A 115,343-nucleotide genomic window follows, 5' to 3' on the forward strand; every position below is an offset into this window, starting at 1 on the left:
TTCCTCGGCCGGCACCCGCATCAGCATCGAAGGGTACCAGCCAGACCCGCGGGAGTCGCGCGGCGGTGAACTCGACATCAACTTCGGAACGGTTGCGCCAGACTACTTCACTGTCTTCGGCGTTCCACTGGTGGAGGGACGTGCCTTCCTCGCGTCTGACAACCCGACGGCGCCGGGGGTTGTCGTTGTCAATGAAGCGTTCGCGAAGCAATACGGGCACGGTACCAGCATCATCGGCCGGACGATCGAGTACGAGAAGCACAGCCTCAGCGTGATCGGTGTCGTGCGCAATGCCAAGTATTCCTCGCTGAACGAACCGCTCCGCCCGTTTCTCTATTTCGCCGCCGCGCAGCAGTGGCGGGCGGGCACCAACCTCTATGTGCGGACCACGGGCGACCCGGCGGCGCTTGCACCGGTGATTCGCTCGACCGTCCTTGCCATCGACCCGTTGCTGCCGGCGCCCGACGTCATCACGATGGATGTCGCCACCAGCATCGTGCTCTTGCCGCAACGCGTCGCCGCGACTGTGACAGCCGTGCTCGGCATCCTCGGCCTGGTGCTCTCCGTAGTGGGGCTCTACGGCGTCGTCGCTTACACAGTGAGCCAGCGAACTCGCGAGATCGGGCTCCGCATGGCGCTGGGGGCCGATCGCGCCAACGTCCTGCGCCTGATCCTCGGCGACGGCATGCGCCTCGTCGCCATCGGCGTGGCAATCGGAATGTTGCTGGCCGTCGCCGCCACCCGAGTGATGACGAAATTCCTCTTTGGGGTCAGCCCACTCGATCCGCTCGTTTTTGCCCTGATTCCGATCGGCCTCGGCCTCGTGGCACTCTTCGCGAGTTACCTGCCCGCGCGCCGGGCAGCGGCAACCGATCCGCTGGAGGCGCTGCGGGCGCTGTAGCAACACTGATGGATCATGGATGATGGATGATGGATGACAGATGACCGCTGCGGGGTCTGTCACACTGAGCGGTGCCCAACGGTGAGCATAGTTCCTTCGACTGCGCTCGCCGATGGCTCGCTTCGCTCAGGATGACATCATCCATTATCCATCATCCATCATCCATCATCCATCATCCGTCATCCGTCATCTGTCATCCGTCTTTCCTATCCAGCACCCGATACTGAATCGCCTCAGCGACCTGCGCCGGTCCGATCTCGTCGACCTGCTGCAAATCCGCCAACGTGCGCGCGAGCTTGAGCACCCGATGGTAGGCACGCGCTGAGAGCCCCAGACGCTCAATCGCGCCCTTGAGGACCGCCTCGGTGGCCGCATCGATACGCACCAGCTTCGCCAGTTCGCGCGGCCCCATATGGGCGTTGGCATACAGCCCTGGCAATCCGCGGAAGCGCTCGAGCTGCCGGACGCGCGCGGCCTCCACGCGCGCGCGCACCGTAGCGCTGCTCTCCGCCGGTTTGCGCGTGGTGAGGTCGCCATAGGCCACCGGTGGCACGTTGAGATGGATGTCGACGCGATCGAGCAGCGGCCCGGAGATGCGTGACAGATACTTTTGCACCGTGAGTGGCGGACAGAGGCAGGCACGGGTGGGATCACCAGCGTGTCCGCACGGGCACGGATTCATCGCCGCGACAAAGAGGAATCGGGCCGGATAGCCGAGCGTCATGGCGGCTCGAGAGATGGTGACGTGGCCATCCTCTAGAGGTTGTCGCAGGACTTCCAGGACATTTGGCGGCAGCTCCGCCACTTCATCGAGAAAGAGCACCCCGTGATGCGCCAGGGAAACCTCACCGGGCCGTGGGATCGCCCCGCCGCCGATGAGCCCGGCGTAACTCACCGTGTGATGTGGGGCACGAAACGGCCGCCGCGTGACCAGCGCCTGCCCCGGCGGCAGCAGCCCGGCCACCGAATGAATCCGCGTGACATCCAGTGCTTCGGACAGCGTGAGCGATGGCAGGATGCTCGGCAGCCGGCGCGCGAGCATCGTCTTCCCCGCTCCAGGTGGGCCGATCATCAGGATGTTGTGGGCACCGGCAGCCGCAACTTCGAGCGCGCGTTTCGCCGCAGCCTGCGCTTTCACATCGGCGAAGTCGGCTTCAATCGGCGGGGCATTGCGCATCAGTTCGGCGGTGTCGGTTCGGACTGCCGGCAGTTGCTCCTCGCCGCTCAGGTGACGGCAGACATCGAGCAGCGTGCTTGCCCCGCGCACCGCCACCCTGTCCACGACCGCCGCTTCGGCAACGTTGCCCGCAGGCAACAGAATCTCGGTGTAGCCGAGCGCACGAGCCGCGAGCGCCATCGGCAAGGCGCCGCGCACCGGCCGAAGATCGCCCTCGAGGCCGAGTTCGCCGAGGAGGAGAGTTTGCTCGAGCGATTCGGTTTCGAGCTGACCACTCGCGACCAGGATGCCGATGGCGATCGGCAAGTCGAACGCGCTGCCGCGTTTCTGCATGTCGGCCGGCGCGAGGTTCACGGTGATCCGGCGCAGCGGCAGCTGATAGCCGCTATTCGCGATGGAAGCGGCGACGCGTTCGCGCCCCTCCTTCACGGCACCAAGCGGTAATCCCACCGTGGTAAATGACGGCAGTCCGTTGGCGATATCGATCTCGACGTCAACGGCAAGCGCCTCGACGCCGAGGACGGTGGCAGAGCGGATGCGTGCGAGCAATGCGGGGCTCCCGGCGAGGAAGCCCTGATGGTCTCATGGAATCGTCGCGGGAAGGATCACAATCGAACGCACGGGGTGGCGCCCCGACGCCACTCAGTCGCCGGCAAGCTCCACGGCGCGGAGCGCGCGGCGCACCCGCACTTCGAGCGCCGGGAGATCAGTGGGCTCCCGACGCACCATGGCGATGTGATCGAGAAGGGCCTGCTCGAACGCCGCGTGCGAGGCACATCCCAGGCAGTCGCGCAGGTGGGCTGCGATTTCCATCATCCGTTCTTCGGGAAGTTCGCCGTCGAGGTACTCCCAGAGATTGCGCGCGACGGTTTCGCAATCGATTGGCCGCGGTGAAGAATCAGGCATCGGCCGTCTCCGGTGAAGCGCCGCGGGCGAGCCCGAGGTCGTGGGCGTGCGCGAGCAGGCTCGCCTGAATCATTCGCCTGGCCCGGAAGAGCCGCGACCGGACGGTGCCCCTCGGAATGCCGAGCACCTCGCTCGCCTCTTCGTACGAGAGTTCCTCGAGGTCGACCAGCACCAGGATGCTGTGATGTGGCTCGGGGAGCTCGTCGATGGCACGATGGATCGCTGGTAGCACGTCGAGACGTTCGTAGACGTCGGCGAGTCCCTGCGCCTTGGCGACATTGTGTTCCTTGACCGCATCGAGTGCGTCGAGATCGCCGTCATCGCTGTGGACCACGCGGCGCCCGCGACGCAGCCCGGAGAGAAAGCTGTTCCGGCAGATCGCGAAGAGCCATTTGCGGGCATCCCCAACCCGATCGAAAGTGTGCCAGCTCTGGCGGGCGCGCAGATAGGCATCCTGCACCAGGTCATCCGCATCGGCCTGATCCCGGGTCAATGACAGCGCAAAACGAGCGACCGCCCCGAGGTGAGGCAGTGCCAGCGTTTCGAACTCCTCGGTGACCTGGTTCAGGAATGACCCCGGAAATGGTGCGATGCTGGTGCCTGTGGATCAACTGCCGGCCTGGGCGGAAAGTTCCTTCGGCCCTATGGCAGCTCTACCCCGAAGAGGGCAAGCCATTTGTGGGCCTGATCCAGCACCTCGCTCTCGCGCTGCATCCGCAGCTCCGGCGTCACATCGGCGAGTGGGATGAGGGCCTCGTCAGTCCAGACCAGAATTCGGTCGGCATCGAAGGCGTAGCCATCGTTGGGCTGCATCACCACGCGGACCTCGCCCTGGACGAAATAGAACAGCGACTCGCGCATCATCCGGCCGGACTCGTCGGGTTCCGTGACCAGAAGCTTTCGCGGCACGTTGTCCTCCAGCCAGAGCGTCAGCCGGCGCGGTTCCTGACCAGGCTCGGGGGCAAGAGTTGTGTCGCGCTTGGTGAAGTCGGCCGCGGCACCATCGATATCGGCCATGGTGCGGCGCATGATCAGCACCACCGACGCGGTATCGCCGGGGGCGAGTTCACTGAACGATGTGGGGATCTGTGCTGCGGGGATGCTGCGGGAGGAGTCCTGCTCCAGTCCGGGTGCCGGAGCCGACTGGCTCCGACACCCGGACAGGATCACACAAAGAGCAACGGCCTTTCGAATCACATGCCGCCGGGACGCTGGCGGGCAGCACGCGCGGCCTGCACCGAATCGAACTTGGTGACCTGCGCGCCAGTCAGGATCTTCTTGAACTCGGCGTTGAACGAATCGCGCGCGTCGGTGTTCTTCTTCATCGAATCAGCGAAACCCGGTGCGTCGCGCATCGCCTGCATGTCACCACCCTCGCGCAGCTTGGTCATCCACGCCGTGACGCCGGCGGTCTTGGTGTCGTAGGCCTTCTTCAGGTCGGTGGCCTTGGCGACCTGCTCGGGGGTGAGCGAATACATCGTCGTCATCTGCTCGACGTTGATGCCACCCATGCCGCGACCCTGACCACCACCCTGCGCCGCGAGCGGAGCAACAGCAACGCACAGCATGGCCAGCAGTGCAAAACGGGACTTCATAGCGAAAACTCCGATGTGAACGTGTGGACCCGCTGAAGGCCGGGAATCGGCCCCTGAATCTCGTCCTTGCTACGCTTGGCGGGGTGGCGGGGTTGAACCGAACCGGATGGAGAATATCGCCCCCGCCCCGGACCCGCTGGCCACCGAGATCTGCCCCCCCCACCCTTCGACCAGCCGTCGGACGATGGCCAGCCCCAACCCCGTCCCGCTCGTCGTTGTGGAAAAGGTGGGCTCGAAGATCCGGGGCAGCTGGTCTGCCGGGATCCCCCGCCCGTTATCCCGGACCTCGAGCACCCCCGGTGCAAGCCGGAACACCAGCTCGGTCGCCCCCGCCTCGCGGGCATTGTCGGCGAGGTTGAGCAGCACCTGCACCAGTTCTTCCTCGCGGGCGACGACCGTGAGCTCCTCGTCGCCCTCGATCCGCAGCCGGATCTCCCCGCCTCCGAGTTCGAAGAGCGATGCGAGTTCGGTGATCGCGCCGCGGACTGCGATCAGCCCCGGTGGCGCGTCGGATCGCTCCGGTGGGGCGCCGTACCTCGCAAAGGAGCGGGCGATCTTGTCGAGTCGCTCGATTTCGCCGAGCAACCGCTCCGCGGTTTCGTCGACGATTCGAGGAAAGTCGGGGTGCGCATCGCTGCGAATCCGGCGAAGGTGTTGCAAGCCAAGCCGCATCGGGGTGAGCGGGTTCTTGATCTCGTGCGCGACCTGACGCGCCATCTCACCCCAGGCAACGATACGTGCCGCACGGGATGCTTCGGTGATATCAGTCAGGGCGAGCACCAGTCCGCCATCAGCAAGCGGGGCCAGCGTCGCGGCGAGTCGACGTTCACCGATCTCGAGTTCCCGGCTCTCGGCGTCGCGGGTGGCCGGGCCGAGCAACCGCTCGACCCCATCGCGCAACAGTTGACTGCCGGGTGGGAGTTGTCCGGTCAGTGACACGCCCACCACGATGTTGCGACCGAGCAATTCTGCCGCCCGCGGATTGGCCTGGATGACATTCCCTTCTGCATCGACACCGATCACACCCGTCGCCACCGTAGCGAGGATCGCGGCAGTGCGGGTCCGCCCCGCCTCCAGTTCTGCTTCACTGGTCTGGAGGTCGAGTTCCATCTGGCGGATCGCGCCGAAGACCGGTGCAAACTCTGCCGGCACATCTCCCACCCGGGGCGGCGCCTCGCGACGCCCGATCGCCAGTGCCGTGCGTTCGAGGACGCCGATCGGCTCACCGAGCGCGCGCGCGACGAATCCTGCCATGGCAATGGCAGCAAGGGTGCCGGCAAGCGACGTGAGCAACAACAGCAGGGCCAGATCGAGCTGCTCCGTTGCGAGGTTGCTGTCGCGCCCGGGGAGTGCCGCCGCAAGCAACGTCCCAGGTACCCCCGGCGTCACCGTAGCGGCACGCACCCGCAGTCGCCCCGAGGGCAGCCCTGTCGCCAGCGCTGCGGCATCTCCCCCTGAGGTGGTGCGCAGCGTCGGATCCACCACCGGCGGAAGGAGCCCAAGCTCCGGCAGCAGCGAAGCACTCGAGACCAGCAACCGGCCATCGCGGTAGATCGCGAGTTCCGCATCAACGGAGTCGGCGACCGCGGCCAGGGCAATGCGTGAAGGCGCCCGTTCTGCGGCGAGCTCGAAGCCGCCAGCCACCTCGACATCCTTGAGTGTGGTTGCGACCTCGGTTGTCCGGGCGCGCGTCGCCTCGCTGCGGATTCGCAGCACCGAGTAGAGGGTGAAGAGGGCTGCGGGAACGACGAAGAACCCGGTCAGCGTCACCGCCAGCGTGCGGCGATACGATTGCCGCCAGAGCTTCGGCGAAATGGCGGGGTCGTCGCCGAGCGCCCGCTGGAGCGTCACCCATAACAGAAAGAAGAGCATCACATTGAGGAGTACCGCGAGTGCCGAGCGCACCGCGAACGGTCGTTGCGACGACATCTCGATCGAGACCCCGATGAGCTGGGGCGCACTCCCCGCCGTATCGCGACGTTCGGCACGAAGAAACCGGCCGAGCCGGCGAAAGCCGACTGGGTGCGGCCTGCCATCGTCGGCGAGCACGCGCAACGCGTAGCTCGGCTCATCCGGATTCCGCCACCCCACGACTCGACCAAAACGCGACGGTGCTACCACGCGTGAGCGCGGTCCGATCGTGACCGTGGCAATCGTATCGCGGGCCAGGGGAATGACGAGGACTTCGTGATGTCCGACATCGCGCGCGATCCCGCTGTGATGCGGCATCGTATCGTTCGATTGCACCAGCGGCCGCAGGTCGCTCCAGGAAAGGTTCAGCGAATCGAGCGCAACATTCTCGAGGATGTCGCCGGTGCTGTTCCAGAGCGCGAGATGTACCGGCACGCCATCCTGCGCCAGTTGTGACCCGCGCCACGCGGCATAGAGACGATTCAGGCGAGTCGCGTGAGCCGCTTTCGCATCGGCGCCGAAGCGCACGAGCGATGCGACGGCGGCGCTGTCGTGACCAGTGGTCAGTCGGTTCAGATCATCGGTGGCCAACGAGATACGTCGGTCGAGTGAGGTGGACCAGGTGGCGAGTGCAGCCAACGTGCCCGCTGTGGTGGCGATCGCGATCAGCCGCGCGCGTGGCGTGGTGCGCGGGAGGAAGGCGGCGAGCGGCAGCAGCCAGAGCGGCCGGTACCACGCTGCCCACACTCCCCGTGGCAGCGGCAGGCTCCAGCTCACCCAGCTGGTCGATGGCGTCCAGGCAATGATGCCGATGGCCCCGACCACCACGGCGGCGCAGGTCGCGATCGCGCCCCACCGTATCGACGCGCGATGATCGTCCGGGGTTCGCAGCGGCGCCGTCGCGACGACCAGCAACGCGGCCGTCGCCAGGGCGAGTACCGCTTCCCAGCCGAACCAGGTGAAGAAGGAGCCGGCGTCCGCCTGCGGCACGATCGCGTCGGCCGCACGCAGCACGAGCAAGGGTGCCGTCGACAGCAACAGCAGCGAGGCGATGAGACCGACCGGGCTCCGTCGCAGCGGCCGCCGCCACAACACAATTCCGAGGAAGAGCAGCGCACAGGCAGCCAGTAGCGCCCAGAGCGCTGCCGCGCCGAGCGAGGCCGGCGCGAGGCCGAGCCGGATCGCGCCCCAGAGGGTGATCAGTAGCGCGCCAGCGCGAGTGACCGGACGCTGGGCAATGAAGAGCAGGACGATGCCGAGGAGGAGGACTCCCCCACCCACCACCCACCGAATCCGGGCCGCCTCAGACGCAATCGCTGCGCTCACCGAAGGCGGGTCGGGTCGCATCACCGACTGGATTCTGGCGAGCGCCTCACCCGGGGTGTGCAGCGCCACCGTGGTGTCGCGCAGGGTCCAGTGCCAGCGGACTCCCCACCAGCCTGCGGCGTTCGAGGCGAGGGTCGAGCCAGCAAGCGGCACGCCCTCGGAGGCGTCGAGCAGAATGGCGACCTGGGCCACTCTTCCGCCGCTCACCTCACGGACCAGCAACTCCTTCACAAAGGGCGTGAGCACAAGGGCCAATGGTTCGTCACCCCGGGCAGGCAGGACGCGATGTGGTCCGGCCACCGCCAGCACGGTATCGCCACCAAGCAGCAGGAGCGCCTGCTCGACCGCCTGACCGCTGATGAGGTCGCCGAGGGGCGGAATTGCGGCGGCCGCTGTCTTCCCGGCCCGGGTCAGGGCGACCCGGCCGGTCCGCCGCGCCGCCGCAATCGCAGTGGAGAGTTGTTTGTCACGCTGATCGTTCGCCGCGGTTGCGGCACTGGTCACGGTATGGCCGGGGTCAATCACCAGCAGTCGAAGGCGGGAGGCGGCCACGGCGAGAACCAGTCCGAAGGCTCCCAAGGCGACCGCCGGCAGGCGATCGCGCCCCGGAGTACCTCGGGCCACGACGCCGGCAGCAACGAGGGTCAGCAACGCGGCGACGGCCAGCCCGGCCCACTCCCCCTGAACCGCCATCTCGGTCGCAAGAACGGCCGCGCCCGCTAGTATGATGGCTACGGGATATCCCGGGGTCGATGTCGCACGTTGAAACTTCACCTCGGGGTCCCCGTAAGAGTCACCTGTACTACTCCATTCACACTGAGGACGGAAGAAAATGACGAGTCGTCGCGCTGGACGCTCTCTGCTGTTGCTGCTGATCGGCGCCCCGGCGCTGCTGCCGGCACAGGGCGCTCCCACGACCCCCCGCCAGCTGTCTCTGCCGCAGGCACTTGACCTGGCACGGAAGAACTCGCCGACCTACCGCCAGTCGTTGAACGATTCCGATCCAGCGGCAGCGGCAGTCCGGTCGGCGAACTGGGCACTCTATCCGACCCTGGGCGCCGGTACCGGCATCAGTTATACCGGGAGCGGCAAGTCGACCTTCAATGGCACCGTCTTCTCCCAGGCATCGCCCACGGTCTCGTCAAACTACCGCCTCTCGGCGAGCTGGGATGTCAGCGCGGGCAAGTTCATCGGGGCGTCGCAGAGCAAAGCGCAGCAGCGTGCCACCGAAGAGAACATCACCGGCGCCGGCATCAATCTCACGCAGACGGTGACGTCGCAATATCTCACTGTACTCCGCGCCACCGCGACCGTCGGGGTCGCGCGGCAGCAGGTCGCCCGGAATCAGGACTTCCTCGATCTGGCCCGGGCCCGCAACCAGGTCGGCCAGGCGACCATCCTCGATGTCCGGCAGGCGGAAGTCACCAAGACCCGCGCCGATGTCCAGCTCTTGCGCGCGCAGCAGAGTGAGACCGACGCGAAGATCGAGCTCTTCCGCCTGATGGGGGTGCCCTCGGGTGATGACCTCGAAGCGGTGACCTTGTCGGAAGCGTTCCCGCTCGTCGAGACGAAGTTCGACCTCAACGAGCTGCGCGCGATGGCCAAGGAGCACAACCCGGGCCTCCGCACCCTCGACGCACAGGCAGACGCAGCACGGCTTGGGGTCAAGTCGGCCAAGTCGGAGTTTCTGCCGTCACTGTCGCTCTCGACCGGACTGAACGGCTACACCCAGCAGTACACGGATGTAAACGCGCTGTTGGCGAACCGGCTGTCCGGAGCGCAGGGGAGCGCAGCCAACTGCCAGTTCCAGAACGGCATCCTGTCGCGGCTGACCTCGCCGCACCCGGCGCCGAATGGCGGCATCATCGCCGACTGCAACGCGTACGCGGGGCTCGATGCCACCGGGGCGTCGCTGGACCCGACGGTGACGCAGGCGATCCGTAGCGGTAATAGCGTCTTCCCGTTCTCGTTCACGCGGCAGCCGATCTCGGTGTCGGCCTCCATCAGCGTCCCGATCTGGGATGGCTTCTCTCGCTCGACCCGCGTCTCCCAGGCCCGTGCCCAGGAAGACGATGCCCGGGAATCGCTGCGGGCCCAGGCGCTCTCGGTCGACGGGCAGCTGCAGTCACGCGTGCTGGCAGTGCGGACCTCCTGGGAAGCAGCCAGGATTCAGGATCTCAACCGGACGGCAGCGCGCGAGCAACTCCGTCTGGCGCAGGAGAAGTACCGGATCGGCAACGGTTCGGCGCTGGAAGTCTCGGACGCCCAGAACGCGGTGACCCAAGCCGAAGCAGACTATGTCTCCGCAGTGTATGACTATCATCTCGCCGTCGTCGGCCTCGAAGCCGTCGTCGGTCGCCCACTTCGCTGAAGAATAGAGGACAGCCAGATGTCTCGTGGATCCAAGATCGGACTCGGAATCGGACTGGTCGTGATCGTGCTCGGTGCGGTCACCATCCTCGGTGGCGCCCGCGGCAAGAACAAGCCCGTCGAGGTCAAGCTCGAACAGGTCGGTAATCGTGACTTGGTCGCCGCGGTTACGGCCAGCGGCAAGATCGAGGCGAAAAGCCAGGTCGATATCTCGTCGGAAGTCACGGCGCGTATCACCGCGATCACGGTCAAGGAAGGCGACCTGGTGAAGAAGGGTCAGTTGCTCGTCGAGCTCGACCAGGTGCAGTTCAAGGGCGCCGTCGATCGTGCCACCGCCTCGCTGACCTCGGTCGAGGCGCAGCTGATGCAGTCGCGTGCCAACCGCGATCAGGCCAAGCGCGCACTCGATCGTTCGAAGGAACTGAAGAAGACGGCGCCGACGCTGATCACCGATGAGTCGATGGAGCAGGCCCAGCAGGCGTTCGACGTCGCCGATGCGAATCTCAAGTCGAGCGAAGCCAACGTGATGCAGACTCGCGCCTCACTCAAGGAAGCCCAGGACAACCTCGCACGCACGCGGCTCTTCTCGCCGATCTCGGGTCGGGTCGTCCGGCTGGCGGTCGAGGAAGGCGAAGTCGCCGTGCCAGGCACCTTCTCGCGTGAAACCGGCTTGCTGATGCGGATCGCCGATCTCTCCGTGATCCAGGCCAAGGTCAAGGTCGACGAAACCGACGTCGTGCGGCTCGCGTTGGGCGATTCGGTCTCGGTTTCGATCGACGCCTTCCCCGACACGGCGTTCGTGGGCAAGGTCACCAAGGTCGGCAACAGCGCGGCGACCACGGCGGCCGGCAGCAGCGGCACCGCAGATCGCGCGGTCGACTTCGAAGTGGAAGTCACCCTGACCAATCCACCGGCCGACGTGCGGCCGGACCTGAGCATGACGGCGCGGATCATCACCGATACGCGGAAGAGCGTCCTCAGCATTCCGATCATCGCACTGACCGCTCGCGCGCATGAGGTCGTCGGCAGCGAGACGAAGCCCGCGGCACCGAAGAGCCCGGCCGACACGGCCAATGGCAAGAAGCCGAAGGAGCGTGAGGGTGTCTTCGTCGTGAACAATGGGGTCGCGATGTTCCGCGCCGTGAAGGTCGGCATCGCCGGCGACGAATATTTCGAGGTGCTGGACGGGCTGAAGGCCGGCGAAACGCTGGTGGCCGGCTCCTATCAGGCGATCCGCGACATGAAGGACTCGACGAAGGTGAAGGCAGCGCCCGCAGGGATGGAGGTCAAGAAGCCGTGAGCGATGACATCATTCGCCTCGAGGGCATCACCCGCGAATACGTGATGGGGAGCGAGCGTGTGCTCGCCCTTCGCGGGGTGGACCTCACCATCAAGCGGAACGAATACGTCGCGATCATGGGGCCTTCCGGTTCCGGCAAGTCGACGATGATGAACATGCTCGGCGCGCTCGATACACCGACCGCAGGCAAGTACTGGCTCAACGGGCACGAAGTGTCCCAGATGGCGGATGACGATCTGGCGCGGGTTCGCAACCGCGAGATCGGCTTCGTCTTCCAGACCTTCAACCTGTTGCCGCGCGCCTCGGCGCTCGCGAATGTCGAGCTCCCGCTGGTCTACGCCGGCATCGGCGGCAAGGAACGGAAGCAGCGGGCAGAGTCGGCCCTGGAGCGGGTCGGGCTGGGGCAGCGGATGCACCACAAGCCCAACGAACTTTCCGGTGGTCAGCGGCAGCGGGTCGCGATTGCCCGCGCACTCGTGAACGAGCCGTCAATCCTGCTCGCGGACGAGCCGACCGGCAACCTCGACTCGGCGACGAGCGAGGAAATCATGCGCGTGTTCGGACAGCTGCACGCGCAGGGTCAGACGGTACTGATCGTGACCCACGAACCGGACATCGCCGCACACGCCCGCCGCGTTGTGATCCTCCGCGACGGCAAGGTCGACTCCGACAAGCTGAATCCGGTGCCTTCCAGCAGCGCGGCGGCCTGAGATGCCACTCTTCGAGGCGGTGCGGCTGGCGCTGACCTCGATCCGGGCGCAGAAGCTCAAGAGCTTCTTCTCCCTGGTCGGTGTGCTCATCGGCGTCACCTTCCTGATCGCGGTTGTGTCGATCGTGCAGGGAATGAATGTCTACATGACCGACAAGTTCGCCGGGGCCCTGATCGGTGTGAACACCTTCCAGCTCCGCTCCCGCCCGAACATCCAGACGGGAGATGCGAGCGACGAGGATTGGCGCCGCTGGCAGCGCAATCCGCGCATCACCACCGAGGATGCGGCCTACGTCGAGGCCAACCTCAAGGTGCCGGCGCGGTTTGCCCGCTCCGGGTTCGACCGCGCGACACTCACCTGGCAGGGGCGCCAGGCCAAGGATATCGACGTCAATACCGTCGATGCCGAGTTCTTCACGATCAAGCACTACGACATCGTCGAAGGACGCGCCTTCTCGCCGCAAGAGGTCACCATCGGTGCGGCCGTGGTCGTCCTCGGCTACGAGCTGGGCGATCGGCTCTTCAATGGCCGCGACCCCATTGGCCAGACCATCAGTATTGCCGGCCTGCCGCATCGCGTCATCGGCGTGGTCGCGAAGCAGGGCAATCTCTTCGGCATTTCGCTGGACAAGTTCGTGATCACACCAGTCACTTCCCCGGCGCGGCGGATCGCGAACCGTCCGCACGTCATCGACGATCTGCATATCCAGGCGATCAATCCCGACCAGATGAATGCGGCGATGGAAGAGGTCCGGGTGATGATGCGGGTGCGGCGCGGCCTCAAGCCAGGTCAGCCCGACAACTTCCATCTGGAGTCGGTCGAGGCGGCCCTCGAGGGGTGGAAGAAGATCTCTCGCGTGCTCTTCATGGCGCTCCCCGGGCTGGTCGCGATCTCGCTCGTGGTCGGCGGGATCGTCATCATGAACATCATGCTGATGGCCGTATCGGAACGCACGCGTGAAATCGGGGTCCGCAAGGCCCTCGGTGCCAAGCGACGGGACATCATGGCGCAGTTCGTCGTCGAGTCGGCCACACTCTCGGTGACGGGTGCCATTCTCGGGATCGGAGCCGGCATCGTCCTGGCCTTCGCCATCCGGGCGTTCTCGCCACTGCCGGCTGCGGTGGCTCCCTGGTCGATCGGAGTGGGCGTGGCCCTCGGCATCTTCGTCGGGATGGTCGCCGGGGTGTACCCGGCGCGTCAGGCGTCCCGGCTCGATCCTATCACCGCATTGAGGCAGGAATGAGCAAGACCCTGGGTCGTGGCAACCTCCTTGCCCGCGCCGCAGAGGGTGTCACTCTCGCCCTCGATTCGGTGCGTGCGAGCAAGCTCCGTGCTGCGCTGACCATTCTCGGGATTGCGATCGGAGTGATGGTCGTCATCGCGATGGCCTCGATGATCACCGGCATCCAGGGCTCGGTCAGCGAGATCGTCCAGCGCGCGGGGCCGAAGTCGTTCTACGTCATGCGCTATTTCCGCGCCGGGCTGCAGATCTCCGACGGCACCGATGAGATGTCGCCGTGGCGCCGCCGCCCGCAGGTCACCCGCGAAGAGGCGGAGATGATCAGCAGGCTCCCGTCGGTAGCGGCCGTCAACCTGCGCGAGAGTTCGAGTTCGCGGGTCTCGTACCGTGACAAGTCCTTCGAGGACACCCAGATCGAGGGGATGAGCCCCGCGTGGCTCGAGGTCGAAGGCGGCGAGCTCAAGGATGGCCGCAACTTCACCCCGGTCGAAGACCTCAGCGGCTCCTTCGTTGTGGTCATCAACAAGGCGGCAGCCGACAAGCTGACGCCCGGTCTGGACCCGGTCGGCAAGGTCATCAAGATCTTCGGGCTGCCGTTCACGGTCGTGGGGCTGTACGAGGACCCATCGGGGCTCTTCTCCGACCAGAAGCAGCCGAAGTTTGTCGTGCCGCACACGACGTTCGTGAAGGCGGCCACCTTCAACTGGGGCTGGCTGCAGGTGTCGGTATTCCCGACGAGCCTCAGCACCCAGACGGCCACGATGGATGAAGTCACCGTGGCGCTGCGAGTCTACCGTGGCCTCAAGCCGGGCGAAGCGAACAACTTCGATCTGGTCTCGGGTGATCAGTTCATGGAGTCGTTCAACAGCATGACCGCCGGCTTCTTCCTGGTGATGCTGGTGCTCTCGAGCGTCGGCCTGATGGTCGGCGGCGTTGGGGTCGTCGCAATCATGATGATCTCGGTCACCGAGCGCACCCGTGAGATCGGCGTCCGCAAGGCGCTGGGGGCCACCCGCGGCGAAATCCTCTTCCAGTTCCTGGTCGAGGCCGCCACGCTCACCCTGCTCGGCGGACTCTGCGGGATGGCAATGGGGGCCCTGATTGCGTGGGGGATTCACTCACTCACGCCGATCCCGGCAGAAATCCCGCTCTGGTCGGTTGCCGCCGCGATCGGCGCGTCGATCGTCACCGGCGTCCTCTTCGGCCTCTACCCCGCCAACAAGGCGGCGAGACTGGATCCGATCGAGGCGTTGCGGTACGAATAGGACGAGAAGGGAGAAGGGAGAAGGGAGAAGCGCGAACGGCACAGGGGCCGGTATCTCATTGAGGTGCTGGCCTCGCGGCTTTCCTCCCTTCTCGCTTCTCCCTTCTCCCTTCTCGCTTCTCGCTTGTAGGTCTTACTTTTCATGGATGCCCTACTCCGAGGCCCTCCGCCTCGCCCTCGCCACGATCTGGGGCGCCAAGCTCCGATCCTTCTTCACCCTCCTCGGCATCATCGTCTCCGTCGGCTTCCTCGTCACCGTGGTCGCCGTGATCCAGGGAATGAATTTCTATGTTCGGGAAAACCTCACCGGCGCGATGATCGGCACCAACGCCTTTCAGGTGCGCCGCACGCCGATCTCGGTCGGGCTGCTCGACGATGAGGAAGTGCGCCGGCTCAGCATGCGCCCATTGATTTCGCGCGACGACGCCGCCATGGTGGCGCGAGCACTCCCGGACGCGGAAGCCGTGGCGCTGCAGTCGGGCTGGCCGACGCCGGCGTCGGATGTCGTCTATCGCAATCAGAGTGTCGGGGGAGTCCTGATCTTCGGTATCACCCCGCCCTACCAGCTGGTGCAGGACTACATCTTCGCCGCGGGGCAGGAACTCACGGAACCCGATCTCGAGCGTCGTCGCGCCGTTGTCGTGCTCGGCTGGGACGTGGCCTACAAGCTCTTCCCCACGCCGGAGATGGCCATCGGCAAGAGGGTCCGCGTGGCGGGACGGGAGTTCGAAGTGCGCGGCGTCACCGCCAAGAAGGGCACCACGCTGGGGCAGTCGTTCGATGGCTTCGTGCTGATGCCCCTGTCATCGTTCGAGTCGATCTACGGGCGGCGCTCCACCACCGTGATTTCGGTGAAGATGCGCGACGCAGAGGAGATCCCGTCGGCAATGAATCGGGCCGAGGAGGCGATGCGGCTGGCGCACCGGCTGCGCCCGCGTCAGGAGAACGACTTCACCGTAGACAAGGCCGACGCGCTTATCGCCTTCTGGCAATCGCTCACGGCACTGCTCTTCGCCGTGGTACCGGCCGTGGTCTGTATCGGCATCGTGGTCGGCGGGATCGTGATCATGAACATCATGCTGATGTCGGTGAGTGAGCGCACCCGCGAGATCGGTGTACGCAAGGCACTCGGGGCCAATCGACGTGACATTCTCCGTCAGTTCCTCGTCGAGACCATCCTGTTGAGCAGCTTCGGAGGCATCATCGGGGTCAGTGCCGGGTGGATTCTGGCCCAGGCTGTGGCCGCCTTCACCCCGCTCCCGGCACGGGTAACGTGGTGGTCGGTCGCCATCGCCCTGGTCCTTGGCGTCACGACGGGCATCGTGTTCGGCGTCTATCCCTCGTCGCGCGCCGCGCGACTCGACCCCATCGCCGCGCTGCGACAGGAGTAACGATGGCCTTCCGCCTGGCAAACGTGTCGGAAGGGGTCGTTCTGGCCTTCGAAGCAATGCGCGGCAACAAGCTTCGCTCCGCGCTGACCATCCTCGGTGTGGTGATCGGTGTCACGACCGTGATGGTGATGGCCTCCCTGGTCGAGGGCATTCGCTCCCAGATCTTCGCATCGATTGCGAATGCATCGCCACAGTCGTTCTACGTCATCCGCTTCTACTCCTCGACGCCACTCAATCCTGACCGGTTGCCGGCCGAAGTGCGCATGCGCCCCATCCTCTCAGAGGCCGACGCCGAGGCACTCTCCAAGGTGCCGGGAATCCGGCACGCCGGGCTCTGGGTGCAGGTACCGCAACGGATGAGTTTCGCCGGCGAGGGCTCGCAGCCGTTGCTGGTCTACGGGGCCGACAATTCCTACGTGGAAATTCAGGGCGGCACCCTGTTGCGCGGGCGGTGGTTCTCGAAGGGCGAGCTCAGCGCGGGGACCCAGGTACTGGTCATCGAGGACAAGGCCGCGCAACGCCTCATGGGGAGCCTCGACCCGCTTGGGCGCGTGGTCAGGATCGGGGGACGGCCGTTCACCGTGATCGGAGTGTTTGCGGAACCTGATAACATCTTTGCTCCGCCAGGTGCCACGAACGGTGGCGTGATTCCTTTCCGGGCTGCGCAGCAGAACTTCCATTACGACGCGACCAACGGGCTCTTCCTCGCAACGCTCGCGGAGCGCGGCACCCGCGTGGTCGACGCACAGGATGCTGCCATCGCCAATCTTCGGCGCGCTCGCTCACTGCGGCCCGCCGACCCCAACAACTTCGATGTGCTCACCCAGGACAAGATCCTCGAGACCATCGACAAGCTCACCTCGGCGTTCTTCCTGGTGATGATCGCGCTCTCCTCGGTTGCGCTTCTCGTCGGTGGGATCGGCGTGATGGCGATCATGATGGTCTCGGTGACAGACCGCACTCGCGAGATCGGGATCCGGAAAGCGCTTGGCGCCACCCATAACGAGATCCTCTGGCAGTTTCTGGTGGAGGCCGCGACGCTCACTGCCTTCGGTGGCCTGCTCGGCATCGCAATGGGAATGCTCGGCGGTGAATTGCTCAAGCTCGTGTTGCATCTGAACAGCGGACCGCCACTCTGGAGCGCGGTGATCGCGAGCGGCGTGTCGGTGCTGATCGGGCTGGTGTTCGGCGTCGTCCCCGCGAATCGCGCAGCGAGGATGGATCCGGTGGAGGCGCTGCGGTATGAGTAAGAGAAGGGAGAAGGGAGAAGGGAGAAGGGATGCCGAAGTTGTCATCCTGAGCGAAGCGAGGGAGCCTGAGCTCCGCCCCCTCGCTTCGCTCAGGGTGACACGCTTCTCCCTTCTCCCTTCTCCCTTCTCCAGTACCTTTCTTCCATGACCGTCGACCTCCTCGTAGTAGCCCCGCATCCCGACGACGCCGAATTGCTCGCGGGAGGCACCCTCGCCAAGGCCGCTGACCAGGGCCACCGTACCGGCATCCTCGACCTCACGCGCGGCGAACTTGGCTCACGCGGCTCGCCCGAGCTTCGCGCCGAGGAGGCGGACGCAGCATCGTTGATCCTCGGCGTGTCGATGCGGCTCAACGCGGGCCTCCCCGACGGCCACCTCGACAACAACGACGCAATGCGCCGGGTCGTGGTCGAGCAACTGCGCGCGCTGCGGCCTCGCGTGGTGATTCTCCCCTACATCGTGGGTCGGCATCCGGACCACCGCATCGCATCGGAGCTGGTGCGCGACGCCTGTTTCCTCGCGGGGCTCCGCAACTATCCCGCGGCGGGTGAGCCATTCAAGCCGTTCAAGCTCTGTTTCGCCCTCGCGTATCGAGAGGATCCGGTCCCGCCGACCTTCATTGTCGACATCTCCAGTACCTTCGAACGAAAGCTTGCTGCAGTTGCCTGCTATGCATCGCAATTCGGTGGTGTGACCCAGGCGGGCGAGCTCTACCCCAACGGCCAAACCCTCCCGGATCTGCTTCGGACCCAGCACGCGCACTACGGCTCGCGAATCCGCGCGGCCTATGGCGAGCCGTTCTGGACCGCCGAAACGATGCTGGTCGACGACATCATGACCCTCGAAGTCGGCTCCCTCTAGCCGGGTACCAATCGCGTAACTCCTTCCCTCGCAACACTTACGGGAACCACGGGCAGGGCAGATGATTCCGGGATGCTGTTGCGCCCGGGAATTCCGCGAAGGACCGCCCCGACTAGATTTGGGGCCATGGAACCCGTCTACCTCGATCACGCCGCGACGACTCCGGTGCGCCCCGAAGTTCTGGAGGCGATGCTCCCTTTCCTGAATGCCTCCTGGGGCAACCCTTCGTCGTCGCACCGCTTCGGTCGCGCCGCCAAGGCCGGACTCGAGCAGGGCAAGCGCGAAGTTGCCGAAGCACTCGGCGTTGAGCCGAATCAGGTGATCTTCACGTCGGGCGGCACCGAGGCCGACAACCTCGCGGTCATCGGGGCTGCTCTTGCCGCTCGCGCGCAGGGCCGGCCGATGCACGTCGTCACCACCGCGATCGAGCACAAGGCGGTGCTCGCCGCTGCCCACGCCGTGGTGCATCTTGGCGGCAGCGAAACGATCTTGCCGGTTGATGATTGCGGGATGGTGGATCTCGACGCGCTCGATGATGCGCTCGCGACCCATCCGGCGCTGGTGTCGGTGATGTGGGTCAACAACGAAGTCGGTGTGGTGCAGCCGATGGCCGAAATCGGCGCGCGATGTCGTGCCGCGGGTGTGCCGCTGCACAGCGATGCCGTGCAGGCCTACGGCAAGCTGCCGATCGACCTCGACGCGGTCGGCTGTTCCCTCCTCTCCATCAGCGGACACAAGCTGGGCGCGCCCAAGGGAATCGGAGCGCTCATCGTCCGCGACCGCCACATCATCGAATCCATCATTCACGGCGGCGGCCAGCAGTTCGGTATCCGGCCAGGCACCGAGAATGTCGCGGGCGCAGTCGCCCTGGGGCGAGCGGCGCTGCTCGCGCGGCAGGAACTCGATGGCCACGTGAGCAAGATGATCCGGCTTCGCGACGAACTTGCCAACCGCCTGCGGGCCAGCGTCCCCGACCTCGTGGTGCAGTGCGAGTATTCGGTGCGCGCTCCCCACGTGCTCAGCATCTCGGTCCCTGGGGCCGAGGCAGAAGCGATGCTGATGCATCTGGATATGGCGGGAGTGGCGTGCAGCGGTGGCTCGGCCTGTTCGACCGGGTCGGTGGAACCATCGTATGTGCTCGTCGCGATGGGAATCGATCGCTCACTGGCCCTCGGCACGCTGCGTTTCTCGCTCGGTCACGAGACCACCGAGGCGGACATCGCCCGCGTCGCCGAAATCTTCCCGGGGATTGTCGACCGGGTTCGCAAGCTGGGAGTCTCGCTCGGTCGTGCCTAGCCCGGGGAAGGTCCTTGTCGCGATGAGCGGCGGGGTCGATTCGTCGCTCGCGGCAGCCCTGCTCGTCGAGCAGGGCTACGACGTTGTGGGTGCGACGATGAAGCTCTTCTGCTACGGCGACGACGTGCCCGATCGCCCCTGCTGCTCGCTCGACTCCATCTACGATGCGCAGGCCGTGGCTCACAAGCTTGGCATCCCGCACTACGTCCTCAATCTCGAGGATCGTTTCTCGGAACGCGTCATCGATAATTTCGTGGACGAGTACTCCCGTGGACGAACCCCGATTCCCTGCGTGCGCTGCAACTCGTTCACCAAATTTCGTGACCTGCTCGCCCACGCAGATGCGCTGGGCTGCGACGCGATCGCGACGGGCCACTATGCCATCGCCCGCGACGGCGCACTCTACCGCGGCGACGATCGCTCGAAGGACCAGAGCTACTTCCTCTGGGGGATCGACCAGGCAGTCGTGGCCCGGATGCTCACGCCCGTTGGCGAGCTGAGCAAGGTCGAAACCCGGCAGCGCGCCCGCGCGATGGAACTTCTCACCGCCGACAAGCCCGAGAGCGTCGAGATCTGCTTTGTACCCGATGACAACTATGTCGGCGTGCTCGAGAAGCGCCTACCCGCCGATGCCCCGGCACTGAGTCGCGGCCCGCTCGTCACCACCACCGGCGAAGTGATCGGCGAACACGACGGCTTCGCGCGCTACACCATCGGCCAGCGGAAGGGGCTCCCCGGCGGGCGCTCGTTGCCACTCTTCGTGGTCGGCATCAATCCGGTGAGTCGCGAAGTCGTGGTCGGTGGCGCCGATGACCTGCTCGGCCATGCGGTCACGCTCGAGGAGATCAACTGGCTCGCGACTCCGTTGCGCGTTGGTGACAATTGTCTCGCGCAACTGCGCTACCGCGCCGAGGCGGTCCCGGCTGTCGTTCGCGCCGTCGGTGACGATACCGTCTCGCTCGATCTGCTGACTCCCGTGCGCGCGATTGCACCGGGCCAGTCAGGTGTGCTCTATGACGGTGCTGCCCGGGTACTGGGCGGCGGCGTCATCCGCCAGGCCGCCTGAGACTCCGGATGCACGCCGACCCGAAGGCCCAGCCGCTCCACCTTGTTACCGATGACGACGACGCGCCCGCCGGGCCGGTCATCGACTTCCGCGATCCCGCCTGGTACCTCAACCGTGAGCTCTCCTGGCTCGAGTTCAACCGCCGCGTGCTCCACGAAGCGCTCGATCCCCGGACGCCGCTCTTCGAACGCGTGAAGTTCGCGGCGATCTTCGCGAGCAATCTCGACGAGTTCTTCCAGGTGCGGGTCGCCGGCGTGCGCGAGCAGGTCGCGGCGCGAGTACTGGAGCACGGCGCCGACCGGATGACGCCGACGCAGCAACTAGTCGGGATTCGAAGTACGGTTCGCCAGATGGTCGAACAGCACTCGCGCTGCGTGGTGGGCGAGTTGATCCCCGCCCTGGCAAGTCACGGCGTCCGGGTTCACGATCGCTTCGAGGACCTCCCCGAGGCCGACCGCGATCACCTCCGGGCCTTCTTCCATTCGCACGTCTTTCCGATCCTGACCCCCCTCGCGGTCGACCCCGCGCATCCGTTCCCGCACATCTCGAATCTGTCGCTCTCGCTGGCCGTGACCCTCGCCGATGAGACCGGGCGGCCGCGGTTCGCCCGGGTGAAGGTGCCGAAGCGACTGCCTCGCTGGGTGCCGCTCACGCGACCCAACGAATTCCTGCCGCTCGAATACCTGATCGGCGCGCACCTCGAGTCGCTCTTCCCCGGCGTCCGGATCATCGGCTGGCACATCTTCCGGATCACCCGGAATACCGATCTCAACCTCGAGCTCGGCCCGCTCGCGAGTGATGACGCCGAAGATCTGCTCTCACTGATCCAGGAAGAGGTGCAGAACCGGCGCTTTGGCGAGGTGGTCCGCCTCGAAGTGCACAAGTCGATGCCGGCGGCGCTGCGCACCAGGCTCATCGAGGAATTCAACGAGGCTGATGCCGGTGAAGGGCTGCCCCTCACCGAGGACGATGTCTTCGAGGTCTCGGGACCGCTCGATGGCAGCCAGTTCGCATCGATCGCCGCACTCGACTTCCCCACCCTCAAGGATCCGCCGTTCACGCCGACGACACCGCGCCGGCTCGCCGAAGGGCGCGATTTCTTCACGGCCATTCGGGAAAGCGACGTCTTCCTCCATCACCCGTACGATTCATTCCAGAACTCGGTCGAGCGGATGATCACGGCGGCATCAGCGGACCCGGATGTCCTCGCCATCAAGATCACGCTCTATCGGACCGGTGGCGAGATCGCCCGCTTGCTTGCAGAGGCCGCCGAGCGTGGCAAACAGGTCGCGGTGCTGATCGAATTGCAGGCGCGCTTCGATGAAGAGAACAACATCAGCTGGGCGAAGCGGTTCGAGGATATCGGCGTGCACGTGAGCTACGGCGTTGCCGGGCTCAAGACCCACGCGAAGGTATTGCTGGTGGTGCGGCGCGAGGGGGATGCCATCCGGCGCTATGTCCACATCGGCACCGGCAATTACAACCCCGTCACCGCCCGCTTCTACACCGACTTCGGCCTGATCTCGGCCGACCCTGATCTGGGCGCCGATCTCTCGGATCTCTTCAATGTGCTCACGGGCTTCGCCGCGCCGAGTGGCTATCGCAAGCTGCTGGTGGCGCCACGCTGGCTCAAGCCGCGACTGTTGCAGCTCATCGGGCGCGAGATCGATCACGCGAAGGCAGGGCGGCAGGGACGCATCATCGCGAAGATGAATGCGCTGGTCGATCAGGAGATCATCGAGGCACTCTACCGCGCCTCGGCCGCCGGCGTAGAGATCGACCTCATCATCCGCGGCATCTGCTGCCTGCGCCCGGGCGTGGCCGGCGTGAGCGAACGGATCCGCGTCATCTCGATCCTCGGCCGCTTCCTCGAACACTCCCGCGCCTTCCTGTTCCGGAACGGCGGCAAGGAAGAGGTCTTCATTTCGTCGGCCGACCTGATGCCGCGTAACCTCGAGCGCCGGATCGAAGCCGCGGTCCCGATCGACGACCCGCGGCACCGCGCCGATCTGCGTCGCCTGCTCGAGATGATGCTGGAAGACAACCGGCAGGCGTGGGTCCTCGGACCAAATGGCCATTACACCCAGCGAAATCCCGCGCCAGGGGAACCCGAGCGCGGGACGCAGAAGATCCTGATTGAGCGGCGATAGCGGATGATGGATGACAGATGATGGATGACGGATGACGGATGAAAGCAAAGGGTCGGTAGCTCGGTGAGCTGTCGACCCTTGATCACAATCCGTCATCTGTCATCTGTCACCTGTCATCCGTCATCCATCATCCAAGTTTTTCATTAAACTCGCGAAAGGCTTGTTCCTGCTCCGGCGTGAGCTTCTCCGGAATCTTCACGGTCACCGTGACGACCTGATCGCCCTTCTGGCCACTCTTCTCCACGCCCTGCCCCTTGATGCGAAACTTCCGCCCCGGCTGCGTACCAGCCGGAATGCGCAGCTTCACCTTGGTGCCGGCAACCGTCTTCACCTGAACGGTTGAACCGAGCAGCGCCTGCGTCAGAGTGATCGGAATCTCGCACTTGATGTCGAGGCCGTCGCGCGTGAAGAAGCGATCGGGCTCCACCGTGAAGCTCACCAGCACATCGCTCGCTGGCCCGCCCGCCTTCTGACGTGGCCCCTGCCCCTTCATCCGCACCCTCGTGCCGGTCTCGGTACCTGAAGGCACCGTGATCAGGATCTGCTTCTCGGTGCGCTGCTCGCCGCTGCCGTTACAGGTGTGGCAACGCTGCGAAGGAATCTTGCCCCGCCCGCGACACTGCGGGCAGGGGCGCTGCACCGCGAAACCACCCTGACCGAACGAGATGGTGCCGCGTCCGTTGCATTCAGGGCAGGTTGTGAAGGTGGCGCCCGGTTCGGCACCATTGCCGCCGCAAGTGACGCAAACGTCGGTCATCGATAGAGTAACCGGCACCTTGCCGCCGACAACCGCCGTGCGGAACGGCACCGTGACGGTGACCTCGACGTGCTCGGCGCCCTCGCGCTCTTCCGGGCCGCGGCGTCCCTTCCCGAAGATCGACGAGAAGATGTCTCCGAGGCCGAACGAACCGAAGTCGGCGGCGTCGAACGACTCGTCACTCGGCGGCGACCCGCCCGGGCGTGGCCCACTGGGCCGCGACTGGGGCCGACTCCCGAAGTTGCTGAAGGCGCCGAGGCGACGCATCTGGTCGTACTTCGCCTTCTTTTCCGGATCCGACAACACGCCGTTCGCCTCGGAGATCTGCTTGAACTTCTCCATGGCAGCCGGATTGTTGGGATTCGCATCCGGATGGTACTGCTTGGCGAGTTTCCGGTACGCCTTCTTGATCTCGTCAGGTGTGGCCGAGTCGGGAACGCCGAGCAGGGCGTAGAAGTCCTGGTTCGCCACTCAGGCTACGCCCTGCTCCGAATACACCTGCACGCGCGCGGGCCGGATCACGACGCCCTTGAAGCGATAGCCGGTCTGGAAGGTCTGCTTGACCGTGTGATCCTGTTCCGGCGTCTCCGGGGCCACCACCGCGACCGCATCGTGCATCGTCGGATCGAACGGCTCGCCGGTCGGTTCGATGCGCTCGAGTCCGGACGCCTCGAGATCCTTGCGCACCTTCTTCTGGATCAGATCGAAGGCGCTTCTGAAGGCCTCACCCGAGGTCGTCGCCGGGTCGGACGCAGCCAGCCGATCGACGTCGTCGAGAATATCCAGCAGCCGCTCGGCCAGAGAGGATGCTCCGCGGTCGAACGCCTCGGTCTTTTCCTTGGTCGTCCGCCGGCGGTAGTTGTCGTACTCGGCGGCGAGCCGGAGGTAGCGGTCCTCGGAATCGGCAAGCGCGCGGACCAATTCATTATCGGAAGCCTCTGCGTCCGCGTATCCCTGCCCTTCGGTCTCCAGACTCTCGGGCGCGGTCGGCAGATCGGCGTCATTCGTTTTGGGCGTCTCAGACATCAGTCCAGATACTCCGGTCAAACGGGTGTGCTGAAAGGAACGCAACCGGTGTGCCCTAAAGCAATGCCGGATTGGCAGATGGCGAACGCGTTGCAGGCACGAAACACACGCCTTCCCATGAATGTCGCCCTGAGCGAAGCGAGGGGGCGGAGCATGGCTTACAGGCTGTCACCCTGAGGAAAGCGAGGGGGCAAGGCATCGCTGCGGTTCCCTGCTTCGCCCCCTCACTTCGTTCAGGGTGACAACGAGTCTACCCTGCGACTCTCCGCCACAGGGCAAACAGCGCCGTCTGCACCGCCCGCGCCCTGATCTCGCTCCGGTCTCCGGAAAATTGCAGCCGCCGGGATTGGACCTTCTCACCAATCAGGGTGGCGATCCAGACGGTCCCCACCGGCTTCTCGTTGGAGCCCCCACCGGGGCCGGCAACGCCCGTGATGCTGATCGCTGTGCTGGCGCCGAGCCGGGACGCGATGCCGCTCACCAGCGCCTCGGCCGTTTCCTGCGAGACTGCGCCGTGCGCCGCGAGCACTGCGGCAGGGACGCCGGCGAGCTGCTCTTTCGACGCGTTGGAGTAGGTCAGGGCGCCGCCCAGGAAGACATCCGACGAGCCGGGGATTTCCGTCAGGCGCGCGCCGAGCATGCCGCCAGTGCACGACTCCGCTACAGCGAGCGTCTGCTGGCGCGCCCGCAGCCGGCCCAGGAGCAGCGCGGCGAGATCATCCTCGCCATCGCCCCAGGCGTGGGCCCCGACGTTCTCATGGAGGCGCGCGCTGGCATCGGCAAGCCGGGAGTCGGCCTCGGCAGGCGTGAGCCCCCACGCGTCGACCCGAACGTCGACCCCGGCCACTCCAGGGAGGTACGCCAGTGTGAGCGGGGCGAGCGCATCTTCGAGCGCGCCGATTCCTTCGGCCAGCATCGATTCGCCGATGCCGCTCGTGCGCACCGTGGTCGAACGAATCACCGTATCGTGGCCGCGCGAGGCGAGCCGGGGCAGCACCTCGTGCTCCATCAGCTTGATCATCTCGCTCGGTACGCCTGGCAACATCACCACTACGCCGCGTGGCGATTCCAGCCAGAGCCCGGGCGCACTGCCCCAGTGATTCGTGAGCACCGTCGCCCCGCGAGGCACCATCGCCTGGGTGCGATTGCTCTCGACCAGCATTCGCCCCAGTCGACTCCACCGCTCAGTAAGCATTGTCCAGATCGCGTCATCGAACTGCAGCGGCATGTCGAGGAGTTCCGCGACGACGTTCTTCGTCATGTCATCGCGCGTGGGGCCGAGGCCACCGGTGGTGATCACGAACCCGGTGCGCGAGAGCGCGGCATTGACGGCGTCCTCGATCGCAGCTGGGGCATCGGCGACTGACGTGCGGCGGACGACCTGCCCTCCAACGGCGGCGAGCGCCTTGCCGAGCCAGGCGGAGTTGGTGTCAATCGTGAAACCGAGCAGCAGCTCGGTCCCCACAGTTACCAGTTCGATATACACGGAATGATCAGCGGAAGAGGCGACGGTACTGCACCAGATACACCACGAACGAATAGATCGTCAGCGTGAGGGCAATGCCAAGGGTGGCGGCCACGAAGCCGCCGTGAAACTGGTGCCACCAGAGTGCGAATCGCGACGATTGCCAGCCGAGCGGCCGGACGGCATCACGGAATGCGAACCACGCCAGTGTGCCGCCGATGAAGACGTTCTGCAAGGCGGCTTTCATCTTCCCGGCGTTGCCGGCGGCAATCACCACACCCTTGCTCTGCGCCCAGGCGCGAAACGCCGTCATCGCGAACTCACGACCGATGAGCAGCAGGCAGACCCAGAGCGGGATACTTCCCCAGACCGGAATGTCGTAGAGCTCGTGACGCTGCTGCGAAATCCACCAGATGGGGCCGAGGGTCGCGAAGAGGAGCAGCTTGTCGGCGAGCGGATCGAGCGTGCGGCCGAGATCGGACTCCAGCCCCCGCTCGCGCGCGATGCGGCCGTCGATCACATCGGTGACCGCGGCCGTCACGAAGATCACGAAGCAGGCGAGCTTGGGCCAGTACCCTTGAATGAAGGGGAGGAAGGCCACCACCGGCGTGATCGCAATGCGTGCGACCGTCAGGATGTTGGGGAGGGTCCAGACCGTAGGGCGGGTCATCCCAGTGTCTTGAGTACCAGCTTGCTGACCGCCTTCAGGGTATCGAATACGCCGTCGCCGCGAACCGCGACGCCTTCGAAGGTCGGCACTCGCTCGACCCAGACGCCATTCTGTTCCGAGACGAGGTAGGCGCCCGGGCGGTATGGGTCGGGCGTCACCTTCTGGCGTTCGGGATCTTCGACCGGCCACCCCGGATTCAGTGCCGCGTCGAGATCGCCGATGGCGGCCGCATTGGGGAGGTCTCGCTTGTTGTACTGGATGACAAACGGCAGATGGGTGAGGTCGTAGCCGTGCTGCGCCATGTTGTCGTACAGGTTCTGCATCGCTTCGAGGTTGGCTTCCATCCGGTCGATCTGCGAGTCGGCCACGAACACCACACCGTCGACGCCCTTCAGGATCAGCTTGCGCGACGCGTTGTAGTAGACCTGACCCGGCACGGTGTAGAGATGGAAGCGGGTGCGAAAGCCGCGAATGGTGCCGAGATCAACAGGGAGAAAATCGAAGAAGAGGGTGCGCTCGGTTTCGGTCGCGAGCGAGATCAGCTTCCCCTTCGACGACGGCGCGACCTTCTCGTAGACATACTCGAGATTGGTCGTCTTGCCACCGAGCCCGGGCCCGTAGTAGACGATCTTGCAGTTGATTTCGCGTGATGCGTAGTTGATCAAGGACATCCTGGTCGACCTCTCAGGCGCCGAAGAGTTTATCGAGTTCGTCCTCGGCCGCATCCACGAACCCGGCGTCCACCTGGGTCGTGGTGCCCGCATCACGGGCGAACATCGCGGTGAAGATCGTGGTGAGCTCCGACACTGCGCTGCGCATCCGCAGCTTCACCAGGCCGAGGGTGGTACGATTGTCGAACAGGACGACAAGAATGACGCGCCGGGCGATGTCGGCGAGGTAGAGCGATTCCTTCTCACCCTGATGAAAGAGCGCGCCGAACTCCGGCTCACCGAGGAGGCGGGCCAACTGATCGTTCGCCGAAAAATCGGCAGCCGTCAACGAGGCGAATGCGGTCGGGTCGAAGGTTGGCGTTTCACCAACGGTGATGAGCATCTGCCCGGCGCGGTCAACCAGCAGGGCCGTGCGCCCCGAGGCATCTCGCAGGAAATCCACCAGCACCCCGCGGATCCGTTGCGAATCTTCCTCGTGAAAGGCCCACGATGCCGCACGTGGGGCGGTCACGCGATCGCCTCGAGCTGGGCAATCAGGCGGCGCGCGCGGCCCTGCAACACGGGGACCGTTTCCCACGCGACGTAGTCGAGGAGGAGCGGCAACGCCTCCGGCTCCTGTGATCGCTCGAGCCAGCCCAGTGCCGCAAAGCGCCGGTGCCGCCGATCGGAGAAGAGATTGCGACGATGACGATGGTCATACCCACCGGCCAGCAGCCATCCTCCGAGGACGCCAACTGCGGCGGCACCGAGAAAGGTGGTGGTCGGAAAGGGACGACGGGACATCACAACTCCTCGCGAGCGGTCAGGGCATGGGTCAGGGTGACCCCGTCAACGTATTCCAGCTCTCCACCAACCGGCAGGCCGCGTGCCAGACGGGAGACGCGCACTCCGGCGTGTCCGGCGAGGACCTGCTGCAGGTACGTGGCCGTGGCCTCCCCCTCGAGCGAGGAATTGGTGGCCAGAATCACCTCGCGCACCTCTCCCGCTACCAGCCGCCGCTCAAGCAGGTCGATCCGCAGTGCATCGGGGCCAATGCCATCGAGCGGCGATAACCGGCCGCCCAGCACGACGTAGCGACCACGAAAGGCGCCCGATCGCTCGAGCACCGCCACCCCGCTGGGTTCCTCCACGATGCAGAGTACGCCCGAATCGCGGCGCGGATCACTGCAGATCGTGCAGACTTCACCCTCGGTGGGCTGCCCGCACTGGGTGCACGGATGCACCCGCTCGGCCACAGCGACCAGCGCGCCGGCCAGCGAGGCCATCCGATCCCGAGGCTGTTGCAGGAGATGGTAGGCGAGCCGCTGCGCGGTCTTCCGCCCCACTCCCGGAAGCCGCGCGAGTTCGCCAATGAGCGTCTCGAGGGCGCTCACGGAATCAGGGTGCCGCGTCGTCCGCCGCCGCGATGACGCCGTCGGTCGCTTCGGTGGCGACGATCTCGACCCGACGCTGCGCCTCGGCGATCGCCGACATCACAAGATCCGCGAGCAAGGCAGCGTCACGCTGCTCGAACGCTTCGGGAGCGATCACGAGGTCGCGGACGCGATGCAGCCCATCAACGCTCACGCGGACGAGGCCACCGCCTGCAGTGGCTTCGGCACGCGCCCGGGTCAGGGCGGTGTCCAGATTGACCAGCTGCCGCTCGACGCGCGAACGGAGCTGAAGTGATTCCTTCGATTCTGCTGATGTATCCCGCATCATCCTGCCTTCGGAAGCCGGTACGGTGGGAGGGCTCACCCCTCGTCCACGAGCTCCAAATCTAACGAGTCTGCTGCCGCATCCAGCGCCGGATCACGGGTCCGGAGCTCCCGGAGCCGATCGGCCCGCAAGTCCTCGGCGGAAAGGCGCTTTCCCTTGGGTTGAGTCGGGGCCGAGCCACTGGCACCCTGCTCCAGCTTCACCGTCATGGTGACGCCCATCCGGGCCGAGAGGATAGTCTCGACCACGGCAAGCTGGCGCTCGACCCCCTCCTGAAACACGGCGCTGTCCGGTCCGAACGCCAGAACCACCTTCCCCGGCGCCTGGAGCCGTGCTGTGGCATGATCGAGCGCCTGAGCCAACAACCGGCTCTGCCGGGTCGCAGTGGCCAGCACGTCGGGCCAGATCGCCAGGAGCGCCTCGGCGCTCTGCGGCACCGCCATGCTCGGTGCTGCTCCCTCTGGCGCCGCAGGACTCGACGCCGGAACCGGGCTCGCCGGCGCTGCAGGGGTGACGGCCGCCCGCGCCGAGGGCGCACTTCGCTCCTGAGGTATCGGCTGCACCGGCGCGCCGGCTGAGGGAACCCAGGCAGCGGGAGTCTCACCACGGAGCAAGGCCTTGAGGTCGAGCATCCGATCCATCATCGCCCAGCGGAGCAGCAGGGTCTCGAGGACGAGGCGGGGGTTCGCGCTTCGGCGGATCGCCGGCTCGGTGTCGGTGAGCAGCTTGATCATCCGGACCACGTCTTCGGCGCTCAGGCGCTCGGCCGCGGCCGCCAGGACGGCCCTCGTCGATTCCGGCAGCCCTTCCGGTTCCGCCCCGTAGTGACGCATCACGAGGGCCCGCAGCAGGTCGGCGAGGCCACCGGCGAATTCCACCAGATCGGCGCCGGCGTCGGCGACGGTATCCATGACACTGAAGACATCGGCGGGACGACGATCGGCCACCAGCGTCAGGATGGCGGCGTAGGCCGCGTCGTTGACGAGGCCGAGGACATCGCGGACCCGTTCGGCGGTGAGCGGCCCATCACCAAACGAGATGCACTGATCGAGCACCGACAGGGCGTCACGCATGCCGCCATCGGCGTGACGCGCGATCAGCAGCAGCGCGTCATCTTCGGCGTCGAGTTTCTCGGCGTCGAGCACGGCGCGCAGGCGCGACTGAATCGCCAGCGGGCCGATACGCCGGAAATCGAAGCGCTGCAACCGCGACATCACTGGTGCGGCCGTGTTGGCAATCTTTTGCGGCTCGGTGGTCGCGAAGACGAACACCACCCCCGGCGGCGGCTCCTCGAGGATCTTCAGCAGCGCATTCCACGCTTCACGCGTGAGCATGTGCGCTTCGTCAATGATGTAGACCTTGTGATGACCGGGTTCGGACGCGGCGTACATCGCCCGTTCACGAAGGTCGCGCGCGTCATCGACGCCGCGATTGGAAGCTGCGTCGATCTCGACGACGTCGAGATTGGCCGAGCCGTTCCAGATGCGGAGACAGGCGCCGCACTCACCACACGGCTCACCGGTGGGGTGTTCGCGATCGCGTCGCTCACAATTGAGCGCCATCGCCAGGATGCGCGCGGCGGTCGTCTTGCCCACGCCACGAGGGCCGGTGAGCAGATAGCCGTGCCCGACACGATTCTTGGCGACGGCACCACGCAGGGCGGCGGCGACGTGGTCCTGGACGAGGAGGTCGGCAAACCGGCGAGGCCGGTAGCGGCGGGCGAGAGCGATCGACATCGGGTATTCCCGCGCGGTAGGAAAAACGAAGTGCCCCAGGCACCCCGAAGCGACACCGGACATCGCTTAGCGCTGCTGCCGCTAGGCTCTGACGCGGTTCACGCGCCGGCACCCTTCGGACCTGGGGCACCAGCAAAATAGCCCGGGGCCCCCCGGATCGGGAGCCCCGGGCCGGGCCGGGAAGTTCGTATCCTTTGCTGCAGTGCGCCGGGTCGGGCGCCCTACGGCCGCCCACTTCCAAACAGCACCGCGTTGGTAAACAGCATCGCCGTCCCGCGCCAGAAACCGCGGAACAACGGATTCTCGGCGAATGCAATGACACTCCCGCGCCCCGCCGATTCCACGCTCGCCCACACGGAACCGCTGAGATACTTCGCCGTGTTGCCGGGCCACGAGAATCCGGCGAGCACCGGATCCTTCTCGTCGAACACCACCACATTCTCGCCGGTCTTTGAAGGCTTCAGGAAATCACCCGGCACCGGCACCGCGAGCTTGTCGCGGGTGTAGCCCCAGGTGAGCCAGTGCGACAGATCAAGCGTTGCGCGCGCGATCGCCCCCGGGACTCCCTCGGGCCGGCTGTTGCCCTTGGCACTCGGGCTCACAAACGGCGCCCGCGCGCCGGTCGAGGTGATCGCGGTATCACCCGGCTCGAGTTTCTTCTTGTCGTCCTTGGGCTCGTCGGCCACGCTCCGCAATCCCATCTCCTTGTTCTCGAGCACGGACGTCGCCGAGCCGAGCGCAATCAGGGCCCCACCGCCGCGCACCCAGTCGCGCAACCGGTTCATTCCGCTGGCGCCCAGCGCCCCGGCATAACTCCCCTCGGGGAGAATGATCACGTTGAAGCGCTCGAGCGACGCGCCGCTCAGGCGTCGTGCATCGACCGCAGTGAAAGTCTGGTGCAACTCCTTCTCGAGATACCACCAGACATCGCCGAACGACGTCTGCGAGACACCATCGCCACCCACCACGATGATCTTCGGTGCCCGCACCGGTATCATCGTCGGACTTCCCACGCCGGCGCTCCCCGCGTCGGGGAACCCCGACTGGATCGCCTTCACTGCCACACCGTTCGCCGGGCCGAGTGCCGCAATGCGCCCGTGCACCGTTTCGGGGTTGCGACCGACACGTAGCAGGAAGGTTCCCGCGGGATAGGTCGTGCCATCCGCTCGGGTCGGCTCCGTTGCCACGTTCACCACGAACCCCTCAGCGAGCAACCGCATCGCCAGCACCTCGGCGGCCCGTGTGCCCCCGGCAAAGAGGTAGGCGCTCTGGGCACGCGGCGGCGCGTCGATCAACACCTGGGCGGTTCCGATATCGGCGAGAGGGCGGCTGGCGCTGGGGGCCGGTTCGTCGGTCCAGGCTGCATCGAGACCATGCACCAGTGGCAGGGCCCACGCGGTCACATCGTAGAACTCGTAGTCCTCGCGAGGTGCGTCGTCGCCGCGGCGACGGTTGCGCTCCCAACGATCGAGCGCCTGCCGCGCAAAGGCGGAGTCGATCGTCGACTTCGGTTCGAGCATCGCGGCGGCGAGTCGGCCCTGCGGCTGCGCGAAGTCCACCACGTAGGATCCTGCCGGAAAGGTCTTTCGCGCCGCGGGTCCGCCGAGATAGTCGTTGGCGCGGAGCGCCGTCCACGGCTCGGTGAGCACCGATGCTTCCACACCCTGGAAGGCAAGAAGGTCGATCACTTCGCGCGTCCGTGCCGGATCATTCCCCGGAAGAATCACGACGCGGCGCACCGCGCGCCCGACCGGTTCGGCGAGTGCGGTCGCGAAGAACTCGTAGTAGTCCTTGAGCCGCGCTTCACGGTTTGCCGCGAGGGTCGCGGCCGTCGCCATGGTCGCGACGAAGTGATGCGCGATGCCATCGCGGAAGGTGGTCACCGTGCCGTCATCCTTCGTGGTCGCGAGCCGCGGTCCGCCGTCGGTTTCGAAGGTCATCCCGGTCGCTCCGTTCAGCGAAGGCCAGGAATCCCAATAACCGGCGTAGAAGAGGTCGAACTCATCGCGTACGAAGAAGGGCCAGCTGTTGGCATCGAACGCCGCGGCATTTCCCTTCCCGAATGCCTCGAGCCACTTCACGCTCGCAGCGGGCAGATTCTGGTTGATCGGCATCGCGGCGGGCGGGAAGAAGTACTGTGCCGTGGTGCTGTGCAGGTCGACGAAGACCTGCGGATGCCAGCGACGCACGGCCCCGGCTGTCGCGCGCGACTCCGCCTGCGACAGCGCCACCAGATCGCGATTCATGTCGAAGCGATAGTGGTTGAGCCGCCCCTGAATCGACCACGGTTCGCCGCCCTCGAGCGCCATCGACTCACCGCTGCCGAGGGCGAGCGAGTTGCTCCACGCAGCGAAGCGCTCGTGCCCGTCGGGGTTCTGCGACGGATTGATGATCACGACCGTGTTGTCGAGGATCGCCTTGACCTGTGCCGACTCGGAGGCAAGCAGGGTGTACGCGGTCATCATCGCCGATTCGAAACCAGCGGGCTCGTTGCCGTGGATCGAGTGCGAGAAGAGGGCAATTGCCGGCGTCCTGGCGGCAATCGCTGCCGCGTCGGCGCGGGATGTCTTCCGCGGATCGGCCAGCGCGGCAACGTCAGCCCGGATCTGCTCCAGCCGCGCGATGTTGGCCGGGCTGGAAATGATCAATAGCCGCATCACCTTCCCTTCAGCGGTCGCCCCCGTGACCTCCGTGCGGACCCGGTCGGGCGCCGCGGCAATCATCGCATCGAGCGTGCGTTGCTGCTCGTGGTACATCGTCTGGCGGCTGCCGATGGGGTGCCCCAGCAGCGAATCAGGACGCGGTACTCCGGCGCGATAGGGGGCGTAGCCATAGAACGACCAGTTGTTACCTCCCTGGGCGCTGAGGACCGACGGCACGAGCAGGAGTGCGGCGAGCAGGAGTCGGCGAAATGGCAGCAGGACTGTCATAGGGATCTGCGGAAGGGAGGGAGGGAAACCAGCGGGAGTCGCCAGCTATGAGTTTACGAGGAGAAGGGAGAAGGGAGAAGGGAGAAGGGAGAAGGGTGATGGGAAGGGGGAGTCTCTAGTCTCTAGTCTCAAGTCTCTAGTCTCCCTTCTCCCTTCTCGCCTCTCGCTTCTCGTCTGTCGGTGTCGGCGGCGGTGGCGCCGCCTGCGCGGCAGCCAGCAGCTTCGCCGTGTGAGCGCGGTCCCAGACGTCCGCCGCGGCGGCACCAATCAGGAAGACCAGAGACATGTACCAGAGCCAGAGGATGATCAACAGCGCGGCGCCGACATTGGCGTCGACCGAGTATTGGCCGCCGCGGTTCAGGTACGTCAGGTAGAGCCCGAACAACCGCTTGGCGATTTCGAATCCCGCCGTCGCGACCGTGCTGGCGAGCAGTGCCCCCGACCACGCGAGTCGCTTCGGCGAGGCGTAGCGGTACAGGGCCATGAAGAGCGACATCGAGAAGAGGATTGCCACCATGGCGCCGAGGATCTGGCCCAGGCCGCTCACGAAAAAGGTCCACGGCGGGTCGAGCGCGACGCCCCGAGCCTTGAAGAGGGCCAGCCCTGCCGAGACCATCGTGTTCGCGAGCGCGAGCACCACGACAACGGCAACCATCGCCAGATCGCGCAACTTCGCAAAGAGGTAGCCGACGAGATAGCTCACCACGAAGCCACCAGGGGCAGGGCGGGCCCGGACCTGGAAGATCGACGAGAGACAGGTCCGGATGGCTCCAAAGAGGCGGGTGCTGAACCAGAGGAATGCCGGGATGGCGAAGAGCGTCAGCTGGCTCCGGTAGCCGCGGATCTTGTCGAAGATGCTCTCGACCAGCGCGAACGGGTCGTCGGTGGTGAAGTGGCTATGGTCGGGGAGGAAGGCCGAGAGCACCGCAGCAGGATCGGCCGAGCCGAAATTGGCCGTCTGGCTGAGGAGATAGCCCAGCCCCGCGATGATCAGGATTGCCAGCGGGATCAGCGCCAGCATTGCATCGAACGTGAGTGCCGAGGCCAGAAACGGCAGGTTGGCGCGGTCGAGCACCTCGAGGAGGTGGAGCAGCCAGCGCGGCAGTCCCGCCACGCCAGAGAGCCCGCTGGGTGGCGGGCTCTGTGGGGGAGGTACGGCGGCTGCCTTCACTCAGGCGTCGGTGTCATCGTCGTCGTCATCATCGGCCACGCCATCGGCCGCGATGGTGGCTCGTCGCCGCGCCCGGGCGTCGGCGAGCCGGCGCTCGAGTTCATCGCGCGCACCGGCCGCGGTCTCCTGTACCGCACGGCGACCATCGCGCACCTCGCCCTTCACGTCGTCGGCCCACTCCGCCACGGTGGACTTGAGCTTCCGACCGCGGGTCTCGATCTCGTCCGTCAATTCGTCGAAGCGATCCTCGGCCTCGGCCTTCAGGCGACGCGCCCGCTTGCTGATGTCCCGGCGGGTCCGCTCACCGGCCTGCGGAGCAAAGAGGAGCCCGAGGCCGGCGCCGAGCACCGCTCCGAAGAGAAACCACTTCACACCAGATGCGCCGTCGCTTTCGACGACGGTGAACTCGCGATCGTCACGCAAACCCATACCCACTCTCCTGCGGGCTACTCGCCCGCGTCGGGATCGTCTTCGGCCTGTGCCCCGCTGTGCGCCAGGGCGCCGGCAGCGAGTGAAGGCGCCGTAATATGGCTCCGAACCAGCGTCGATGTCCCCTTCACACCCAACTGGTCGAAGAGGAAGCCGAACGTCTTCTCGAGGTCGGCGCCAATCTTCTGACGAACGTCGGCTGGGAGCGACCACATCTCCTGCTTGAACGGCCCGATCGCCTTCTTGCGGGCCTTGTAGTAGAACTGCTCGTCGGAATCGCCGGCCTTCCGCTCCGACTGCGCATTCGCGTCGAGCCAGCGATAGGCGCGGTCGCGGAGTTCCGACGGGAGCGCCGGGTGGTCCCAGACGATGTTCTGAAAGTTGGTGGCAAGGTGGATCTCCACCGTCTCGATCCGCGGGAAGTTGCCGAAGGCGTTGCTGGGCAACGTGGACGCCCCGTGCTGGACGGCTCCCCCCATCTGGTAGTCCTCGCGCCCGGCCTTGCTCAAGGCCTCGAGGGCCACCAGATCGAGCTTGACGTCGGCGATGGTGCCATCCGGGAGGACCACGCCACCGTGCGAGGTCCCGGTCTGGACCGAGATCTTGCTGATGCCGGCGTAGTCACCCTTGGCCGCAAGGGTCCGATTGAACCCCTGCATGAAGGCGTGGAGCTCCTCCACCGTGGAGTTCTTGTGACCGACCTCACCGATTTCGGCTCCCACCGAGACGGTGACTCCGGCCGGCTCACGGTCACGGATGAACTGAGTGATCTCGGCCGCGCGCTCGTAGTTGGTCCGCTGCTGCTCGTCGAGGGTCGGGAAGGAGAGATCAACCAGGGTGGAGGTGTCGACGTCGATGTTGAAGAAGCCGGCGGCGATCTCCTCGGCGATAAGCTTCTTGACCTCGCCGACTTCGAGCTCGGGGTCGGCCTGGTACTTGGTGGCGTTGACCTGGCAATGATCCCCCTGGATGAAGAGGGGGAAGTGATACCCCTCCCGAAGGGCCGCGCCGATCAGGACCGCCACATACTCGGCCGGACGCTGATCCGTGTAGGCGATCTCGGACCGGGCGATCTCGATGATTATGGCCGCGCCATCGATCTTGAGGGCCGAACGGAATACGGCCCGGGCGGTATCGTAGGCCATCATCCGGATGTTGATGGCAGGGACGGTGAAGCCGGAACACTCCCCCCGCCCTCGGGCGAGGTAGAGGTCGTGGATTGACGCCGGCTTGACCCCGGCGGCCTGGCCGAGCTGCCAGAGTAAGGTGCGGGCACCCTCCTTATCGGCGCTCTCGCCGAAGACCGCCATTGCCACCAGCGCATCCATCGCGTCCGAACGGAGCAGCTCGGGTCGGGACATTTCCACACCACTCCCGGCCCTCGTGACTGCCCCGCCGAACAGCTCCAGCCCCTTCGTGCTCCCCACGGTCATCACATCTCCCCGAGTCGAATTGGAAACCATCCGTCACAATCTATGGCTCGCCCATGACGAGGGCAAACTCCGATTCGACAAGCGCTTGGGTGGCCTCCGGACCCCTCCGAAGAGCGAGATGCGACACTGTCACAACCCTGATTTTCCACATGAGTTGCGCATGTGAACCAATTGTTGAACATGGAGTTACGAAAATCGAGTAAGGTGGAAAACCCATGTTGACCAGAACTTGTTGCAACCAGACGACTTGGTTACCGTGAGCCGGAGTTCTCCCCAGATTCCGGCGTGGAAAAGTTTTCCAATCCACAAATGTGAGCAGTCATTTCAGCACTGTGATGTCGCAATTTCACGGTGTGGAAAGTTCGTGCGTCAATGAGCGGGCACTCATTCCGGCTCCTGAGCTGATGCCGAGTCCGGCTCGTCGGCGTGTGGATAACCACCTCTCCACAATCCACGACAACTGTGGTGAAGTGACGATTTTCCGACGTCAAGGGGGCTGGGCGTCGACCCTTCGGAGGGCGCCGGTGATTGCCCCGATGAGAAGGGGGACGATGGACGCTATACTTGTGGGCTTCCCTGCCCCGAGAGTGTGTCGGGCCCCTTTCTGGAGTGAGCTGAACTGATGCCGGGTGAATCGTTTCGTCGGACCAAGATCGTCGCGACCCTGGGGCCCGCGTGGGAGAGTGAGGAGCGGATGCACACCCTCCTCGACGCTGGCGTCAACCTGATCCGGGTCAATGCCTCCCACGGCACCCCGGCAATCCGGGAACGGTGGATTCGCCAGATCCACTCCATCCGGCAGGCACGAGGGGAGCCGACCGGCATCCTGGTCGACCTCCACGGACCCCGGATCCGGGTGGGCAAGCTCCCCGAGGCCATCACGATCACCCCGGGCCAGATCGTCTGGTTTGCCCCTGAAGCCACCGCTCAGGAAGGCGACATCCCAACCACCTACCCCGAGCTGGCCGGCGACGTGCGGCCGGGATCGCGGATCCTCCTCGACGACGGGCTGCTCGCGGTCGACGTCGTCGCAGTGCGGGGGGACCGGGTGGAGGGAAAGGTCGTCTATGGTGGCCTGCTCAAACCCAACAAGGGGATGAATCTTCCCGGCGCTGATGTCAGCGCCCCGGCGGTCACCGATCTGGACCGCGAGGAAGTCCTCCGTGTCGTTGCGTTGGGGATCGAGTACCTCGGTGTCTCGTTCGTGCGCCGCCCCGAGGACATGCAGGACCTCCGGCGGATCATTCCGAAGCACGTCAAGCTGATCGCCAAGATCGAGAAGGACACGGCCCTCAAGAATCTCGACAGCATCCTCGAGGCCTCCGACGCGATGATGGTGGCACGTGGCGACCTCGGCGTCGAGCTGCCATTCGAACAGGTCCCGCTGGTGCAGAAGCGGATCATTGCGCGCGCCAACCGGCACGGTAAGCCGGTAATTACCGCGACCCAGATGCTGGAATCGATGATTACCAATCCCCGGCCGACCCGCGCAGAGGCGTCCGACGTCGCCAACGCGCTGATCGACGGGACCGACGCGGTGATGCTGTCAGCGGAGACCGCCGTGGGCTCCTACGCCCTCGAGGCGGTCCTTGCGATGGACCGGATTGCCCGCGAGGTCGAGGCACATCGCCATCGCCCCTCAGAGGGGGAGCGCCGCCGCTGGCAGATCCCTGCCCCGCACTTCGCCCGCACCGAAGCCGGCCACACACCGGTCGAGGACGCGATCTCCGTGGCCGTCTCTGCCGCGGCAGACCTGCTTGGTGCCTCGGCAATCGTTTGCTTCACGTCGAGTGGCTTCACCGCCCGGACAGTGTCTTCCTACCGCCCCAAGGTCCCGATCATGGCGTTCACGCCCGAGGCGGAGACCTACAACCAGCTCGCCCTGGTCTGGGGCGTGGTTCCGGTGCTGATGCCGCATCTCAAGAACTACGATCCGATGTGGCAGATCGCGCGGACCGAACTGCTGGCCCGCGGCATCGCCCGTGAGGGGTCCCGGATCGTGGTGACCTGTGGCGTCCCCTTCGACGTGCCGGGTACCACCAACCTGCTGAAGGTGGAGACCATCTAGGGAATGCGGCTGACCCTGCTCGGGACGGGGACTTCGATGGGAGTCCCCCAGATCGGGTGCGGCTGCGCCGTCTGCCGGTCGGAGGATCCGCGCGACCAGCGGAGTCGCACGAGCGCCCTGATCGAAGCCGGTGGCGCGACAATCCTCATCGACACCCCGCCGGAATTGCGATTGCAGTTGCTGCGGAACGGCGTCAAGCGAATCGATGCCGTCCTCTATACCCACCAGCACGCTGACCATACCCACGGGATCGACGACCTCCGTTCCTTCTCGCTCAAGCAGGGCGCCCCGCTGCCGCTCTACGGCCCGGCCGACACGATGGCACACCTTGGTCGGGCGTTCAACTACATCTTCGATGGCAGCATCGTACCGATCGCGGGCACATCGAAGCCGTCGCTCACGCTCAACCCGCTGCAGCCCGATCGCGCAGTGTCGATCGCCGGAGTCGAGGTATTGCCACTCCAGTTCGAGCACGGTCACGCGACCGTCTTCGGCTACCGCATCGGCGACGTTGCCTATCTCACCGATGTGAAGCGCGTGAACGAGGCGCAGCGCCAGCAGCTTGCAGGAGTGAAGGTGCTGGTGCTCAACGCGCTCTGGTGGCGTGAACACCCGACGCACCTGTCGATCCCCGATGCGATCGAGGTGGCCCACGCGGTCGGCGCGGAACGGACCTACCTTACTCATCTCACCCACGAGACCGGTCATCGCGAGTTGCTCGCGAAGTTGCCCGCGGGCGTGGAACCAGGCCACGACGGCCTCGTGCTGGAGATCTTCCGATGACCCTCCGCTTCGATGATGCCCTGATGACCCGTGACGCGCTTGACGGCGTCCACGGGCTCGACCCTGCCCTGCGCACCGCACTGGCCGAGCGTTTCCCGGCCGTTCAGGCCGAGGTTCGTCGCCGTCGCGCAACTGGTGACTACGGCTTTCTCTCGCTGGGGCAGCAGCCGGACACGGTGGCGAAGATCCAGGAGTGGGCCGCACTGCAACGTGGCCGCTTCGACCACATCCTCTTGCTCGGTATTGGCGGCTCGGCCCTCGGCCCCAAGGCGATGCTCACCGCGCTCAAGCCGCCGGCGTGGAACGAAGAGAGCCGGGACCGTCGCGATGGCTGGCCGACGCTTACCATCCTCGAGAATGTCGACCCCGTCAGTGTGACGGCTGCGCTCGACCGACTCGATCCGCGCCGCACCATCGTGAACGTGATTTCGAAGTCGGGCGGGACGGCGGAAACGCTGGCGCAGTATCTGATTGTCCGGCAGTGGCTCGACCGGGCTGTCGGTGCCGAAGCAGCCAAGGGGCATCTGGTCATTACCACCGATCCGGTGAAGGGCGCGCTGCGAGTCATCTCCAAGGCCGAGGGCATCGTGGCCTTCGATGTCCCGCCGGAAGTCGGCGGGCGGTTCTCGGTGCTCACACCCGTGGGGCTGGTGCCGGCGGCGCTGCTGGGGATGGACCTCGCGGAGATGCTGGCGGGCGCTCAGGAAGCGGTTGACGAGGCCGAGGCCGACACTTTGGACCGAAACCCCGCTGCGCGATGGGCGGCGCTCCAGCATCAGGCCCAGGCGACGCGCGCGGCCAACGTCCACGTGGTGATGCCCTACTCCGACCGGCTCCGCGACCTGGCCGAGTGGTACCGGCAACTCTGGGCCGAGAGTCTGGGGAAGCGGGTCGACCGGAGCGGCCTCGAAGTCCACCGTGGCCCCACGCCAGTGGGAGCCGTCGGGGCCACCGATCAGCACTCTCAGGTGCAGCTCTTCATCGAGGGTCCCTACGACAAGACGATCACGTTCATCCGGGTGAAGGACACGGTCGGAATGCTCGAGATCCCGTCTCGAGAAGCGCGAAGCGAGAAGCGAGAAGATGACGCGCTTGAGACGCACCTCGGCTACCTCCGGGGCCAGACGCTCGGCAAGCTGCTCGATGAGGAGTTCCTCGCGACGCGCGAGGCGCTGCGCTCGCAGGGCCGGATGAGCTGCACCATCGAGCTCGACACGGTCGACGCCCGCCACTTCGGCCGGCTGCTGATGTTCTTCCAGATCGCGACCGGCTACGCCGGCATCTACTATGATGTCGATCCGTTTGATCAGCCGGGGGTGGAACTCGGCAAAGTGCTGACGTTCAAGGCGATGGGGAGAGAGGGGTACTGAGGATGACAGATGACAGATGACAGATGACAGACGACGGATGACGGATGACGGATGACGGATGTCGTTTGACTGCGTTTCTCGATTGATGTTTGCGTTCGAATGCCTCGTATCCGCTCCATTCGCACCACTATCCATTCGAGATGGCTTCCTACCGAGACCTCCGCACCTGGCTGATGGCGCGCAAGAGCGCCATCCAGATCCATCGCTACGCTGACTCCCATTGGACCCCTTCTCGCGCCGCCGCACTGGATCAGTTGCGGCGTGCGTCGCTGTCCGTCACACTCAACATCGCTGAAGGGCAGGCATTTGGCCCCGGGCCCCGCTGCAAGTTCCACCTGCGGGTCGCTCATGGGTCTGCGGTGGAGACAGCCGAGACGCTGGATTTTCTACGTGAACTCGGCGAACCAGTAGAGGATCTTCTCAGCTTGGCCCGACAGGTGCCGGCGTTGACCTACCGCCTCTGGAAGCGCAGCTGACCGGACCACCTGCCGTTCGTAATCTGTCATCTGTCATCTGTCATCTGTCATCTGTCATCTGTCATCCGTCATCCATCATCCATCATCCCTCGACGTCCCTCTTGGGGGCAAAACCAAACGACCCCGCTTTCGCGGGGCCGTCGGTTTACAACAGATCCTGCAGTCAGCTTGTCAGCTGATTACGGAACCATGGTGGTGTTGACGGTGGCGATAGCATCGCCAACGCTGTTCACACCAACCGCCATGATCTGGTTGGTTGCAGCAACTGCACCCTGCGCCGCGCCAGTCCAGTCAGCCACGAACGAAGCGTTCGGGAGTGCCCAGACCCACGAGCGGTAGGTACCCTGGTCAGACGCGACCGGGGTGGTCTGCGAGCCGATGTACGACCAGTGGTCGACGCCCGCCGCAGTCACGCGACGGTAGAAGTCCACCCGGACGAACGGCGGGTTCGGAGCGCCCGTCGGCGACACAGCCTGTGCGCGCAGCGGGGTGGTGGAACCGAACTGGTTCGTGGTCGCGACCGTCGAGATGATGCGCCAGTGGGTCAGCGCGATGGTCGGGTTGGCAATGTTCCAGGTGGCGAAGTCGACGCCGTCCTGGACGTTCAGAGCAGGGATCGCAATGAACGCGGAGCGCGCCGGAGCCGGACCACCGGACAGCGTGCCGCCGAAGTTGAACGACCACGCCACAACAGACGTCGGCTTGACGTTCGTCGGGACGCCGGCACCGGCAACGTTGCTCGCCGGGAAGACGCCAGCCGTGACAGCCTCGATACGCCGGGTGAACGGCGCGCCGGTCGTCGGGGAATGCGAACCCGTGTACGGCGAGGTGATCACGTCATCGAAGATGGTGCCGACAGCAGTCTGGCCGTAACGGACGGAGTCCGTCGAGCCGCCGCTGATCATGTTCGGGAACTCGAACTGGAGCGCGATACGCGCGACTTCAGCCGAGTCAGCCGCCGTGACCTGGATGCCGAAGTTCGCGGCAGTCAGGGTCGCCGGGAGGCCGAGGCCCGTGGCGAACGGCGAGCGGGTGTTGACCAGCGTCTTGCGGAACAGCGACGCGGTGGTGTTACCCGCGGCGTCCGTCACGTTCGACGTGTAGCCGTAGTACGACTCGAGCGCCGGAACCGTGATGCTCGGGCCAGCCTGCCAGCCGTCGAGGCGGAGCGGGCCAACCGCGGCGATCGCGGCCAGAGTGCAGGCAGGCGCGGTGACGAAGTTCGCACCGATCGCGCCAGTGCCAACCGAGCAGAGGCCGGCGTTGTTGAAGTGACCAGCAGTGCTGAGCGCGTGACGCTGCGCCGAGACACCAGCCAGCGGAGCGCCGGCGTTGTAGAAGCCTGCACGGTCGTCGAGGTACTCGACGCGGAACTCATCCGTACCAGCAACCGGCTTCGAAGCGCGGAAGACGGTATCTGCACCAACCGCGGCCGGAAGGAGCGGCGCGGCAGAAACGGTGCCCCAGCGGATGTTCGGCAGGGTCTTGTCGACGCCGAACGTCTGCGTCGGGGTCGAGGTGCCGAGGTTGTTCAGACGGTCAGACTCGGTACCAGCGGCGGTGTACGGAGCCGTGCCGCCGAGGCCGATCGCGCCACCGATGGCGTTGACCAGGATGCCGCACTCAGGAATGTCTGCACCAGTGCCGGTCGGCATCGCAACGTTCTGCGCGCCAGCGGCGGGGCAGTTCACGACCGAGTAGGTCACTGCGCGATCGCGGGTTCCGCGAAGACCAACACCAGCGTCGGTCGAGGCGAAGTTGACGAAGTTGAAGCCAGCGTTGACCCAGCCGGTGACGGCCGGAGCAGTGCGGGCGATCGACGGCGTGCTGACGACCGGCGCCTTGTAGTCAAGGCGGAGCGAGTCAGGGGTCGAACCGAACACCACCGTGTTGGCGATGAGCGGCGAGCCCGGGAAGCCGTTGTCAACACCGTCGATGGCGCCGGTGATGACGAGGTTGTCACGCGCGCCAGCCGCGTTGTTCTCGTACGAGGTGCAGGACTTCTGCGCGCTCTGCGGCGCAGCGGTGTAACCAAACGTCTGGGTCAGGGCGCCGACGATCGGCACGCCAACCACACCACCAGCGGTGAACGCCGAGCAGCCACCAACCGTCCAGGTGACCTTCTCGATGCCGTTACGACCAGCGTTGTACTGCACGGCCCAGATCTGAGTCGAGGTCAGTGCATTCGCGGCCGGGCCACCCCAGTAGGTGATGCCGTTGACATCATTCGTCGAGGTAACCGGCTTGGTGATCTTGCCGGCCCAGCCGTCGATGTTGTTCAGCACGATCGGGGTCGCCTGCGTGGCCGTCGGCGTCGATGCGCCGGTCGGGTAGGCCACGGCCGTGATGCTGGTCTGGCCGTTCAGGTACGTCACCAGCGCCGTCGGCGAAGCCGCTGGCAGGGTGAAGTCGGCCGTGTTGATCGACTGCGAGATCAGGCCGGCCGCCGGGGCAGATCCGTAGATCGCCTTGGCCGCACGCTTGTTGCCGATGAAGACGTTGATCGAGTCGACCGCGGCGCCGTTGGAATTGAAGTTCATGTTGACTTCAATCTGACCGGCGACGTTGGTCAGCACGACCGGAAGGGTCAGCAGGCCGGCGGTGACGCTCTGGATCGAGATCTGCACCGGGCCACCGGAGGTGCTACCAGAAACGGTGACTGCTGCAACGCCCTTCTTGCCAGCGTCAGCGGTCGACGTGGCGACGATCGTGGTGGTACCAGCGGAAACGCCCGTCACCTTGCCCGTCGTCGGGTCAACCGTGGCGATCGTCGGAGCCGACGAGGACCAGGTGACTGCGGTCGAGACGCCGGCATCGGCAATCACCGAGGCGGCGAAGATGACATTCTGGCCGACGGCCAGGGTCTGCGTCCCCGGCGTCACCGTGACGGAGGTAACCCCCGGCGGCGGTGGAGTCGGTGGATCGGAGACGGTGACATCGTCGCCGCAGGCCGCGAGGCCGAGCGTGACGATACCAGCCGCCAACACGCTACGATAAAACTTGAACATTGTATCTCCTGAGATGAGTGGGCCTGACTTCGGTCCGTCCTGCAACTGCATACTGGTCCTGCCGTGGTGCATTCCTACCGAGCTACTGAGTGGCCCGAGCAGACGATCGCACGGGCGAGGGCGGGGTTGCGAGCACCGCTCGCGACGAAGTCCCCGAGACCCGCGTCATTCCGACACCCGTCATCCTCCCGCCACGCCATGCGCGACCGGTCGAATCCGGGGCCAGCCAGCAAAGCTATCGAGGGGATGTCCGAGGGTCAACACATTGGAGTGTATTGACTTGGAGCCTCTCGACCGCCGGCTCATCACTCCCCGGCATCGTGGCAGGACCGATGTGGGGCGTACTGAGCCGGTGGTACCAGAGGCAATTGCCGTGCTAAATCTTTGGAGTGGTCAGCGACCCGCCAGCCGATGGAAAACAAACTCGGCGGTCCCCCCGGCGTCCTGGGGGCCTACTGCCCGAATTGGTGAGGATTTAAGCGCCTTTGCGAGGATATCCTTCCCTTCAACCCGTAGCGCTCCGACCATCAGCCGGGTCTCTGCCGGGGCCATCGTAGTGGTGACCAGCCAGACGGATTTCCTCGCTCCGGCGTATCCGAACGACATCGACTGTGTCGAACCGACACGAGGGTCGCCTGTCGGGTGACCTACCCAGGCGATCTTGGTCTTCTCCAGCTTGAGGTCGAGCTGAATGTCGTCGGCCTCCCCGGGCGTGATGACCGGCGACTTTTCATCGATATCGAGGCCGAAAGCCTGCAACGGTCGGAGGAGTCTGCCCTCGTCGGTGCTCACGCCGAGCAGCAGGGCCGTGGCGCCCGACACTCCCAGCGGCTCGCTCACGGCGACCCACGACGTGATCAAGGTGATCGCCTTCCCTGTCTTGGCTTTGGCCACATCCCGACCGTCGACTGCGGCGGCGCCATATCGGGCGATACAGATCGCAGCCGGGATCCAGGCCGCGAACTGAGGTTCGTCCTGGATGACCCGCGCAAGAAACGGCGAGAGGGAGGTGGCCTTCCCGGCCGGGGAGAGCGCTGCGCCCGCCGGGGCCAGCTCGGCCGCGACGGCAGGATCGATCAGGTAAGAGATACAGTAGCCACCGCGAGCTTCGGTGAAGCTGAGGCGCATCTCCTTCTCCTGGGCCGCCAGCGCCCCGGCAAGGGAGACGATCATCACCGTGGCGGTGACTGCGGTTCGAATCATGGCCGCTCCTTGGCCGCCGCGATCGCGGCGGCGAGATGGATGTAGCTCTCGGGATCGAGGGGAGCAAACGTGGAATTCACGTAACGTACCCTGCCGTCCCGCCCGACAACCACTATCACGCGGCGGACCTGCTTCCCGCTCACCGCAGCGTAGCGACGGGAGACCGTGCGGTCGGCGTCGCTCAGCAGCTTGAAGGGCAGCTCGAGTTCCTGCGCGGTACGCTGCTGGGACACCAGGGAATCCGGGGTCACTCCGACTACGACAACCCCGGCGCCGAAGAGTGAATCGGCGCGAGTCCGGAACGCCTGCCACACGGCTGCACAATCTGGCGCCGAGCGGCCGGGACAAAAGGCCAGCACGACAATGTTGCCGAGCTCCTTACCAAGTGCGAAGGGCTGATCGGCTGGTCCGATCCCGGCCGCAGTGGCATAGGGAAGCACCACTGCCGGTGCGAGTCGCCCGACACGCGGTGGATCCTCGAGCGCGAGCCGGACACTAGGCGGCTTGCCCGCTCCACCCTGTGCCAGCAACGGATTCGTGGCCCCCAGCACTACCAGCCCAAGCCCGACCAGCAGCTTCATTTGCCGACCACCTTGGCGAGCTCCGCGGAGAGATCCTGAGTGCCGCCGCTGCCGACGTACCGGATCAGGCCATCGCGATCGACGATCACGACATACGACGTGGCGGGTGCCTTGAATGCGCGGACGGCAACCCCCTTGTCATCGTAGAGGGTGACCCACGGCGGATGCTCCGAAGTCACATACCGCTGCACTCGCGCCTTCGATTCGTTGACTGTGACATTGACGCCATAGAAGTCGACGCGATCGCCGTATTTCTGCTGGGCGACGCGCACACGCGGGAGCAATTCCTTGCAGAGGTCGCACCAGGTGGCCCAGAACTCGATGACCGCGGCGCGCTTGCCGGCGACGTGACCGACGCGCGTTGGCGTGCCCGCGAGGTCATTCACCATCACCACGGGGGCTTTGGTGCCGACGCGAGCGCCATCGTCCTGGGCTGACAATGGTGCGACGCACACGAGCGCAGCCGCCACCAGCATCGCCACGAGACGCGCACGGCAGGTGTCGATCGAAACGGGAGAGCCGTACGGCGCGCGCGCCGCACGAACCGGCGCGCTGGTGAGATTACGATCGGCGATCAAAGTACGCTCCCCATCTTGACGAAATAATATTCGGCCATCGCGAGCATCACCAAGGCCGCGATACGCTTGATCCAGATCATCCACGCGCCGGCGCGAGGAAGCGCGCCAAGCGATCCCGCCGACAATCCGACGACGACCAGCACTGCTGTCATCCCGAGCGAGAAGACGAACAGATAGACGAATCCCAGCACGGCGCTCTGACTTGCGGCGACCCAGGTCAGCACCGCCGCAAACGCCGGCGCCCCGCACGGTGCCGCGACCAGCCCCGACGTGGCGCCCATCAGGAAGACCGCGCCGAGCGAGTCGGAACCGATGCGACTCGCCCACGACAGCAGCCGCGTCGGGGCATTGACGGGCAGCACATCAAGCATCGCGAGCGCCGCGAGAATCAGCAGGTTGCCGAACGTAAAGTAGGCCCATGGATTCGACGAGATGGTGCCGAAGAGCGTACCGCTGAGTCCGGCGACCAGCCCGAGCGTGGCGTACACCGTCGCGAGGCCGAGGACATAGACCATGGTGACGACCGCTGTGCGCGCACGCGAGCGACCGACGGCCCCGGAGCCGCCGAGAATCCCGGCGGTGATCGGAACCATGGGATAGACGCAGGGCGTCAGCGAGGTCGCGAGTCCGGCGGCGAAGAGCAGCGGGATAGCGGCAAGCGGGCGTTGCTGCAGCGCGTCAGGAAGGGAGGGGTCGAACACGCCACCAATCTAATCAGGGTTGAAAAAACAGAGCGCCCCGGAGCCGTGATGGCTCCGGGGCGCCGCTCATTGAGAGCCTGCTAGAACTTGGTCTTCAGCAGCGACGGAACTTCGGCAGTCTGCTTGTCGCCCGGTTCGAATTCGCGGATTCCACCGCCACCGAAGAAGGAGCCAGGAGCCACCGTGATCCGATAGGTGCCGAAGTCACGACCTGATCCGTCGAAGGCCTGGCCGTAAGAGGTGGCACGAATCAGGTACTCGACCTGAACGCCCGACGCGTTGACCACGTCGATGACCGGGTCGTTCACGCAGTAGCTGTCGTCGTCCGAGGTCCGGAAAATGAGACCCGGCTGCTCGAACGCGTACAGGTAGTTGTCCTGGTGGTTGTAGGCGCCACCAAGGCAGTCGCCGCCTTCGACACGCACGTTCACCGTCGTATTGGGAGCCACGAAGAGACGCCAATCGTCGTAGGGGTAGGTGCCTGACTCGTTATACCCGGCGCCACGCGCCCAGCGTGGGTCGTCGGTGGTCAGCTCGCCATCGCGCTGGTCGCCAACGAAGAGGCAGTTGCCGCAGTTGTTGAAGGTCACCGTGATCATCTGCGGATTGTTCAGCGCCGCCGGGACCGTTACCGGGATCGTCGCCGTGTATTTTCCGATCGGCAGCGCCTGCGCACCCGGCTTGAGCTTGAACGACACCAGCCACCCGAGCGGCGAGCGCGAGAGGTTCGGCGCGTAATTCATATCGAGCCAGTTGTTCGCGCCGGTGTAGACCGGGGTGCCGAACTGCGGGTAGCTCGCCACGGCCACGAGGCCGGAAATCAGCACCGTGCGCTGATCGGTCGGGATCGGGTCGGCCGGCTGCTTGGACCAGGACGGGTTGTTCGGCGCAATGGCGAACTCCCGGGTGCCGAGGTCGAGCGCGGCAGGCTGGGTCGTGGCATTGTCGCCGCACGACGCCAGCAGGGTGAGGGACGCGACCAGGGCGGTCGCGGAGATCCGTCGGATAAGTCGCATCGGGAAAGACTCCTCAATCGGTGGCATCTGGATGGTGGACATTAAGCGCTAAATCTCTGATTATGGGGCACTTGGCGCAAGAGCGGCCGATTCCGAGCCGGCTCCGTAGGTCCGCGCAACGTAGTTTTCGAGGATCACCAGAAACTCACCGACGATCCCCTCGCCCCGCAGAGTGGCAAAAAGCTGGCCGTCCACGAAGACCGGCGCCACCGGCTCCTCGAAGGTGCCCGGCAGGGAGATCCCCAGGTTGGCGTGTTTGGATTCGCCGGGTCCATTCACGACGCACCCCATCACGGCCACCTTCAGCTCCTCCACGCCAGGGTAGGTCCCCCGCCAGGCCGGCATCCGGGTCCTCAGATGCCCTTCGATCTCCTCGGCCATCGACTGGAAGAACGTGGACGTGGTTCGGCCACAGCCCGGGCAGGAGGTGACCTGGGGCGTGAAGTGGCGGATGTCGAGCGACTGCAGGATTTGCTGCGCGACCCGGACTTCCTCACTCCGGTCCCCCCCGGGGCTGGGCGTCAGCGAGACCCGGATGGTGTCGCCGATTCCATCCTGGAGCAGGATCCCGAGCCCTGCTGCGGATGCCACCATCCCCTTCATCGCCATGCCGGCCTCGGTGAGGCCGAGGTGCAGCGGGTAGTCGCATCGTGCGGCAAGCATGCGGTACACATCGACGAGGTCCTGGACGTTCGACACCTTGGCGCTGAGGATGATGCGGTCGTGCCCCAGGCCGATCGCCTCCGCGAACGTTGCCGAGCGCAACGCGGATTCGAGCATCGCATTCATCATGACGTCGCGCGCGGAGAGCGGATCGGCCGCGATCGCGTTGGCATCCATCATCTCGGTCAGCAACGCCTGGTCGAGTGAACCCCAGTTCACCCCGATGCGCACCGGCTTGTCGTTGGCGATGGCGACCTCGACAATGGCACGGAAGTGTTCGTCATGCCGCTTGCCGCCGACGTTGCCGGGATTGATGCGATACTTGGCGAGCGCGCGCGCACACTCGGGAAAGCGCGTCAGCAGCAGATGCCCGTTGTAGTGAAAATCACCGACGATCGGCACCGTGACGCCAACCTTTGCGAGCCCGGCCACGATCGCCGGAACCGCGGCAGCGGCGGCCTCGTTGTTGACCGTCACCCGCACCAGTTCGCTGCCGGCGCGCGCGAGCTGGGCAACCTGGTGAATGGTGCCGGGGATGTCGGCAGTGTCGGTGTTGGTCATCGACTGCACCACGATCGGGTGCAGTGCGCCGACGGCAACGCCGCCGACCCGGACGGTGCCGGTGCGGCGGCGAGAGACGACGGCCATCAGTGCTGCTGGCTCAGGCGAGGCCGAGCTGGGACACGAAGCGATCCCATTCGGCCGGCGTCACCGTACCATCGATCCGCAACGGCTCGAGCGCGGCCATGATCTCGGCCCGGGTTCCGGAGATGCGACGATCACGAAGCTCGGAAACCATCCGCGAGAACTTGTGTTCGTAGACATCCGCAGGGATCTCACCGCTCTTGTGCGCGGCGGAGAGCTTGGCGAGCTCCTGCGCGGCCCGGGCGGGCGAGATCGAGGCAAGCGGGGCATCGGACATCGGATACTCCTCACGGGGATGGACACGACAGCGGGATGGAGGCGGGAAGAATAACGACACGTGAAGGGAGAAGGGAGAGACTAGAGACTGGAGACTAGAGGCGGCAGGGTTCGAGTCTCCAGCGGAACTCGCGGTCGTGCCCTCCCGTACGACAGGAGGCTCCTACCTCCCGAGAAAACCATGCGCATTCCGGCCACCTCGCTCTCCCTGGCGCTCGGCGTCGCCCTCACTGCGGCCGCCCAGCAGCACCCGCCTCGCACCGTTGTGGAACACGTGATCCCGCGCGCGCGCAATTTCCCCCACGATCCGGCGGTCGGGGCCGACGGCATCGTCTGGTACACGGACCAGGTCAATTCCTACATCGGCCGGCTCGACCCGGCCACCGGGGTGATCACCGATACGCCGACGCCGACACCCCACTCCGGCCCACACGGAATCGAGGTCGCCCCCGACGGCGCCGTCTGGTACACCGGGCAGACGGCAGGTGTACTGGGGCGGCTCGACCCGAAGACGATGGCGATTACCGAGTATCCGTTGCCGGACATCGCGAAGAATCCGCACACGCCGATCGCGCATCGTGGCCAGATCTGGTTCACCGACGCCAACAACAACACCTATGGCCGACTCGATCCTGCCACGGGAAAGGTCGATGTCTGGGAAGTACCCGTCCCTGGCTCGATCCCGTACGGCATGCGCTCGGCGCCCGATGGCTCGATCTGGATCGCCCACCTCGGCACCAACATGCTCGGTCACGTGAACAGCACGACGGGCCAGTTCACGCCGGTGCAGCTTCCCCACCCCGGCGCGCGACCACGCCGGCTCGCGGTGACTCCGGACGGCAAGGTCTGGTACACCGACAACGCCCGTGGCTTCCTCGGAATGCTCGACCCCGCGACCGGGAAAGTGCGCGAGTGGGCCTCGCCAAGCGGCGCCGATTCCGGGCCGTACGGGATCGCGATCGGCACCGACGGCAGGCTCTGGTACAACGAGCAGTCGAGCAACCTGATGGTGGCGTTCGATCCGACCACCGAGAAAATGGAAACGGTCAAGATTCCCTCGGGGAATGCCGTGGTGCGGCATATGGTGACTGATGTCGCGCGCAAACGCCTCTGGCTCGCGCTCAGCGGAAGCGGACGGATCGGGATGATTGACCTGAAGTAGATGATGGATGACAGATGACAGATGACAGATGACGCAGGAGGGAGGACGGTATGTCATCCTGAGCGGAGCGACCGTAGGTCGCGAAGTCGAGGGAGCACCCTCCCCCCGTTGAGGCCACCTCCTTCGACTGCGCTCGCCCTTCGTTGCACTCAGGGCAGGCTCTTCGGCTCGCTCCGCTCAGGATGACAACATCCACAATCCGTCATCTGTCATCTGTCATCTGTCATCTGTCATCTGTCATCTGTCATCCGTCATCTGTCATCCGTCATCCGTCATCCGTCATCCTGCTCACTCCGCCCTGAATCGATATCCCACCCCCGGCTCCGTCAGCAGCCAGTGCGGTCGCGCGGGATCGTCTTCGATCTTGCGTCGGAGCTGCGCGGTGTAGACGCGGAGATAGTGCACCTGTTCATCCGTGTGCAGCCCCCACACCTCGCGCAGCAGCTGGGTATGGGTGATTACCCGCCCCGGGTGTCGCAGCAACGCACCGAGCAGCTTGAATTCGGTTGGCGTCAGATGGAGTTCAACGCCATCGCGATGCACCGTGTGCGCCACAAAGTCGAAGCGAATGGGACCAACCGTCACCACCGGTTCCGGTGATTCCCGACGGCGCGCGTGCCGGAGGGCCACACGGATCCGCGCCTGGAGCTCCTCGACACCGAACGGTTTCGTGAGATAGTCGTCGGCGCCGGCGTCCAGGGCGGCGACCTTGTCGCCTTCACGGCCGCGCGCCGAGATCACGATGATCGGCACTTCACTCCACTCGCGAATCCGGCGCACCACCTCCAGTCCGTCGAGGTCGGGCAGCCCGAGGTCAAGGAGCACGAGGTCCGGTCGCCGCCCGGCGACCTGGGCCAGCCCTTCGCGGGCGGTCGCGGCCTCGACGAGCTCGACGGGCTCGGTGCCGAAGGCGGCGCGAAGAAAGCGCCGCATTGGCATCTCGTCTTCGATGAGCACGATCGTCGTCGGTGAGCTCATGCCACCGCCTCGGGGACGGGGGCCGGCTGATCGCCCGGCAGCGGAAGCCGGATGATCACCTGGAGTCCGCCACCGTCCCGCAACTCAGCATAGATCGTCCCACCGTGCGCTGCGATGATCGCCCGGCAGATCGCGAGCCCCAGGCCAATCCCGCCGGCGGAAGCACCGGCGCCGCGATGGAACTTCTCGAAGATCCGGTCGAGCTCTGCCGCAGCAACCCCCGGTCCGCGATCGGCGACACCGATCTCGACGGCGTCGCCGGTGCGATGCGCCCATACGGTGATCTCCTTCCCCGCGCTGCCGTAGCGCACGGCGTTCTCGAGCAGATTGACGAGGACTTGTTCGATCAGCAGTCCATCGACGCGGAGCAAGGGAAGATCGGCCGGCACCTCCACTGCTACCCGCAACCCCGCGAGCGCATTGTCCACCCGGAGGAGCGCCACCCCGATGACTTCCTCCACGGATTGCCACTCGCGCTGGACCTGCAGCGAGCCTGACTCGACTCGCACCATATCCAGCAAGTTGCTGATCAGGCGCCCCATCCGACGCGCCTCTTCGAGAATGGTGGTGAGCAAATCTTCACGTGTTGCGGGATCCAGGGCGTCGAGATCGCGGCGCAGCGTCGTCGCGGCGCCCTCGACAGCCGCGAGTGGCGTGCGCAAATCGTGCGAGAGGGACGAGAGCAGCGCCGTCCGGAGCCGTTCGCCTTCGATTTCGACCTGGTCGTGCTGGGTACGTTGCATCAGCCGCAAGCGCTCCAGTGCGAGAGCCGCCTGACCCGCGACAGCGTCGAGAAACTGCCGGCGCTCTGGTGCACGCAACAGCTCACCCGTCTTCGGCCTGACACCGAGCGCGCCGACGGCGCCCTCCGCGACGGCCAGGGGTGCCCAAAACGCGGTGGCCGTCGGCAAGGTTGCAGTGCCGAAGCCGGCACTCTCGCGGCGATCTCGCGCCCAGCGCGCCACGGTGAGTTCCTTGTCGTCAAGGGTGATGGCGGATGGCGCCGCCAGCTCCAGCGTATCGCCTGCTCCCGTGACGAGCACGGCGACCTCGGCGCCGATCGAATCACGGATCCGTCGACTGACGGCCTCGGCGACAAACGCCGGGGCAGTGGCAAGCGCGAGTTCCTTGGCGAGTTCCAGGAGCGCACCGGTCTGACGCTCGCGCGCACGTGCGGCGATCGCCTGCTCGCGGCTGCGCGAAGTGAGGCGCGAGACCGCGATGGCGACCAGCAGCATCACGACAAAGGTCACGAAGTAGCGACCGTCGCTCACGGCGAAGGTGTAGTACGGCGGGACGAATGCAAAATCAAACAGGGCAATCGACGCGATGGCGGCGGCGATGCCAGGGCCGGGGCGAGACCGCCCACCCGCAAACGCAACCGAGAGCAGAAATCCCATCGCGATGTCGGTGGTCGAGAGCACATCGCGCACGACGAAGCCGAATCCTGCGGCCACCGTCACCCACATCAGGGCAACGCCGTACTCGCCGACCGATCCTCGCCAGAGCGAGAGCCGCGCCTCCTCCGCGCGTGTAACCGGACCCTCGCGCAACGCGAGGACGTGGACATCGATCCCCTCTTGCGCCGCGAGCAATCGATCTACGGGCGAGCGGCGGAAGCGTCGCGTCCAGCTCGCACCATGCGCCCGACCCACGACCAGGCGGGTCACGTTCTCCTCGTGGGCCCAGGCGATGAGCTCGGCCCCGACATCAATGCCGGTGACCGTCTGGGCGCGAGCGCCGAGTTCTTCCGCGAGTCGCAGCGCCTCGACGACGGCGCTGCGATCCGGAGCCGACGCCCGGCGGACTTCGACCGTCTCGACGTGCAAGACCAGACACTCGGCGCGCAGCGCGGTGGCCAACCGCCAACCCGCACGAACCAGCCGCGGCGCATCGGGGCTCGCCGGAATCGCCACGAGCACCCGCTCGCCAGCTGGCACGGCACGCCGGATTCCGGCCTCTTCGCGCCAGTCGAGCATCTCGGCATCGACCTGCTGCGCGGTGCGGCGAAGCGCCAGCTCGCGCAGTGCCATCAGGTTGCCGCGAGTGAAGAAATGTTCCAGCGCGCGCTCCGCCTGCGCCGGAAGGTAGACCTTGCCGGCACGGAGCCGCTCGAGCAGGACATCGGGCGAGACATCGACGAGTTCGAGTTCGTCGGCCTCATCGAGCACCGCATCGGGAATCGTCTCGCGCACTGTCACGCCGGTGATCTGCGCCACGACGTCGTTCAGCGACTCGATGTGCTGAATGTTGACGGTGGTGTAGACGTCGAGTCCGGCAGCGAGCAGCTCCTGCACGTCCTGCCAGCGTTTGGCGTGGCGCGAGCCGGTGACGTTCGTGTGTGCCAACTCGTCGACGAGGATCAATGCCGGTCGGAGGGCGAGCGCTCCATCGAGATCAAACTCCTCCAGCACCTTGCCACGATAGGCGTGCTGGATCATGGGAAGGCGCTGAAGGCCCTGAAGCAGGGCAGCGGTGTCGACGCGGCCATGGGTCTCCACGACACCCGCAATCACGTCCTTCCCGGCGAGCGCCATCGCCCGGGCAGCCTCAAGCATCGCGAAGGTCTTGCCGACACCGGGCGATGCTCCGAGGAAGATCTTCAGGCGACCGCGTCGCTGACGCCCCGCCGCGTCGCGCATCCGGGCAAGCAACGCATCGGGGTCTGGGCGGGACGCATCGGTCATGAGCAGAAGGTTACTGCCCGGAAGGGTGGTCGCGTAGTGTGAGGGAGAGCGAGGTCACCAATGCCGCGCTGTTTCGCGACGTGGCCGCCCCATCCGGCCAGATCGCGCCGCCGCTCCGGTACCAGCGTCCTTCCGTCCGCCACTGCACTCCTTCCGGCAACCGGACATTGAGCCCCGCGGACGCGGAGGTCACGTCGAAGCCTCCGGCCACGGCAACAGGAATGAGCACCCCGTCACGATCGAGATACCGTTCCACCCGAAGCGCCAATGCACTCGTCGCCGAGAGTCGTGCCTCGCCGATGATCGTCACGCTTCCCCACGTTGCCCGCCGTCCACCATTCAGGCGTTGCCACCCGGCGTCGGCAGTGGCCCAGATCGTCAGGCCCGAGTCGGGACGCCAGGTGGCCATCAACTGCTGGAAGTTCCGGGTCGCTCCATCGGGTGGCTCACTGCCGAGGTAGGAGGCCCAGCCGAGCGAAAACTTCGGTCCAACCGCCCAGTCGATCCTGGCGCCAACCGCCTTGCCGCTGTTGTTCTCACTGATGTTCTGCCACCCGTTGATCAGGTGCAGCTGGGCGGTCACCTTCGAGCTGGCCGCCCAGGTGGCCTTCACTCCGGTGGAGTAGTACGGCGTGTAGTCCGCAGTGAATGAGCGGGTATAGGTCGGGTTGTCTCGCGAGATCCATGATTCCTGACCGATATGCGAGAAGTAGATCCCGGCATCGACCCACAAGGCGGGGGCAACGCGCACCCCGGCCACCGCTTCCTGGATATGCCGTGCCAAGGAGGGCCCACTGTTGCTGCCGATGGTTGGTTCGCCAGCGTAGTTCGCTTGCACCGACGTGCCAGCCTGCAAGGCAAGCCGCCCGCGAACCCGCTCGCTAGCGACCGTCGCCTCGATATGCGCGAGATTGATGTTGAACTCGTTGTGCCGCACGGCCTGCGTCGTGAAGGCGCGATCGAAGCTGAGGGGCTGACCGGTATCCCAGGCGTAGTAGCTATCGATGAAGGCGCCGAGACTCACCTGCGGCGCTTGTTGTTGACCGACCAGTGGTGCGGCCAGCAGGAGGAGCGGGACGAACCGCATGGATCTCATTGCCGAGCTCCGGCAGTGAGTTGCATCAGCGCAAGATTAAGCTGCAGCACGTTGACGCGCGGTTCACCAAGAACGCCCAGCTGCCGTGCCTCGGTGTGTTGCGCCACCAGGTCGGCAACGACTGCTTCGGCGAGGCCACGCCTGGCAGCAATCCGGCGGACCTGCAACAGCGCCGAGGCCGGCGAGATGTGCGGATCGAGCCCACTCGCCGACGAGGTGAGCAAGTCCACGGGGAGTTTGCCTCCAACGATGTGGTTCTCCGCCCGGAGGGAGATCGCCCGGGCGGCGAGGGTGTCGAGGAGGCCAGGGTTGATCGGACCGAGATTGGATCCCGACGAGGCCGCGCCGTTGTATTCACCGCTCCCTGTAGCCGACGGTCGGCCGTGGAACCACTCCGCCCCCGTGAATGTCTGGCCGATCAGGGCCGACCCGACCACTGCGCCGTTGTGCGAAATGAGTGATCCTGCCGCCGCGCCGGGAAAGGCGAGCCGGGCGATACCACTGACGGCCAGCGGATAGACGACGCCAGTGAGCAGCGAGAGCAACAGAAAGAGCAGCAGTGCAGGACGAAGTTCCTTGCGCACGAGAAGATCCTCAGGTCAGGTGAAGCGCAACCAGCGCCAGGTCGATGAGCTTGATGCCCGCAAAGGGCGCCACGAGCCCACCGAGGCCATATACCAGCAGATTGCGTCGAAGCAGCGCCGCGGCGCTCGCCGGACGCCAGGCAACCCCGCGCAGCGCGAGTGGAATGAGCACGACAATGATCAGTGCGTTGAAGATCACGGCCGAGAGCACCGCGCTCGTGGGCGAGGCGAGTCGCATGACGTCGAGGCGCCCGAGTGCCGGGTAGGTCGCTGCGAAGGCCGCCGGGATGATGGCGAAATATTTGGCGACGTCATTTGACAGCGAGAACGTGGTGAGCGCTCCACGCGTGATCAGCATCTGCTTGCCGGTCTCGACAATCTCGATGAGCTTGGTCGGATTCGAATCGAGATCGATCAGGTTGCCGGCCTCGCGCGCCGCCTGGGTGCCAGACTGCATGGCAACCGCCACATCGGCCTGTGCCAACGCTGGCGCGTCATTGGTGCCGTCGCCGGTCATCGCGACCAGACGACCGCCGGCCTGGTACTCGCGAATCAGCGCAAGCTTCGCCTCCGGTGTGGCCTCGGCGAGATAGTCGTCGACGCCGGCCTCGGCCGCGATTGCGGCGGCAGTGAGGGGATTGTCACCGGTGATCATCACGGTCTTGATCCCCATGCGGCGCAGTTCATCGAAGCGCTCACGAATGCCGCCCTTCACGATGTCCTTGAGCCGGACCACGCCGAGCACGCGTGCGCCGTCCGCCACGAGCAAGGGCGTGCCACCACTCCGGGCGATCTCGGCCACGGCACCACGCACGGGGTCGGTGAGATACCCACCGGCCTGCACCACGAAGCGTTCCACCGCATCCGCAGCGCCCTTTCGAACCTGACGCTCGCCGATGTCGACACCACTCATTCTCGTCGTGGCGCTGAATGGAATCGTCACCGAGTCGGTCTGCGGCCGGGCCTCAGTGCCCAGGCGCTCGGTGGCGAGGGTTACGATACTGCGCCCTTCAGGGGTTTCGTCCGCCATCGAGGCGAGTCGCGCGGCCTCGGCCAGTTCCGATTCGGCCACGCCCGGTGCGGGCACGAACGCGGTCGCCTGCCGGTTGCCGATGGTGATCGTGCCGGTCTTGTCTAGCAGCAGCACATCCACATCGCCGGCTGCCTCGACCGCCCGGCCGGATCGCGCAACGACGTTCTTGCGCAGCATCCGGTCCATGCCGGCGATGCCGATGGCCGAGAGGAGCGCGCCGATCGTAGTAGGGATCAGGCACACGAGCAGCGCCACCAGCACGGTAAGCGAGACTGCAGTCCCCTGCCCCGATGTCAGTACCGCAAACTCGGAGAACGGCCGCAAGGTGACCACGACGAGCAGGAAGACGATCGTCAGGGCCGCGAGCAGGATATCGAGCGCGATCTCGTTGGGGGTCTTCTGCCGCTTGGCCGCTTCGATGAGCCCGATCATCCGGTCCAGGAAGGACTCACCGGGATCCACCGAGATCCTGACGATGATCCAGTCGGAGAGCACCCGCGTCCCGCCTGTGACAGCGCTCCGGTCACCGCCTGATTCGCGGATCACCGGCGCGCTCTCGCCGGTCACCGCGCTCTCGTCGACCGAGGCGACGCCTTCGATGACTTCGCCATCGCCCGGCACGAGTTCATCGGCCGCCACGATCACCACATCACCCTTGCGCAGGGCGCTCGCGTGGACGGCGCGCACGGTCAGGCGATCGGCCGGATTCGGGAGATGCCGCGCCATCGCTTCCGATCGCGTGCGACGAAGCGCTGCGGCCTGGGCCCGGCCGCGGCCTTCCGCCATTGCCTCGGCGAAGTTGGCAAAGAGGAGGGTGAACCAGAGCCAGATCGCAATTGCGATCGTGAAGCCGACCGGGGCGTCGCGCGTACCGAAGAGGCCCGCCACGGCCAGAATGGTGACGAGAACGCTCCCAACCCACACGGTGAACATCACCGGGTTCCGCAACTGGGTGCGAGGATGGAGCTTCTTGAACGCATCGCCGATCGCGGTAACGATCAGCGCCGGGTCGAAGAGCCTGGCCGGTGCATGATGGGTGCTCATCGTCCCACTCCCTGCGTGAGTTGCTGGATCTGTTCGACAATCGGGCCGAGCGCGAGCGCCGGGACGAAGGTCAGCGCGCCAACCAGGATGACCACTCCGATCAGCATCGTGACGAAGAGGGGGCCGTGCGTCGGCAGCGTTCCCGCGGAGGCCGGCACCAGCTTCTTCGAGGCGAGGGCACCCGCGATGGCAAGCACCGGCACCGCGACCATGAAGCGACCGGCGAGCATGGCGAGCCCGAGGAGGATGTTGTAGAAATCGGAATTGGCCGTCAGACCGGCGAAGGCCGAGCCGTTGTTGTTGGACGCCGACGAGAAAGCGTAGAGGATTTCACTGAAGCCGTGCGCTCCCGGATTGAGGATGCCGGCGCGGCCCGCCGGGAGGGCGGCGCCGAGCGCGGTTCCCGCGAGGACCGCGAGCGCCGGAATCAGGATCGCTACCATCACCATCTTCATTTCGTAGGCCTCGATCTTCTTGCCGAGGTACTCAGGCGTGCGGCCGACCATCAAGCCGCCGATGAAGACGGTCACCAACGCGAAGAGCAGCATGCCGTAGAGGCCCGAGCCGACGCCACCAAAGACCACTTCGCCCAGCTGCATCAGGATCATCGGCACCATGCCGCCGATCGGGGTGAAGGAGTCGTGCATGGCATTCACCGAACCGTTCGACGCGGCCGTGGTGGTGACTGCCCAGAGCGCGGAGTTGGTGATCCCGAACCGCACTTCCTTTCCCTCCATGTTGCCGCCGGACTGGAGATCGCTCGCCGCGAGCTCGGCGCCGGCCGCCGCGAGCGCCGGAGTACCGCGCTGTTCTGCCGGCACCGTGACCGCAATTGCCAGCGCGAAGATCACTGCCATCGCGGCGAAGATCGCCCTCCCCTGACGCTTGTCGCGCACCATCAGGCCGAGGGTGAAGCAGCAGGCCACCGGAATGAGGAGGATCGATACCAGTTCAAGCAGGTTGCTGAACGGGGTGGGATTCTCGAACGGGTGCGCGCTGTTGACGTTGAAGAAGCCGCCGCCATTGGTGCCGAGCTGCTTGATCGCCACCTGCGAGGCAACCGGGCCGACGGCAATGGCCTGCTTCGCCCCCGACTCGAGCGTGATTGCGGTGCGGGCGCCGTCGAAAGTCTGCACCACGCCCTGCGAGACCAGCACGACAGCGAGCAGGAGCGCAAGCGGGAGCAGGACCTTCGTCGTGATCCGGACCAGGTCCGCCCAGAAGTTGCCGATCGTTGGTGTCGAGTGGCGCGCAAAGCCGCGCAGGAGCGCCGCCATCACGGCTATTCCTGCCGCAGCCGAGACGAAGTTCTGCACTCCGAGGGCGAGCATTTGCGTCAGGTAGCTGAGTGTCGTCTCACCACCGTACGATTGCCAGTTGGTGTTGGTCACGAAGGAGACGGCAGTGTTGAAGGCCAGCGCCGAGCCGACACCAGGCAGGTGATCCGGATTGAGCGGCAGCATCCCCTGCATCAGCTGCATCAGGAACACCACCACCAGCCCGGCACCCGAGAAGAGGAGCAGCGCTGTCGCATACCGTCCCCAGCTCATCTCGTCGTCCGGGTCCACTCCGGCCACGGCCAGGAGCCAGCGGTCGAGCGGGTCCGTGAGCCTGGAGAGGAAGGTTCGCTCACCCGAGAGCACCCGCGCCAAGTGAGTCCCGAGCGGCCATCCGAGGCCGACGACGACGATGAGGAAGACTCCGGTCTGGAGCCAGGCATTGGCCGTCACTGGAATCGCTCCGGGTTGAGCAGGGCCACCACGAGGTAGACCAGGAGCAGCCCGGCAGCTATGGCAGCAAGGATGAGAAGCAGCGACACAAAGACCCCTGTCGAACGAGACAGGAGAATCGTATGGCAGACGGAATCAGGGAGTGGTCAGGGAGGCGGGCGGGGGGATCAGGGAAACATCAAGATGGATGGTCGATGGTGGATGTCGGGTGACTGATGCTGGATTGTAGATGCTTTGATCCATCATCCACCATCCATCATCCACCATCCACCATCCATCATCCATCATCCACCATCCACCATCCCTCTCCCTATCGGAAAAGCAGCCGCCCATCCCAATGGCTCAGGATCAGCGAATCGGCGGCGCGTTTGCCGTCGACCGACCTGAGGAGGAGGGCGCCGGCCCGGCGGCCCGAATCGGCGAGAATGCGTAACGCGCTGGCTGGCACGCCGCGGCCGATGATGAGCGAGTCGCGATAGATCGCGAAGAGTGGATGCAGGTCGAAGTGGAGTGTGTCGTGACCAACAGCGACATTGACGATGCCATTGCTGGCGCGGAGCGCTTGCACGGTATCGGGCCCGACCACGTGGCGTGTGGTGTCGTAGGCGTTCACGGTGGCGAGCCACCGGAAGCCTTCGACCGCGGTGGCCTGACCATCATCGTAGGAGAAGTTGAATTCGTTGCGATTGATCCGCGAACGCCCTTGCTCGACGTACGCCGCGCCGGCTAGCGCCATGAGCTTCATGCCCAGGGTGTCTCGCTCCGGCCCATCCCGGTTGATGCGTGTCCAGTCCACACTCGGGAAGGGCTTCCCGATGCGATCGGCGATTTCACCCTCGGCGCGCCGGTCGATGAGGAACCGGAGGGCCGCACTCGCCTCGGCCTGGCCGCGCACCGAGTCGGTGTCCGCAAGCATGGCGACAAAGCGTCGTCCCTGACTCTGAATCGAAAGACGCGTGACACTCACAGGACCGAACAGCGTGACCAGCAACAGGAAGGAGAGCGTCATCGGAATCAGCTTGATGCTGCTGCCGGGCCGGAGCGAGAAGAGGATGGCAGTGCCCAGCAGCCAGATTCCCAGCAACATGCCCAGCGTGCGCGGCTCGGTGAGTCCGTACGGTTCGATGCGCTTCCAGAAGGCGGCAAGGAGCATGAGCGCGGCCGGAATCAGGCCAAGAAAGAACCAGCGCGCGTAGATCCGGATCCAGCCTTCGTGTTCACTGGATCGCAGCGGCTCTACAAGCAGGTACCCGAGTATTCCGGTGACCGACACACTCGCCACCAGCCAGCCGATCCAGCCATTGGGCCACTCCGCGCCGGCGACAATTTTCACGAGGTAGGCGAGCAGGATCAGCAGGTAGACGAACGCCAGCGGCGTCAGGATGTACTGGGCAAAGACCTTGAGGGCCTTGGGGTACTCGTGGTCGTCGGCGAGGGACTCGAGGTTGTCGGGAATGGTGGAGAGGAAGATCCAGCTGTTCACGACAAAGCAGGTGACGAACCAGATATCGAGATAGAGATCACCGTCGATGTGAACACCAAAGAGCTTGTCGAGCGCGCCGAGCGCGATCGCGACCCCGACGAAGATCACCGCCGAGAAGATTGCCGACTTCAGGAACCCGAGAAAGAGCCGTCGATTGTATTGCCAGAAGGCGACACGCTGATGAATCGCCACGAACGGCAGGAATGCCACGGCGAGGTGAAGTGCCGCGGAAAATTGCAGGTAGCGGACGCCATCGCCTCGCTCGTTGAGGCCCTGCCAGTCGAGATAGAAGAGCACCAGCACAGCCACGCCCGCGAGCAACGACCCGGTACGCACAACCGGAGTCCAGCGCCGGACCTCGGACGTGAGTGTGAGGGCAATGGTGAGTGGCAACGCCAGGCCAGCAACAAACCCCACCCGGAGTACGCTTGCATCGGTCTGGTGCCTGGAGGCCAGGATGGCGGCGACAGCGGTGACGGCGCCGGCAGCGAGGGTCCACGGAAAGCGCTGGAGGACGGCGACGGCGCGCGCCGCGAGAATGTCGATGGACGGGAAACGCATTTCGGATACCTCCGCAGCGTGGGGTCCCGTCGCAGGGGCGCAGCGTGCTGCGCCCCTACCGGGCCCCGATATATGCGACGAAGGGGGTCCCTCCGCGAGTCGGGATCCCCCTTCGTGCCCGGGGCGAACCCCGAAGTCCCAACGTGGGCGCCGCGAGCGGCGCCCTTACGACCTCATCCGCACTCGCTGAAGCCGCACACGTGACACTTCATGCACCCTTCGGCCATCTCGAGCTGCGAGCCGCAATCGGGGCAGGCGCCGGCGAGCGTGTGCTGCATACCGCCCATCAGCAGTTGCTCGTTGTCTTGCGTGACCATCACCGGTGGTGCCAGCACGGTCGGATGCTCGGCCGTGGTGTTGAGCAGTTCCTGCTGAATCCCCTGCTTCTCGATCAGGTACTTCTCGAGCGCGATGCCGACGGCGTCGGGAACCGAGAGCACCTTGTTGGGGCCGAGGCCAATCGCGCGGTCGGACGAGATGCCCCGAAGCTGGCGATAGACTGCCTTCGCCGGAATGCCGGAGCGCAGCGCGAGCGAAATCAGCCGCGCAATTGCCTCGACATCGGCCATCAGCGCGCCGCCGGCCTTGCCGAGCGACATGAAGACTTCGAACGGCTGACCCTTGTCGTCTTCGGTGATGGTCACGTAGAGATCGCCCAACGGCGTCGGAATCCGGCGCACCGTGCCCGGGAGCGTCTCGGGACGCGAACGCTTCTGGCGACGCTGCAGGTTCTCGCTTTCGAGTTCGTGCACCGACTGACGCAGCCGTGCAATCTCGGCATCCTTCTCGGCAAGTTCGGAGGCAAGGTCGGCCATCGCGGTGCGATCATCGGCATCCGCATCGGGGCCGTTGTAGCCGAGGTCGGCACGGGCCTCCGACTTGCCGCTGCTCACGGCCTGATCGGCAACCTTCTTCGCCTGGGAGCCAGTGGAAAGCACCTGCATGTCACGCGAGCCATCGCGGTAGACGGTGACGCCCTTGCAGCCGAGCGCGAACGCCATCCGGTAGATCTCCTCGACGTACTCCTCGCTGGCATCATTGGCGAAGTTGCAGGTTTTGGAGATGGCGGAGTCGTTGTACTCCTGGAAGGCCGCCTGCATCCGGATGTGCCATTCGGGCGCAATGTGGTTGGCGGTGACGAACACCCGCTGCCACTTCGCCGGCACTTCCTCGAAGGTGATGTTCCCCTGCTCCGCGATGCGGCGCATCAGGGTCTCGTTGTACCACCCTTCGGCCTTCGCGATCGCGACGAAGTCTTCGTTGACGTCCGGCATCAGCACGCCGGCCTGGTTGCGCATGAACGCCACGGCGAAGAGCGGCTCGATGCCTGACGAGCAGCCGGCGATGATCGAGATCGTCCCGGTCGGCGCCACGGTGGTCACATTGCAGTTGCGCAGCTTCCGCATCGGACGGATGCGCTCACCCTTCTCGTCACGCGCGCACGTGGCATCGGGACCCCAGATGCTCTTCTCCCATTCGGGGAAGACGCCGCGGATCGTCGCGAGCCGCTCCGATTCGATCTTCGCTTCCTCGTCGACGAACTTCTGGATCTTGTTGCCGAGGACCACCGCTTCATCGGAATCGTAGGAGATGCCGAGACGGATGAAGAGGTCGGCCAGCCCCATCACGCCGAGACCGATACGGCGAATCCGCTGCGCGAGATCGGTGATCTCGGGGAGCGGGTAGCTGTTGGCATCGATCACGTTCTCGAGGAAGTGCGTGGTGAGGTGCACCACCCGGCGGAGTCGGTCCCAGTCGATGTCGTTCCCGACAATGAACTCGGCCAGGTTGATCGAGCCGAGGTTGCAGACGTCGTAGGCGAGCAGGGGCTGCTCACCGCACGGATTGGTGGCCTCGTAGGCCCCGAGGTGGGGCACGGGATTGAAATGGTTGGCGCGATCGATGAAGAAGATCCCCGGTTCGCCGGTCTTCCAGGCGCCGTGGATGATCAGCTTCCAGACGTCGGAGGCCTTCAGCGTCCCGGTGACGTGCTGGGTGCGCGGATCGATCAGTTCGTAATCGAGGTCGGCATCGAGCGCGGCCATGAAGGCATCGGTGACACCGACCGAGATGTTGAAGTTGGTGATCTTGGTCGTGTCGTCCTTGCAGGCGATGAAATCGAGGATGTCCGGGTGGTCGACCCGGAGGATCCCCATGTTTGCGCCACGACGGGTGCCACCCTGCTTGACCACGTCGGTCGACGAGTCGTAGAGCGACATGAACGAGATCGGGCCCGAAGCCACACCCATGGTCGAGCGGACGATGTCGTTCTTGGGCCGGAGCCGCGAGAACGAGAAGCCAGTGCCGCCGCCCGACTGATGGACCAGGGCCATGGCACGAAGGGTGTCGTAGATCCCGCTCTTGCCGTTGGAAAGGGTGTCATCGACCGGCAGGACGAAGCAGGCCGAGAGCTGCCCGAGCGGGCGACCGGCGTTCATCAGGGTAGGCGAGTTCGGCATGAACAGCCGCTTCGCCATTACCTCGTAGAAGGCATCGGCGAGGGCGTCGACGGCACCGGCCGACGCACCATACTTGGCATCCGGGGCGGCGATCGTCGAGGCAACGCGGCCGAACAGATCCTCGGCCTTCTCACAGGGTCGTCCGGAGTCGTCCTTGAGGAGGTAGCGCTTCTCGAGGACGGTGATTGCGTTGGGCGACAGTTCCACTGCGCCCCGCACCGGAGACGTGTTCATGCGACCTCGACTTCGTAGTCTGAAAGGTGGGACCCTGGAGGGTGCTGAGGGGGATCAAGCTAGGGGTCTTTCTGTGGGCGGGCAATCCGGCACAATCGTCAGTCACCATCGGCTAGTCAACAATTCACATCACAAATCAACCACTGCCGAAAGTTATCAACATTTCCAGCGGTGACTCATTCTCGGTCCCGGATCGTCACCCCCCGTCGCCGCACCACCTTTTCCCCAGCCGACTCGACCGAGAACTCGAGCAGATAGCTCCCCGGTGCCAGCCCGCCAAGAGCGACCGCCCGGCGCCAATGCACGGGTGAGACGACGTCCCCCAGCGATTCGCGAATGGTGATCTCCTCTCCTCGTCCGCCCAGCAGTCGCGCCAAACCTCCCCGTTGCCGACGAATGGTCAGCCGGATCGCCGCGTCGCGAAGCCGGGTCTCCCCGTAGAGCTCAGCGTACACCGTGAGCGTGTCCTGGGGAGCATAGACGCCGAGCACATCGAGCCAGGCGGTGTCTCGGGGCGTCGGTTGCCATGGCAGCGCCTGGGAAGGCCTGCCAAGAAGGAGCGCCGAGGCGCTGAGCCCTTGTCCACCGACCGAAGGCACCACAAGCGAGTCGACGGGGTAGACTGCTCCCACGGTGGGGGTGGCCTCGACCCCGAGGCGTACCAGCTGCCGACCGGGGGGCACGACAACCTCGGCGCGCAGCGCCACCATCCTGGCCTCGGCCGTTGGGCGATCGAGGTACTGCACGGTATCGAGGGTTGCGGTAGGGACACCCTTCCGGTCGAGGAAGACGGCGCGCACCGTGAGGGCCACCTTCCCTGCCCCTGGCAACGCTCTCAGGGCGGCAGCGTCGACGGCATACACCAGGTGGACCAGCGGCAGCGAATCGCGAACCCCGGCAGGGAGCCACTGGGCGTGGCCTGCAAGCAAGGTGGGATACTGACGCTCCCACGAATCTGTTCGGGTTGCGACGGCGACACTCCGACGACCGCGGACCCGCTCCTCTTCGGTGATCCAGTAAATGCTGTTGGGCCCGGCGCGAAGGAGGCGGGCCAGGCCAGGGAATTCATCGGCGCGACGCTGCAGCTGATCAAGGGCGACGTCGAGATCGAGGGCGTTCTCGACCAGGCGGAAATCGTCCTCATCGTCGGTCGCGACGAAGTGCAGCACCAGGTCGCCTTCCGGCCGATCGTAGCGCCAGCTCTCGTTCCCGGAATTGGCCTGGAGCGGATCGACCCGTCCCGCCGGGCGTGAGCGCGGCCAGACGACGCGTGCGGCCGGGGCACCGTGCCGCAGCCAGATGATGCCACGGTCGTCAAGCTCGGCGTCGCCACTGCGGTAGAGTTCGAAGCCCCAGCGGTAACGCCGCTTGAACGGCGGCAGCAGGAACTGTTGCCGGGCAATCGCCCAGCGCCGCAGATGTTCAGCGAGGCGGGACGCCGGCGACCGGAGATCGACCGCCGCACGCGCTGCCCAGAACTGGCGCAGCCATGTCACGCGGGCGGCACCGTGCGCCGCGTCGAACCCGCGTAACACCGAATCGTCGACTATCGGTTCGAGGTCCCGCCGCAGCATCGCCACTGACTCCGGATTGTCGCTCGCGGCTGCGTTGAAGTAGGCGCGCTCGACGGCGCTCGGCCCGCGAGTCAGTTCCTGCAGGGTGTCGCCGGTGAGCGGGAGGGTGCGGGCGAGCTCCACCCAGGCCACCGAGGGGTCGCGCGTCAGCGCCACCGCGCGAACGAATGCCTTTCGCGCCGAGTCGGGATTGCCCACCAGCCGCTCGAGCCGCCCCAGTTCGAGCAGCAGCGCCGGGTGCCATCCAGCCGGCGAGGCCGTCGCCGCGCGTGCCGCCTCGAGCGCCGGAAGCAATGGCGGACCGATGCGCTGTTGCAGCGCGGTCTGGGCGAAGCTGACCAGCCCCTCGACGAACATCGGATCGAGTCGCACGGCACGCGCGAAGGCATCGCCCGCCTTCCGCTCACGGTCGAGTCCGAGCATGGTCCAGAGTCCACCAGCAAACGCGCCGGCACGATTCGGGGCGAGCGCCTCGGCGAGCCCGAGGCCCAGCCATGGATACGGCCATTCGGGGCGAAGTTCGGCGGCCCACTCGAACTCGCTCGCAGCGTCGTCGATATCGGAGCGCTTGCTCGCCTCGACCAGGCGGAGCACGACGAAGCCGCGGCGGAGATGCAGGAGGGGATTGTCGCGCGCGACTTTCGCGTCGTCGAGCGCGCGCTCGGCCATGCAGTGCAGCAGCGCGGTGTCACGGATGGTGGCAAGCGAGTCGCGGTACTGCTGCAGCGCTGCCCGTTCTGCCGGTGACTGACCGTGGCTGGCAGCGGGGGCGAGGAGGCAAGCCAGGAGCAGCAATCGCGCACGCCCCGCCGAGCGGATCATTTGCTGATGACGAACGCCTGTCGGCGCACGACGCTCGCCCCCCCGATCGTCGAGACCGTGACCTCGAGGACGTACTCGCCGGACTTGAGCCGTTGCAGCGCCAGTTCGCGATGCACCGGCGCCACGCCACCGGGATGGGTCTGCGTAAAGCCGATCGCCAGGGCTGGCGTCCCACCGGATGCGACCAGGTCATCGGCGCGTCGGGTGACGGCGGTGTCGCCGGAGACACGATAGACGGCCATGTTGGTGCGATAACTGGTCCCTGCTGCGAGTCCGCTCACTTCGAAGTAGAGCTGCATCGGTTCGTGGGCGGCAAAGGTGCGCACGGGATTGACCCACACCGAATCGGTCGCAGTCTGCATCCAGCCGGCCTTGATGCTCCGCGCTCCGAGTACGATGTCCGAGAGCGCGAGCGATGATGCCACAGGCGGATAGACCGTGACGGACTGTCGCGGACTGATACTACCGCGGGAACCATTCTCGATCGCGACCCGCACGGTGTAGCGCCCGGGCGGAACCGTGAGGGGGAAACGGCCGACCAGATTCTGTCCCGAGTTCAGCAGGCCCTGGGTGCGCTGCGTACGGCTGGTATCGAGGGACGCCACCAGATTCCCCGCGCTGTCCAGCACGGAAGCGCGAATACGCACCGGGTAGCCATACCCGCCGCTGACTGGATCCCGCTGGGCCGCCACGCCACCGGCGCGCACCGCATAGACGATTTGCAGCGTGCCACCAATCTGGTCGCGGCCCACGGCAAGCACCTGCACCCGGGCGGTCAGCGGCAGCTCGTAGCGCAGCGCAAACGATCCCGGCATCGCGGCGCTGCGCACTCCGACCGCACGTTCGAGCGCCTGCAGCGACTCGGCCTTGGCCTTCCCTTCGCCGAGCATATCCCGGTACCGCTGGCTCACGTTCCAGCGCGAGAGCATCAGCTCCTGCGCGATCTGGGCACTCAGCTCGGCGCCATAGGTCTGCAAGGTGCGCGGCATCGTGTCGGAGTTCGGCGGGCGCTCGCCGTGCGCCGCGAACCAGCGGAACTGGTTGGTTCGCGCGAAGACGTCGAGAAGCGAGGGATATTCCCGGAAATCGGTATCGCCATCGAGTACGATGAAATGGAACAGCAACTCGGTGCCGTCAGGGCGATGATACGCCCAGCTTTCGTTGGGGGGGACGCCGACCAGGGTGACGACGGCCCGTTCGTCAGGTGCGCCATGCCGGACAAATACCAGCCCGCGCGCATCGAGTTCGTCACCCATCGCGAGCACCACCGGATCCACCCCTTTGGGATCGGCGAGTTTCTGCAGGCGAAACGTCCGTCGGGCGTAATCGAGGCGCAGATAGTGATCGCGCATCCGCTCGGCGATCGCGGGGAGCTTGTCAGGGTCCTGCGTGGACCAGTATCTACGCATCAGCGCGACGCGTTCGGCCGGCGTTCCGCGATCGAATGGCCCGAGGATCGAGTCGATTCCCAGGGTTGCAAGATCCCCGCGATACGCGGCGAGCAGGGTATCGGTCGCGCCTGCGAGTCCGGTGAACCAGGGCTCGACGCCGTCCAGACGCCCCACGATGAAGCGCGCCCGGGCCAGTTCGAAGTGCGCGACCGCACTGTTTGGTTGCAGGGCGAGCAGCGAGTCGAGCGGCTCCAGCGAGTTCTGCGCGGCGCCGAACTCGCGTTCGATGCGCGCCCGCGCCAGCAGGAGCTGCGGCGTCTTGCCGGCGCGCTGCGTCGCCAGCGCACGGAGCGTCTGCAAGGCGATCTTGCCGGCGCCTGCGTCACGAAACGCGATCGCACGCTCAGCGACGCGCAGGATGCCATCGACAAATTCCGGATCGAGCGAGGCACTCCGCACAAACGCGTCTGTGGCCCGATCGGTCATGCTGCGTCCGAACATCTCCCGCAAGCCATTCGTGAGCACGGATTCATTGGTCGCGAGGCCAAGCGTCGCGAGACCCATGCCGTGCCAGGCCCAGGGCCAGTCGGCGTGCGCGCGTTGGGCCTCCTCGAACCGCTCCAGGGCATCCTGATAGTGATCTGGTTTCCCGGTGACCTCGCCGAGCCGGATCGAAAGGAGTCCAGCGCGCAAGGGAACCAGCGCACGCGCGTCGGGGGTCACCATGGTCGTGGCGGTCCGGCTGTACATCCCCAGGACCACGGCGGTATCGACCTCGCGCTGGAGCGTATCCTGCCAGCGCCGAAGCGCGGCACGTGCGGCCGGCGACTGCGCCACCCCGGGCAGCGGGAACGCGAGGGTCAGGGCCAGAAGCGCGGGGGCAAGGCGCATTACGGCACGATGGTGAAGGTTCGGCGGCGCACAGTCTTGGCGCCTGCAGCAGTACTCACAGTGACATCGAGACTGTAACTCCCGGGCTTGAGCTTCTCAAGCGAGACCTCGCGCTGGACGGCATCGACGCCGCCGGGTCCCTGACGACCGTCGAACGCGAGCTTGATGGCCGCCCCGCCGCCGCCAAAGAGCTTCGAGAAGACCGACCCTCCCTTCGGTCGGGTCACCACCATTTCGACCCGATACGGAGATGACGGGGCAAGCCCACTGACTTCAAAGTAGAGCTGCAACGGATCGGTGCGCTTGAAGGTTCTGAGCGGATTGACCCACGCGGTATCGCCGCGCACGGTTCGCCAGGGAAGATTGACCGCCTTGCTGCCGAGCGCGAGGTCGGAGAGTCCGAGATCGGGACCGAGGGGAGACGCCACGCGCAGGGTGTCCCGGGTGCTGAGCAGTCCGCTCAGATCGCTTTCGAGCGCCAGTCGTATGGTGAAGGTGCCAGGTGGCACGCGGAGGGCAACTCGCCCAAGGAGATGCTGTTGCGGCGGTACGGCTGCGCGCGCCGAGAAACGTCGGATTGTGTCCAGCACCGCGATGGTCGAGCCGTCGAGCGACTGGACGCTGGCGCGCAACCGGATCACGTAGGCCACGCCCTGCTGCATCGGGATCGGCGTCAAGGCATTCCCGGGAATCGCAAAGGCGATCTGCAACTGGGGCCCGAGGGAATCCGAGCCAACGGCAAGGACATCCAGTTTTGCCGCGAGCCTGGTGCCGTACCGTAGCGGCCAGCTGTCGGTGTGGGTCCCGCGCGCAATGCTGCGTCGGCCCATGGCCTGCTCCTCGCTGATCATCTGGGACGCGCCACCACGACCCGCGTTCCTCAGGCGCGAATAGATCGGATGCATTCCTTCGCGCGAGCGAAGCAGCGCCTCGGCCGTGGGCGATGCCAGCAGCGAATCGCCGTTCCGCATTGTGATCGCCGTCTTGAAGCCCAGCAAATCGAAGATCGACTCGACGAGCCGGTAGTCCTGCACGTCCTGGCGTGCAACAAAGTGAAAGATCAGGTCGCCTTCGGTCCGCTTGTAATTCCACGACTCGTTCGGCTCGATACCGGGAGCGTTGTAGGTCGCTCGCTCGTCCGGAGGGCCATGACGCAGGTAGATGATGCCGCGATCGTCGTAGTCCGTCTGCCCAGAGCGATAGCGCTCGACGATGTCGAATTGCCGATTGACGGAGACCAGCCGGAAATTGCGGCGAACGAAATCGAGTCGCCGGTAGTGCTCACGAAGCCGCTCCCCCGACGAGTGCAACTCATCGCGGTCTCGCGATTCCCAGAAGCGCCGCACCAGGGCCGTCCGGGCATCGGGCCGCGCGCCATCAAACGCCTTGAGTGTGGAGTCCGGCATCAGGGTGCCGAGATCGCCGCGGTAGAGCACCAGCGCCGTGCTGTCGGCGAGTTGCAGGCCGCGATACCAGAGATCGACCGCCTCGCCACGGCCGATGAGGAATCGCGTTCGGGCAAGTTCGATCAGGGTGACCGGGTTGTTCCGGTCGCGCGCGTACAGGGTCTCGAACGCTGCCAGCGAGGAATCCGGTGAACCGACTTCGCGCTCGACCCGGCCCCGCGCGAGCAGGACCGCAGGATGCTGAGCTACCGCTGTGTGCGCCGCGCGCCGCAGCGCGGCCAGCGCCACATCGAGGCGGAAATTGATGCGCTGCTTGAGTGCGGTATTGGCGAGTTCGACCAGACCATCGACGAAGGCAGGATCGACCTCGGCACTCTTCGCAAAGGCATTCGCCGATCGCGTGAGCGCGTCCTTGCCCAGCATCGTCTGCATCCCCTGCACGACCGAGACCTGCGAATCGCCGACACCGAGTTCGGCGAGCCCGAGCCCGAGCCAGGGCAATGGCCATTTCGGTTCGATCCGGCTCGCCCACTCGAATTCCGACCCGGCATCGTCATAGTGCCCGTGGCCACCGAGGTCACCCATCCGGAGTGAAAGGAAGCCGAGGCGCAGATGGATCATTGCGCTGTCACGCTGGGTCTTCGCCACGTTGATCAGCCGCTTCTCGAGCGACTTCAGCGCGAACGAGTCGCGCACCGCGCCGAGCGAGTCACGGAAGGCCATGATCTCGGCCCGCTGCGTCGTGGACTGTGCCTGCAAGGCGCGTCCGGGCAGCATTGCCGAGAGGGCCGCAAGGAGCAGTCGCCAACGGAGCAGGTGCGATCGCCGAGTGCGCAAGGGTATTTCCTGGGGTCTGGGCTGGAGAGGAGGGATCACCTTCTGGGACGTCCGAGGCGGGTCGCCGTGGACATGGCCGATACCTGCCGCAGGAACGTGACAAGGCCGGAGAGGACTCCGTCGGCGTACCGGCGCTGCCCGGCCACAGTCCGGAGCGCCGCCTCCTGTTCGGGCACCATCAGGAACAATCCTTCGGCGAGCACCGCCGGATACCAGGTGGGTCGAACCAGCGCGAGGTCGCCTCGGGCGATGCCGAGGTCGCGGAGTCCGAGTGTCGCGAGCAGGCCCGCCTGGACAGCACGGGCGAGCGGCAGGGCGACCAGATGATTGTAGAACGTACTGGTCCCGTTGTTTGTTGCGGGATTGACCCCATCAGGCAGCGCGTTGTTGTGGATCGAGATCAGGACCTCCGCATTCACCGAGTCCGCGAGCGCGACACGCTGCCAGAGGCCGACGCTCTCCATTCCCTGCCGGGTCATCGTCACCCGGGCCCCCTGGGCCACCAGGCGATCGCGGAGCTGCCGGGCAATGGCGAGGTTGGCTTCCGGCTCACAGAGGCCGGTTGGACCGCAGGCGCCGATCGGAGGGTGTCCGGGATCGACTGCAATGTGGCGCCCCCGGAGCGGATGTGCAGGATCGATGGCGGGAGGTTCACGGAATTCGAACAGAAGGTCTGTGCCGGCGACACGCACGCGCCAGCCCCAGAGCAGGCGGTTGAAGCTGATATCGAGACCGATTCGATCGGCATCCTCCTGGCGCCAGGTGAGTGCGCGGACAAATTCGGTCCCGGTCCCGTACCGTGTCCAGTCGACGTCACCGACGGCGCCGAACAACGTGATATGGGCGCCGTCGGTCGCATCATCGACGCGCAGCGGCACCGGTCGCGAGAGCGGCACGCGCAACCGGGTGATTCCGGTGAGCGAATCGCGCGTGAGCACAAGCGAGCCCATGACGGCGAGTCGTGGATCATCAACGGCAGCAACCGAGTGCACATCCTCGAGCGGAACCCAGGCGATGGCGCCGTGATCAAGCCGGAGTCGCACGTCATTCCCGAATCGGGCATCAGCGCGCGCCACCGTTCCGTTGGGGAAGAAGAAGGAGTAGCTGCCGCCGATGACCCCACGGCCGATGACGGTCCGATCGGTGGTTCCGCTGTGCGGCAAGTCGTCGTTGAGCCGGACCCCTTGAGGCGACCTCGCCGTGCGGACGATAGTCACGGGCCAGGCAAGCAAGGTGGTGTCGGCGCCGACCACGATCTCCAGCATTGGCGGTGTCGCACGCGCGGTCGACAGGCGCGCGAGTAGCGATCCCGTGAGGCCGGTGTCCCCGGCGCCGCTGTCCAGCGTCGCGACGTAGCGATCACCACGAGAGGGAGTGGCGATCGAATCGGCGACGAAGCCGAGGCGGCGACCATCCGGGAATCGGAGCGTCACCCGCGCGCCGGCGGCGGCCCGAACCGTCAGCGGAAGCGCTTCTGCAGTGGGAAGCACGACTTCACCGATGGGGGAGAGCGAACCGCGGTCCACCCACGCCCCGGTGCGCCGCACCCACCCGGCGCGAGAGAGAGGAAGCTCCGCGTGCGCCGAGTCGGAGCCGCGTCGCGCTTCCAGCTGGAGCGAGAACGCCGAGTCGGGTGGGACTGCGACCCAGGCCAGCCAGGCACCGTTGGGCGCCACCGGGACCTTCTGGCCGTTGATTGTCAGAGAGGCCCGACCATCCCCTACCGTGCCGAAGAGGAAGGTGGAATCGCCCACCGCGATCGCGCTGCCCCGCCCGGGATAGCCCACGACAATCCCCAGCGGGCCCTGTCTGGCCGGGATCGGAGGTAGCTTGACCGGTCGGCGCGGACTCTGTCCGGCAGCGGCCGTGACCACCCCGAGTGCCAGCACCAAAACTGTAAAGTCCGTTCGCATCGTCACTTATGACCGTTTCGCGTTGACGCCTTCCGGCGTGGTTCCTATCTTCCCGGCAGTCCGGGCACTTGTCTCTACGCGGAGTTCGCCCCACGCAGCCGATCCGCTCGTCCATTTTCGCGCTCACCGACCGCGGCAAGACCCGGGACCACAACGAGGACACTTTCCTCGTGGCGGATCTGGCGACGGCGGAACCGGGTCGCAGTTCGCGTTTCGAAGAGCACCAGCTCGGCGAACGCGGCGCGATCTATCTCGTCGCCGACGGGATGGGTGGCGCGGCTGCCGGTGAGCTGGCCAGCGAAATGGCGGCGACCGAGATCCATCGCTACATGGCCGAAGCCTGGCGCGCCGATCCGGAAGTGAGCGAGACGCGCTTCACCCGTCACCTGCGCAACGCGGTCGAGCTCGCGAATCTCCACCTGCACGAGTATGCCCTCGAACATCCCGAGGTGCGCGGAATGGGCACCACCGCCACCGTGGCCGGTGTCTGGGCCGACCGACTCTACCTCGCCCAGATCGGTGATTCGCGCGCCTACCTCGTGCGCGACGGCGACGCCCGCCAGCTCACCCGGGATCAGTCGCTGACGCAGCGCCTGGTCGAGGTGGGCGAACTCACCGAAGAGGAAGCCGAGGCCAGCGAGCGACGCAACATCATCCTGCAGGCGCTCGGTCCGGATGAACGCGTCAAGGTCGACATCTCCTTTCAGCCATTGCAACGCGGTGACGTCCTCATCATCTGCAGCGATGGACTCTCGACCGTGGTGCGTCGCGACGAACTCGTGAGCATGGTCGCCGGCGAGCCCGACCTCAGTCGGCTCACGGATGGCCTCGTGCGCCTCGCCAATGAACGTGGCGGTCCCGACAACATCACCGTAGTGGCGGTGCGCTTCGACGGCGAAGGGCTGCCGCTCACGGCATCCGAGGCGCCGGGGTACCACGAGTTCCTGATCACCGACGAGCGCCCCGCCCTGCTCCCGACGGCTGCTTTCCCCGCCGCGAGCTTCCCGTCCGCACCCGCTGCGGTACTTCGATCGGGTTCACCGACCGGGATGGCACTCGTCGCCCTCTCGATCGTGATGCTCATCCTGGCGCTGATCCTCATCTTCTGATCAGGGCGGCGTCACCGCTCCAAGTACGCGCGGTCCCAGTGCTCCCGTCACCGTCGGCAAGTTGCCGGGCTGACCATGCAGTGTCAGCCACCCGAGCAACGCAAACGCCACCGCCTCCTTCGCATCCGCCGGAAAGAAGACCTCATCGAAGCGCCGCACGGTCGTGCCGAGTGCCGCCAGCCGCGCCGTGAGTTCCGCCATCAACACCGGATGATGCGTCCCGCCGCCCGCCGCGACGAGTTCCGGTGCGTTGGGGAGCTGATCCCGACAGAATCGCACCACGCTTTCCACCGTGAGCGCCACCGCCGTGCGAACGCCATCAGGACCAGGAACGCGCTGGTGCAGCGCCGACGCGAAGCCCTGACCGAAGAGTTCCCGTCCGGTGCTCTTCGGAGCGGGCAGCGCGAAGAAAGGATTCGCGAGCAACTCGGCGAGGACATCCTCGTGCACGCGTCCGCGCATGGCGAGCGCGCCATCGAGGTCGAACGGAACCGTCGGATCGACGAGCCGTGCCACGGCATCGATCACCGCAACGCCCGGCCCGGTGTCGCCACCGGCCACACCATCGAGTCGTGCCCGCCGTTCGACCCACGTCACGTTGGCCATGCCGCCGAGATTCAGCAGCAGGCGCGGATGATCGGTCGCACCGAAACAGAGTGCGTCCACGAGCGGTACCAGCGGTGCGCCCTGCCCACCCGCCGCGACGTCGCGCGCACGGAAGTTGTGGACCACACGCACCCCGAAGCGCTCGGCCAGGATCGCCGGCTCGCCGAGTTGCCAGGAGACCAGCGGCGGCTCGTGCCACATGGTCTGGCCGGGAAACGCGATTCCCGCGAGCGTGTCGGCGCGAACGTGCGCGGCCAGGAGCACCGTGTCCACGGCCTCTGCGGCCCACTCGGCGATCGACGCGTGCAGTCGTGCGACATCGGCGAGTGCACCACCGGCAAGCGCGGCCTCAATGCGTTGGCGCTCCTCCGCCGTGTAGGCACGGTGCGCAAAGGCCAGCAGCTCGAGATTCGTCGGCCCCTGGATGCGCACGAGCGCAGCATCCACGCCGTCGAGCGAGGTCCCGGACATCAGTCCCACCATCAGCATTGGCGCTTCACTCATCCTGGGGCGACCTCCGGTGGGGGACCGACAATTGCCCGGAGGCGACGGTCCACTTCGGTGAGACGCGCCTCGGCGCCGGCGGCATCGAGGTGATCGTGGAGCATCACGATGGCGGTGCGAACCCGTCCGTCGGCATCGCGAAGCACAGTGGCGGCCTGCTCGCGCGAGACACCGAGCACCTCCATGACGATCCGCTCGCCACGTTCGCGCAGCTTCGCGTTGGTTGCCTGCAGATCGACCATCAGGTTGCCGTAGGTCTTGCCGATGCGGATCATCGCCCCGGTGGTGAGCGTGTTGAGCACCAGCTTGGTCGCGGTACCGGCCTTGAGACGGGTGGAGCCGGTCACGATTTCCGGTCCGACATCGACGTGAATGATCACATCGGTGTGGGGCACGACATCAGGCGATGGCGTCGCGCAGGTCACGAAGATGGTCGCGGCCCCAAGTTCCTTCGCGCGAGCGATGGCACCTCGCACGAACGGTGTGGTTCCGCTCGCCGCGATGCCGACGAGTACATCGTTGACACCGAGCATCCGCTCATCGATCGCTGCGGCGCCCGCATCACGATCGTCTTCCGCGCCTTCGACCGAGCGCACCAGGGCGTCGTAGCCGCCGGCGATGATCCCCTGCACTAGCGACGGTGGCGTCCCGAAGGTGGGAGGACACTCCGAGGCGTCGAGCACCCCGAGCCGCCCCGACGTCCCGGCACCGATGTAACAGAGCCGACCGCCCCGCCGGAAGGCGGTCTCGACCAGCGTCAGGCCACGCGCGATTGCCGCCGACTCGCGCCCCACCGCGAGGGGCACCGTGCTGTCCTCGGCCACGAACAATGCGACCAGCTGCTCGGCGTCAAAGGTGTCGACCGCGACAGAGTGCGGGTTGCGGCGTTCCGTGGCGCGGATCGAGGCGGCAGGATCGGTCATCGGGGAACCGGGACGGCGAGTGGCGGGAGGAGACTGGACGCTTAAGTTACGACCTGCCCGACAGGGCAACAACTCCATCTCCCCGACATTGCCGCATCCCGAGGTCGCCGTGATTGCTGTCCGCCGCCCGTGGCTTACCCCGTTGCTCCTGCTGTGCGCCCTGGTCGCCACCGCCGCGCCCGCACAGCAGCCGACCATTCTCCCGAGCAGCTGGCGCTTCGCCGGCAAGGCACGAGTGGCCGAAGGCGACCACGCGATGGTCGCCTCCGGCTCGCCGATCGCAAGCGATGTCGGCCGCGACATCATCAAGCAAGGGGGCAATGCCGTCGATGCTGCCGTTGCCGTCGGCTTCGCACTCTCCGTGGTCCATTCGCAGGCCGGTAACATCGGCGGCGGTGGCTTCATGGTGATGCGGATGAAGAATGGCAAGGTGTACACACTCGACTATCGCGAGACCGCACCAGCGAAGGCCTCGCGTGACATGTATCTCGATGCCAAGGGCGAACCGTCGGAGAAGAGCCTCTATGGTGCGCTTGCGTCGGGCGTGCCGGGTTCGGTCGCGGGCATGCTCGAAGCACACCGGCGCTTCGGCCGGCTCTCGCTCACGCGAGTCATCACGCCGGCCATCAAGCTCGCCGCCGACGGCTACCTCGTCGATGACTATCGCTCGCGCTCGTTCCGGAGCGCGATGGACCGCCTCAAGCAGTACGATGGTTCGGCGAAGGCCTTCCTGGTCGATGGCAAGGAGCCGCAGCCGGGAACGATCTTCAAGCAACCCGATCTGGCGCGGACGCTGCGCGCGATTCGTGACCACGGGCGCGACGGCTTCTACAAGGGATGGGTCGCCAAGGCGATCGTCGACGAAATGGCGCGCGGCGGCGGCATCATCACCGCCCGGGACCTCGCGAGCTACACCGCCAAGTGGCGCGAGCCAATCAAGATCAACTACCGCGGCTTCACGATCTGGTCGATGCCACCGGCGTCGTCGGGTGGCGTGACTCTCGCGATGATCCTCAACGTCATGGAAGGGTATTCGCCGCTGCCGCCATTCGGCTCGACCGCCCTGCTGCACCGTGAAGCCGAAGCGATGCGGCGCGCGTTTACCGACCGGAACCGTTTCCTCGGCGACCCGGACTTCGAGAAGCTCGACCTCCCGCGCCTGCTGTCGAAGACGCACGCGGCCGAGATGCGCGCCGGGATCGATCCGCTGCACGCGACCCCGACCCCGGCCTTCGACCCGAGCATTCGCGACGGCAGCAGCACCACGCATTACTCGGTTGTCGACGCCGAAGGGAACGCGGTCTCCACCACCACGACACTGAACAATTCGTACGGGTCGCATGTCGTCGTCTCGGGCGCCGGCTTCCTGCTGAACGACGAGATGGACGATTTCGCTACGGCGCCAGGCAAGCCCAACATGTACGGCCTCGTGCAAGGCGAGATCAACGCCATCAAGCCGGGCAAGCGAATGCTCTCGGCGATGACGCCGAGCATCCTGGTCAATCCCCAGGGTTCGCTCGAGATGGTCGTGGGCACCCCGGGTGGACCGACCATCATCACCCAGGTGTACCATGTGCTGAGCAACTACATCGATCACCACATGACGCTGGCAGATGCCATTTCGGCGCCCCGCCTCCATCACCAGGCGCTGCCCGACCGGATTCAGCTCGAGTCAGGCGGCTTCGCGGAAGCGGTGATGGACTCGCTCAAGGCGATGGGCCACCAGATCCGGTTGGGCGGTGGCGGCGATGTCGAAGGGATTGTGCGGCTGGGAAAGCGCTGGCAGGGGGTGAGTGACCCCCGCCTTGGCGGGGGCCCCTCGGGGTACTGATTTCCGTTAGCGGGAGAAGTCGTCCCGCAACGTGAGCGTGACGCTGTTGCCGGCGTGCACGATGATGTCGCGATTGGCGCTCTTCGCGGCAATCGCACCGCCGGCAGCGGCACCACCGACGGCACCGATGATGGTGCCCGTCTTGCCACCGATGACGCGACCCACGATGGCGCCTGCGGCTGCACCAGCGCCGGTCTTGGCTACTTCCTCAACGCCGACGTTACGCGCCTTCATCTCGTAGGCGTAGTCTGACGCATTTGCCGAGATCGGATACGACGAGCCGTTGATTTCGACACTCCGCGCCGACATCGCGAGCGTTCCCTTCTCGCCACGATTCTTGGCCTGAGCAATATCGGTCACCGCGAGCGTCACGATCGAACCGGCCGGAATCACGACCCGCCCATTCGCCCCGGTCACATCATTGCTGACGCGAACGCGGATCTGGTCGCCGACCTTGGTGTAATGCGAATGGACCGAGTCGATGGCCGAGGCGGTGAAGGACGAGCCCGATGCGAGCACGCCGGAGCGTGACGCAGGGGCCGCCGGAGCAGGCGCGGGGGCCGGCGCGGGCGACGGATTGCGCACCACCGGCTTGGGCGTCGGCTTCTTGGCAACGTAGACGGTCTCGGGCTTCACTGGCTTCAGCGCCGTGTCACCGAGTGGCTGGGCATCCCCGATCGGGACCAGCGAATCCCGCGCAGCCATGCTGTCGCGTGCGGCCAGCGCATCGGCCTTGTCCTTGCCACATCCGCCAATGGCCAGCACAGCCAGGGTGAGGATGGTCAGTTTCCCGTTCATGAAATGCTGCTCCTGCGTGAAGGTTGAACCGTTCCTGCCTACATTGCCGGGATGCGAGCGTTGCGTCGACTCCTCCCGTATTTCCGTCGCTACCCGAGGACCTATCTCGTCGGGTTTGCCTGCCTGCTCTGCTCCAATCTCTTCGCAACCCTCGGTCCGCGCTATGTCCAGCACGGCATCGATGCGGTCATCGCCGGCTCCACCACCAAGGTTCGCACTGCGGCCCTCTGGGTCATCGGCCTTGCCGCACTCGGAGGGGCGCTCCGCTTCGGGATGCGCCTGCTCCTGAATGGTGTGTCACGCCGAGTCGAGACGGACCTGCGCGACGACCTCTTTCGCCATCTGATGAGTCTGTCGGCGCCTTTCTACCAGCGGCATCCTGTCGGTGACCTGATGGCTCGCGCCACCAACGACCTGCTTGCACTGCGAATGGTCGCCGGTCCGGCCGTCATGTACCTGGTCGACACTACCGTCCGAACCGCGATGATCGTCCCGGCAATGCTTGCCATCTCGCCGTCCCTCACGCTCTGGGCTCTGCTGCCGACCCTGGGCCTGCCCCTGGCCATGGTGGTACTCGGCGGCGAAGTGCATCGCCGATCGATGGCCGTGCAGGATCACTTCGGCGACATCTCGGCATTCGTCCAGGAACATCTCGCCGGTATTCGAATCGTGCGGGCCTACGCCCAGGAGTCGGCGGAGAGCACCGTGTTCCACGGCCTCGACCGCGAATACATTCGCCGCAACCTCGCCCTGGCGCGCGCCCAGGGCTTTTTCAATCCGCTGCTCGGGATGCTCGGCGGCATCGGTGCCGTGATCGCGCTGGTCCTCGGCGGTCAGGGCGTCCTCAGCGGGAAGATCTCGGTCGGCGGCTTCGTCGCCTTCGGAGTCTATCTCGCTACACTGGTGTGGCCGATGATCGCGCTCGGTTGGGCGATCTCGCTGCTCCAGCGCGGCGATGCGGCTGCGTCCCGAATTGAAGCACTATTCGCGGTGACGCCCGACGTGACCTCCCCGACACAAGCGACGTTGCTTCCCGCAACCTCTGGGCCCCGCCGCGTCACCTTCGAGGGCGTCTGGTTTCGCTACCCGGGCGCCGAGGAAAGGGGCTGGGTGCTGCGGGATCTTTCGTTTGATCTGCCGGCGGGCCAGGTGCTCGGAATCGTAGGGGCCACCGGCAGCGGCAAGTCCACGATCGGCGAATTGCTGGTGCGCAGCTATGATCCGGAGCGGGGTCGCATACTCCTCGATGACATCGATATTCGCTCCTTGACCCTCGCCGATCTGCGGGCCGCCATCGGCGCGGTGCCGCAAGAGACTTTCCTCTTTTCCGATACTCTGCGCGGGAATGTCCTGCTAGGTGCGCCCGACGACGGTCGCCTCGACGCTGCAGCGGCCACTTCACAGCTCGCCGCGGCATTGCCGGATCTCCCCAACGGTTGGGACACGATGCTGGGTGAGCGCGGCATCAATCTGTCGGGCGGTCAGCGGCAGCGGGCAGCGATTGCGCGTGCGCTGGTACGCGACCCCGCGGTGCTCGTGCTCGACGATGCGCTCAGTGCGGTCGATTCCCACACCGAGGCAGAGATACTCGCGGCGATGCGATCGGCGATCGTCGGCCGGACTGCGCTGATCATTTCGCACCGCTTCTCGGCGGTGCGCGAGGCGGACCAGATCTTGGTACTCGCCGATGGCGTGATCGTCGAGCGCGGCACGCACCCGGAGCTGATGGCGCGCGGCGGCCGGTACGTCGGGCTGTTGGCCCGCGACGAACTCGAGGTGGCCGTCAGCGAGGAGGCCTAGCGGGCCGACTCAGACGCGCTCGAGGATCCAGGCGGGGGTGATGGACTGCAGCGCTGCTGCGAGCCGAGAGAGCTGCCCGCTCACGAGAAGAATTCCCACGATCACCAGCACGACGCCGCTCACGCGTTGCACCCACGGCATCCACCTGCGGAACTTGACGAACCAGGTCCGGAAGGAGTCGAGGGCAAAGGCGGCGAGGAGGAAGGGCACGGCGAGTCCGGCGGAGTAGGCCGCGAGCAGCGCCACGCCGCGCGAAACACTGGCACTGGCACTCGCGAGTCCGAGAATGCCGCCAAGGATCGGCCCGAGACACGGCGTCCAGCCGGCCGCGAACGCCATCCCTACCAGCAACGAGCCGAGGAATCCCATCGGCTTCCGGTCGATGTGCATCCGCTGATCGCGATCGAGCAGCCCGACCCGGATGAGCCCCATGCTGTAGAGCCCGAAGAGAATCAGCATCACGCCGCCCACGCGCGCGATCCATTCGCGATGGTACTTGAGCGTGGCGCCGAGCGCGGTTGCCCCGGCTCCGAGTGCAATGAACACGAGGGAGAAACCGACGACGAAACAGAGCGCATGCAGCACGGCCCAGTGCCGCTTGTCGCTCATTTCGTCCAGGGTCATGCCGGTGAGGAACCCGATGTAGCTCGGCACCAGCGGCAGAACGCAGGGCGAGAGGAAGGAGAGCAGCCCTGCCACGAATGCCACGGCCGGTCCGAGGGTCGCTTCACCGGTCATCGAGTGCGTCCTGCGCGGGCCAGCGCGCCGTAGTCTGCTTCACGACAGGCGCGACAGAGGCCGTGTACCTCGACGCGATGCCGCTGATATTGAAAGCCATGTTCGTCGGCAACAATGGGGAGGATTCGCTCGAATCGCTCGGTCGAAAATTCGGTCACGCCGCTGCAGCGTCCGCAGATGAGATGGCCGTGCTGGCCGCCGCCGGCCGTGGCTTCGTAGCGCTTGAACCCTTCACCAAAATCGTGCGAGCGCACCAGGCCGCTCTGCAGCAGCACCTCGAGGGAGCGATAGATCGTGGCGGTACCCACCCGGAGTTGCTGGTCCTGCAGGAGTCGCTGAATCTCCTCGACCGACAGGTGCGCCGTACTGTCGAAGATGGTCCGCGCCACGAGATCGCGCTGGCGGGTGACCGGCAGATGGCGGTCCCGCAGCCACCGGCGGAACCGCTCCAGCAATTCCCGGCGCGAGGCCTCATTCTCCGGTTTCATCCACCTCGACCGCGACCGGTGCGACCACCGGCGGGAACCAGAGTGCCACGTCGACCGGTGTCGGCGGATCTTCATCGTCGGCGCGGACCGGCACGAGTGCGAGCAGTTCGTGGAGCGCGTCGAGTGGACCGCTGCCGACTTCTTCAAGGTGCGCCTCGAATCCGCCGCGCTGCTTCCCCTTGATGGTCGCCACGTAGCGCGCGGTGTGAATGATGCGCCGGTCGCCATCGATCGTGCTGAGAACGGCGGTGCCGAATTCACGATAGTCGCGCCGCAATACGCGGAAGACCCAGACGCCATCGATCGCATCGACCGCGAGTCGCCCGGTGAGCCAGAGCGCGAGCCGCTCCCAGTGCGCCCCCTCCCCGGGGCCCGTCGGGGTCAACGAGGAGAGCATTGTTCGACGTAGCTGCGGAGCACGTGCATGAAGTCCTGCGCGTTGGTAACGACCCCGAAGGCCTGATGGGTACCACGATCCCGCAATTTGTTCACGACAAACTCCGTCTGGTCGACACAGATGGTCATCAATGGCTCGGGGTGGCCGTCGATGGTATGCGTATGAAATGCCGGCAGCATGTTGCCGACCGCGATTGCGTGCAGCGCCGTGGCAATGAAGACGGCGCCAGTGGCTCTGACGGTGTGCGCCCGCATCGCGTCCTGCGCCATCAGGGCATCCGTGATCACTCCCGGGAGCGGGCCGTCGTCGCGGATCGAGCCGGCGAGCACATAGGGTACCCCATGGGTCACCAGCGCGTGCATGATACCCGCTCCAACCAGCCCGGTCGACACCGCCTGTTCGATCGAGCCGAGGGTGCGCACGGCATTGATCGCCCGCATGTGCGTGCCGTGGCCGCCGGCGGTGGGGCGGCCGCTGTTGTCCATGCCGAGCGTGGTGCCGAAGATCGCCGCCTCGATATCGTGCACGGCGACGGCGTTCCCGGCGAGGACCGCCTGCACGAAGCCCTGCCGGATGAACCATTCGAAATCGGATCGCGCGCGAGAATGTACCAGGGCTGGTCCGGCCACCCAGACGACGTAGCCGCCGCCGTCGCGCTCGGCCACCAGCCGAGCCGCCAGGTCCTCATAGTTCACCGGACGTTCGCGCGAGACCTCGGTGCTCATGAAGCCGAACTCGTTGGCGCCCCGGGCGCCGCGGAGGAATCCCTCGGTGTGGACCACCACGCCATCGCTGCCGTGCTCATCGATGCCGACGAGCACCAGATCGCCCCGCGCTACCAGGCGCGGCTCCAGCGTCTCTACCGTCGCGCCGCGCCGCACGAGGCAGCAATCCATTCGGGGTCGGGTCGGTGCGACCCACCCGGACTCGAGCTGGACGTAGGTCGGCAGGTTGGACGTCGGGAAAAACTGCTCCGGGAGGACGCCCGGCGCAGGCGCGGCCGTGAAGCGCGCCAGGGGCGCGCCGGCAAACGGGGGCAGGGTCACATCGGGGAGCCAAGTCATCGGGCCAAAGCTAGGCCGCTCGTGGGAGGTGGGACAAGGCAACTGGCGGCCAGCGATCGTGGCCCGGGCGGTGTATGATCGTTGATGCCGCTCGCCATGCGCACTGTGCTGCTGCTGATCGCCGCCTTCCCCGCTACTCTCCTGGCCCAGGGTGCGGACACCGCCCGACGGCTGACCGAGCTCACGGTCACCGTCACCCGGACCCCTGAGGCGCTCAGCCGGCTCGGCGCCTCGGTCACGGTACTCGACAGCGCCGCGCTGCGACGCGGCCGGATTGCCCCTGGACTCGACGAGGCACTCGCCTTTGTTCCAGGGCTCATCACCGGCAATCGGTGGAATTACTCGGTGGATCAACGCCTGACCATCCGCGGTTTCGGTGCGCGCGCCAATTTCGGCGTTCGCGGGATCAAGGTGATTCTCGACGGCGTACCGCAGACCCTCCCTGATGGCCAGAGTACCCTCACCAACCTCGATCTCAGTCAGGTCACCCGCGTCGAGGTGCTGCGCGGCGCGGCTTCGGCACTCTACGGCAACGCGTCGGGCGGTGTGCTCACCTTCCGTTCGAGCATCGTACCAGCGGCACCGTGGCACCTCGAGGGGCGAGCGGAGGGTGGCAGCTTCGGGAGCGCCAAGGCGCAGCTTGTCGCTGCGGCCCGGCTCGGCAACCTCGGCGTCACGGCGACCGGCTCCCGGTTCACGACCGATGGCTTCCGACAGCACAGTCGCGCCGAGCAGCAACGGTATTCACTCGGTGCCGACTGGTTTGCGAGCGGAACGACCACACTTTCCTTCCGACTCGCTGCGGCGAACGACCCGCGTGCCGAAAACCCCGGGGCACTTACCGAGGGCGAGCTCGCTGCCCGACGCGACTCCGCCGCTGCGAGCAATATCCTGCGCGGCGCGGATAAGGAGGTGAAGCAGACTCAGGGTTCCCTGGGTATCCACCACGAGAACGGACACTGGCAGGTGGACGCGACGACCTGGACTGTCGGGCGCGATCTCGAGAATCCCCTCGCGACGCCCCCGCCTGCCCCGGTCACGTCCACGAGCGGCACCTATGTCAGCATTGATCGACGCGTCTGGGGCGGCCGGGCCTCTGCGACCGTAGATCTTGGCGGGCCGCGACTGACCACCGGACTCGACCTGCAGACGTTGCGCGATGACCGAATCAATCAGCGATCGGCAGCCGGCGTCCCGACCGGGGTGAAGCTGCTCGATCAGCGGGAGCGAGTCACCGAATTCGGACCGTTCGCACAACTACTCTGGCCAGTGGAGCGCCGAGTGGTGCTCCGTGCAGGCGTCCGCCATGATGCATCCCGCTTTCAGGTGAACGACGCGTTTCTCGCCGACGGCGACGCCAGCGGGCGTCGGACGCTCGCGTCGTGGAGCGGAAACATCGGCGTCAGCCTGGAGTGGTCGCGCCACTTCACCGCCTGGACCAGCGTGGCCACCACCTTCGAGACTCCGACCACGACCGAACTCGCGAATCGACCGGCAGGCGATGGCGGATTCAATCCCGACCTTGACCCGCAGCGCAGCGTCAGCGAGGAGGTCGGCATTCGTGGCGACCATCATCGGCTGCGCTTCGAGATCGCGCTCTTTCGCACGACCACCCACGACGCAATCGTGCCGTGGCGAGAAGTTGGCGGCCGGAGCTATTTCCGCAACGCGGGCGCCACGCGGACCAGCGGCGCCGAAGCGAGCGGCACACTCACGCTCCGCTCAGGGCTCTCGCTGTTCGGCACCTGGACGTGGACCCATGCGGTCTTCACGAACTACCGCGTGCAGGATGGTGCCTCCGTCGATACCCTGGATGGGCACCGACTCGCCGGGCTGCCCCCGCACGTCGTACGTCTCGGGCTGCGAGGAAATGTCGGCAGGGGAATGACCATCGACCTCGACCATGCCTTCACGGCGGCACAATTCGCCGACGACGAGAATTTGCTGAAGGTGAGCGGATGGGGCGGTGGCGTCACGGGTGCCCGGCTGGCGTGGCACCGCGCCTCGGTCGAACCGAGCGTCGAGCCGTTCATCGCGATTACGAATCTCTTTGATCGACGCTATGTCGGTTCGGTGACGCTCAACGGCGCCGGCGGCCGAGTGATGGAGCCCGCCGCCGGTCGCGCGATCTATGCGGGGCTTACCGTTGGAGTGAGCGGCAAGTAGAAGCTAGAGACGAGTGACTAGAGACTAGAGATTGGAGAAAAGCCAATCGAGAGGAGAGACCAGGAAGGGCAGTGGCCCTCTCTAGTCGCTAGTCTTTAGTCTCTAGTCTCTAGTCACTCGTCTCTAGTCTCTCTAGTCCCTCTCCTGCACCCCAAACACCACCGCCGCGAGCACGCCCCCCACCAGCGGCCCGACGATGTACAGCCAGAGCTGATCGAACGATCCGCTGCCCAGCGTGGCGTTGATGAGCGTCGGACCAATGCCCACCGCAGGATTGAACGCGCCACCTGAAATCGGCCCGCCAGCGAAGGCACCGGCCGTCACGGTCAGGCCGATTGCGACCCCATAGTACGAGTTGCCGCTGGTCGCCTTGTGGGTTGCCACGTTCAGCACCACCAGAGCGAGTGCGAAGGTGAAGAGCACTTCGATCAGCAAGGCAGACATCACCGAGACACCATCTCCCATCGCGGGGGCAAAGGTTTTCCCGACGATGAGGTGCACCGCCGCGGCGGCAGCCGTACTTCCGAGCAGCTGCGCGACGACGTACGGCACGAAGTCGGCATTCGGCAGCTTCCCGCGCAAGACCATCGCCAGCGACACGGCCGGGTTGTAGTGTGCGCCCGAGATGTGGCCACCCATGTAGACCATGACCACCAGCGCGGCGCCGATCGCGATTGGCGCAAAGGGCGAGCCGGCCGTGACGGTGAGGCCGATGGTGAAGACAAGGAAGAACGTCCCGATGAACTCGGTGAGGAGCTTCTTCATGGAGCCTCCGTTGGGAAGGAATTGACGACGGCGATAAACTAGCGCCCGCGTGTCACGAACGCGACCGGTCAGAGCAAGGAGACCGGATCGCGATCCACGAAGATCCGCACCTCGCCCCGTGCGGCGGCGAGCCGGGGGGAGGCCGTGCGTACCCAGCGACCCAGCGCCTCGGCCGGCCCCTTGAGAATGAGGTGCACCCGCCAGCGCTCCTTGATCCGCTCGATGGGACAATCGGCGGGCCCAAGCACAATGACCGGCAACCCGGTGCGGGCGAGACTCCGCTCACACCACTCGGCCAGGGAGAGCGCGCGCTTCATCACATCGAGCCGCTCTGTACCACTCAGCACCACGTGCACAAGACTGGTGTGCGGTGGATACGTCGGCGAGCGGCGAAGCTCTGCCTCAGCGGCCAGAAAGCCCTCGGCATCGTGCCGCGACGCGAAGGCGAGTGCGGGATGCTCTGGCTGGCGTGTCTGGACGAGGACGCGACCACCCTTCGGCCCTCGCCCAGCACGACCCGCCACCTGCGCGACGAGCTGGAAGGTGCGCTCGGCCGCGCGAAAATCGGGGAGGTGCAGTGCCGTGTCGGCATCAACGACACCGACAAGCGTCACGTTCGGAAAATCAATCCCCTTCGCGATCATCTGTGTCCCCAGCAGAATGTCGACCTCACCACGACCGACTCGCTCGAGGATCCGGTGATGGGACCATTTGGCCGATGTGCTGTCGAGATCCATCCGGGCGACCCGCGCCGCCGGAAAGCGTTCGGCGACCAGTCGCTCGAGCTGCTGCGTTCCCGCGCCGAGCGATCGCATCGTCGTGGCCGTACACTTCGGGCAGCTCTCGGCGACCGGCTCGCGGTGATCACAATAGTGGCAGCGTAGCTCCGGCGGATGCCGATGCAGGGTGAGCGAGATGCTGCAGTTGGGGCAGTCAATCACCTCGCCACAGGTGGTGCACTGCAGGAACGACGCCCACCCGCGCCGGTTGAGCAGGAGCAGGACCTGTTCGCTCCGTGCGAGCGCCATGGTGACCGCTGCATCCAGTGGCTCGCTCCAGGCGAGCATGCCGGCGCCGGCAACAGACGGCACGGTGCGCAGATCGACCAGCTCGACTGGCGGCATCGGCCGGTCACCGACGCGACCTGGCAGCCGGACGATCCTCCCGGTGGCCTCCGCGCGTGTCCAGCTCTCGAGTGAGGGGGTGGCCGAGCCATACACGACCGTGGCACCTTCGAGCCGCGCGCGCATCATCGCCACCTCGCGGGCGTGATAGCGCGGCGTCTCGCCGTTCTTGTAGCTCGCCTCGTGCTCCTCGTCGAGGACGATGACTCCCAGATCGCGCACCGGAGCGAAGATTGCCGAGCGCGCCCCGACGGCGACGCGCCGCTCCCCGCGACGCAGCGCGCGCCACGCGTCGGCGCGCTCGCCATCGGAGAGGCCACTGTGCAAGACCGCGACTTCGTCACCAAACATGCCGCGGACCCGGGCCACCGTCTGCGGCGTCAGTGCGATTTCCGGCACGAGGATCAACGCGCCACGCCCCGATTCGAGGGCAGTGCGGATGTGTTCGAGGTATACCAGGGTCTTGCCCGACCCGGTCACACCGAACAACAGCGCCGACTCGCCCACAGGAATCGCGGCAAGCGCGGCGAGCGCCTCACGCTGCACCACCGAGAGCGTCGGCGGTGGGGCGCTTACCGGCAAGTCGGCAAACGGGTCGCGGGCCGACTCTTCGTCGGCGATCGAGGCAAGGCCGGCGGAGACGAGCGCTGTCAGCGGGCTCTCGGTGGTGCCGGTCGCCTGCAACAATTCGCGCACGGTCGCGCGACCGCCGCGTTCCTCCAGCGCCTCGTAGATGAGCCGCTGCTTCGGCGCGCGCTTGAAGCGGCGGTCGCGCTCCAGCAGTGAGAGCGGATCGCCAGCCAGCGTCACGGCGCGGATCGTCGCCACGCCACCACCGGTATCCGGCGGACGCACCTGGAGTTCGACGGCACCGACGCGCTGAAGCCGGTCGGCAACATCCCACACCGGCTTCTTGAGTGCGCGTGCAGCTGCCGCGATCGATGCCCGGCCGCCGCGGTCGCGGAGAAAGTCGAGCAGCGTCCCGGCCGTGCCGCCCAGCTGTGGCGGGTACTGTTCGGTGAGCACCAGCTCGATCGAAGATTGTCCCCAGAGTGCTCCCGGAAGCATCGCCCGGAGCACCATCCCCAATGGAGTGCCGTAGTAGCGGCCGACCTGGGCCGCGAGCGCGAGGAGTGCGACGGGCACCGCCGGTACGTCGTCGGGGACTGCGAGGAGTTCGCGGGTGGCCATCGACGGGGCCGGAACATCGACGGCCACGATGATTCCGACGAGTTCGCTGCGTCGCACCGGAACGACAACGCGCGCCCCGGGGAGCGCGCGGTCAGCCAGTGTCGCGGGGATCTGGTAGGCGTACGGCTCGGCGAGCGGGAGCGGCAGCGCGACGTGCGCGTACCGCTCCGTCATCGTCGCGTGACGCCGAGGCCGGGGGTTGTCGGCAACACCACCTGCCCCCCGGCAATGCTGGCCCCGGCGAAGGGGTCATCGCGCAACAACGCCGCACCATCGAGATCCACGATGTCGACCAGCGGTGTGAAATGCGCGGCGCCGGTGATGCCGAGCGACGATTCGATCATGCACCCCACCATCACCATCATGCCGTGCGTTCGCGCCACGGCGATCATCCGCAGCGCCTCACGCAAGGAGCCGCACTTCGCGAGCTTGATGTTGATGCCGTCGACCCGGCCGGCGAGGGCCGGAATGTCGGCGGCGGTCACGCAGCTCTCGTCGGCGATGAGCGGGATGCGCGCATGCCGACGAATGTGGGCGAGGCCATCGAGATCGGTCGGGGCCACGGGCTGCTCGAGTACGGTGACGCCGAACTCCTCAAGCACCGGCAGCATGCGCACGGCGTGCGCTGGCGTCCAGCCGCAATTCGCGTCGACGCGCAGCTCCTTGCTGGTGGCGCCACGGATGGTCTGCAGCAATTCGAGGTCGTTCGCCGACCCGAGCTTGATCTTGAGAATGGGATACTCGCTGGCCTCGGCCACCTTCTGCCTGAGCATCGCCGGGGTATCGATTCCGATCGTGAAGGTGGATTGCGGTGCGGCCGCGCGGTCGAGTCCCCAGAGCTGCCAGAGCGGGACGCCAAGCCGCTTGCCCACCAGGTCGTGCAAGGCCATCGAGATCGCCGCGCGTGCGGCCGCATTGCGTCGCAGGGCGGTTTCGAGCGCTGCTTCAATGTGCTCCAGCTGCATCGGGTCGTCGCCCAGATGCGCGGCGTACGTGGTGAGCGCGGCTTGCAACGTGTCGAGGGTCTCGCCGTAGAACCGCGTCGCCGCCGCCTCCCCCCATCCCGTGACGCCATCGGCATCAGAAATCTTCACCATGACCGTGCGATACTCGCTCTGCCCGCCGCGCGCGATGATGAACGGGTGGCGGGTATGCAGCGTGAGGACTTCGGTTTCCAGACGGAGAGTCATGGTGGTTTCGTGGCTCGAAGGTGGAGGAGTACCGAAAGCTAATCCCGGCCGGAAGTCAGGCGAGCGCCGCGACCGTCGCGAGGACCCCGGCCGCGAGGCGGGCCGGCGCGTAGCCCCCTTCCATCAACGCCACGATGGGTACCGCCGGGAAGCGCTCTCGCAGTCGGAGCGTCCAGGTGGCATAGTCGGCCGGTTCGAGGGTGAAGCCCCCGAGCGGGTCGTTGAGCATGGCATCGTAGCCGGCCGAGATCAGGATGACATCGGGGGTCCAATGGTGGGTGGCCACCGTCACGCCATGCCACAATGTCTGGACGTAGTCCGCTGCCAGCAGCCCGGCGGGAAGGGGAAGATTGAAGCAGTTCCCTACCCCGCGTTCGTCGGCGGCACCGGTGCCCGGATACCAGGGCCACTGATGCATCGAGATAAAGCGCGTGTCGGCCTCGTTCTCCACCATCGCCTGCGTCCCATTCCCGTGGTGGACATCCCAGTCGATGATGAGCGCGCGCTGCCGTCCGAGTTGCCGCGCAGCAGACGCGAGCACAGCGACGTGATTCACGAGACAGAAGCCCATCCCCGATTCCGCCAGCGCGTGATGCCCCGGTGGACGAATCGCGGCGAAGGCGTGACCGCTGCCGGAGTGGGCATACTCGAGTGCGGCTAGCGCGGCCCCGGAGGCCCCCAGCGCCGCCTCCCAGCTCCCCGGCCCCACAGGAGTATCAGGGCCGAAGTTGCCGTGGCGGGCCGCCCGAGGGGCGATCGATTCGAGATAGCTGCGCGAGTGTCGCGAGGTAAGCTGGTCGAGCGTCGCCGGCTCGGCTTCGACGACCTCGATGCGGGGAGCCTGCGAGAGCGCGGCGAGCACGGTCGCGAGTCGAGCCGGGCGTTCGGGAAAACCCGGACCCGGCTCGTGGAAGGCACAACTGGCAGCTGTGAATACCTGCAAGCGAGTCAGCGCACTGCGCGACGGCGGCGGCGCAACACGATCAGGGCGCCGTCAGCGGGGAATGCCACCTGAGCGAGTGTCCGCGACTCATCGGACAACTCGGCGCCGCGGAACTTCACCAGGAACCCGGCCGGATCATCTGCCATTCGCACGGCGGCGAGCGCCTGACGCTTCACATCGTGCACGGTGGTGGAAGTCGCCAGATCGAGGTCGACCTCTTCCCACGCTTCCACAGTCACCCGGACGGGGACGGTGTCATTCATGGTGCCACCTCGGCTGCTGGCAGCGTCGTCAGGAAGCGATCGACGGCTTGATCAAAGAGCAGGGTGGAGCCACGCACCCGCGTCGCACTCCCCGCAGGAAATGCCGCGAGCGCTACCTCTTCCCCGCCCTGTCCGCGGAGCACCAGCCAACCCGGCCCTTCCTTCTCGGGAAAGGCGGCCGTATTGGGCACCCGCTCGGCAAAGAATCGCTTGGCGCGCTGGAAGACTTCAGTTGGTGCGAGCGACGTGGTCGTCTCGAAAACCATGAGTCACTGGCTCCGGAGGATGGTGATCCCGGTCGGCTGCGCCGCGACGGGGTAACTGCTGACCATCGTGAGGGTCGTGAGATCGAGCACGTCGACCGCGCCGGCATCGGCACCGATCGACTCCTGCGAGATGAAGGCGTACCGGCCATCCGGCGAGTAGGCCACGCCGTGGACGATCTTCTTCGTGGTCGGAATCCGTTTCCGTTCGGTGAGCGTGGCTGCATCGATCACCGAAATGCTCTGATCCTTCTTGTTGGTGACGATGATCCATCGGCCGTCGCGCGACGGCTCGACGTTGTAGGCCCCCGCACCGGTCGGCACCGCCTTGATCAGGGTACGTGCCTTTGCATCCCAGACCTGGAGCTCATTGCCGTAGTTGCACGCCACAAAGAGCCGCGAGTCATCGGCAGAGACCGACACAAAGGTGGCGGCGCATTCCTTGTTCATGTCCGGGCCCGGTACCGACGGCATGCCGCTCATTGCCGGCATCGCCGGCGCGGCGCCGGGTGCCGCGTGCCCGGCTGCACCGTGATCCATACCGGCCATGGCGTGGCCTTTGCCGAGCTTGATGCGGTGCGTGATCGCGAGAGTAGAGACATCGATCTCCACGATCTCATCCGAATGCATGCAGGAGATGTATGCGATGGTTCCCGCGTGATTCACCTTGGCACCGTGGGGCATTTCGCAGGTGGCAAGGTTGGTGATTGTGGTCATCGTCGGCGTGTGGACGATGGTGACCGGATTCACCTTGGGGCGGTCGCCATAGAAATCGGAGTTGGCCACGAAGGCGAAGTCGCCGTCGGGCGTCAGGCCGATGGTCGTCGGATACATCTCGAGTGGAGCCGTGCCGATCAGGGTGTCGTTGCGCGCATCGAGTCGCCAGAGCGATCCGAACGGTGTGCCGTGCGATACGGTGACGAAATACGATTTCTGGTCCGGCGCCGTCGTGATGTTGTGCGGGCCATCCATCTCCGGCGGGCGCGGATCGATCTTGACGACCCGGTCCAGCGTGAGCGTGCCGCCGGCCCCCGGACGAAGCCAGGTCACCATGTCGCCCGATTCACTGACGACGCCGACCAGATACGAGCCGGGAGCCTGTGCGGGTGCAACCGAAGCCCCCAGGCTCATCAGCGCGAACACGACCAGAACGCGGTTCATCAGCGAGACTCCTCCAGCGAGCGGACTTTCACGATGGCATGAAAAACAGGGCTGGTCCGGAACAGGTCGAGCAGCTTCGGTGGGCGACGGAGCACGACGACCAGGTCACCCGGCGGCGGTTCCTGCACGCCTTCGATCAAAAGATACGCTGGCAGGGTGGCCGTCGCCGGGATCGGGACGAGATACCGGTCGCCGTGCCAGGTGACGGCCAGCTCCCCGGGGATCCGGGGCACCAGCTGATCGAGGAACCAGTCGTCCTCGACCTGATAGACCCCCTCGGCTGGCGAGTCGCCATCGAGGTAGAAGACCGGATCGAAGCTCTCCCCGTCGTGGCGGGCGTAGTTCTGTTCGGCGGCCCGATCGAGCGCTTCCAGCTCGTCTCGTCGCGCGCGCCACTCGACGTGGTGACGCAGTTCGTGCGTCAAGGTTTCCCAGGCCTCTCCTTCCCAGTCGAATTCAGGGTCGAGATGGGCCAGGGCCCGAAAGGAACCGTAGTAGAGCACCACCCGGCTCTGAATCGTGTCGACCCCGCTCCCTTCGAGCGGCAGCGGGATGCATTCGCCGAGCGTGTAGATCTCGCGACGCACCGGATGTGGCAGGGTCCGGGAAGACACGACCACCTCGGTCACACCGTCGAAGTAATCGGCGGGGACCTCGGTGGTCATGCGGCGCACCAGCGCCTCGAACGCCTCGGCGGTCACTCGCCGAGACGCTCGGCGATCCAGGTGGCGACGTGATCGAGCCCGATCCGTTCCTGCTGCATCGTATCGCGATGCCGTACGGTCACGGTGCGTGACGTCAGCGTGTCGTGATCGATGGTAAAGCACCACGGTGTGCCGACTTCGTCCTGGCGGCGATAGCGGCGACCAATGGCGCCACCGTCATCGTAGAACGCCGGAGCCTTCTTGCGCAGGTCGTGATAGAGCTCGAGCGCCAGTTCGGGCAGGCCGTCCTTCTTGGTCAGCGGCAGGACGGCCGCCTTGACCGGGGCGACGGCGGGGTGAAAGCCGAGCACGACGCGAAGCTCGTCCTCGACCATCTCCTCGCGATAGGCATCCGCCATCACGGTGAGCGTCACCCGGTCAGCGCCGGCCGAGGTCTCCACGATATACGGGAGATAGCGCTCGTTGGCCGCCTGGTCGAAGTACTCGAGCTTCTTCCCAGAAGCCGCCTGGTGCCGACCGAGGTCGAAGTCCGTGCGACTGTGAATCCCCTCGATCTCCTGCCAGCCGAACGGAAACTCGTACTCGATGTCGTACGCCGCCTTGGCGTAGTGGGCCAGCTCACCCTCGCCGTGCTGGTGCCAGCGCAACTTCGAGGGCGTCAGTCCGAGCTCGTGATGCCACGCCATCCGGATGCCGCGCCAGCGCTCGAACCATTCTTCGTCGGTGCCGGGCCGCACGAAGAACTGCATCTCCATCTGCTCGAACTCGCGCGTGCGGAAGATGAAATTTCCGGGCGTGATCTCGTTCCGGAACGCCTTGCCGATCTGCGCGATGCCGAAGGGGACCTTCTGCCTGGATGAGTTCAAGACGTTCAGATAGTTGACATAGATCCCCTGCGCCGTCTCCGGACGCAGATAGACCACCGAGGCACTCTCTTCAACCGGCCCCATGAATGTCTTGAACATCAGGTTGAAGTTGCGCGGTTCGGTCAGATCGCACGCCGTGTGCTCGCCGGGCACCTTGCTCGGCTTCTGCGGGCAGCGTGCATCGGCCAGCTTGTCGGCCCGGAAGCGCGACTTGCAGGTGCGACAGTCGACCAGCGGATCCGTGAAGCCGGAGACGTGACCAGACGCTTCCCAGACTTTCGGGTGCATCAGGATCGCCGCGTCGAGCCCTTCGATGTCATCGCGGGCGTGCACCAGCGAGCGCCACCAGCGCTCCTTGATGTTGCGCTTGAGCTCCACGCCGAGCGGTCCGTAGTCCCATACGGAGCCGAGCCCGCCATAGACCTCGGAAGACTGAAAGATGAAGCCCCGGCGCTTGGCCAGGGAAACCAGCTTGTCCATTAAAGAAAGTTCTGGCATCCGGCGATACTGGCTAGAGTCGTGGGGCCGCGCGTGCGGCGGGAACGGAAACGTAACCCGACCCGGCAGCTGGCTCCATTGGGCGGAGGAATCGTGTCGCGTCAAAGCTACATCGGATTGATGGCCCCTGAGGCTCCCATGCATCGGAATGGGGGAGGGGCGCGCGACGGCGTCACACTGCTCGAAATGATGATTGCCCTGGTCATGGTCGGCATCCTCACCGGGATTGCCGCCTCCCGCCTCGATTGGGTGAAGTACCGGGCCGACAGCACGGCGCGCGGGGTCCTCACCGACCTCGCCAACGCCCAGCGACTCGCAGTTTCCCTGCAAGCCAACATCCGCGTATCGATTCCCGACCCGGCCCGGATGCTGATCCTCGAAGACATCGACGACAATGGCTCGGCCGGCGTCTCGGAGCGGGTGCGCAGCCTGCCGCTTGACAACGGTTTTACCTATGCCAAGGGCAATGGCGGGGACACGCCGTCACCAACGGACCCGACCGAACTCAGCGTGCTGACCTTCCGACGCGATGGGTCGGCCAATCGCAGCGGGACCTTCTACCTCTCCGGTCCCGGCGCCGATTCGACCTGTCATCACTGCCGCGCTGTCACGGTCACTCGAGCCACCGGCCGAGTGGTCCTCTATTCGCACGCCACCGGTTCCTGGAAACGGATGAACTGAATGCGGACTCGCGCCGGATTCACTCTCGTGGAAGTCCTGATGGCCGTGGTCATTCTGGTGCTCGTCGCAGCGACAACGGCCCGGTTTGCCAGCGAATTCTCCCGTGCCATGACCAAGTCCTCGGTCCGGGTGGTAGCGTCGGGTGTTGCGGCCGACCGACTGGAACTGATTCGGGCTGATCCCCGCTATCCGCGGCTGGTGACCCTCTACGGCTCGGGCGCCGGCGCGGACACCACCGGCTTTCCCGGCTACAACAACATGCGCCGCCTCACCAACATCGTGCGCGACCAGACCGGCACACCGGCGCGAGACCGGACCACGGTCACGGTCCGCGTCGTCGATCCGAGCCTGAAGGACACCGTGGCCGTCACCGCCGTCATCGCGAGCCCATGATGCGCACTCAGCGAACGCTTCCTCCTCGCCGGAGCACTGGCGGTTTCACGATCAGCGAACTGCTGATTGCCATGACCATGACGCTGGCGATCGCCGGAGCTGCCTACACACTGTTCCGTTCGCAGAGCCGCAGCTTCATGGCCAACAGCGACCGGTACGACATGGTACAGAACGCGCGCGGCACCCTCGAAGGGGCCGAGCGGGTGATTCGTACGATGGGGGCCGGTTCGCCGAACAACCAGCCGGTGCTGGTTTACGGTGCAAATACCATCCTCGCGTTCAACACGGATTACATCGAGCAGGACACCACCGACATGCGGTGGGCCGCGTACTACAATCCGGACACCCCGCCGGCCGAAGCGGTCGCCTGGCTCCAGACTGATGCCAGCGCCATTCCGAACTCGTCGCCCAGCTACACCTACCCGACAGCGACGTATCGCCTCGGCAACGGCTCACCGTCGCCGGCCGAGACCTACATCTTCTATTTCCAGAGCGACGCCTCGACCAGCCGCAGCGACGACTACATCCTCTATCAGCGTGTCAACAACGGTTCCCCGGAAATCGTCGCCCGCAACCTGCTGGCGCACCCCAACGGGAAGCCATTCTTCGAGTTCCTGATGCAGCGGCAACTCAGCACCGGCGACACGATGCTCACGGTGCCCGCCGGATTGCTGCCGCTCACGCGTCGGCCGCTGATTGCCGGCATTTCGTCCACCGATTCGGCCAACTATGTCCGGCCCGACTCGGTGCGGGCGGTGCGGATGAATTTCCGGCTGACGAACGGCAAGTCGGGCGCCGACGAACGGTTGCGCGACATCACCACCACCATCGAAGTACCCAACAACGGAATTCCGCTTCCTACCGTCTGTGGCCGCGCACCGTACGATCCGCCGTCGCTGACGGTTGTGGACACCGTCCCCGGGAGCGGGCGCCTCTGGTTCACCTGGGCAGCATCGATCGACCAAGGCACCGGCGAACAGGACGTCACGCAGTACATCCTCTATCGTCGCCCCGCCGCCGCCTCGGTCTGGTCGGACCCGCTCGTGATCGTCCGCGCCGAAGACGGCAAGGCGACGTATACCGCGCAGATCTCCGACAACATTCCTGGCACCGCGTACACCTTCGGCATCGCGGCCCAGGACTGTACTCCGGCACAGTCGACGATCCGGACACTCAACGTCACTCCCAGTCCCTGACGCGAGGGAACCACTCATGTCCCGCATTCGCCTCTCCCGGAACCGTCGCGGTGCCGCGCTCTTCCTGACGCTCCTCATCTCGATCGCCATCGCGGCGATGGCGCTCGGTGCGGTGCTCCTGTCGCGCGGGGCCCAGATCGCCACGTCATTCACCGCGCGCGAGGCGTCACTCCAGGCCGCCGCCAATGGCGGGCTCGAGCTGATTCGCGATTCGGTGAACCGCGGCAACTTCGACACACTGCTGCCGCTCAACAACTTCACGACGCTTGCCTCGAGTGCTGCCGTGACGGACGCGATGGGGAACACACTCCCCGGGATCACCCGCTCACTCTACGTGGGCCGCACGGGCGGACGTACCGGCGGCTCGGCCACTGCCGGACAATACGGCAGCAACTTTGCGAGCGCCGTCTCGATCATCAGCGATCGACGTGGTGCCGTCGCCGCGCGACGGCTGCTGATGACCCAGGAGTCGTGGGCGAAGTTTGCGGTTGCGGTCAACAACTGGAGCGGCAGCGCGGCCTATGGTTGCACCGAGTCGGTCTCGGGCCCCTTCCACTCGAACACCGGCCTGAAGCTCAGCAGCGGCTGCAGTTCGCCGAAGACGCTGTTCACCGGCCCGGTCACCGTCGCGGGGTCCATCACCAACCAGCCGTCGGGTGACTACCGTGCGGGCGTGAAGACCAGCGCGAGCGCGATTCCCTGGCCGACGCCGGCGCGCATCACCCTGATGCGCCAATTCGCCCAGGACGGCGACGCGGCAAACGGCGATTACGATCTCACCTCGAGCACCAGCGGCGCGAAGATTCCCGGGCTGCGGATCGAGTTCGTGACCATCGACGTCAACGGCAACGGGATGATCGAATGGGACGAGGGCTTCATGCGGGTCTGGAAGCCGGCCAACAGCCGCGACTCGGTGCTGGCCTACGCTACTGGGCGTCGCTGGCCGACGGTGCCGAGCGGCACTACGCAGAGCGACGATCCGAACATGATCTCGCGCAACTGCGGCGCGGTGGCACAGCTCAACGGCACCGGCTCGTCAGTATTCCGGACGGCGGCAGACATCTACAACGGCACCACCGGTGGCGCGACCAACCAGCGGACCGCCGTGCGTACGGCGCTCACGACCAACGGTACGCATCGGTGCTACCTCGGAGGTGATCCGCGCCTCTTCAAGGCGACCACGGGCGATAGCCTCACCCCCGACTCCACGGTGACCAACGCGCCGGTCGCGAGCAACAATTTCGGCTGGTGGGTCAAGCGCCGCGCCGGCGCGCTGGCCAGCCTCGCCACGGTGCGATCGGGGGACAAGGCGTACCTGATCCCGCTGGGGTCGAACCCGAACTTCAAGGGTGTCATCTACGTCAGCGGTGACGTCGCCATCAGCGGCCGGCTGCGCGGGCGTGTCTCGGTCTTCGCGACGGGAAACGTCATCCTCGCCGACGATCTGACCTACACCAACCCGCCGGGCACCAACTGTGATGTGACCGGCGACATCTTCGGCGCCATCGCGACGAAGGACGTGATCATCGAAGACAACAACCTGCAGACCCCGTTCAAGGTGAACAATGTGGTCTGGAGTGGCTATGACGACACCAGCGACGCCAACTACAACATGTTCTTCCTGGCGGCCGGCACCAGCGCTGGCAATGATGGCAACTTCTACGGCGAGGGCGTCGACGGCTCCGGGATCCCGGTCGACATCTGGTCTGGCGCCGCGTCGGTGAACGCGTCCGCAGTGTCGGTCCGTTGCGGCGATGCGCCCAATGGCTGCATCCGGGTCACCGGCGGTCTGGCCCAGGGTCGTGTCGATAATGCGACTTACACCTACCGTCGATATGGCTGGGGTGAGGCCCACACTTACGATCCGTGCGGCGCCGTGAACCCGCCGCCGTATTTCCCGACCACGGGCCGCTTCGTCGAGAGCCGCTACTACGAAGTGGACCCGGTCTGGCTGAGGCAGATGTCGATTGCGGATTACTTCGACAAGTTGAGGGCGCAGTAGAACAGCAGGATGATGGATGACAGATGACTGATGACGGATACAGCAGGCGGGTCGACACCTCAATGAGATGCCGGCCCGCAGTCTTATCTGTCATCTGTCATCTGTCATCCATCAGCATTCTATGATCTGATCTCTCCGCGTCCCCACACTCACATACCGGATCGGCGCGCCGGCCAGATCCTGCAGCCGGTCGAGGTAGGCGCGAGCCTGCGGTGGCAGGTCGGCGAGCTTGCGCGCCGTGGCCGTTGACTTCCCCCAGCCGGGGAGCGTTTCGTAGACCGGCTCGACCCGATCGAGCAGCTCCACATCGCTCGGCACGTCGTCGCACTCCTCGCCATCGAGACGGTAGGAGACGCCCACCGGAATCTCGTCGAAGGTATCGAGTACATCGAGCTTCGTCACCGCCAGCCCGGTGAGGCCGTTGACGCGCACCGAGTAGCGCACAACCGTGGCATCGAACCAGCCGCAGCGGCGCGGCCGGCCGGTGGTCGCACCGAACTCGCCGCCGAGATCGCGCAGGCGCGCCTCGATCTCGCCCTCGGCTTCGGTGGGGAGCGGGCCATTACCAACGCGCGTGGTATAGGCCTTCACGACGCCGAGGACACCGTCGATTTCAGTCGGTCCGATGCCCGCGCCGATGGCTGCACCACCCGCCGTGGTATTGGACGACGTCACGAACGGATAGGTGCCGTGATCGACGTCGAGCAGCGCCCCCTGCGCGCCTTCCATCAGCACGCGCTTGCCGGCCCGGAGAGCGCGGTAGACCAGCGCGCCGGTGTCGGTCGCCAGCGGACGCAGCCGCGCGCTGAGCCGGTCGACCAGGGCCAGGTGCTCATCGAGCGAAGCGCGGGCGGGTGACCCGAGCAGTTGCAACAGCGCGTTGGCACGGTCGATACGGTCGGAGAGCATCGAGCGGGCGGCAGTGACGCGGCAGAGATCGGCCACGCGTACACCGCGACGTCCGATCTTGTCCTCGTAGGTCGGACCGATGCCGCGACCCGTGGTGCCGATCTGCTGGAGCTTCTCGCTCGCCTGATCGAGGAGCTTGTGATAGGGAAGCACGACGTGAGCGCGATCGGAGATGAAGAGCCGCCCCGAAACGTCGATGCCCTGCCCACCGAGTTCATCGAGTTCGGCGAAGAAGGTTTCGGGGTCGAGCACGACCCCGTTGCCGACCACGCAGACCGCGCTGGCGTGGAGGATTCCGGACGGGATCTGGTGGAGCACGAACTGCCGATCGCCCACCACGACGGTGTGCCCGGCATTGGCGCCGCCCTGATAGCGGACCACCATGTCGGCCTGTTCCGCCAGAACGTCGACCAGCTTCCCCTTCCCTTCGTCGCCCCACTGGGCGCCCACCACCACCACACAATTGTGCTTCCGATCAAACATCTGTTCCGCCTGGTTTACCCCAAGAAAAACGGCCCCTTGCGGGGCCGGTATCCGACTCCCCTGCAAGCTAACGCGGGGGGCGCATCACGGTCAATTCGGTGCGAGCCCTGCCTCTGCGAGTGCGTGGGCGAAGGTCTCGCCCATTCCCTCGCTGGCGGCCCGCTCGATCGCCTTGCGGAATGGTGCGGCCTCGCCGCCGACCACCAGCGCCTCCCTGAGCGTCGCGGTGGCCTCGACCCACTCCACCACCGGGACGCGCCCCGTGGCACTGCCAGGCTGCGCCAGGAGCCGCTGGGCGAGCACGGCCCGCAGTGCCCCCGCCAGCCTCATCCGGCCGACCTCGCGCTCTTCCGGAAGCATCGTCGCCACCAGCTGAACCAGAGCCGAGGCCGCGTCCGTGGCACTGACGGCAGCGAGAACCAGGCACCCCGACTCGGCGGCACGGATCGCCCGATCGAGCGCCACCGGGTCACGCAGCTCGCCCACGACAATCACATCCGGGTCCTGCCGCATCGCCGTCTGAAGCCCCGTCGCGGTGTCGTCGGTGTCGCTGCCGATCTCGCGCTGGGTGATTGACGACGAGAGGTCGCGATGCAGGAATTCGATCGGATCTTCGAGGGTCACGACGTGACGCTGCTGCGACCGGTTGATGTGATGGACCATCGCCGCGATGGTCGAGGTCTTCCCCGACCCGCTCGGCCCAGCCACCAGCACCAGCCCGTCGGGCGCCTCGGCGAAACGGGTGACGACTTCGGGTAGCCCGAGTCCCTCGGGGGTCGGCACTGAGAACGGGATCACCCGCAAGACCACCATGAACGAAGAGCGCTGCCGCAGGACATTGACCCGGAAGCGCCCGACACCAGGCACCCCCCAGCTGCAGTCGAAGTCGCGCAGCGAATCGAGGCGGGCGTCCTCGATAGACAACCCGGCGAAGGTCGCCGCGAGGGCGCGAGTCTGCTGCGGGGTGAGCCGCTGCTTCGTCAGCGGGACCAGCTCCCCCTCGACCCGCGCGCGGAAGACATCGCCGGCCTTGGCGTGCACGTCGGACGCGCCGCGAAGTACCGCGGCCTTGAGGACGCGCGCCAGCATTGGAGATGTCGTGCTCATCATCCCTCCGGAAGGAAACCCATGCGTTCGGCCACGGTGCGCATCGTCTCGGCCGCGAGCCGCCGCGCGGTCGCGGCGCCGTCGGCGAGGACTGCCGTTACCTGCGCAGGGTCGGCGGCCAGTTCGAGTGCGCGCTCACGGACTGGTGCGAGCGTGGTCACCATATTGTCGGCGAGTACCCGCTTGCACTCAATGCAGCCCCACGCCGCCGAACGACAATTCACGGCGACCTGCTCGACGGTGTCAGGTGGCGAAAAGTGTCGGTGCAACGCGTAAATATTGCAGATCTCAGGTGTCCCGGGATCCTTCTTGGTGACGCGCGCCGGGTCGGTCATCGCCGGGCGAAGCTTCTCCCAGATCTGTTCCGGTGCCTCGGTCACACCAATGGTATTGCCGAGGCTCTTCGACATCTTCGCCGAGCCATCAAGGCCAACGATCCGCTTCGCACCGGTGACAATCGGCTGCGGCTCGGGGAAGAAGTTCTCACCCAGTGCGAACTCGTGATTCCATTTGCGCGCGATCTCGCGCGCGAGCTCGAGATGCTGGATCTGGTCCTCGCCCACCGGCACTGCCTCGGCCCGATACACCAGGATGTCGGCGGCCATCAGCACCGGGTAGGCAAGAATCCCGGCCGGAATCGATTCGAACCGCTGCGCCTTATCCTTATACTGCGTCATCCGCTCGAGTTCGCCCACGGGCGTGATCGTCGTCAGCAGCCACGAGAGTGTCGCGTGCGCGGGCACGTGGCTTTGCACGAAGAGCGTCGAGCGCGAGGGATCGACACCGGTCGCCAGCAGACCGATGGCCATCTCGCGAGTGCGCTGCGCGAGGGACGAGGCGTCGTACTTCCCGGTGATGGCATGCTGGTCGACGATGCAATACAGACATTCGTGCTGGTCCTGCAGCGCCACCCAGTTGCGCAGGGCGCCGAGCCAGTTGCCGATGTGGATTTCACCGGAGGGTTGGATGCCTGAGAAGACGCGTGCCATGGCGGCAAGCTACTCCGACCGGAAGAGGGCGGCAACATGAGCGGCGACCCGAAGCGACTCGCCCGACTGGCGGAGCGGGCGGCGGCCCGGGCCGGTGCATTCCTGGCCGCAGTCCCCCGCCCCGACCCGTCGGAATGGAGCTCCAAGGGACACCACGATTTCGTCACCCACGTCGACCGCACTGCGGAGGCGATGATCGTCGAGACCCTGCTCCGGGCTGAACCAGGGAGCCGGTTCCTGGGAGAGGAGCACTCCCCTGACGAGGTGGCGACCGACGGGCTCCTCTGGGTGATCGATCCGCTCGACGGCACCACGAACTTCCTGCACGGCTATCCCTCGTGGTCGGTGTCGATCGGTGCAGCCATCGACGGCGTGCCGGTTGCCGGATCGGTGTTTCACGTGCCGGCGCACCGCCGCTACACCGCGTGGCAGGGTGGCGGCGCCTGGTGCGGTGACGACCGGCTCCGCGTATCGACGATCCGCGAACCCGGGCAGGCCCTGCTCGGCACCGGCTTCCCCTTCAAGGTGCCGTCGCTGATTCCAGAATACGTTCGACAATTCGAGCGGATCCTCCCGCTCACTAGCGGCGTCCGACGCGCGGGGTCGGCGGCACTCGATCTCGCCGATGTCGCGCTGGGTCGCTTCGATGCCTTCTGGGAACTGGTGCTCGCGCCCTGGGACACGGCGGCGGGGATCGTGCTGGTGCGCGAAGCCGGCGGCATCGTCACCGACCTTGCCGGTCGCGATGCGATGGTGGGGCACGGCGGAGTGGTGGCGGGGAATCCGGTGATGCACGAATGGATGCTGGAACAACTGGGAGATGGGTGACGGGTGATGGGTGACGGGATGCGTTCGCCGTGACCCATGACCCGTGACCCGTGACCCGTGACCCGTGACCCTTCTACTTGGTCAGGATTCGCGGCCCCTCGTCAGTGATCGCCACGGTGTGTTCGAAATGCGCCGCGAGCGAGCCATCCTGCGTCACGACGGTCCACTTGTCCCGCAGCGTCTTCGTGACCGGACTCCCCATCGTGATCATCGGCTCGATGGCGATGGTCATCCCCGCGCGCAGCTGGGCCCCGCGCTTGGGTGTGCCGAAATTGGGGACCTGCGGTTCCTCGTGGAATCGCGTCCCGATGCCGTGTCCGACGAGTTCGCGCACCACGCCGTAACCCGCACTCTCTGCGACTGTCTGCACGGCGTGCCCGATGTCACCCACGTGGTTCCCCACGACGGCCGCCGCAATCCCGGCGGCGAGTGACTCCTGCGTCACATCAAGGAGTCGCTGCGTCTCGGCCGAGATTGCTCCCACGGCAATGGTGCGGGCAGCGTCGGCGTGCAGGCCGTCGACGCACGCGCCCACATCAACCGACACGATCGATCCCTCGTGCAGCACCTTCTTCGTGCTCGGAATGCCGTGCACGATTTCGTCGTCGACTGAAGTGCAGAGTGTCTTGGGGAAACCGTAGAGACCCTTGAACGACGGCGTGGCACCCGGGTGCGAGCGAATGAAGCGTTCGGCCTCGCGGTCGAGATCTTCGGTGGTCATCCCGGGGCGGACAATATCCTGCATCATCGCGAGCGTGTCGAACACGATCCGTCCGGCGCGGGCCATCGTCTCGAGTTCGCGCGCCGACTTGATCGTGATCACGCGGGCCTCACCGCCGTGCGGACGCGACCTGCGACTTCGTCGACCGTGCCGAGCGCCGGGATCCGGTGCACGACACCTCGCTCCTCGTACCAGGCGATCACCGGCGCCGTCTGGGCCCGATAGGCCGCCAGTCGCGTGGCCAGCGCCGCAGGGTCGTCGTCGGCCCGATGCTCGATATCGCGACGCTTGCCGATGCGGCCAAGAATCTCGTCATCCTCGACTTCGAAGAAGAGCACGTGCGTCATCCGGCGACCGAGTTCGCGCAGGATGCGCTCGAGCCCTTCGGCCTGCGGAATGGTGCGCACCACGCCGTCGAAGATCACGCCCTTGGCAGACTCCGGCTTGGCGAGTTCATCCCGGACGACGCCGAGGATGATCTCATCGCTCACGAGGTGGCCCGCTTCCATCACGGCCCGGGCCTGCAGTCCGACCGGCGTGCCCCGCTTGACCGCATCGCGCAGCAAGTCGCCGGTGGCGAACTTCGGAATCCCGAGTTCGGCCGCGAGCAGCGCGCCTTGGGTACCCTTGCCGGCACCCGGCGGGCCCATCAGAAGAATGTCCACGAACGGCACTCCCGACGTGAAAGAAACAGATCCTGAAAAGTAAGCCCGGTCCCGCCCGAAGCGGAGCGAGGGACCCCAATCCCGACGTGGCATTGAGGTCCCTCGCGTCGTCGGGACGAATACGTCCCGAGCGACCTCGTGCTGTCCGGCCGTGAGTTACATCCCGAAGCGGCTGGAGCGGCCCCGGAACTTGATCCGGCCCGACTTCATGAAACCGTCATACTTGCGCAGCGTGCGGTGCTGTTCGATCTGGGCGATGGTGTCGAGGAGCACACCCACCACGATCAGGATCGAGGTGCCACCGAAGTTGAACTGCTGGACGCCGATCGCGTGGGCGACGGTGATCGGCACGATCGCGACAATCGCCAGGAAGAGCGAGCCCGGCAGAGTGATCCGGCCGAGCACGCCATCGATGTAATCGGCGGTGGCGCTGCCCGGCTTCACGCCCGGGATGAACGCGCCCTGCTTCTTCAGGTTCTCGGAGAGATCCACCGAGTTGAAGATGATCGAGGTGTAGAAGTAGGAGAACACCACGATCAGCAGCGCGAACAGCAGGTTGTACGACAGCGACCCGGGCGACAGGAAGTCGGCGACTTCCGTGAGCGCGGTCGAGTTGCTGAACCGGGCAATCGTGGCGGGCACGATGATGACGGTCTGGGCGAAGATGATCGGCATCACGCCGGCGGTGATCAGCCGGATCGGGATGAAGGTCTTCTGGCCTTCGCGAATCCGCCCGCGGCCCATCACCTTGCGCGGGATCTGGATCGGGATGCGGCGGGACGCCAGCGTCATCGCCACAACCGCGGTCACCATCGCCACGATCACGGCCGCAAAGAGGAACGCCGCCGGGAAGCCGAGCACGCCCTGACGGACGAGTTCGAAGCCCTGGAGGATGCCCGGCCAGATCCGTTCGAGAATCGAGACCGCGATCAGCAGCGACATGCCGTTGCCGATACCGCGCTCGGTGATCTGCTCACCGAGCCACATCACGAAGATCGCGCCGGTCGTCAGCGTGGCCACCATGATCATCCGCGACACGAACCCGGGATTCGGGATCGCACCAGGAATGGACTCGACGAAGAGCGCGAAAGTGTACGCCTGCGACAGCGAGATCACCACCGTGAGGTAGCGCGTCCACTGGGTCAGCGTCTTCCGGCCTTCCTCGTCCTTCTGCATCTTGCCGATGGTCGGCAGGACGCCGCCACCGAGCTGGAACACGATCGACGCCGAGATGTACGGCATGATCCCGAGCGCGAAGATCGTCGCACGCCCGAGGCCGCCGCCGAGGGCGTCGTAGAGATTGAAGAGTGACGCTGCCGACGAATTCTGGATGTAGTCGGAGAGCGCCGTGACATTCACCGCCGGCGCGGCAATGTGCGCGCCGATGCGGTAAATGAGGACCGCGAGGATCGTGAACCAGAGCTTGTTCTTCAGCTCCGGATCGATGCTGAGGCCTGCCTGGTTGGGCGCCGTCATCAATCCTCGACGCGGCCGCCAGCGGCCTCGATCTTCGCCTTCGCCGACGCCGACACCTGGGCACCCTTGATCACGAGTGCACGGGTGACATCACCGTGGCCCAGCACCTTGTACGGATCGCCCACGGCCTTGAGAATGCCGGCCGCCATGAGCGACTCGCCATTCACTTCGGTCCCCTTGACCTTCTCGAGGTCGCGGAGGTTCACGGCGAGGTACGTCACCTTGAACGGGTTGGTGAAGCCGCGCTTCGGCAGGCGCCGGTACATCGGCATCTGACCGCCTTCGAAGCCGGTGTTCGTGTTGCCGCCCGAACGCGCCTTCTGGCCCTTGTGACCCTTGCCTGACGTCTTGCCGGTGCCCGACCCCGGACCGCGACCGATACGCTTGCGGTTCCGGTGCGATCCCGGCGCCGGGCGCAGGTTCGACAGGTTGATCCGTTCGACGATTTCCTTCTCGTCCGCCATGACTCAGCTCTCCCCGACCGGCGACACCTCGATGAGGTGGCGCACCTTGAACAGCATTCCCCGCAGCGAGGCGGAGTTCTCGGCTTCGATCGTCATCTGATGATGACGAAGGCCGATCGACTTCAACGTCCGGTTCATCGACTCGGAATGGCCGATGCCGGAACGGATCTGCTTGATCTTCAGCCGCTTGACCTCATCCCCCGGGATGACGGCCGCGTGGTGCGCCGGACCCTGCCGGCCCACAACTGGATTGCGTCCCATTGCTTACGCCTCCTGACGGGCGCGGTAACCGACGCGATCAGCTTCGATGCCACGCTCGCGCGCGACCTGCTTGACCGACACCAGCCCCTGCAACCCGGCCATCGTCGCCCGCACCATGTTGTGCGGGTTGTTCGAGCCAAGGCTCTTGGTGAGGATGTCGGTGATGCCGCAGCACTCGAGCACGTTGCGCACCGGGCCACCGGCGATGACGCCGGTACCGCTGGCAGCGGGCTTGAGCAGCACGCGACCCGCGCCATGCTCCCCGATGATCTCGTGCGGCACCGTGGTCCCGTTGCGCGGGATCTCGACCATCGCACGCTTGGCGGCCTCGACGGCCTTGCGCACGGCTTCGGCCACTTCATTCGCCTTGCCGGTCGCGATACCGACCTTGCCCTTGCCATCGCCCACCGCGACGAGCGCGTTGAACGAGAAGCGACGGCCACCCTTCACGACCTTGGCGACGCGGTTGATCGCAACGACGTTCTCGACGAATTCCTTCTCGCCGTCGCGCTCGTCACGCCGGTTGCCGCCACGGCCGCCACCAGGGCCGCCGCGACCACCACCACCGCCGCCACCAGGACCGCCACGACCACCGCCGCCACCCTGACCGCCGCGGCCACCCTGGCCACGACCGCCCTGACCACGACCGCCGCCACTCTGGCTCGGCTGATCGTTCGGCGCGGTCGCGCCGCTGTGGGAGGCACCGAGCGCCGGCGCACGCGGCGTCGGAGCGGGTGCGGCCATCGGCTCGGTGGCCTCGGTCGGCGCGGGAGCCGCAGCTTCAGTCGACTCGGGCGCGCTGCTGTTGTTCAGATCGTCACTCATTTAGAACTCCAATCCGCCCTCGCGGGCGCCCTCGGCGACGGCCTTGACGCGACCGTGATACTGATAGCCTGCACGATCGAAGACGACCTTCGTGACCCCAGCCGCCTTCGCCTTGCTGGCGAGGAGCTGACCCACGGCCTTCGCCTTGGCGACCTTGCCGGCGCCCTCGATCGCAATCCCTTCGCTGGTGTCGGAGACACCGAGCAGGGCGGTCCCGAGATCGTCGTTGACGAGCTGGGCGTAGATGTGCTTCAGCGAACGGAAGACCACCAGACGCGGCCGCTCGACCGTGCCCGCCACTCGCTGGCGGACCCGGAGGTGACGGCGGTAGCGGCGCTCTCCGCGCTTCTTCGGTGCATGAATCGGACGCATTACTTGGCTCCCGTCTTGCCGGCCTTGCGGCGGACCTGCTCACCCAGATACCGGATCCCCTTCCCCTTGTAGGGCTCGGGCGGCCGGACATTGCGGATCTCGGCGGCCACCTGGCCCACGAGTTCCTTGCTCATCCCTTCGACACGCAGCAGCGTCGGGGTTTCGCAGACGAGGGTGATCCCCTCGGGCGCCTTGATCGGCACCTGGTGCGACAGACCGACGACCAGATTCACGCCGAACGGCTTGGGCTCGGCCTTGTAGCCAACGCCCTGCAGCTCGAGCTTCTTACTGAAGCCGTTGGAGACGCCCTCGACCATGTTGGCCACGAGCGTCCGCGTGAGGCCGTGCAGCGCCTTGTGCTTCTCGGCCTCGCTCGGGCGTGCCACCTTCACCTCATCACCTTCGATGGTGATGAGCATGTCGGCCGGCAGCGTGCGCGACAGGGTGCCCTTGGCCCCCTTGACCGTGATGGTGTTCCCCGCGATGGACGCCGAAACGCCCTTCGGGAGTGGCACCGCTTTCTTTCCGATACGCGACATGGCGGCCTCCTACCAGACGACGGCGAGCAATTCGCCGCCGAGGTTGGCGGTACGCGCCTCACGATCGGTCATCAACCCCTTGGGGGTCGAGACGATCGCGATGCCGAGACCGTTCTTGACGCGCGGCAGGTCGCGGCACTTCACGTAGCGCCGGAGACCGGGCGACGAGACGCGCTGCAACTCGCGAATCACCGGGAGTTCATTGTGGTACTTGAGGTACAGCCGCAGCGTGCCGGCCGGACCTTCTTCAAGCACCTTGAAGTCCGCGATATAGTGATTGTCGCGCAGCAGCCGCGCCAACTCGCTCTTGAGCTTCGACGCGGGGATGTCCACGCGCTTGTGGCTCGCCGAACAGGCGTTGCGGATGCGTGTCAGCATATCCGCGACTGGATCAGTCATGCTCATGCGTTGCCGTCCCTCGAAATGCCCGTCTTCATGATAGTCCGCCCCCCTCAGGCCACTTTGAGCGCGACAGGAGTCTCGCCCCGGAAGGGCCAGCCGAATTCGCGCAGCAGCGCCATCGCGAGGTCATCGCGGCCTGCCGTAGTCACCAGTGTGATGTCCATGCCGTGCACGTGCTCGACCTTGTCGAAGTCGATCTCGGGGAACATCATCTGTTCCTTGATGCCGAACGTGTAGTTGCCCCGACCATCGAAGCTCTTCGTCGGCAAGCCGCGGAAGTCGCGGATGCGCGGGATCGTGAGCGTCACGAACCGGTCGAGGAACTCGTACATCCGCACGCCGCGCAGCGTCACCGAGGCGCCGACCGGCATCCCGGCGCGCAGGCCGAAATTCGCGATCGCCTTCTTCGCCTTGGTGATGACCGCCTTCTGGCCGGTCATGATCGCCAGCTCTTCCGCGGCCGAATCGACCAGGCGCGGATTCTTGGCACCCTCGCCCAGGCCAACGTTGAGGACGATCTTCGCGAGCCGCGGCACCTGATGCGGATTCGTCAGCCCGAACTGCTTGGACAGACGCGGACGCACGGTGTCCTCGTAATGCTTCTGCATCCGCGGCTTGCCCACGCTCGCCTTCGGCGCGGGATCCACAGCCATGGCTGCTGCCTTCTCGGCCCGGCTACCGCCGGTGGGCTTCGAGGCCTTCTTGCTGGGCGCGGTGGGGGCCTTCTTCGCCCCGTCCTTGCCGCCGTCCTTCGGTGTCTTCGCCATGATCAGCGGTTCCTCGGAATGGCCACGCCCGACTTGGTCGCGATCCGTTCCACACTACCGTCGGCAGCCTTCTTCCGGCGGATGCGGGTGGGCTCGCCCGTCTTCGGGTCGATGAGCATCACCTTCGAATGGTGCATCGGCGCCGGGAACGTCACGAACCCGGCTTCAGTGGTCTGCGTCGCCCGGCGGCTCTTCTTCGCCAGGTTGAGACCGTCCACGGTCACGCGGCCGGTCTTCGGGAAGACGCGCAGCACGACGCCGCGCTTCCCCTTCTCGTCACCAGAAATCACCTGGACGGTATCGCCCTTGGTGACGTGCAGCTGCTGCCGCACCGGGTCCGCATTCCGGATCCGCTTGACCTTCTTGTACACGAGCGGCTTCATGTCAGAGCACCTCCGGAGCCAGCGAGACGATCTTCATGTACCGCTTGTCGCGCAGCTCGCGCGCCACCGGCCCGAAGATACGGGTCGCCTTCGGCTCACCCTTGTCGTCGATCAGCACCGCGGCGTTCTCGTCGAAGCGGATGTAGGAGCCGTCCTTGCGACGGACTTCCTTCGCCACACGCACGATGACCGCCTTGGCCACGTCACCCTTCTTCACCTGGCCCGTGGGGATCGCATCCTTGATCGCCACCACCACCCGGTCGCCCAGGGAGGCGTAGCGCCGCCGGGATCCACCGAGGACGCGGATGACCAGCGCCTTACGGGCGCCGGAATTGTCCGCAATCTTCAGGATCGTTTCCTGTTGTACCATGTCAGTCTCTCCCCGGCCTAGCGCGCGCGCTCGACGACTTCAACCGTCCGCCAGTGGACAGTCTTCGCGAGTGGTCGCGTCTCCATGATCCGCACCGTGTCGCCCGCCTTGGCGTCATGGTCATTACGCGCCTTCACCTTCTTGCTGCGCGTGACCTGCTTCCCGTACTTCGGGTGCGGCAGCCGGCGCTCGAGGAGCACCGTCACCGTCTTCTGCATCTTGTCGCTCACCACGACGCCGGTCCGGGACTTGCGCCCGTCACGCTCGAGGGTGGTGCTGGTTTCGTCGCTCATACCTTCTCCGTCGCCGTGCGGCGCTTCTCACCCAGGATCGTCAGCACCCGGGCAATGTCCCGGCGCAGGGTCCGGAACTGCATCGGATTCTCGATGGACTCCGTGGCCGACCGGAAGCCGAGCTTGAGTCGCTCGTCCTGCAGTTCGCCCAGCTTCGCCTCGAGCTGTTCCATCGTCAGCTCGCGCAGATCAGTTGGCTGCATCATGACTAGATCTCCTCGCGCTTGACGACGACCGTTCGCACCGGAAGCTTCGCCTGTGCCAGCGCGAGCGCCTTCCGCGCCAGGGTTTCGTCGATGCCGTCGACCTCGAACAGCACCCGCCCTGGCTTCACCACGGCAACCCATCCTTCCGGATTGCCCTTGCCCTTGCCCATGCGCGTCTCGGCCGGCTTCTTCGTGATCGGCTTGTCCGGGAAGATCCGGATCCACACCTTGCCGCCACGCTTCATTTCACGCGTCATCGCGACACGTGCCGCCTCGATCTGCCGGTTGGTGATCCAGCCCGGCTCCGTGGAGCTGATGCCCCAGGTGCCGAACGCCACCGTATTGCCACGCGTCGCCACACCCTTGGTGCGGCCCTTGAACGTCTTGCGGAACTTGATCCGCTTCGGTGCCAGCATGGTGGTCAGGCCCCCGTGCTGTAGGTGCGGCCCGACATGTCTTCAACGATCTCGCCCTTGAAGACCCAGACCTTGATACCGATCGTGCCGTACGTCGTCTTCGCCGTGCCGGTGGCGTAGTCGATGTCGGCGCGGAGGGTGTGCAGTGGCACCCGACCCTCGCGATAGCCTTCGACCCGCGCGATTTCGGCGCCGCCAAGACGGCCGGCCGCACGCACGCGGATCCCCTGGGCGCCCATCCGCATGGCACTCTGCACCGCGCGCTTCATCGCGCGACGGAACGAGATGCGCTGCTCGAGCTGGGCCGCGATGTTGTCGGCGACGAGCTTCGCGGAAATCTCGGGGCGCTTGATCTCCTCGACATTCACCGCGACTTCCTTGGTCACCTTGAGCTGCTTCTCGAGGACCAGGGCCAGCTCCTCGCGGAGCTTGTCGACTTCGGCGCCGCGCTTGCCGATGACCACGCCCGGTCGCCCGGTGTGGATCGTCACGGTCACCTTGCCCGGCTTCCGCTCGATGTGCACTTCGGCGATCGCCGCGTGCCCGAGCCGCTTCTGGATGTAGTCACGGATCAGGCGATCCTCGGCCAGGAGCGTGGGCATTTCCTTGCCCGCGTACCAGCGCGACAGCGCCTGCTTGGTGACTCCGAGCCGGAACCCGACCGGATGCGTCTTCTGACCCATTACTTCGCCCCCTTCGCTGCCACGGTGATCTTCACATGGCTGGTACGCTTCCGGATCGGCGTCGCGCGGCCCTGTGCCGCCGCCGCGAACCGCTTGAGCGGCGCGCCCATGTCGACCTGCGCATCGACGACCAGCAACAGGTCGATGTCGAAGGCTTCATTGGCGTTCTGCGCGTGCTGCTCCGCATTCGCGACCGCCGACTTCAGCGTCTTCGCGATCTGCTTCGCCGCCAGCTTCTTGTTGAACTGGAGGATCCCGTAGGCCTCGTTCACGTTCTTGCCGCGAATCAGGTCCATCACCAGGCGCATCTTGCGCGGCGACTGACGGACCGACCGCTGAATTGCATATCCACGCATATCAGGCCTTCGCCTTCTTGTCCGCGACCAGCTTGCCGCTGTGGCCACGGAACAGGCGGGTCGGGGCGAATTCCCCGAGCTTGTGACCGACCATGTTTTCCGACACGTACACCGGAACGAACTTGTTCCCGTTGTGCACGGCGAAAGTGTGGCCGACGAATTCCGGGAGAATCGTGCTCGCCCGGCTCCAGGTCTTGACGACCTTCTTCTCGTTCTTGTCGTTCATCTTCGTCAGCTTGTCCAACAGCGACTGCTGAACGAACGGTCCCTTCCGAACGCTGCGTGCCATTATTTGGTCGCCTTCCCGCGCTTGCGGCCGCGCACGATGAGTCGATTGGAATTCTTCTTCCGCTTCCGCGTCTTGGTGCCTTCCGGCTTGCCCCACGGCGAGACCGGCGGACGACCGCCCGAGGTCTTGCCTTCACCACCGCCCAGCGGGTGGTCGACCGGATTCATCGCGACGCCGCGGACATGCGGACGCTTCCCGAGCCAGCGGCTCTTGCCGGCCTTGCCGACCGAGAGCAACTCGTGCTCGCCATTGCCGACCTCGCCCACCGTCGCCAGGCAGCGCTTGTGCACCAGGCGCATTTCCGACGACTTCAGGCGCAGCGTGACGTAGTCATCTTCACGCGCCACGACCTGCGCGCCCTGGCCGGCCGAGCGCGCCATCGCGCCACCCTTGCCGATCTTGAGCTCGATGTTGTGGATCATGGTACCCAGCGGCATCTCGGCCAGCGGGAGCGCATTGCCCACGCGCACGTCGCTGCCCGGACCGCTGACCACCGTGTCACCCTGCTTCAACCCTTCCGGGTGCAGGATGTAGCGCTTCTCGCCGTCGGCGTACACCAGCAGCGCGATGCGCGCAGTGCGGTTCGGATCGTACTCGATCTCGGCCACACGCGCCGGGATCCCGAACTTCTCGCGCTTGAAATCGATGCGCCGGTACTGCCGCTTGTGGCCACCGCCGCGATGCCGCGACGTGACGTGACCCTGGTTGTTGCGGCCACCCGTCTTGGGCAGCGCTTCGACCAGCGACTTCTCCGGCGTGGTCCGGGTGATCTCGTCGAAACCCGAGATCGAACGGAACCGCGTGCCCGCAGTGATCGGGCGAAATTGACGAATGCTCATCCTAGGCCTCGAACACGGCAAGCGAATCGCCGTCCTTCAGGGTCACGATCGCCTTCTTCCAGCGAGGCGTCACACCGCGCGTCTTGCCACGGGCGATCGCGTTGCGGCGCATCTGCATGGTGCGGACGCTCGTCACGGTAACGCCGAAGTGCTTCTGGAGCGCTTCGCGGATCTGGCCCTTCGTGGCGTCCGGATGCACCTCGAAGACGTACTCCTGGCGATCCTGCCACGCCGCAGAGCTCTTCTCGGTGATCATCGGGCGGACCACGATCTTGTGCAGGTCGGCCATTATTCGGTCTCCTTCTTGGGCTTCGCAGCGCGCTTGGCCTTCGGCGCGGCAGCGGCAGCGGTCGCGACCTTCTTGGCACGCGGCGCCGCCTTGGCCTTCTTCGCCACCGGCTTCGCCTCGGCCTCCTCGACCGCCACATCGGCACCCAGCGCGCCGCTCTCGATCACGAGCGCATCGGCGTGGAGGATGTCGTAGGCCGACGCGTCCGAGAACGGCAGCACCGCGAGGTGCGGCACGTTACGAGCGCTGAGATGCACTGCCGGCTTGTTGCCCGCCGTGAGGATCAGCGTCTTGACGCCTTCGAGCGAGAGCTTCTCCAGCAGGCCGAGGAGCGTCTGCGTCTTCGGGGCGCTCAGCGAGAACGCCTCGACCACGTGCAGCATCCCTTCGCGCGCCCGGGCATTGAGCGCCGAGCGACGCGCCAGCTGGCGCACCTTCTTCGGCAGGTCATTGCGGTAGCTGCGCGGGATCGGGCCGAAGGCCACGCCACCGCCACGCCAGTGCGGCGCACGGGTGGTGCCGGCACGAGCCCGGCCGGTGCCCTTCTGCTTCCACGGTTTCTGGTTGCCACCGGACACCTGCGCGCGCGTCTTCACGGCGGCCGTGCCCTGGCGCTGGTTGTTCAGGAACGACTTCACCGAGAGGTGGAGCACGTCCTCGTTGACGATGCCATCGAACAGCGCCGTCGGCAGCTCGAACGCCTGCGCCTGCTTCACGCCAGCGCTGGAGTAGTGCGGAGCATTAATCATGGCGGCTCTTTCCTCCCTGCTTCGCAACGGTCACGATGCCGTTCTTCGAGCCCGGCACAGCGCCACGAACGAAGAGCAGATTCC

The 115,343-nt window shown here is 65.9% G+C and carries 108 protein-coding genes and 1 other RNA gene (2 of these 109 only partly in view); 26 read left to right on the plus strand and 83 right to left on the minus strand.

The window, feature by feature from the left end:
- Nucleotides 1-901, plus strand: the 3' portion of a protein-coding gene (locus V4558_00605) for an ABC transporter permease (GenBank protein ID MES2303974.1). Its footprint begins 1,751 nt before the window's first position; the window shows 901 of its 2,652 coding nt (coding positions 1,752-2,652); its start codon lies beyond the left edge, outside the window; it ends in the stop codon at nt 899-901.
- Nucleotides 902-1,094: 193 nt separating this feature from the next.
- Here the strand turns inward: V4558_00605 and V4558_00610 are convergent, their stop codons facing one another.
- From V4558_00610 to V4558_00635, 6 genes are all read right to left on the minus strand, one after another.
- Complete coding sequence (locus V4558_00610) at nt 1,095-2,627, minus strand: YifB family Mg chelatase-like AAA ATPase (protein ID MES2303975.1); 1,533 nt, start codon at nt 2,625-2,627, stop codon at nt 1,095-1,097.
- A gap of 93 nt (nt 2,628-2,720) precedes the next feature.
- On the minus strand, nt 2,721-2,984 hold the full coding sequence (locus V4558_00615; GenBank protein ID MES2303976.1) for a zf-HC2 domain-containing protein: 264 nt from the start codon (nt 2,982-2,984) through the stop codon (nt 2,721-2,723).
- Complete coding sequence (locus V4558_00620) at nt 2,977-3,576, minus strand: RNA polymerase sigma factor (protein MES2303977.1); 600 nt, start codon at nt 3,574-3,576, stop codon at nt 2,977-2,979. The genes V4558_00615 and V4558_00620 overlap by 8 nt, the downstream gene beginning before the upstream one ends.
- 50 nt (nt 3,577-3,626) lie before the next feature.
- Nucleotides 3,627-4,154, minus strand: coding sequence for a hypothetical protein (locus tag V4558_00625; protein MES2303978.1), 528 nt, complete (start codon nt 4,152-4,154; stop codon nt 3,627-3,629).
- Nucleotides 4,155-4,177: 23 nt separating this feature from the next.
- Complete coding sequence (locus V4558_00630) at nt 4,178-4,579, minus strand: hypothetical protein (GenBank protein MES2303979.1); 402 nt, start codon at nt 4,577-4,579, stop codon at nt 4,178-4,180.
- Between the two features lie 69 nt (nt 4,580-4,648).
- Entirely contained in the window at nt 4,649-8,590 is a 3,942-nt protein-coding gene (locus tag V4558_00635; protein ID MES2303980.1) for an ATP-binding protein, read from the minus strand.
- Nucleotides 8,591-8,648: 58 nt separating this feature from the next.
- Between V4558_00635 and V4558_00640 the strand changes: the two genes are divergently transcribed.
- From V4558_00640 to ppk1, 11 genes are all read left to right on the plus strand, one after another.
- A complete protein-coding gene (locus V4558_00640) occupies nt 8,649-10,187 on the plus strand; it encodes a TolC family protein (protein MES2303981.1) in 1,539 nt (512 codons plus the stop codon).
- A gap of 18 nt (nt 10,188-10,205) precedes the next feature.
- The gene (locus V4558_00645) at nt 10,206-11,486 is read left to right on the plus strand and encodes an efflux RND transporter periplasmic adaptor subunit (protein ID MES2303982.1); all 1,281 of its coding nucleotides are present in this window, start codon (nt 10,206-10,208) and stop codon (nt 11,484-11,486) included.
- Nucleotides 11,487-11,530: 44 nt separating this feature from the next.
- On the plus strand, nt 11,531-12,196 hold the full coding sequence (locus V4558_00650; protein ID MES2303983.1) for an ABC transporter ATP-binding protein: 666 nt from the start codon (nt 11,531-11,533) through the stop codon (nt 12,194-12,196).
- 1 nt (nt 12,197) lies between these two features.
- Nucleotides 12,198-13,439: an ABC transporter permease gene (locus tag V4558_00655; GenBank protein MES2303984.1), complete on the plus strand. Its 1,242-nt coding sequence runs from the start codon at nt 12,198-12,200 to the stop codon at nt 13,437-13,439.
- Nucleotides 13,436-14,701 carry an ABC transporter permease gene (locus V4558_00660; protein ID MES2303985.1) on the plus strand — a complete coding sequence of 422 codons (1,266 nt, stop codon included), beginning with the start codon at nt 13,436-13,438 and terminating at the stop codon, nt 14,699-14,701. The genes V4558_00655 and V4558_00660 overlap by 4 nt, the downstream gene beginning before the upstream one ends.
- Nucleotides 14,702-14,846: 145 nt before the next feature.
- Nucleotides 14,847-16,091: an ABC transporter permease gene (locus V4558_00665; protein MES2303986.1), complete on the plus strand. Its 1,245-nt coding sequence runs from the start codon at nt 14,847-14,849 to the stop codon at nt 16,089-16,091.
- Between the two features lie 2 nt (nt 16,092-16,093).
- Entirely contained in the window at nt 16,094-17,341 is a 1,248-nt protein-coding gene (locus V4558_00670; protein MES2303987.1) for an ABC transporter permease, read from the plus strand.
- A 144-nt stretch (nt 17,342-17,485) separates the two neighbouring features.
- Nucleotides 17,486-18,202, plus strand: coding sequence for a bacillithiol biosynthesis deacetylase BshB1 (gene bshB1 / locus V4558_00675; protein MES2303988.1), 717 nt, complete (start codon nt 17,486-17,488; stop codon nt 18,200-18,202).
- Between the two features lie 126 nt (nt 18,203-18,328).
- Nucleotides 18,329-19,498, plus strand: a complete 1,170-nt coding sequence (locus V4558_00680) for a cysteine desulfurase family protein (protein ID MES2303989.1) — start codon at nt 18,329-18,331, stop codon at nt 19,496-19,498.
- Nucleotides 19,491-20,564 carry a tRNA 2-thiouridine(34) synthase MnmA gene (mnmA, locus tag V4558_00685; protein ID MES2303990.1) on the plus strand — a complete coding sequence of 358 codons (1,074 nt, stop codon included), beginning with the start codon at nt 19,491-19,493 and terminating at the stop codon, nt 20,562-20,564. The genes V4558_00680 and mnmA overlap by 8 nt, the downstream gene beginning before the upstream one ends.
- Before the next feature lie 8 nt (nt 20,565-20,572).
- The gene (gene ppk1 / locus V4558_00690) at nt 20,573-22,714 is read left to right on the plus strand and encodes a polyphosphate kinase 1 (GenBank protein MES2303991.1); all 2,142 of its coding nucleotides are present in this window, start codon (nt 20,573-20,575) and stop codon (nt 22,712-22,714) included.
- Nucleotides 22,715-22,841: 127 nt separating this feature from the next.
- On the opposite strand, the gene V4558_00695 is transcribed toward ppk1, so the two are convergent.
- The 15 genes from V4558_00695 to V4558_00765 form a co-directional block, all read right to left on the minus strand.
- Entirely contained in the window at nt 22,842-23,942 is a 1,101-nt protein-coding gene (locus V4558_00695; protein MES2303992.1) for a J domain-containing protein, read from the minus strand.
- Complete coding sequence (locus V4558_00700) at nt 23,943-24,497, minus strand: nucleotide exchange factor GrpE (GenBank protein MES2303993.1); 555 nt, start codon at nt 24,495-24,497, stop codon at nt 23,943-23,945. It lies immediately after the preceding gene.
- Between the two features lie 250 nt (nt 24,498-24,747).
- Nucleotides 24,748-25,983 (minus strand): competence/damage-inducible protein A, encoded by a 1,236-nt coding sequence (locus tag V4558_00705; protein ID MES2303994.1) that lies wholly within the window; start codon nt 25,981-25,983, stop codon nt 24,748-24,750.
- Between the two features lie 7 nt (nt 25,984-25,990).
- On the minus strand, nt 25,991-26,632 hold the full coding sequence (locus V4558_00710; GenBank protein MES2303995.1) for a CDP-alcohol phosphatidyltransferase family protein: 642 nt from the start codon (nt 26,630-26,632) through the stop codon (nt 25,991-25,993).
- Complete coding sequence (locus V4558_00715) at nt 26,629-27,303, minus strand: ADP-ribosylation factor-like protein (protein ID MES2303996.1); 675 nt, start codon at nt 27,301-27,303, stop codon at nt 26,629-26,631. Before V4558_00715 ends, V4558_00710 begins: the two co-directional genes overlap by 4 nt.
- 13 nt (nt 27,304-27,316) lie before the next feature.
- Entirely contained in the window at nt 27,317-27,814 is a 498-nt protein-coding gene (locus V4558_00720) for a roadblock/LC7 domain-containing protein (GenBank protein MES2303997.1), read from the minus strand.
- On the minus strand, nt 27,811-28,086 hold the full coding sequence (locus V4558_00725; GenBank protein ID MES2303998.1) for a hypothetical protein: 276 nt from the start codon (nt 28,084-28,086) through the stop codon (nt 27,811-27,813). The genes V4558_00720 and V4558_00725 overlap by 4 nt, the downstream gene beginning before the upstream one ends.
- Nucleotides 28,086-28,676 carry a recombination mediator RecR gene (recR, locus tag V4558_00730; GenBank protein MES2303999.1) on the minus strand — a complete coding sequence of 197 codons (591 nt, stop codon included), beginning with the start codon at nt 28,674-28,676 and terminating at the stop codon, nt 28,086-28,088. The genes V4558_00725 and recR overlap by 1 nt, the downstream gene beginning before the upstream one ends.
- Before the next feature lie 4 nt (nt 28,677-28,680).
- Nucleotides 28,681-29,004, minus strand: coding sequence for a YbaB/EbfC family nucleoid-associated protein (locus V4558_00735; protein ID MES2304000.1), 324 nt, complete (start codon nt 29,002-29,004; stop codon nt 28,681-28,683).
- 32 nt (nt 29,005-29,036) lie between these two features.
- On the minus strand, nt 29,037-30,737 hold the full coding sequence (dnaX, locus tag V4558_00740; protein MES2304001.1) for a DNA polymerase III subunit gamma/tau: 1,701 nt from the start codon (nt 30,735-30,737) through the stop codon (nt 29,037-29,039).
- A 29-nt stretch (nt 30,738-30,766) separates the two neighbouring features.
- An RNA gene (gene ffs / locus V4558_00745) (signal recognition particle sRNA small type) lies at nt 30,767-30,865 on the minus strand.
- 93 nt (nt 30,866-30,958) lie between these two features.
- Nucleotides 30,959-33,667, minus strand: coding sequence for a M14 family zinc carboxypeptidase (locus tag V4558_00750; protein MES2304002.1), 2,709 nt, complete (start codon nt 33,665-33,667; stop codon nt 30,959-30,961).
- Nucleotides 33,668-33,803: 136 nt separating this feature from the next.
- Entirely contained in the window at nt 33,804-34,781 is a 978-nt protein-coding gene (locus V4558_00755; GenBank protein MES2304003.1) for a YhjD/YihY/BrkB family envelope integrity protein, read from the minus strand.
- A 57-nt stretch (nt 34,782-34,838) separates the two neighbouring features.
- The gene (locus V4558_00760) at nt 34,839-35,267 is read right to left on the minus strand and encodes a YtxH domain-containing protein (protein ID MES2304004.1); all 429 of its coding nucleotides are present in this window, start codon (nt 35,265-35,267) and stop codon (nt 34,839-34,841) included.
- A 17-nt stretch (nt 35,268-35,284) separates the two neighbouring features.
- Nucleotides 35,285-36,730, minus strand: coding sequence for a class II fructose-bisphosphate aldolase (locus tag V4558_00765; GenBank protein MES2304005.1), 1,446 nt, complete (start codon nt 36,728-36,730; stop codon nt 35,285-35,287).
- 592 nt (nt 36,731-37,322) lie between these two features.
- Here V4558_00765 and pyk point away from each other — a divergent pair.
- From pyk to V4558_00785, 4 genes are all read left to right on the plus strand, one after another.
- Entirely contained in the window at nt 37,323-38,768 is a 1,446-nt protein-coding gene (gene pyk, locus V4558_00770) for a pyruvate kinase (protein ID MES2304006.1), read from the plus strand.
- Nucleotides 38,769-38,771: 3 nt separating this feature from the next.
- Complete coding sequence (locus V4558_00775) at nt 38,772-39,551, plus strand: MBL fold metallo-hydrolase (protein ID MES2304007.1); 780 nt, start codon at nt 38,772-38,774, stop codon at nt 39,549-39,551.
- Complete coding sequence (locus V4558_00780) at nt 39,548-40,921, plus strand: glucose-6-phosphate isomerase (GenBank protein MES2304008.1); 1,374 nt, start codon at nt 39,548-39,550, stop codon at nt 40,919-40,921. Before V4558_00775 ends, V4558_00780 begins: the two co-directional genes overlap by 4 nt.
- A gap of 140 nt (nt 40,922-41,061) precedes the next feature.
- The gene (locus V4558_00785; GenBank protein MES2304009.1) at nt 41,062-41,397 is read left to right on the plus strand and encodes a four helix bundle protein; all 336 of its coding nucleotides are present in this window, start codon (nt 41,062-41,064) and stop codon (nt 41,395-41,397) included.
- A 179-nt stretch (nt 41,398-41,576) separates the two neighbouring features.
- Here V4558_00785 and V4558_00790 read toward each other — a convergent pair whose 3' ends face one another.
- The 8 genes from V4558_00790 to V4558_00825 all read right to left on the minus strand — a co-directional run bounded on the left by V4558_00790 (nt 41,577) and on the right by V4558_00825 (nt 50,069).
- Nucleotides 41,577-44,405 (minus strand): Ig-like domain-containing protein, encoded by a 2,829-nt coding sequence (locus V4558_00790; protein MES2304010.1) that lies wholly within the window; start codon nt 44,403-44,405, stop codon nt 41,577-41,579.
- A 393-nt stretch (nt 44,406-44,798) separates the two neighbouring features.
- A complete protein-coding gene (locus tag V4558_00795) occupies nt 44,799-45,608 on the minus strand; it encodes a hypothetical protein (protein ID MES2304011.1) in 810 nt (269 codons plus the stop codon).
- Entirely contained in the window at nt 45,605-46,189 is a 585-nt protein-coding gene (locus tag V4558_00800) for a redoxin domain-containing protein (protein MES2304012.1), read from the minus strand. Before V4558_00800 ends, V4558_00795 begins: the two co-directional genes overlap by 4 nt.
- Complete coding sequence (locus V4558_00805) at nt 46,186-46,767, minus strand: TlpA disulfide reductase family protein (protein MES2304013.1); 582 nt, start codon at nt 46,765-46,767, stop codon at nt 46,186-46,188. Before V4558_00805 ends, V4558_00800 begins: the two co-directional genes overlap by 4 nt.
- Nucleotides 46,764-47,468: a cytochrome c biogenesis protein CcdA gene (locus V4558_00810; GenBank protein ID MES2304014.1), complete on the minus strand. Its 705-nt coding sequence runs from the start codon at nt 47,466-47,468 to the stop codon at nt 46,764-46,766. The genes V4558_00805 and V4558_00810 overlap by 4 nt, the downstream gene beginning before the upstream one ends.
- An 80-nt stretch (nt 47,469-47,548) precedes the next feature.
- Complete coding sequence (locus tag V4558_00815; GenBank protein MES2304015.1) at nt 47,549-48,484, minus strand: hypothetical protein; 936 nt, start codon at nt 48,482-48,484, stop codon at nt 47,549-47,551.
- A 60-nt stretch (nt 48,485-48,544) separates the two neighbouring features.
- Nucleotides 48,545-49,795: a flavodoxin-dependent (E)-4-hydroxy-3-methylbut-2-enyl-diphosphate synthase gene (gene ispG / locus V4558_00820; protein ID MES2304016.1), complete on the minus strand. Its 1,251-nt coding sequence runs from the start codon at nt 49,793-49,795 to the stop codon at nt 48,545-48,547.
- Between the two features lie 13 nt (nt 49,796-49,808).
- Nucleotides 49,809-50,069 carry a hypothetical protein gene (locus tag V4558_00825; protein MES2304017.1) on the minus strand — a complete coding sequence of 87 codons (261 nt, stop codon included), beginning with the start codon at nt 50,067-50,069 and terminating at the stop codon, nt 49,809-49,811.
- A gap of 180 nt (nt 50,070-50,249) precedes the next feature.
- Here V4558_00825 and V4558_00830 point away from each other — a divergent pair, with 180 nt between their 5' ends.
- A complete protein-coding gene (locus tag V4558_00830; GenBank protein MES2304018.1) occupies nt 50,250-51,230 on the plus strand; it encodes an SMP-30/gluconolactonase/LRE family protein in 981 nt (326 codons plus the stop codon).
- Between the two features lie 288 nt (nt 51,231-51,518).
- Here the strand turns inward: V4558_00830 and V4558_00835 are convergent, their stop codons facing one another.
- The 13 genes from V4558_00835 to V4558_00895 all read right to left on the minus strand — a co-directional run bounded on the left by V4558_00835 (nt 51,519) and on the right by V4558_00895 (nt 73,929).
- Nucleotides 51,519-52,208: a response regulator gene (locus V4558_00835; GenBank protein ID MES2304019.1), complete on the minus strand. Its 690-nt coding sequence runs from the start codon at nt 52,206-52,208 to the stop codon at nt 51,519-51,521.
- Nucleotides 52,205-54,895 carry a sensor histidine kinase KdpD gene (locus tag V4558_00840; GenBank protein ID MES2304020.1) on the minus strand — a complete coding sequence of 897 codons (2,691 nt, stop codon included), beginning with the start codon at nt 54,893-54,895 and terminating at the stop codon, nt 52,205-52,207. Before V4558_00840 ends, V4558_00835 begins: the two co-directional genes overlap by 4 nt.
- A 10-nt stretch (nt 54,896-54,905) precedes the next feature.
- Nucleotides 54,906-55,991: a porin gene (locus tag V4558_00845; GenBank protein ID MES2304021.1), complete on the minus strand. Its 1,086-nt coding sequence runs from the start codon at nt 55,989-55,991 to the stop codon at nt 54,906-54,908.
- On the minus strand, nt 55,988-56,575 hold the full coding sequence (gene kdpC / locus V4558_00850; protein MES2304022.1) for a potassium-transporting ATPase subunit KdpC: 588 nt from the start codon (nt 56,573-56,575) through the stop codon (nt 55,988-55,990). The genes V4558_00845 and kdpC overlap by 4 nt, the downstream gene beginning before the upstream one ends.
- 10 nt (nt 56,576-56,585) lie before the next feature.
- Complete coding sequence (gene kdpB, locus V4558_00855) at nt 56,586-58,652, minus strand: potassium-transporting ATPase subunit KdpB (protein MES2304023.1); 2,067 nt, start codon at nt 58,650-58,652, stop codon at nt 56,586-56,588.
- A complete protein-coding gene (gene kdpA, locus V4558_00860) occupies nt 58,649-60,382 on the minus strand; it encodes a potassium-transporting ATPase subunit KdpA (protein MES2304024.1) in 1,734 nt (577 codons plus the stop codon). Before kdpA ends, kdpB begins: the two co-directional genes overlap by 4 nt.
- Complete coding sequence (gene kdpF, locus V4558_00865) at nt 60,379-60,471, minus strand: K(+)-transporting ATPase subunit F (protein MES2304025.1); 93 nt, start codon at nt 60,469-60,471, stop codon at nt 60,379-60,381. Before kdpF ends, kdpA begins: the two co-directional genes overlap by 4 nt.
- 221 nt (nt 60,472-60,692) lie before the next feature.
- Complete coding sequence (locus V4558_00870; GenBank protein MES2304026.1) at nt 60,693-62,426, minus strand: DUF4153 domain-containing protein; 1,734 nt, start codon at nt 62,424-62,426, stop codon at nt 60,693-60,695.
- A 173-nt stretch (nt 62,427-62,599) separates the two neighbouring features.
- A complete protein-coding gene (locus tag V4558_00875; protein MES2304027.1) occupies nt 62,600-65,119 on the minus strand; it encodes a vitamin B12-dependent ribonucleotide reductase in 2,520 nt (839 codons plus the stop codon).
- A 176-nt stretch (nt 65,120-65,295) separates the two neighbouring features.
- Complete coding sequence (locus V4558_00880; protein ID MES2304028.1) at nt 65,296-67,515, minus strand: hypothetical protein; 2,220 nt, start codon at nt 67,513-67,515, stop codon at nt 65,296-65,298.
- Nucleotides 67,512-69,797: a hypothetical protein gene (locus tag V4558_00885; protein ID MES2304029.1), complete on the minus strand. Its 2,286-nt coding sequence runs from the start codon at nt 69,795-69,797 to the stop codon at nt 67,512-67,514. The genes V4558_00880 and V4558_00885 overlap by 4 nt, the downstream gene beginning before the upstream one ends.
- A complete protein-coding gene (locus V4558_00890) occupies nt 69,797-72,040 on the minus strand; it encodes a GWxTD domain-containing protein (protein ID MES2304030.1) in 2,244 nt (747 codons plus the stop codon). Before V4558_00890 ends, V4558_00885 begins: the two co-directional genes overlap by 1 nt.
- A 35-nt stretch (nt 72,041-72,075) precedes the next feature.
- On the minus strand, nt 72,076-73,929 hold the full coding sequence (locus V4558_00895; protein MES2304031.1) for an N-acetylmuramoyl-L-alanine amidase: 1,854 nt from the start codon (nt 73,927-73,929) through the stop codon (nt 72,076-72,078).
- A 92-nt stretch (nt 73,930-74,021) separates the two neighbouring features.
- Here V4558_00895 and V4558_00900 point away from each other — a divergent pair, with 92 nt between their 5' ends.
- Nucleotides 74,022-75,062 (plus strand): protein phosphatase 2C domain-containing protein, encoded by a 1,041-nt coding sequence (locus V4558_00900; GenBank protein MES2304032.1) that lies wholly within the window; start codon nt 74,022-74,024, stop codon nt 75,060-75,062.
- On the opposite strand, the gene V4558_00905 is transcribed toward V4558_00900, so the two are convergent.
- A complete protein-coding gene (locus tag V4558_00905; protein MES2304033.1) occupies nt 75,063-76,172 on the minus strand; it encodes an anhydro-N-acetylmuramic acid kinase in 1,110 nt (369 codons plus the stop codon).
- Nucleotides 76,169-77,095, minus strand: coding sequence for an N-acetylmuramic acid 6-phosphate etherase (murQ, locus tag V4558_00910; protein MES2304034.1), 927 nt, complete (start codon nt 77,093-77,095; stop codon nt 76,169-76,171). The genes V4558_00905 and murQ overlap by 4 nt, the downstream gene beginning before the upstream one ends.
- Nucleotides 77,096-77,204: 109 nt before the next feature.
- Between murQ and ggt the strand changes: the two genes are divergently transcribed.
- Nucleotides 77,205-78,926 carry a gamma-glutamyltransferase gene (gene ggt, locus V4558_00915; protein MES2304035.1) on the plus strand — a complete coding sequence of 574 codons (1,722 nt, stop codon included), beginning with the start codon at nt 77,205-77,207 and terminating at the stop codon, nt 78,924-78,926.
- A 6-nt stretch (nt 78,927-78,932) separates the two neighbouring features.
- Here the strand turns inward: ggt and V4558_00920 are convergent, their stop codons facing one another.
- The gene (locus V4558_00920) at nt 78,933-79,724 is read right to left on the minus strand and encodes a hypothetical protein (protein MES2304036.1); all 792 of its coding nucleotides are present in this window, start codon (nt 79,722-79,724) and stop codon (nt 78,933-78,935) included.
- A 51-nt stretch (nt 79,725-79,775) separates the two neighbouring features.
- Between V4558_00920 and V4558_00925 the strand changes: the two genes are divergently transcribed.
- Nucleotides 79,776-81,524 (plus strand): ABC transporter ATP-binding protein, encoded by a 1,749-nt coding sequence (locus V4558_00925; protein ID MES2304037.1) that lies wholly within the window; start codon nt 79,776-79,778, stop codon nt 81,522-81,524.
- Between the two features lie 9 nt (nt 81,525-81,533).
- On the opposite strand, the gene V4558_00930 is transcribed toward V4558_00925, so the two are convergent.
- The 4 genes from V4558_00930 to V4558_00945 are packed head-to-tail and all read right to left on the minus strand — an operon-like array spanning nt 81,534 to nt 84,211.
- Nucleotides 81,534-82,262: a cytochrome c biogenesis protein CcdA gene (locus V4558_00930; GenBank protein ID MES2304038.1), complete on the minus strand. Its 729-nt coding sequence runs from the start codon at nt 82,260-82,262 to the stop codon at nt 81,534-81,536.
- Nucleotides 82,259-82,750 carry a Fur family transcriptional regulator gene (locus V4558_00935; protein ID MES2304039.1) on the minus strand — a complete coding sequence of 164 codons (492 nt, stop codon included), beginning with the start codon at nt 82,748-82,750 and terminating at the stop codon, nt 82,259-82,261. The genes V4558_00930 and V4558_00935 overlap by 4 nt, the downstream gene beginning before the upstream one ends.
- Nucleotides 82,734-83,147 carry a hypothetical protein gene (locus V4558_00940; protein ID MES2304040.1) on the minus strand — a complete coding sequence of 138 codons (414 nt, stop codon included), beginning with the start codon at nt 83,145-83,147 and terminating at the stop codon, nt 82,734-82,736. The genes V4558_00935 and V4558_00940 overlap by 17 nt, the downstream gene beginning before the upstream one ends.
- Nucleotides 83,132-84,211: a hypothetical protein gene (locus V4558_00945; protein MES2304041.1), complete on the minus strand. Its 1,080-nt coding sequence runs from the start codon at nt 84,209-84,211 to the stop codon at nt 83,132-83,134. Before V4558_00945 ends, V4558_00940 begins: the two co-directional genes overlap by 16 nt.
- A gap of 84 nt (nt 84,212-84,295) precedes the next feature.
- Between V4558_00945 and V4558_00950 the strand changes: the two genes are divergently transcribed.
- Entirely contained in the window at nt 84,296-86,377 is a 2,082-nt protein-coding gene (locus V4558_00950) for a TonB-dependent receptor (GenBank protein MES2304042.1), read from the plus strand.
- A gap of 132 nt (nt 86,378-86,509) precedes the next feature.
- Here V4558_00950 and V4558_00955 read toward each other — a convergent pair whose 3' ends face one another.
- The 9 genes from V4558_00955 to V4558_00995 all read right to left on the minus strand — a co-directional run bounded on the left by V4558_00955 (nt 86,510) and on the right by V4558_00995 (nt 95,306).
- Nucleotides 86,510-87,142, minus strand: a complete 633-nt coding sequence (locus V4558_00955) for an MIP/aquaporin family protein (GenBank protein ID MES2304043.1) — start codon at nt 87,140-87,142, stop codon at nt 86,510-86,512.
- Between the two features lie 68 nt (nt 87,143-87,210).
- Complete coding sequence (priA, locus tag V4558_00960) at nt 87,211-89,631, minus strand: primosomal protein N' (GenBank protein ID MES2304044.1); 2,421 nt, start codon at nt 89,629-89,631, stop codon at nt 87,211-87,213.
- The gene (locus V4558_00965; protein MES2304045.1) at nt 89,628-90,647 is read right to left on the minus strand and encodes a dipeptide epimerase; all 1,020 of its coding nucleotides are present in this window, start codon (nt 90,645-90,647) and stop codon (nt 89,628-89,630) included. The genes priA and V4558_00965 overlap by 4 nt, the downstream gene beginning before the upstream one ends.
- A gap of 55 nt (nt 90,648-90,702) precedes the next feature.
- Nucleotides 90,703-91,590: a histone deacetylase gene (locus V4558_00970; protein ID MES2304046.1), complete on the minus strand. Its 888-nt coding sequence runs from the start codon at nt 91,588-91,590 to the stop codon at nt 90,703-90,705.
- Between the two features lie 5 nt (nt 91,591-91,595).
- Entirely contained in the window at nt 91,596-91,853 is a 258-nt protein-coding gene (locus V4558_00975) for a hypothetical protein (protein ID MES2304047.1), read from the minus strand.
- Nucleotides 91,850-92,119, minus strand: a complete 270-nt coding sequence (locus V4558_00980) for a hypothetical protein (protein MES2304048.1) — start codon at nt 92,117-92,119, stop codon at nt 91,850-91,852. The genes V4558_00975 and V4558_00980 overlap by 4 nt, the downstream gene beginning before the upstream one ends.
- 3 nt (nt 92,120-92,122) lie before the next feature.
- On the minus strand, nt 92,123-93,277 hold the full coding sequence (locus V4558_00985; GenBank protein ID MES2304049.1) for a cytochrome D1 domain-containing protein: 1,155 nt from the start codon (nt 93,275-93,277) through the stop codon (nt 92,123-92,125).
- Nucleotides 93,277-93,978, minus strand: coding sequence for a metallopeptidase family protein (locus V4558_00990; GenBank protein MES2304050.1), 702 nt, complete (start codon nt 93,976-93,978; stop codon nt 93,277-93,279). Before V4558_00990 ends, V4558_00985 begins: the two co-directional genes overlap by 1 nt.
- A complete protein-coding gene (locus V4558_00995; protein ID MES2304051.1) occupies nt 93,975-95,306 on the minus strand; it encodes a glycine--tRNA ligase in 1,332 nt (443 codons plus the stop codon). The genes V4558_00990 and V4558_00995 overlap by 4 nt, the downstream gene beginning before the upstream one ends.
- Nucleotides 95,307-95,444: 138 nt before the next feature.
- Between V4558_00995 and V4558_01000 the strand changes: the two genes are divergently transcribed.
- The 4 genes from V4558_01000 to V4558_01015 are packed head-to-tail and all read left to right on the plus strand — an operon-like array spanning nt 95,445 to nt 99,578.
- Entirely contained in the window at nt 95,445-95,987 is a 543-nt protein-coding gene (locus tag V4558_01000; protein MES2304052.1) for a type II secretion system protein, read from the plus strand.
- Nucleotides 95,988-96,380 (plus strand): type II secretion system protein, encoded by a 393-nt coding sequence (locus V4558_01005; GenBank protein ID MES2304053.1) that lies wholly within the window; start codon nt 95,988-95,990, stop codon nt 96,378-96,380. It abuts the gene before it with no gap.
- The gene (locus tag V4558_01010; protein ID MES2304054.1) at nt 96,380-97,576 is read left to right on the plus strand and encodes a hypothetical protein; all 1,197 of its coding nucleotides are present in this window, start codon (nt 96,380-96,382) and stop codon (nt 97,574-97,576) included. Before V4558_01005 ends, V4558_01010 begins: the two co-directional genes overlap by 1 nt.
- 16 nt (nt 97,577-97,592) lie before the next feature.
- Nucleotides 97,593-99,578 carry a hypothetical protein gene (locus tag V4558_01015; protein MES2304055.1) on the plus strand — a complete coding sequence of 662 codons (1,986 nt, stop codon included), beginning with the start codon at nt 97,593-97,595 and terminating at the stop codon, nt 99,576-99,578.
- Nucleotides 99,579-99,689: 111 nt separating this feature from the next.
- On the opposite strand, the gene V4558_01020 is transcribed toward V4558_01015, so the two are convergent.
- From V4558_01020 to trpS, 3 genes are all read right to left on the minus strand, one after another.
- Nucleotides 99,690-100,970: an adenylosuccinate synthase gene (locus V4558_01020; GenBank protein MES2304056.1), complete on the minus strand. Its 1,281-nt coding sequence runs from the start codon at nt 100,968-100,970 to the stop codon at nt 99,690-99,692.
- A gap of 90 nt (nt 100,971-101,060) precedes the next feature.
- Nucleotides 101,061-102,077, minus strand: a complete 1,017-nt coding sequence (locus V4558_01025) for an ATPase, T2SS/T4P/T4SS family (protein MES2304057.1) — start codon at nt 102,075-102,077, stop codon at nt 101,061-101,063.
- Nucleotides 102,077-103,066 carry a tryptophan--tRNA ligase gene (trpS, locus tag V4558_01030; GenBank protein MES2304058.1) on the minus strand — a complete coding sequence of 330 codons (990 nt, stop codon included), beginning with the start codon at nt 103,064-103,066 and terminating at the stop codon, nt 102,077-102,079. The genes V4558_01025 and trpS overlap by 1 nt, the downstream gene beginning before the upstream one ends.
- Nucleotides 103,067-103,102: 36 nt before the next feature.
- Here trpS and V4558_01035 point away from each other — a divergent pair, with 36 nt between their 5' ends.
- Nucleotides 103,103-103,894 carry an inositol monophosphatase family protein gene (locus V4558_01035; GenBank protein ID MES2304059.1) on the plus strand — a complete coding sequence of 264 codons (792 nt, stop codon included), beginning with the start codon at nt 103,103-103,105 and terminating at the stop codon, nt 103,892-103,894.
- Between the two features lie 73 nt (nt 103,895-103,967).
- Here the strand turns inward: V4558_01035 and map are convergent, their stop codons facing one another.
- The 22 genes from map to rplC all read right to left on the minus strand — a co-directional run.
- Entirely contained in the window at nt 103,968-104,717 is a 750-nt protein-coding gene (map, locus tag V4558_01040; protein MES2304060.1) for a type I methionyl aminopeptidase, read from the minus strand.
- Nucleotides 104,714-105,280 (minus strand): adenylate kinase, encoded by a 567-nt coding sequence (locus tag V4558_01045; protein ID MES2304061.1) that lies wholly within the window; start codon nt 105,278-105,280, stop codon nt 104,714-104,716. Before V4558_01045 ends, map begins: the two co-directional genes overlap by 4 nt.
- Before the next feature lie 156 nt (nt 105,281-105,436).
- On the minus strand, nt 105,437-106,756 hold the full coding sequence (secY, locus tag V4558_01050) for a preprotein translocase subunit SecY (GenBank protein MES2304062.1): 1,320 nt from the start codon (nt 106,754-106,756) through the stop codon (nt 105,437-105,439).
- A complete protein-coding gene (rplO, locus tag V4558_01055) occupies nt 106,756-107,190 on the minus strand; it encodes a 50S ribosomal protein L15 (protein MES2304063.1) in 435 nt (144 codons plus the stop codon). The genes secY and rplO overlap by 1 nt, the downstream gene beginning before the upstream one ends.
- 33 nt (nt 107,191-107,223) lie before the next feature.
- Entirely contained in the window at nt 107,224-107,481 is a 258-nt protein-coding gene (gene rpmD / locus V4558_01060; protein MES2304064.1) for a 50S ribosomal protein L30, read from the minus strand.
- Nucleotides 107,482-107,484: 3 nt separating this feature from the next.
- The gene (gene rpsE / locus V4558_01065) at nt 107,485-108,306 is read right to left on the minus strand and encodes a 30S ribosomal protein S5 (GenBank protein ID MES2304065.1); all 822 of its coding nucleotides are present in this window, start codon (nt 108,304-108,306) and stop codon (nt 107,485-107,487) included.
- Nucleotides 108,307-108,678, minus strand: coding sequence for a 50S ribosomal protein L18 (gene rplR / locus V4558_01070; protein MES2304066.1), 372 nt, complete (start codon nt 108,676-108,678; stop codon nt 108,307-108,309).
- Nucleotides 108,678-109,217 carry a 50S ribosomal protein L6 gene (rplF, locus tag V4558_01075; GenBank protein ID MES2304067.1) on the minus strand — a complete coding sequence of 180 codons (540 nt, stop codon included), beginning with the start codon at nt 109,215-109,217 and terminating at the stop codon, nt 108,678-108,680. The genes rplR and rplF overlap by 1 nt, the downstream gene beginning before the upstream one ends.
- Before the next feature lie 9 nt (nt 109,218-109,226).
- Nucleotides 109,227-109,622: a 30S ribosomal protein S8 gene (gene rpsH, locus V4558_01080; protein ID MES2304068.1), complete on the minus strand. Its 396-nt coding sequence runs from the start codon at nt 109,620-109,622 to the stop codon at nt 109,227-109,229.
- Nucleotides 109,623-109,669: 47 nt separating this feature from the next.
- Entirely contained in the window at nt 109,670-110,386 is a 717-nt protein-coding gene (rplE, locus tag V4558_01085; GenBank protein ID MES2304069.1) for a 50S ribosomal protein L5, read from the minus strand.
- A gap of 2 nt (nt 110,387-110,388) precedes the next feature.
- On the minus strand, nt 110,389-110,706 hold the full coding sequence (gene rplX / locus V4558_01090) for a 50S ribosomal protein L24 (GenBank protein ID MES2304070.1): 318 nt from the start codon (nt 110,704-110,706) through the stop codon (nt 110,389-110,391).
- Nucleotides 110,707-110,770: 64 nt separating this feature from the next.
- Nucleotides 110,771-111,139, minus strand: a complete 369-nt coding sequence (gene rplN, locus V4558_01095; GenBank protein MES2304071.1) for a 50S ribosomal protein L14 — start codon at nt 111,137-111,139, stop codon at nt 110,771-110,773.
- A 17-nt stretch (nt 111,140-111,156) separates the two neighbouring features.
- A complete protein-coding gene (gene rpsQ / locus V4558_01100) occupies nt 111,157-111,432 on the minus strand; it encodes a 30S ribosomal protein S17 (GenBank protein MES2304072.1) in 276 nt (91 codons plus the stop codon).
- On the minus strand, nt 111,429-111,638 hold the full coding sequence (rpmC, locus tag V4558_01105; protein ID MES2304073.1) for a 50S ribosomal protein L29: 210 nt from the start codon (nt 111,636-111,638) through the stop codon (nt 111,429-111,431). Before rpmC ends, rpsQ begins: the two co-directional genes overlap by 4 nt.
- 2 nt (nt 111,639-111,640) lie before the next feature.
- A complete protein-coding gene (gene rplP / locus V4558_01110) occupies nt 111,641-112,054 on the minus strand; it encodes a 50S ribosomal protein L16 (protein MES2304074.1) in 414 nt (137 codons plus the stop codon).
- 5 nt (nt 112,055-112,059) lie between these two features.
- Nucleotides 112,060-112,737, minus strand: a complete 678-nt coding sequence (gene rpsC / locus V4558_01115; GenBank protein MES2304075.1) for a 30S ribosomal protein S3 — start codon at nt 112,735-112,737, stop codon at nt 112,060-112,062.
- Nucleotides 112,737-113,093 carry a 50S ribosomal protein L22 gene (rplV, locus tag V4558_01120; protein ID MES2304076.1) on the minus strand — a complete coding sequence of 119 codons (357 nt, stop codon included), beginning with the start codon at nt 113,091-113,093 and terminating at the stop codon, nt 112,737-112,739. The genes rpsC and rplV overlap by 1 nt, the downstream gene beginning before the upstream one ends.
- 1 nt (nt 113,094) lies before the next feature.
- On the minus strand, nt 113,095-113,382 hold the full coding sequence (gene rpsS / locus V4558_01125) for a 30S ribosomal protein S19 (protein ID MES2304077.1): 288 nt from the start codon (nt 113,380-113,382) through the stop codon (nt 113,095-113,097).
- The gene (gene rplB / locus V4558_01130) at nt 113,382-114,221 is read right to left on the minus strand and encodes a 50S ribosomal protein L2 (protein ID MES2304078.1); all 840 of its coding nucleotides are present in this window, start codon (nt 114,219-114,221) and stop codon (nt 113,382-113,384) included. Before rplB ends, rpsS begins: the two co-directional genes overlap by 1 nt.
- Before the next feature lies 1 nt (nt 114,222).
- On the minus strand, nt 114,223-114,510 hold the full coding sequence (rplW, locus tag V4558_01135; protein ID MES2304079.1) for a 50S ribosomal protein L23: 288 nt from the start codon (nt 114,508-114,510) through the stop codon (nt 114,223-114,225).
- Nucleotides 114,510-115,259, minus strand: coding sequence for a 50S ribosomal protein L4 (gene rplD, locus V4558_01140; protein MES2304080.1), 750 nt, complete (start codon nt 115,257-115,259; stop codon nt 114,510-114,512). The genes rplW and rplD overlap by 1 nt, the downstream gene beginning before the upstream one ends.
- Nucleotides 115,252-115,343: the end of a 50S ribosomal protein L3 gene (rplC, locus tag V4558_01145; protein MES2304081.1), read on the minus strand. 532 nt of this gene lie beyond the right edge of the window; 92 of the gene's 624 nt are visible here — the last part of the coding sequence; its start codon lies beyond the right edge, outside the window; its stop codon occupies nt 115,252-115,254. The genes rplD and rplC overlap by 8 nt, the downstream gene beginning before the upstream one ends.

It is taken from the genome of Gemmatimonadota bacterium, from assembly GCA_040388535.1.
Lineage (GTDB): Bacteria > Gemmatimonadota > Gemmatimonadetes > Gemmatimonadales > GWC2-71-9 > Palsa-1233.

Coding starts and splice junctions, on each gene's coding strand:
- V4558_00615 (MES2303976.1), bottom strand. CDS start 2,984: ATGCCTGATTCTTCACCGCGGCCAATCGATTGCGAAACCGTCGCGCGC.
- V4558_00630 (MES2303979.1), bottom strand. CDS start 4,579: ATGAAGTCCCGTTTTGCACTGCTGGCCATGCTGTGCGTTGCTGTTGCT.
- V4558_00640 (MES2303981.1), top strand. CDS start 8,649: ATGACGAGTCGTCGCGCTGGACGCTCTCTGCTGTTGCTGCTGATCGGC.
- V4558_00645 (MES2303982.1), top strand. CDS start 10,206: ATGTCTCGTGGATCCAAGATCGGACTCGGAATCGGACTGGTCGTGATC.
- V4558_00650 (MES2303983.1), top strand. CDS start 11,531: ATGGGGAGCGAGCGTGTGCTCGCCCTTCGCGGGGTGGACCTCACCATC.
- V4558_00655 (MES2303984.1), top strand. CDS start 12,198: ATGCCACTCTTCGAGGCGGTGCGGCTGGCGCTGACCTCGATCCGGGCG.
- V4558_00660 (MES2303985.1), top strand. CDS start 13,436: ATGAGCAAGACCCTGGGTCGTGGCAACCTCCTTGCCCGCGCCGCAGAG.
- V4558_00665 (MES2303986.1), top strand. CDS start 14,847: ATGCCCTACTCCGAGGCCCTCCGCCTCGCCCTCGCCACGATCTGGGGC.
- V4558_00670 (MES2303987.1), top strand. CDS start 16,094: ATGGCCTTCCGCCTGGCAAACGTGTCGGAAGGGGTCGTTCTGGCCTTC.
- bshB1 (MES2303988.1), top strand. CDS start 17,486: ATGACCGTCGACCTCCTCGTAGTAGCCCCGCATCCCGACGACGCCGAA.
- V4558_00680 (MES2303989.1), top strand. CDS start 18,329: ATGGAACCCGTCTACCTCGATCACGCCGCGACGACTCCGGTGCGCCCC.
- ppk1 (MES2303991.1), top strand. CDS start 20,573: ATGCACGCCGACCCGAAGGCCCAGCCGCTCCACCTTGTTACCGATGAC.
- V4558_00700 (MES2303993.1), bottom strand. CDS start 24,497: ATGTCTGAGACGCCCAAAACGAATGACGCCGATCTGCCGACCGCGCCC.
- V4558_00710 (MES2303995.1), bottom strand. CDS start 26,632: ATGACCCGCCCTACGGTCTGGACCCTCCCCAACATCCTGACGGTCGCA.
- V4558_00715 (MES2303996.1), bottom strand. CDS start 27,303: ATGTCCTTGATCAACTACGCATCACGCGAAATCAACTGCAAGATCGTC.
- V4558_00725 (MES2303998.1), bottom strand. CDS start 28,086: ATGTCCCGTCGTCCCTTTCCGACCACCACCTTTCTCGGTGCCGCCGCA.
- V4558_00735 (MES2304000.1), bottom strand. CDS start 29,004: ATGATGCGGGATACATCAGCAGAATCGAAGGAATCACTTCAGCTCCGT.
- dnaX (MES2304001.1), bottom strand. CDS start 30,737: ATGTCGATCGCTCTCGCCCGCCGCTACCGGCCTCGCCGGTTTGCCGAC.
- V4558_00750 (MES2304002.1), bottom strand. CDS start 33,667: ATGACAGTCCTGCTGCCATTTCGCCGACTCCTGCTCGCCGCACTCCTG.
- V4558_00760 (MES2304004.1), bottom strand. CDS start 35,267: ATGGGTTTGCGTGACGATCGCGAGTTCACCGTCGTCGAAAGCGACGGC.
- V4558_00765 (MES2304005.1), bottom strand. CDS start 36,730: ATGGTTTCCAATTCGACTCGGGGAGATGTGATGACCGTGGGGAGCACG.
- pyk (MES2304006.1), top strand. CDS start 37,323: ATGCCGGGTGAATCGTTTCGTCGGACCAAGATCGTCGCGACCCTGGGG.
- V4558_00775 (MES2304007.1), top strand. CDS start 38,772: ATGCGGCTGACCCTGCTCGGGACGGGGACTTCGATGGGAGTCCCCCAG.
- V4558_00780 (MES2304008.1), top strand. CDS start 39,548: ATGACCCTCCGCTTCGATGATGCCCTGATGACCCGTGACGCGCTTGAC.
- V4558_00785 (MES2304009.1), top strand. CDS start 41,062: ATGGCTTCCTACCGAGACCTCCGCACCTGGCTGATGGCGCGCAAGAGC.
- V4558_00790 (MES2304010.1), bottom strand. CDS start 44,405: ATGTTCAAGTTTTATCGTAGCGTGTTGGCGGCTGGTATCGTCACGCTC.
- V4558_00795 (MES2304011.1), bottom strand. CDS start 45,608: ATGATTCGAACCGCAGTCACCGCCACGGTGATGATCGTCTCCCTTGCC.
- V4558_00800 (MES2304012.1), bottom strand. CDS start 46,189: ATGAAGCTGCTGGTCGGGCTTGGGCTGGTAGTGCTGGGGGCCACGAAT.
- V4558_00815 (MES2304015.1), bottom strand. CDS start 48,484: ATGCGACTTATCCGACGGATCTCCGCGACCGCCCTGGTCGCGTCCCTC.
- ispG (MES2304016.1), bottom strand. CDS start 49,795: ATGGCCGTCGTCTCTCGCCGCCGCACCGGCACCGTCCGGGTCGGCGGC.
- V4558_00825 (MES2304017.1), bottom strand. CDS start 50,069: ATGTCCGATGCCCCGCTTGCCTCGATCTCGCCCGCCCGGGCCGCGCAG.
- V4558_00830 (MES2304018.1), top strand. CDS start 50,250: ATGCGCATTCCGGCCACCTCGCTCTCCCTGGCGCTCGGCGTCGCCCTC.
- V4558_00835 (MES2304019.1), bottom strand. CDS start 52,208: ATGAGCTCACCGACGACGATCGTGCTCATCGAAGACGAGATGCCAATG.
- V4558_00840 (MES2304020.1), bottom strand. CDS start 54,895: ATGACCGATGCGTCCCGCCCAGACCCCGATGCGTTGCTTGCCCGGATG.
- V4558_00845 (MES2304021.1), bottom strand. CDS start 55,991: ATGAGATCCATGCGGTTCGTCCCGCTCCTCCTGCTGGCCGCACCACTG.
- kdpB (MES2304023.1), bottom strand. CDS start 58,652: ATGAGCACCCATCATGCACCGGCCAGGCTCTTCGACCCGGCGCTGATC.
- V4558_00870 (MES2304026.1), bottom strand. CDS start 62,426: ATGCGTTTCCCGTCCATCGACATTCTCGCGGCGCGCGCCGTCGCCGTC.
- V4558_00875 (MES2304027.1), bottom strand. CDS start 65,119: ATGAACACGTCTCCGGTGCGGGGCGCAGTGGAACTGTCGCCCAACGCA.
- V4558_00880 (MES2304028.1), bottom strand. CDS start 67,515: ATGATCCGCTCGGCGGGGCGTGCGCGATTGCTGCTCCTGGCTTGCCTC.
- V4558_00885 (MES2304029.1), bottom strand. CDS start 69,797: ATGCGCCTTGCCCCCGCGCTTCTGGCCCTGACCCTCGCGTTCCCGCTG.
- V4558_00905 (MES2304033.1), bottom strand. CDS start 76,172: ATGAGTGAAGCGCCAATGCTGATGGTGGGACTGATGTCCGGGACCTCG.
- murQ (MES2304034.1), bottom strand. CDS start 77,095: ATGACCGATCCTGCCGCCTCGATCCGCGCCACGGAACGCCGCAACCCG.
- V4558_00920 (MES2304036.1), bottom strand. CDS start 79,724: ATGAACGGGAAACTGACCATCCTCACCCTGGCTGTGCTGGCCATTGGC.
- V4558_00925 (MES2304037.1), top strand. CDS start 79,776: ATGCGAGCGTTGCGTCGACTCCTCCCGTATTTCCGTCGCTACCCGAGG.
- V4558_00930 (MES2304038.1), bottom strand. CDS start 82,262: ATGACCGGTGAAGCGACCCTCGGACCGGCCGTGGCATTCGTGGCAGGG.
- V4558_00935 (MES2304039.1), bottom strand. CDS start 82,750: ATGAAACCGGAGAATGAGGCCTCGCGCCGGGAATTGCTGGAGCGGTTC.
- V4558_00940 (MES2304040.1), bottom strand. CDS start 83,147: ATGCTCTCCTCGTTGACCCCGACGGGCCCCGGGGAGGGGGCGCACTGG.
- V4558_00945 (MES2304041.1), bottom strand. CDS start 84,211: ATGACTTGGCTCCCCGATGTGACCCTGCCCCCGTTTGCCGGCGCGCCC.
- V4558_00950 (MES2304042.1), top strand. CDS start 84,296: ATGCCGCTCGCCATGCGCACTGTGCTGCTGCTGATCGCCGCCTTCCCC.
- V4558_00955 (MES2304043.1), bottom strand. CDS start 87,142: ATGAAGAAGCTCCTCACCGAGTTCATCGGGACGTTCTTCCTTGTCTTC.
- priA (MES2304044.1), bottom strand. CDS start 89,631: ATGACGGAGCGGTACGCGCACGTCGCGCTGCCGCTCCCGCTCGCCGAG.
- V4558_00965 (MES2304045.1), bottom strand. CDS start 90,647: ATGACTCTCCGTCTGGAAACCGAAGTCCTCACGCTGCATACCCGCCAC.
- V4558_00975 (MES2304047.1), bottom strand. CDS start 91,853: ATGAATGACACCGTCCCCGTCCGGGTGACTGTGGAAGCGTGGGAAGAG.
- V4558_00980 (MES2304048.1), bottom strand. CDS start 92,119: ATGGTTTTCGAGACGACCACGTCGCTCGCACCAACTGAAGTCTTCCAG.
- V4558_00985 (MES2304049.1), bottom strand. CDS start 93,277: ATGAACCGCGTTCTGGTCGTGTTCGCGCTGATGAGCCTGGGGGCTTCG.
- V4558_00995 (MES2304051.1), bottom strand. CDS start 95,306: ATGCCAGAACTTTCTTTAATGGACAAGCTGGTTTCCCTGGCCAAGCGC.
- V4558_01000 (MES2304052.1), top strand. CDS start 95,445: ATGCATCGGAATGGGGGAGGGGCGCGCGACGGCGTCACACTGCTCGAA.
- V4558_01005 (MES2304053.1), top strand. CDS start 95,988: ATGCGGACTCGCGCCGGATTCACTCTCGTGGAAGTCCTGATGGCCGTG.
- V4558_01010 (MES2304054.1), top strand. CDS start 96,380: ATGCGCACTCAGCGAACGCTTCCTCCTCGCCGGAGCACTGGCGGTTTC.
- V4558_01015 (MES2304055.1), top strand. CDS start 97,593: ATGTCCCGCATTCGCCTCTCCCGGAACCGTCGCGGTGCCGCGCTCTTC.
- V4558_01020 (MES2304056.1), bottom strand. CDS start 100,970: ATGTTTGATCGGAAGCACAATTGTGTGGTGGTGGTGGGCGCCCAGTGG.
- V4558_01025 (MES2304057.1), bottom strand. CDS start 102,077: ATGAGCACGACATCTCCAATGCTGGCGCGCGTCCTCAAGGCCGCGGTA.
- trpS (MES2304058.1), bottom strand. CDS start 103,066: ATGGCACGCGTCTTCTCAGGCATCCAACCCTCCGGTGAAATCCACATC.
- V4558_01035 (MES2304059.1), top strand. CDS start 103,103: ATGAGCGGCGACCCGAAGCGACTCGCCCGACTGGCGGAGCGGGCGGCG.
- secY (MES2304062.1), bottom strand. CDS start 106,756: ATGACGGCGCCCAACCAGGCAGGCCTCAGCATCGATCCGGAGCTGAAG.
- rpmD (MES2304064.1), bottom strand. CDS start 107,481: ATGGGACGCAATCCAGTTGTGGGCCGGCAGGGTCCGGCGCACCACGCG.
- rpsE (MES2304065.1), bottom strand. CDS start 108,306: ATGAGTGACGATCTGAACAACAGCAGCGCGCCCGAGTCGACTGAAGCT.
- rplR (MES2304066.1), bottom strand. CDS start 108,678: ATGCGTCCGATTCATGCACCGAAGAAGCGCGGAGAGCGCCGCTACCGC.
- rplF (MES2304067.1), bottom strand. CDS start 109,217: ATGTCGCGTATCGGAAAGAAAGCGGTGCCACTCCCGAAGGGCGTTTCG.
- rpsH (MES2304068.1), bottom strand. CDS start 109,622: ATGAGCATGACTGATCCAGTCGCGGATATGCTGACACGCATCCGCAAC.
- rplE (MES2304069.1), bottom strand. CDS start 110,386: ATGGCGAAGACACCGAAGGACGGCGGCAAGGACGGGGCGAAGAAGGCC.
- rplN (MES2304071.1), bottom strand. CDS start 111,139: ATGGTACAACAGGAAACGATCCTGAAGATTGCGGACAATTCCGGCGCC.
- rpsQ (MES2304072.1), bottom strand. CDS start 111,432: ATGAGCGACGAAACCAGCACCACCCTCGAGCGTGACGGGCGCAAGTCC.
- rpmC (MES2304073.1), bottom strand. CDS start 111,638: ATGATGCAGCCAACTGATCTGCGCGAGCTGACGATGGAACAGCTCGAG.
- rplP (MES2304074.1), bottom strand. CDS start 112,054: ATGCTGGCACCGAAGCGGATCAAGTTCCGCAAGACGTTCAAGGGCCGC.
- rpsC (MES2304075.1), bottom strand. CDS start 112,737: ATGGGTCAGAAGACGCATCCGGTCGGGTTCCGGCTCGGAGTCACCAAG.
- rplV (MES2304076.1), bottom strand. CDS start 113,093: ATGCGTGGATATGCAATTCAGCGGTCGGTCCGTCAGTCGCCGCGCAAG.
- rpsS (MES2304077.1), bottom strand. CDS start 113,382: ATGGCACGCAGCGTTCGGAAGGGACCGTTCGTTCAGCAGTCGCTGTTG.
- rplB (MES2304078.1), bottom strand. CDS start 114,221: ATGAGCATTCGTCAATTTCGCCCGATCACTGCGGGCACGCGGTTCCGT.
- rplW (MES2304079.1), bottom strand. CDS start 114,510: ATGGCCGACCTGCACAAGATCGTGGTCCGCCCGATGATCACCGAGAAG.
- rplD (MES2304080.1), bottom strand. CDS start 115,259: ATGATTAATGCTCCGCACTACTCCAGCGCTGGCGTGAAGCAGGCGCAG.